Origin of the sequence: Ensifer meliloti (genome assembly GCF_030064585.1) — a bacterium.
Classification (GTDB): Bacteria; Pseudomonadota; Alphaproteobacteria; order Rhizobiales; family Rhizobiaceae; genus Sinorhizobium; species Sinorhizobium meliloti.
In genome coordinates this window covers 511,637-625,593 of the sequence record NZ_CP120366.1, presented here as the reverse complement: position 1 = coordinate 625,593, position 113,957 = coordinate 511,637, and the positions used below count along the sequence as shown (strand labels likewise).

Below are 113,957 nucleotides of genomic sequence, written 5' to 3'. Positions count from 1 at the left end.
AATCGCATCCTCCCAACTCTTGCGGATGCCGATGTCGAACCCATCCTCGACCAGCCGGCTGTCGGCGCCCATCAGTTTCGTCATCAGGATATTGCCGACACGGTCATAGACCGCATCGTAGTGCGGTACCCATTTCTCCTGGATGACGACACAATTCATGCCGATCTTCGCCGCAGTCGCAGCCACCATGCGGGTATGATTCGACTGGACCCCACCGATCGACACCAGCGTATCCGCGCCGGAGGCGATCGCGTCGGGCACGATATATTCGAGCTTCCTGAGCTTGTTGCCGCCCATGGCGAGGCCGGAATTGCAGTCGTCGCGCTTGGCATAGATCTCGACCTTGCCGCCCAGCGCCGCAGTCAGCCGCGGCAGGTGCTCGATCGGCGTCGGGCCGAAGGTGAGCGGGTAGCGTTCGAACTTTTCCAACAGTGACATCGATCAGGGCCTCCGTGCCGAATTTGTGGCCGAAGGCTAGTAGATATAGTTTGAAAGGTGCTCTCTAATTTTGCTTTAAAAGTTTTCTTTATCGGCATAATTGTTCGATTGGAGAACCCAAGTCTTCAATTATATGAGGTAAAATGAAAGAGTCTCCCACAGAGGATGTCGATAGGATAGACCTCAAGATTTTGCGCGCCTTGCAATCGGAGGGCCGGCTGAGCAATGCCGATCTCGCCAAGCGCGTGAATGTCAGTGCTGCAACTTGCCACAGGCGAACTCAGCGCCTCTTCGAGGAGGGCTACATTACCGGCGTGCGGGCGGAAGTCGCGCCGGGCGCCGTAGGCCTCGGCGCGATGGTTATGGTTGGCGTGGTACTGGATCGCTCCACGCCTGAGAGCTTTGGTGCCTTTGAGGGCGCGGTCATGGAGCTGAAGGAAGTACTGGACTGCAATTTGGTCGCCGGAGATTTCGATTATCTCCTGAAAATACGCGTCCGCGACATGGCCGATTTCAACAAGCTACACGGCCAGAAGCTGATCGCCCTCCCAGGCGTGCGCCAGACGCGCACCTTCTTCGTGATGAAGGAAGTCAAGGAGAACGCGAGGTTGCCCTTCTAGCGTCGTCGGCAGCTATTGTGGATGCAGCATCTATTGTCGGTTCCGCGCAGACAGCGGATGTCAGGCGACTTTTTCTGACATCACCGGCTCCACGCTCTGTGCATCAAACATACGGTCTCACCGTTCACACGATGGAGGCACTCCATGGCGAGGTTATTTGTAGTCTGTGCATAGTTCAGTCTCCGGACGATCCTTGATGCGCCACTGCACCAGCTTGACGCCGAGGGGTACCAGCCGGGCAATCCACTCGGCGCTGTCGACGATCAGGAAGAACTGATGTGTACGGGAAGACTTCGAAACCTTCGCTGACGAGAATGCGAGCCGCCTCGACGGGGCCGAAGACATCCGGCTGTAGCGTATCATGGTTGCCGATGACCTCGAGCTTGATCCAGTCGGTGGCGAACAGCTCGCGTGCTATCCTTGCGGTCAGCACCGCTTCCGCGACGCTGTGGCAACCTGCGGTGTTGGTTAGGATACGAACGCCGAGCGCGCGGATCATCTCGAAAAAGGTGCCCCCACTGCGGCCGCCAGTGACCTGCCACTGAACTTTCATCCAGCGGCGATTAGACCGTATGTTCGCGGGATGAAGGTGGCCCGCCCCCGCGGTAAGCTAAATCGGGGGTTGCTCTGGATAGGCCGGAGCCTTGCCCCATGCTTAGCGAGGGCGAACCATGAAAGAAGATAGCGTAATTTTCATCGGCCTGGATACTTCGAAGCTGAAGATTTCTGTGGCGATAGCCGATGGAAGCCGCAACGGCGAGGTACGGTTTTTCGGCGACATTTCCTCGGAGCCGGCATCAGTAGCATCGATGGTCAGCAAGCTTTCCAAGCGCGGAGCTAAGCTTCACTTTTGCTATGAAGCTGGTCCCACGGGTTACGGTCTTTACCGGCAGATTGTCGAACTGGGGCATGATTGCGTGGTCGTGGCGCCGTCACTGGTACCCAAGCGTGCGGGCGATCGGGTGAAGACAAACCGCCGGGATGCCATGAGTCTGGCGCGCCTGCACCGGGCGGGCGAACTGACCGCGGTCTGGGTCCCAGATGAAGGCCATGAGGCGATCCGCGATCTGGTGCGGGCGCGCGAGGTGGCCAGCGAGGCGCTGAAGCAGGTCCGTCAGCAACTTCAGTCCTTCTTGTTGCGTCATGGCAGGATCTATGCCGGCCGCGAACCATGGACGCGTGCCCATCGAAGATGGCTAACGTGCCAGGCCTTCGATCATCCCGCCCACCAAATCCTGCTGGCGGAATATTGCCAGGCTGTCGCGGATGCCAGCGTGCGCCTGGATCGGCTGATCAAGCTGGTCGTCGAGACCGCGGCATCCTGGTCAATGGCGCCGGTTGTGGCCGCCTACCAGGCGATGCGCGGCGTCGCGTTCATGACGGCGGTCACCTTTGTCGTCGAAATCGGCGATGTCAGGCGCTTTGATAATCCTCGCCCAGCTGATGGCGTATCTCGGTCTCGTTCCGTCGGAAAGCTCAACCGGCGAACGGGTCAAGCGTGGCGGGATCACGAAGGCGGGCAACACAAGAGCTCGAAGGGTACTCATTGAGGGCGCTTGGACATATCGCTTTCCGGCCCGCGTGAGCCCGAAGATCCAGGCGCGGCTGGACGACCTGCCAAGAACGGTTCGCGAGATTGCTTGGAAAGCCCAGGTAAGGCTTTGCGCACGCTATCGAAAACTACTCGCGGCAGGCAAGCCGAAGGTCGTCGCGGTCACCGCCCTTGCGCGAGAAATGGCAGCGTTCCTATGGGCGATTGGGCAGGAGGTCGCTCCCACAGCAAAAGCCTAAAGGCGAATGCCCCGCTCGAACAAAAACGCTTAACCCGAAAATTGAAATCATCTTCTGTTGGACAAAGATGGAGGCAGGGCTCCGGTGGGGAACCCTCGCAGGCTCTATGTGGCGGACAATTCCAAGCCCGAGATTAGACAGAGGCAGCCCCAGACGAATACACGGAAATGCGGTACCCAACCCGCGCATAAGAGTATGCCAGCCGTCGTCAAAATGCCCTGCCTCCTCCTTTGTTCAACAGCTTCACGCATGCGTGCTTTCGTCCTCAAGGCCGGAAAGGAAAGAGTCATGATTAAGGAGCTTGCAAATGAACATAAGAGAGCCTCGGCGGTTTTTGAACCGCCCCAGGTTTCTGGACCAGCGGAGGCTAGAGTTTTCCGGCTTCGTTCAGGGAGGCGGGCTGGTTGCGCCTCCGGAATTCATCAGCGAGATCGGCACCTTATTGCCGATCGCGCCATGAGGCCGTTCCTCGTTGTAGTATCGACGCCAATCCTCCATCTTTTCGCGCGCATCCGCAAGGGTCAGGAACCAGTGCTGGTTCAGGCATTCCGCCCGGAAGCGGCCGTTGAAGGCTTCGATGAAGGCGTTGTCCGTGGGCTTTCCAGGACGTGAGAAGTCCAGGGTGACGCCCTTGGCATAGGCCCATAGGTCGAGATCGCGAGACACAAACTCCGTCCCCTGATCGACGCGGATCGTCCGCGGATAGCCGACTTGCCGGCATACCCGCTCCAATGTCTGCACCACGTCTTCGCCGCGATAGCTGTGACGCGGATCAAGCACCGGCACATAACGTGAGAAGGTGTCGACCACCGTCAGAACCCGCAGCTTCTTTCCGGTCGCGAGTTGGTCGTGCACGAAATCCATCGCCCAGACATCGTTCGGGCCGATGGCTGTCTGCCGATCTTCCCGCAGCTTTGCCTTGACCCTGCGCTTTGGAGCCTTGTTGCGCAGCTGCAGGCCCAAGTCCCTGTAAATACGATAGGTTCGCTTGATGTTGGTGCCCCAACCTTCGCGTTCCAGCAACACATGCACGCGCCAATAGCCGTAGCGCACACGGGTCTCGCAGATCTCGCGAATACGACGTCCGAGGCCGGCCTGATCGGCACGGCGAGAGGTGTAGTGGTAGGTCGACCGATCGAAGTTCAACGCTCCATAGGCACGCCGGATCGAGATTGCCCAGTCCCGGCACATGCCCTTCACCACCTCACGCTTGCGAGCAGGCCTTAAAGCTTTCGGCGAATAACATCCTGCAGCATTTCGCGGTCCAACGTCAGGTCCGCGACGATCTTCTTCAGCCGCGCATTCTCGTCCTTGAGCTGCTTCAGCTTCTTCATCTCCGGCGGCAACATGCCGGCATACTTTTTCTTCCAGTTGAAATACGTCGCCTGGCTGATCCCCACCTTCCGGCAGATCTCAGCGACTGGCACACCTTCATCACCCTGCTTCAGGATGAACGCCTTCTGGGCGTCCGAAAACTGCGATGCCTTCATCGTCTTCCGTTCCTTTCCCAGCCAGGAAAATGCACCGGAAAACTCTAACCAAAACTGGTCCAGTTTGAAGGGTTCAGATCACCAGACATCTCACGACGAAGTGAGACGGTGACGATTTCCGTCGCCGATTGCCTGACGGCCTCGGAGAGGACGGCAGGAGAGGGATATCGCGCTGTGCCGAGCAGCAGACGGGAGTTTATTTCGGACCCATAAAGCGTCAGCATCCGTCAGCCTCCCTGCATCGGCGACAGGATTTCGATCTTGTCATTGTCGTTGAGCGAACGATCGAACCGGTCTTCGCGATGGACCAACTCATCGTTGATGGCTGTCGCCAGCCAGTCACCCTCGTATTCCATCAGGACTAAAAGCTCCGACAGCGTCTCAGCCGCGACATCCAGAGCCTCGCCGTTAACGATCAATTTCATGGGGCATTCCTTCCCGTGGTATGTTGGTTGGAAACAAGTTCAGCCGCCTCGGCCGCCATGGCCGGCGCGAGCAGAAAGCCGTGGCGGTAGAGGCCGTTGAGCGAGATCACCTTTCCCTGATGGCTTGCACGTGGAAGATTGTCCGGAAAGGCTGGGCGGATTCCGACACCCGTTTCGATTATGGTTGCATCGGCAAAGGCCGGAAATAGCGTGTACGCAGCGTTGAGCAGTTCCATCAGTGAGCGGGCGTCAATCGGCCCGTCGAATTCCGTCTCGATCATCGTCGCGCCGACCATGAACAGACCGTCTCCACGCGGAACGATGTAGACGGGGAAACGCGGATTGAGCAGGCGGACCGGCCGGGAGAGGTCCACGTCTCAGCTTCTAAGGTAAAGCATTTCGCCGCGGACGCCGCGTAAGTCCTCGGCCTCGCCGATGCGCGCTGCGCCCGTGCAATCGACTACACTGTCGAAGCTCTCGTGCGGGCTCTTGCCCACGAAGGTGACCCCCTGAGCCGTCAGCTTGGTGCGCAGCAGACACAACACTCGCCGGGGATCGAGATGGGCTTCGCGGCGAAAGAACAGCCCGTGCCGGAACCGCCGGGCAAGCGAGGGTTCCAGCGTCGCGATCGCCGCCTCTTCCAGCCATTCATAACCCGTCGTGCGACAGGCAAAGCGTCGCAGTTCACCAAGATCGCGAGCCGAGGCGACCACGAGCGTTCCGTTTCGTCGCACCTCTCCCGGCACCATTGCCATTATGGTCGTTCCGCTTTGCGAAGGCCGCCGACAGGTTTCCGCCAACTCGCAAGAAGTGTTTCAAGAATCGCGCCAACCAGCTTGATTGAGCTAAAAAAAGCATTCGCTGCGGTTTCAATTGTTATGCGCCAAAACCGCGTGGATCGAGGGATGCAGTTCTGTCGAGAACCCGACAAAGGTGACAATATTGGCTTGAGTTCGCTGTCTGGTGTCAGACTCGCGATTGGTGTGCCGATCTACGACCTGCGTTGACGCAATATCAGGTATACAGTTGCGTGAGGTGCAGCTGAATTGCGAGCAACGCGCGACGATAGTCAAACGTTGAGGTGACTGAGGGACTTATTGACTGCTGGAATGATCTTATCTCCCCAGAGCTCTATCTGACGCAGCATCGTAGTCTGATCGAGGTCTCCCAGTTGGGTCTGAATCGCAATCTGGTCCGGCTTCAGAATTTCGATTTCTTGCAGGAGGCGGTCAATGACTTGATTTATGCTACCGATCGGCAGGTTCTCCCGCATAGTCTCGAGAGACAAATCCAGCTGCGTCGGCGTTGCCTGCAGCATATAGCCATCGTGGCTCTGCTGGCGACGCTGATGAAGCGCTTCGGATAGCTGGCGCTGGAAACGTGCGTTGTCGAGATAGCGGTTGATCTCCGCTCCGTCAGCGCTCGCGTAACAGCAGCGCAGCAATGATATCTTCGCGTCGCCAGGGCTCTTGAACTCGGCAGCTGCTGCCTCCTGGATCATTCCTCGCAAAGCACCCAAAGTCTCCAATCCGTTGTGTAGCGCGGTTACGAGGAGATTATGTCTCTCACGATAAGCCCGCCGCATACTGCTCGGAGACCCCGTTGCGATCCAGATCGGCGGCGAGGGCTTTTGAATAGTTCGGACCGAGATCGCAGTCGGAGGGATCTGCATAAAGTGGCCGCTGTGCGAGAAGATTTTCTGACGGAGACCTTTGAGCACAATATCAAGATACTCCGAAAACATGGCTTGCGCGTTATCAATGTTGACGCCGAAGCGCTCGAATTCGAACTGCTGATACCCTGAGCCAACACCGAGCTCGAGGCGGCCGTTCGAAACTACATCGGCAAAACCGATTTCGGCGAGCAAGCGCTGCGGCTGATAAAGCGGCAGGACGCAGACAGCAGTCCCAAGACGAATTCTTTTTGTCACGCCGGCGCAATGAGCGACCATCATCAGCGGCGACGGGACCAGGCTGTAGTTATTAAAGTGATGTTCGGCGAACCAAGCGGTATCGAAGCCTGCCTGCTCAGAAAGGACGGTTTGTTCAATGGCGTCGTGGATGACGCTGTCCGACGTTTGGTGATAGCCGCGCTGGGTGGCAAGAATGAATGTCGCGAACTCCATGCAGTCTCCTTTGTTCGCTATCGGGAAGACCCGATGTAGGACGCAGGTCGTAAAGCCTTAGCCAATCCAGCTTTCGACGATCGAGTAAGCGGCCATCTCGCGAGAAGCTGCCTCTGCCATTTGCCTTGAACCGCAGAGCGTGTCTGCGGATTCAAGGAAACGTTCCATCGAAAAATGCCGCAGCATGCACTTTGCGCCCGAGTGTGCTGGCCTGGACTTAAGCCCCTGGAATCCTCAGCTTCGTGCGATCGTCATCACATAGCGATTGCCAGTCAGATCAGATTTGCTGACGCAACTCGGCCCGAAGTTTGAAGTCAACCCGTCATCCACATTGAGGATCGAGCCGGTGATGTAGGAAGCGTCAGCCGAAGCCAGAAAGCAAGCGGCGTCGATGTTGCAGATCAATCATGGTCGTTCGCCTCCGATGTTGGTCCACATCTCGGACTGGTGCCTTTGAGAAGCGCATAAATCGGATCATTCGGATACGGCGCTCCAATTGGCCGCCGTGAAGCGAACCTTTCGCTTTCAGGCAGTCCGGGTGGGATCTGCTGCTCAATCCAATCGTAAATCACTGTTCGGGCTATGATGCGCCACTCCCCTTCCCGCTTGTGGAACAGATCGCCGTAGCGGCCGCACAGGAGCACCTGCCGTATCTCACCGCCTGCGTCCGGTCCACGTTGAAGCGCCGTGAAATAGCTCTCGACCGTGGCCTCTGACGGGCTGGAGAATTCAATCAGTATATTCGCTATCTGATGAACATTGCGCGGCTCGGTCTTGAAGATGCCAAGCGCAAGTCGGATAAAGCCCTCGGATGGACCAGAATAGCCCCCATGGTTGTCATGCGCATCCGGCCAGTACGTGCTGCGCAGCGCTGCCTCATCCCCTCGGTCGATCCCGCGGCAATACCGGTAGAGGCAGTCTCTGATGGCCTCGCGGTCGAGTAGCTCACTGATATTGGCCTCGTCCATTGTTTCTCCCACCATCGCTGAGTTTGTTAGGACCAGTCAAAATTAAATTTTTGAGCCCGAATACATGACCCCCATAGGTCATCGGCGACATACCCTCTTTGATTCGAAAGGTGGGCCCGAGTCAGCCTTTCGTGGATGCCTACGGCAATTTCACGCCGGGCAAGATTTGCCCCGAGGCAAAGATGAGGACCATAGCCACATGCTATGTAGCTGTGGTCCTGCCGCGCCAAGTCGATCGTGTCGGGGCACATGAATTCCGCGGGGTCGCGGTTAGCAATCATCGTTGCGCAGGAAACGAAGTCTCCCTTACGCATGGACACTCCTTCAAAGCCCACGTCTTTGGTAGCCACGCGGATAATCTGAACGGTTGAATAGGCGCGCAACAATTCTCCAACTGCGGTTGCGATCCGGGTCGGCTCTCTCCGCAGCGATTCCTGATCCTCCAGATTGCGGGAGATTGGCCAGGTCAAAGCCTAACAGGCCGCTTCGGTACGTTTAACATCATTGCCGTGGAGCAAGTCGCTCACCCAACCAATGAGCTCGTCGGATCCGCTGTTTGAGAGCCCCATAGAGTAGTCGAAGAGAAAGCGGTCGTGTGGATACATTTATGAAACGGCGAGCGTCATTTGCGACGTCGCGGTCCCTTGCACGGGTGAGGAAGGGCGCAATCGCTATTCTCGGCCACCATTGTTCGAGGGCAAGAAAGGGCCCGGCCAAACCGGGCTCGTATTTTGCAATTCTAGGTCTAAATGGCTCAACCTATTGCGTTCAAAATCCAGGAGATGAGTGCCGTCTTCGGTGCGGCTCCGACCTTGGTGTCGGCTACTTCCCCTGCCTTGAACATTGCAAGCATGGGGATCGAGCGGACGCCATACTCGGCCGTCAGCTCGGGATTTTCATCGATATTGAGCTTAACGAGCTTGACCTTGCCGGCAAGCTCGGTGGAGATTTCTTCGAGGCTGGGTGCAATCATCTTGCACGGGCCGCACCATGGTGCCCAGAAGTCAACTACGACCGGTTCGGCCGAGTTCAGAACCTCTTTCTGGAAATTGGAAGTATCGACTTTCAAAGTAGGCATTGCATTCTCCGTCCGGACGGGCAGTGTCCAGTTGTTATAGGACGCGTGCTATTCGATACCTTGATCTATGTCAAATCAGTACGCAGTTTATATTTCGATATATTCCCTCATCAGGCGACAGCAACCTGCCTAGGAACCGCAGCCGCAGTCGATAAGGAGGTCGAAGCCGTAGCAGAGGATGACGTCAGATTCGACCGGCGAAGGGAGCCGCCCGAGCGCCCGCTTCAGCATCCCGAAATCGGAGCGGCCCTTGTCGTCGAGAACAGCCGCCTCGCCATCCATACACGACGTCGACCAACTGCAGCGCTCCTTCTAAGTTGTGCTAGGGAGCGCTGCCTTTCCAGCAGCGCAAATATGGAGCCTTACGCCGGCTCATCAATGGCGAAGGTCTTAGCTTCCCGCCGAGCGAAACCTTTTGAATAATCCGGAGTTGTCAGTCCGGGCGGCACTCGTCAGCCGCTCGGTGAATGATGCCCTCAGAGCTGCACAAGCAGTCCCTTCTACGCAGCTTTGAGGCGCCACCACCTGTAAGCTAGGAACGAATAATGCAGGACCGACAAAATCACGAGCTACCGGAACAAAGTGCATTGACCGACGAGAATACCGTATCAGCCCAAGAGACAACTCTTGCGATGCGTCGGAAGTCTGTGGGCACCGCGGAGCCGATCCCGGTCGCCTGGGGCTGCGGTATATCTCGGCAGAAGATGGTTGTCACTTCGCTAGAAGCCAACCGCATCAGCGGCAGGGAAGGCAGCGCCGCATGTGCGCGCCATCGCGTTGATCGGCGCTTATCGGGAGCGCTCTCGAGAGAGCTTCTGCGGTCACAGATGGCTATAAAACTGAAAAAGGCCCTCCCGCCGGTCTGGCAAGAGAGGCCTTTTGCCCGAGCGTTCGAGTTCACAGGCAGGAGTATATCTCGCGTTTTCGGAGCGCAAATGCAAGCACCGCGTACAGATGAGGCGCGCTCGACCTGCCCCGATCAGCGGTATTCCTGAGGTCATCTGGGCATCGAGTAAATCGGATTCGTCCGTGTGCCCCGCGTCAGTTCCACTATCTTCCATGGCAGGCCTCTTCGCAGCATCCAAGCCGGGCGATCCAGCTCATCTGTCTTTATCACAAGCACCAACCACGACTATTATGGCTCGGGAAACTCTTCCCGTCGGTTCGAACTCATGTCCGACCAACGATCTTTGTTGCGGAGCGTTTCGTTTTCAGGGGTTCACCGAAGGAGGAGAGCGATGCTTCGGTCGTGTCCCCACAGGTGGTGTAGCTCGGCGGTAGCGAAGCCGCTCGCGAGCGCGCCCTTAACAGCGCCGTAGTGAGCGGGCGGCGGAGCGGTGGTCATCGATGTTCTCCGGTAGGGTCGGGTTGCTGACACCAACCTGATTCGAAGGAACCACCGATGACCGACGACATGATGAACCTGCGTGCACTCGTGGAGAAGTCCCCCGACGCCGATCTTTTGCGCGAGATGATCGGTTTTGCCGCCGAGCGGCTGATGGAGCTGGAGGTGGGCGCCGCCACCGGTGCCGGCTATGGCGAGAAGAACCCACTGCGGACGGCCCAACGCAACGGCTACCGCGAGCGGGATTGGGAGACGCGCGCCGGAACCGTCGAGCTGCGCATTCCGAAACTCAGGAAGGGCTCTTACTTTCCGGGCTTCCTGGAGCCGCGGCGCATGGCCGAGAAGGCGCTGACGGCGGTCATCCAGGAAGCCTATGTGCAGGGAATCTCGACCCGCTCGGCCGACGATCTGGTCAAGGCCATGGGCATGAGTGGCATCTCCAAGAGCCAGGTCAGTCGGCTGTGCGAGGAGATCGACGGCAAGGTCAAGGCCTTCCTCGATCGGCCGATCGAGGGCGACTGGCCATATCTGTGGATCGATGCCACCTACCTGAAGGTCCGCCGCGGCGGCCGGATCGTCTCCGTCGCCGTGATCATCGCCGTCGGTGTCAACAGCGACGGTCGCCGGGAGGTGCTGGGCATGGAGGTCGGCACCTCCGAGGCCGAGCCGATCTGGACCGAGTTCCTACGCAAGCTGACCCGCCGTGGCCTCAGAGGCGTCAAGCTGGTCGTCTCCGACGCCCACGAAGGCCTGAAGGCCGCCGTCACCAAGGTGCTCAGCGCGACCTGGCAGCGCTGCCGGGTGGGGCTGTTGAAGAACCAATCGTCGGCGGAGCTATGCGGAAGCCACCGACAAGCCGATTCCAAAAACTTTCCTTTGCCTGAAGGGATGTCGGGCTGAACTGGTGGCTTCTTGGCTGTACACGAACAGCAAAATTGACAGAAAAGCACTCGCCAGTCGTTTCAAGTTGACTGCCGCGGCCGTCAGATAGGCTTGGGTTTTCATATTTATGAGGCCGCGCCGGATCGCTCTCGATAGCCCGTGCCAAGTCTTCGCTTCGCCGTGATATCCCTCTGAGCGCCAGCGGTGACGCTGGTACAAAGCTCGGTCCTCGTCCGACCATCGTTCTCTTCGGCGACGAGCTCGCAGGAGTGCCGGATAGTCATCGCCGAGCACTACCGCCTTGTTCACACGGCCATTGGAAAGGCAAAGTCGCGCCAGATCGCAGTGCCGACAGTCGGCCGCGCGAGATGTAAAGAAGCGCCCATGTTTAACGGCACGGCCCGCCTTCAGCATCTTGCCGCGCGGACATTTAAGGGTGTCGTGCTTGGCGTCATAACGAAAGCGGCGCATAGGCACAGGGCTACGAATTGGCTCTGCCTTTGCCGGAATAACGGCTTCGATCGCGCGTTGCTCCATACCTGCGAACACCTTAGCGTACGCATAGCCGGCGTCGGCCGTTGCCGTTTTGATTGTCGTGCCGGTCATCGCGGCGACCGCGTCGAGACGACCGAGTATGACTTGTCCCTCATTAATCTCGCCTGTGGTGACCTCCACATCTAAAATTACGCCGCAAGCATCATCCACCACGGCATGTTGCTTGTAGGCCGGCTCCAGTCTCCGATTACGCCCGTTGGTTGCCATGGACGCATCAGGGTCGGTGACGCAGACTTTCTTGTATTTGCCTGTTTTGCGGCTCTTTCGTTCGCTCTCAGCGGCTTCATTGGCGTCGGTGACCGCATCTATATGGCGGACCGCAAGACTTTCCCAGCTGACGTCGGCCCGGATGAGTGAGGCGTCGACATGAACGACCTCACCCTTCGCGACTTTGGCCGCTACGCAGACCTTTACTGTCCGCTCAAAGATAGTTCGGAAACGTTCTGCACCCCAGCGCTGACGGATACGCGTCAACGACGAATGGTCCGGGAGAACTTCGTGCAGACCGAAGCCGATAAACCAGCGAATAGCGATGTTTACCTGAGCCTCGCGCATCAGCCGACGGTCATGGACAATTCCGAGAAGAAAGCCTGCAAGCATCAGCCGGACTGCTACTTCCGGGTCGATGCCGGGTCGGCCGAAGCCCGCCGCATAAAGCTCAGCCACCTCCTCGTGTAGCCAGGAGAGGTCGAGAACTCGATCGACCTTTACCAATACGTGATCGTCAGGGACCAGATCCCGAAGCGAGCCGCACATGTACAATTCAAGCTGATCGCGTTCCTTACGGCCGAGCATCGTGGAGGCTCCAGAGAATCAACGACTGCTCAATTGAATCAGATACATAGCACTTCTTCAACAGCCGCCCCCGGGTCCACTTCATGCGCAACGTTCTCGCCCACGCCGGCAAGAGCGGCCGCCGTGTCGTCTCCGCCTTCATCGCCACCGCCTTCGCCCAGGAGACGCCGGAAGCCGCAAGCGCCCAATGGCGCGCCGTCGCCGACCAGATCCGGCCGAAGGTGCCCAAGCTCGCCGTCATCATGGATGATGCCGAAGAAGACGTTCTCGCCTACATGACCTTCCCGAAGGAGCGCCGCTCCAAGCTGCACTCGACCAACCCGATCGAGCGCCTCAACGGCGAAATCAAACGCAGGACCGAGGTCGTCGGCATCTTCCCCAATGATGACGCCATCGTCCGCCTCGTCGGCGCGATCCTGCTCGAGCAGAACGACGAATGGGCTGTGCAGCGCGCCAGATACATGACGCTGGAAACCATCAGCCAGATGAGCGATGATCCGCTCATCAGCCTGCCAGCCGTGGCGCGCTGATCATCCCGGCCCATGCCGGAGAACGCGGCGACCCAGCCGCCACCTACACCACTCCCTGGGAGTACGTCATGCCAAGCTGATAGTTGCTTGTGGGTGCAAGTCCCATCCGGCCAAAGCCACAGCGGGCAAGCCGGGACCGAGTCTTGCGGGCATCGCGGTAACGCGGGGTCTGAAGTGTAGACAGGAGCCATGCGGGGTGCGGGAATGAGCCTCGAAAGGTGGATGTTCACGGAGGCCGAGTGTGTTCCCTAAACACGAAGGCAACATGAGTATTGTCGCTACGCGAGATGATGCCGCTCCGTCGGGGTCGATGGCCGGATCACGCATGGAAGGTAGTTATCGGAACATGAGAGGCCCGACTGGGTCCGCCAGACTGGTCTCTGGCGGGGGTCAGCAACAAGGCACTGCCAGAGTTGCCGACCGAGCTGAGGTCGGGAGTCCGACTGGTTCATAGTACCCATGAAACCGTCGAAGGAAACGAGACGTGCGGAGGGAAGGGACCGGCCCGAGAGGATTCCGCAAGGGGAGGCCAGGATCCGGACGCAGAGCCGGGTTATCCTGATGCCCAACCTCGAGCGGGTGAACGCGGCGGCCAAACAGGCTGTCCAAACCCGGTTCACCTCGCTGCTGCATCACGTCGATCAGGCTGCCCTTCACCGGGCATTTAGACGACAGAAGCGGCAGGCAAGCGCAGGTGTCGATGGGATGACTGTGGCGAAGTACGAAGAAAGACTGGAGCAAAATCTCCATGATCTCTGCGATCGGGTCCACACGGGTCGCTACCGGCCACAGCCGGTGCGGCGCGTTTACATTCCCAAAGCCGATGGCGGAAAACGGCCACTTGGAGTGCCCGCTCTGGAGGATAAGATCGTCCAGGGCGCGGTCGCTGAAGTGCTCAGTGCCGTCTATGAGGCCGACTTCTGCGGGTTCTCCTATGGCTTCAGGCCAGGACGCAACCCGCACATGGCGCTGGATGCATTGCATACAGCGATCATGAGCCAACGCGTGAACTGGGTGCTCGATGCCGACATCCGCAGTTTCTTTGACTCGGTTGACCACGAGTGGTTGCTGCAGATGGTGGCGCATAGAATTGCCGATCCCCGTATCCTGCAACTTATTAAACTATGGCTGCGGGCCGGAATTCTTGAGAGCGGCGAGACGTATGAGACTGACAGGGGGACTCCGCAAGGGGCGGGCATCAGTCCGCTCCTCGCCAACATCTTTTTGCACTACATCCTTGATCTCTGGGTACATCAATGGCGTCGTCGCCATGCACGCGGCCGTATTGTGATCGTGCGCTATGCCGACGACTTCGTCATGGGCTTCGAGAAGAAGGATGATGCGCAGGAGATGCTCTTGGCCCTCAAGGAACGGCTAGGCGAATTTGGTCTGGCGCTCCATGAGGGGAAGACGCGGCTAATCGAATTTGGCCGGTTCGCGGCTTTATCTCGACAGCGGCGTGGTGAGCGAAAACCAGAGACCTTCGCCTTCCTGGGCTTCATTCACTATTGTGGATTGACCCGTGATGGCCGGTTCATCGTGAAGCACAAGACGGAAGGGAAGCGCCTGACGCGAAAGCTCAAGGCGTTGCGCGAGGGAGCATGGCGGCACATGCACAGGTCGTTGGCTACCCAGCACAAGTGGCTTGCCGCTGTGCTGCGTGGACACTACGGCTACTACGGCAGGCCACATAACTATCCCGCGCTCAACGGGTTCTATCAGCAAACACGCCGCATATGGTTCCGCTGCCTGAGGCGGCGAAGTCAGAAAAGCCGGCGGATGAGTTGGTTGGAATTTGAAATCCTGACCGCACGCTTCACGCTGCCAGTCCCACACATTACTCGAACTTGGGCGCAGGCTCGGATATGACGCGGGTTACTCTCGGGAAGAGCCGGGTGCGGGAAATCCGCCCGCCCGGATCTGTGAGGGCGAAGCCGAATGGCATAGCTACTCGACCACGATCGCCGAGTGATTCTGACGGCTTGCTGAACACGGTGATCGCAGAGATCACACCGGTGAACTGTAAGACGGCCGTGGAGAAACATCAGCCGGTCGTGCGGCTGCCCCGCACGGCCGCAGAAAAGCCCGCCCGCGTTCAGGTCTTGAAGTGTGCTGCTTCCTCGGATCCGCGGGTCGCGTCTCCGGCGCTGTAGGAGTGGGCGCCGGCGCCGGCGAGCTTGCCGCCGGAGACGATCAGATATTCCTCGCGGATCGGCCTGCCCTCGAACCAGCATTCGAGAATCTCTCGCGTGCCCGCGGCATAGCGCGCCTGGGCGGAGAGCGAGGAACCCGAAATATGCGGCGTCATGCCGTGATGGGGCATCGAGCGCCACGGATGGTCCTTGGGCGCCGGCTGCGGGAACCAAACGTCACCGGCATAGCCGCCGAGTTGGCCGCTTTCGAGCGCCCGTGCGATGGCATCGCGATTGCAGATCTTGCCGCGCGCGGTGTTCACCAGATAGGCACCGCGCTTCATCTTGCCGATCATCGCCTCGTTGAAGAGGTTTTCCGTCTCCGGGTGGAGGGGCGCGTTGATCGTCACGACGTCGCAAACGGGCACCATTTCCGCCGCCGTCTGATGGAAAGTAACGCCGAGCTCCTTCTCGATCTCGTCCGGAAGCCGGTGCCGGTCGGTGTAGTGCAGCTTGACATCGAACGGTTTGAGCCGGCGCAGCACCGCGGTGCCGATCCGCCCAGCGCCCACCGTGCCGATGTCCATGCCCTCGATGTCATAGGAACGCGCAACGCAGTCGGCGACGTTCCAGCCACCTTTTACGACCCACTGGTAGGAGGGGATATAGTTGCGCGCGAGGCTGAGGATCATCATCACCACATGCTCGGACACGCTGATCGAATTGCAATAGGTCACCTCGGCGACGGTAATGCCGCGGTCGATCGCGGCCTGCAGGTCGACGTGGTCCGAGCCGATGCCGGCGGTGATCGCAAGCTTCAGCCTGGCCGCCTTGACGATCCTCTCGGCGGTGAGGTAAGCTGGCCAGAAAGGTTGCGAGATGACGATCTCGGCGTCGACGAGCTCTCGCTCGAAGACGCTGTCGGGACCGTCCTTGTCCGATGTCACCACCAGGGTATGCCCTTGGCTTTCGAGAAATTTTCTCAAACCCAGTTCGCCGGAGACGCTGCCCAGGAGGGCGCCTGGCTCAAAGTCGATCGCCTTCGGGGTGGGGAGCGTCTGGCCGCCGGGGTAGCGCTCCAGCGTCGGCAGGCCATCCCGCGCGTAAGCCGTCGGGTAGCCATCGACCGGATCATCATAAAGCACGCAAACGACCTTTGCCATTTCCATCTCCCTTCATCGGAAACGAAGAGGAAGGGCGCGACCTGTTCAAGACTGCCGGTCAATGCGGACGAACAGCAGGGCGACATGCTCTGTTGACGATCTGTGGGCAGCAGGCTTGCTCCTGGCCCTCCCACGTTCGTGGAGCTAGTACTGCGCGAGAAGATGGAGGAGCCGGGCGAGGTTTCAAGTGGCCGCAGCGACTGACAGCCAGTTGGTCGCAGCCAAAAAGATGACAGGCGCTGCTGCATCCACGCCGTCAGGCCAGCAGATTGCCCGGATGGAAAGGGACCTGGCAGCACTTCAGACTCAAGTGAAAAGCGCGAGGAAACTTACGGCATCGACAATCTGCATCTTACCGTCGCACGCGGATACGTTGCCAAGCTGCTCGCCAACACTCGCATCACTCGGTGGCTTTCGTATCACCGCCCAGAATGTCTTGGGGAGTTTCAGAAAATCGCTGAGATCGAAGCGATCGGTCCTCAGCCGGAGGCCCCGGAGGCGTAAAATTCCTTATGGGGCAGAGACGTGGCCCACCTCTATCGTCTGGAAAGGATTTTGCACGGCACCAGTAGGCTGCTAATTTCTAGCGAGCCGATCTTGGACCTGGTGCGGTCCCGATGCCAAAAAACGGAGGCCAGCATGTCGGATCACCCTCATCATCACGGTCATGACCACCACGCAGAGGACCGGTGGAAACATAACGGCGTTCGCGTCATCAAGGGGGACCAGCTCGATGACAACACGGCCCAGACGCCCGGCATGTATCGGCAGGCGGCCATCAATCATGCACGCGTTGGCGCCCAGAAGATTTGGGCCGGGACCGTGGCGATCGAGCCCAATGCCAAGACCGGCGTGCATCACCATGGTCCGCTCGAAAGCGTAATCTTCGTCGTTCGCGGCAAGGCGCGCATGCGTTGGGGCGACAGGCTCGAATACGTCGCGGAAGCCGGCCCGGGCGACTTCATCTACGTACCACCCTTTGTGCCACACCAAGAAATCAATGCCGATCCCGAGAACGTGCTCGAATGCGTGCTGGTGCGATCCGACAACGAGGCGGTGGTGGTCAATATCACCGATGTCGATCCGGTGGAAAAGCCGGAGGAAGTCTATTGGGTCGATCCGATCCACAAACATCCAGGTTGACCGTTTGGGCGCCTCTGTTTCGTTCGGCTGGACGGGCTGTCCCGTTTGCGGGACGGACTTCCCCTCACGTTGCCCTGCAGTGCCGCACCAGCGCATGCTGATCTCCGAGCTCAATCACCGGGTCAAGAACATTATGACGAGATTCTGGGGGTGCTTCACGCCTTCATAGAATGCACCTCAAGGGCGGGACTCAACTGACTTCAACATTCACCTTAACAAGGGAAAAAACCAGATGGATAAAACCGTGCCTCCTGGCGCGGCGATGCCGCTCGAGGGCAAGCATCTTTGTTGCGGAACGTTTCGTTTTCAGGGGCGCACCGAAGGGGGCGGTCGAGAGGCTGCGAACTCTTCTCGCGTCAGCCTAAGAGCTCAGGATATAGCGGCGATTTGCAACGAGGGCTGGACGCGCATTCATCGAATAGAGCGCAGTGAACCTGTCGATATCGGCCGCGTCCACCTCTATCGGGTCCTGCGCTATCATCCAGTCGACGATCTCGCTGCAGGGTGGTGTGGTGAGAGACCCTTCATAGGCCCAATACTTGAGTGACGTAGGCAGCAAACCGCTCGGGTCGACATTAGGGAGTGAGGTCTGCTCGCCCGTCTTTTGCGGGAAAGTCGCCGCCAAGCTGGCGAAGGTCGCATTGGCGGCGCCTGGCACAAAGAAAACGCCCAGCACACCGAGTGCACCCGTTTCGGCGTGTTTATGGACAAAATGGACCTCCATCGGGAAGCGATGGCCCTCGACCAGATGTTCGCTCGGGGCATGGAAATGGTACTGCACCAGCTCATAAGGCTTGTCGCCGCGGCGGAGCGTGCCGCCGGGCGCCGCTTTCACCTGGATCGTGTGCCCATTGTTGAGGATCGCGCCGCCACTTTTCCAGTTTAACGCCAAGCCTGGGATATCGGCCTTGATCGCGCCCCTGATGTCCAGCGGCGACTGCTGCGAACCGGCCGAACAGGCACTGTTTTCCTTGCTCAAAGACCCCCAGTGCTCGGGACCCGCTTCGCCTTCATAGCTCCAATGTTCGGCTTCTGCTGCATAAGCGGTCTTGGCGCAAAGCGGACAAGCAGCAAGCAAGGCCAAACGTTTGATGAATTCACGTCTTTCCATATTCATTCCCTTTCGGACGAGACGAGCAATAGATCTCGGCCTCGAAGATACTCATAAAAGCGATTGTCAATTGTCCCATCGCTCGCAGTGGCGGTGATGATCGCCGCTTCCTGTTCAGGGCGCTTACTGGACGGATCGATTAGTAGTAGTACACGCTTATTGTCGTCGCTTGAAGTTGTTGTAGAGATGCACTTGGCCGAAGCGGACGCGCGGCGCGCCCGCGCGGAAATGTTCTGGAAAAGAGTATTGTGAATCGTAACCTTGAGCCGACCACTGTCCTCACCGTCGGCGCCGTCGCTTGAGCCGATCAAATTGTTCTTCTCATAGTCGCGGAATATCGAGTACGAGATGGTTACGAAGTTCGCTGCGTTTCGCACGTCGAGCGCGCCATCGTGGTGCTGCTTGGGCCTGCCGTTTTGCATTCCGTTTTGGTCGTCTGTCCGGCGGCCGTCGGTGAAGGTGACATGATCGACCCAAACGTTCCAGGCCCCATCGATCGTCACAGCATCAAATCGCGAATTCGAGTTCCCGTTTTCTCCATCATTCGGGTTACAGGCGGGTTGTGGATCCCAAGGGTTTTCGATCCTTAGATTTCGAATGATTACGTCGTTCGAGTTTACGATCACATATGCCTCTTTAAGTTCCGCCCTTCTTCCGACCCCAATCAAGGTTGTCCAGGCGGAATTTGGAATTCTTGCCCGTGATTCCATCTCTGCGGACGTCCGCCCCTCGCTGACGTCGATCAACCCGGTGACGCGGACGATCCGCCCACCCTGGCGGCGCGAGTCGTCAGGGCGTTTTTCAATTCTCGGGCGTTTTTCACCGTGAACACAGCGCTTGCAGCCGCATGTGCTCCGCCTCGGGTGCTGCCATTCTGGGTGGCCCATCCCGTTGTGGCGGTCTCCCTGCTGGGATCCGATTGAGCAGCGACGGGCAAAGGCATGCACCCTAGGGCCAGCAACAGCCCAGCACCCAGAACAGAGGTTCGATCGATGCTGTTCATATATTTCCGAATTGGTTTGATAGCATTTGGTACCATCGAAACTGGGAACGACAGTGCCGCCAGCAGCTAAAATTCTTCCAGAGTCGACCATTAACTTGTCATTGATGATTGTCGCAGGAAATTTCTTATCGAATCGGGGGGCATGGCTGCGCCCAACAAATTTCCCTGCAAGCGGTCGCACCTTAGCTTGCGGAGCCACGCCGCCTGAGCTGCGGTCTCGACACCTTCCGCTGTGACCCGCATTCCCAATCCGTGCGCAAGTGCGACGATCGCGCGGACGATCGCCTGGCTTTTCTCGTCGGTCTCGACGTCCTTGATGAAGTAACGGTCGATCTTGATCGTGTCGAACGGGAAGTTCTTTAGGTACGCCAAGGACGAATATTGCGTCCCGAAGTCATCGAGCGAGATGCGGATACCCATCACCTCCAACGTATGGAGGGTGTCGAGGTTGTTGGCGGTGCGCTCGAGCAATACCGACTCGGTGATTTCCAACTCCAGGCGTTCTGGGGACAGACCCGCAGAATCAAGGGTGTTGGCGACACGGTCGGTAAGCCCTTTGCGGAGGAATTCGGCCGGCGAGAGATTTACCGCAACTGTGAAGTGCTCGGGCCAATTCACCGCTTGTCGGCAGGCTTGCTCTAGCACCCATTCGCCGATCTCTCCCATCAGGCCGTCTGCTTCCGCCAAGGGAATGAACACGGCCGGCGGCACGATCCCAGCATAGGGGTGCTGCCACCGCAGCAGGGCTTCGAAGCCAACGATCGCATCGGTTTCTATGAGCGGTTGGTATTCGAGGAAGAATTGCCGTTCCTGCAGGGCGACACGCAGACTACGCCTTAGCATCTCGCGCTGTTCCAACATGATGAGCATCGAGCGATTGAAGCTTCTGGCTCGCCCGCGCCCATCGTTCTTGGCGGCATAAAGAGCGATGTCCGCAGCCTTCATCAGTTGCTCGCCATCGTTTCCGTCCTCGAGCGCGATCGCGATCCCGACGCTCGCTCCGACGAACACATCGATGCCTTCGACGGTGAACGGCTCTTTGAAAGCATTCACGATCGACTCGGCGAGACGTTCGGCCTCCATCGACGAGCTACTACGCTGGATGACGGCAAATTCATCACCGGCAAGCCGATAAGCGATGTCTCCTTCGCCAAGCACGGCCTGAAGTCGCTCGGCGGTACCCTGAAGTACGAGGTCACCGGCAGCATGCCCGAGCGTATCGTTGACGGGTTTGAAGTCGTCGAGATCGATTTGCATCAGCGCAATTCTTTCCACGCCCTCGACTGGAAAACGGGCGTCCAAGTCGTCGCTAAATTGCCGGCGATTAGGTAACCCGGTCAACACGTCATGCAGCGCCTGGTGGCGAAGGAGAACGCGTTCGTCGCCCTCGAGTGCTAGGGAGAACGGGGAAACTGCGACTTCCCCCGTCTCGAAGATCCCGAGGAGGCCAGATTTGATGCGGCAGATAAACAGCTTCCGAGCAGGGGGGATCACGATGCTTCGCGGAAAACCGGTGACAAGCACCGATTCCACGACCAGCTTATGGTGAGAACCCAAGAGCTCCGGATATACACTCCCGATGGTCGCCTGCGACGATGCGGCGATCTGATATTTTCGCCCGAGTGCTGCGGAACAGCCGATAAGATTGGTATTCTCATAGAAGGAACTGAGCTCGTCGGCCTCCATCAAAGGCAAACTAAAAACTGCATTGAACTCACTCATTGCCGAAACTCTCGTTGGTCCAGAGGTAAGCGCTTCGCGCAGCACCTTGCCGCCAATCCGCACCGCCCCGGATAGGCGTGCCGTTCTGCAGTCAGTCTGGGCTCGCCTCAATTCCGGGCCGCACGTTAATGTTGCTCGTTTCCCCGCCTCAGATGCTATAGCACGGCTGTATCGGTCAATAGCGCTGCCAGTGCAATGCTGATTTCTAAAGTACTTGTATCTTTTTGGAACGAGGTGCGTATCTAACGCAGAGCGGGCGGGGCAACTTTACGGTGGTATGGCTGGTTCTCGCGGGGCCGGCGCCACGCTGATCGGACTTAAAATGGATGCTCAGAGCACCCACACACAGCCAGTAAAGCGTGCAGTTGTCATGGTCGGGCAATCGACGCGGGCGCCGCGGAGCTCATGGCCAGCGCGGGTCGCACCAGACGCGACTTTCTCTTGAACCATCACCGCGGCGTCCACAAATGTGCTGCAGAGGCAGCGAAGGAGTTCAGCTGACCGAATCCGTACCGTAAAGCTGCGTGAATGATAGGGGACGACCCTCCGGGATCGGCTTTCAGGAGCAGGTCTCAAACAAGTCCGAGCTGCTGCGGTAAAGAGCCGTGGTGGTGAGCGTCGGATGAAAAGTTCGGTCGAGATCCGAGCAGGTGCATGTTCGAAAGACGAACGATAGTGAACCCTCCGAAGACGCGCCGTTAAGAATACAAGCGTCGTCGAAACCAGGACTGTTTCGTCATCCTGGGACAAGTCCGCGGGAAACCTGATGACTGGGCGGGCGGCGACCGGCGTAGAGGGGGGCGTGAGTCGGATATAGGCTTTCACGCGGAACTGCAGGAACCAGGCTGCTCCTGATTGCAAAGGGAGAAGCTCAAGCGCGAGCAACCCGCAAGGCGAGAGCGATGCAGGAGACTGGGGCGGACCGCCCCGTATCAGCGTTGAGGGCCCTGTGAATGGGGGCGGAGCAAAGGGGGCCGGGTCAGGTGGTCGTATTGTTTGGAACAACTGGAAACAGGAGATTTCGATAGGTGCGACAGACAAGCCGTTTCGAATTGAGAAGCGGCAGGTGTACGAATCCTACAAAGCGGTCAAAGCCAACCCTGGTGCAGCCGGGGTGGATACTGATGGACTGCTCTTTCTGTCCCCGGAGCGTTCAATACCGCGCCTATGCCGGATCCTGTTTTGCTAGTGCTTTCACTAGGCCGAGGATCCGGTCCCGCACCCTTTTGTCGGTGATCTGGGAGAAGGCGCGAATAAGCGCAAGACCCACATCGCTCGACGCAAACTCTATGATTTCTGGTTGCAGCTTCTTCTGGCCACTGCGGTTGTCGCCGCCGACCGGCGCTGCGCCGGGCATATCTTCGAAGAAATAGGAAACTGGCGCAACCAGCGCGTCTGCAATCTGTTGGAGACGGCTTGCTCCAACGCGGTTGGTTCCTTTCTCGTATTTTTGTACCTGCTGAAACGTCACTCCGATGGCGTCCGCAAGGGCCGTCAGTGTGACCTGCATCCATATCCGGCGCATCCGAATTCGACGGCCGACATGTACATCGACCGGTTCAGGCCTTCCCTTCATTTTATCGGGGTTAGGATTCAGCATTGCACTTCTCCATGTAGTTTCAGCGGTAGCTCTATATCGCGGCTCCGCTAGTGTCTGACTCAGTGCCCCCGCGCTTTGCGCTAAACCGCAATAGCAGATCGCGCGTCAAGTCAGACGCGGAGGAACGGAACCCGGTTAGAGAACCGGACGAGGCCGTTATCATCGCCATACTTGCAGAGGCCGGCCAGAAGCACGAGCCCTCGCTTGGTGCGGCGATCCGACCGCAGTTCTGGCCGAGGGCGAGGCACTCTTCGGATGGCGCTCGGCGGTGCGGGCCTATTCTACGGCCGAGCTGGTGAAGGTGCTCGCCGGCGAGCGAGCGCAGCCCAGCGTCGAAGCGTTCATGGCCGAGCTGCCGGCGTTCCAATGGCCCAACGCCTAAATTGAGGCTTATTCTTCTTGGGTGGCGACCCGGCCAGCAGCAGCGCGATTGCAGCACGCTCTTCTGATGAGGCGATTCCATCAAAATTGGCGGCTAGTTTCAGAGCGGCCCTACTGTGATCCAGGAACGCCAATGTTGCGTCGTCAATTCCGATACCCGCATAAAGACTGTTGAGATCACAACCAATCGTTCTGGCGGTTTCGACGAGCTTTTTCGATGAAATCCGATCCTTGCCGCTCTCGTACTTCCGTACCTGCTGAAACGTGACGCCGATCGCATCGCCCAGTTCCTTCAGCGAGATCCCACTGATCTCCCGAAATCGACAAATGTCGGTTCCCAGCGCCGCGTCGGCGTCCTTGTCCGCTTGGCTTCTCCGCATATGGCTTCAGTCCTTCGTTCACATGCCGGCTCCGATCCGAAGCCTTGATGTGCTCCTATCTCACCTCACTTCAACATTCACCTTAAAAAGGGAATAAACCAGATGGATAGATGGATAAAACCGTGCCTCCCAGCGCGGCGATGCCGCTATGGACAACCATCTTTGTCGCGGAATGCTTCATTTTCAGGAGGCACCGAGGAGGAGCGCGATGCGTCCTCCCGAGCGGGTCAAAACATTAGAATGGACTGCAGCTCTCGCAGCGGTCGTTTTCGTATGCGGCCCTTGTTGCGCGTTACTGTCTTGATGGTTCGATTTTCAAAGTGATGCTGGAGAAGCCTGCTTCGGCTGATCGTCGGCCGGTCAATGTCGGTACGGGCTCAATCGGCCTTGCGGCTAGAGCCTTGAGGTCCTCGGCGAGGCCGGCAAGCTGTGCCGCAAAGTCCAGAAGATTCGAAGCGGCGCACTGTGCCGCGATTTCTGAGAGGTCAGCAACCAGCTCGATTGGGCCCGCGATTTCCGCTTTGCTGTCGTCCAAGTCCAAGCCCTCATTTCCATTGATGTGGGATCAATGGCGAGACCCGTCAAGGGCCGCGAGCCGGTGACGAGCCTCCCGGCCACCTGCGAGGGGGGCAAAGTGACCAACGTCGGTTTAAATTTGAACAGTGCCCGGCCGCCATGCGCCAGTGCGGCTTAACCCGCTAACAAAGCAACCCCTCAAGGACTATCAGGAGAAACGAATGAGCGTCATCATCGCTCAGGACGTGTGAACGAGAGCAACCTCGCGTCCGTGCTAAGCGGCGCTCGATAAATACGGAGACCGGTTCGGAATGGACGTCTCGCACAATATTTCGCCCAGCTCATGCATGAGGGCGGCGACTTTTGCGACCACGCGGTCCTTGCGATGCCGGCGTATCCCGAACAGCGGCACCGGCAGCAGGGAGACGCCGTGGGCGCGTCCGAACGGACCCGCAACAATTCGGGCAAATCCTATCTGTTCCGGGGTCTTCATGGACCCCCATTTTGCCGTCGTAAACCGTTACCGCGTTTACCCAAAGCGACATGAGTAGCGCGGGCGAGGACTGCGTCCCTCTGCTTTTCTGCTTCAGTCAGCATAGCTACAAGGCCGTCGCCTTCAGGGGGCGGAACGGGAGCCGGGGACTTCTCAAGAATTTTCGAAACTTCTGGCTACCGGATTTTGCACCCGAAAGCATTGTAAGCACGGACCCGGCGCAATCAGTGGTTTTACAGGGGTGTGCGAGACACCGCTTTGCGCTATATAGTTTGCGAGGCTGAAAAGTAATGTACCTGTAACCGTCGGATGACGCTCATGGTTCTCATGGGTAGCCTTCTCATTGGTGAGAAGATGGGATCGGACAACTTCCTTCTATAAACATACGGAGATGAAGTGATCTTCAGACCTCAAGCTGAGGCCCCGTGCGTGTATCACTAACGTTATAGACAATGCCCGCTGTCTCGCTCTTGCAGTTTGGGAGGTTTGATTGTTTGTATCTCACAAAATTGCGTTCTTCGGTGTGGCGAGCGTTCATTCGGCCGCCGATGTGCTATCGGCTGTTGCTCAAGAGGCCCGGACTGTGAGTAACCCACCAACCTACATATTGGCTACCAGCGCTACATCGGCGAGTTCGTCTTGCATTGCCACATTCTCGATCATGAGGACCAGGTGATGATGCAGAACGTCAGGATCACCCTGCCGGACGGCCATGGCGGCACCGTTACCGGCCATCGCTAGATAGCTGATCGCCATTTGGGAGGACATATGAGCTTCGTCGGCACTTGGAGTTATCGGAGCCTGATCAACAATCCCGACCTGTCGGCCGATTTCAGTGCGCTGGAATTTGGTCAGGGAACGCTGGTGCTAACCGAGTTGGAGCCGGGCAGGGTTGGCGGAACCATCGGCGGGCCGTGCAGCCGGGCGACCCGGTCGAACTGCAATTTACCGGAAAAGGCGAGGTGGCCGGAGAGACCTGGATCTACAGTTATCGCGGCTACGTCGTGCCGAACGGGCCAAACGGCGTCGACCAGAGAGATGCCATTGTCGGCAGCGTCGTCCCCCATTCGCACGGGACTGCTGTGGCCGGCTACGTCGCCTCGTGGTATGCCGTGCGGCAGTGATGTTCCACCCCTTGCCGTAGCTGCAAGACATTCGGACTAACACCTGTTCAGGGGATAATCTCGATGACACGCACGCGATTTCTGACGGTTTCACGCCGCTCTTTCGTCAAAGGCGCAACCGCTGCCGCCGGTACAGCCCTTTTCGCACCAAGCATTCTGCGGGCGGCGACCAAGCATAGGCGCAAGAACATGACCAGCGCCGATGGGCAGAAGGACTTGCAAACTTATATGGATGCCGTGACCGCGATGCTGAAGCTTCCGCCTTCGGATCCGCGCAACTGGTACCGCAATGGCTTCATCCACCTGATGGACTGCCCCCATGGCGACTGGTGGTTCACCAGCTGGCACCGCGGCTATCTTGGCTATTTCGAAGAGACTTGCCGCGAACTGAGCGGCAATCCGGATTTCGCCCTCCCATATTGGGACTGGACGGCCAATCCCGAGGTTCTGCCGCCGCTGTTCGGCACGATTCTCGATCCCGTCAACAGCTCCGCCTACATTCCCGACCACAACCGCTTCCAGGACATCATGCAGGAGCCGATCAAGGCCTATTGGGACAGTCTCAGCTCCGCCCAATTGCAGCAGCAGAACCTGCGCGGCTATCCGGATTTTGATGCGCTATGGAGCGACGCAATGGCGAGCTTCGCCAACCAGCCGAACGCCCGCTTCCTGACGGCGCAGAATCCGAAACTCAATCCCGCCACCCAAACCGCAGTCGACATCGACACCATCAAGGCATCGCTGGCGCCAACAACCTTCGCCAACGACGCGGGCGCTCCGGGTCTCGCTTTCAACAGTCCGGTATCGTCCAGCCACCAGGTGGCACCGGTCGGCTTCTCCATTCTTGAAGGCCAGCCGCATAACCGCGTCCATATGAGCGTCGGCGGCCAGAGCGCTCCCTATGGGCTGATGTCACAGAACCTGTCACCGCTCGACCCGATCTTCTTTCTGCATCATTGCAACATCGATCGGCTGTGGGATGTCTGGACCCGCAAGCAGCAGGCGATGGGCCTGCCCGTCGGGCCAACGGCTGACCAACAGACGCAGTACGATCCGGAACCCTATCTCTTTTATGTCGACGCTGACGGTAGCCCGGTCAGCGATAAGACTAGGGCGGCCGACTATCTCGAAATCGGCGACTTTGACTATGATTATGAGCCCGGCAGCGGCGACGAGGTGATCCCGGTTGCAACCGCCGGCCGCTCGGCCCCCATTCCGGCATTGGAAGCAGCCGTGCCTGCGTCCGCGGCCGTGGCCATAAACAAACCGGCGACTGCCAAGCTCACCGTTTCGCAGGAGCTCGTGGATGTTGCCGCGAAGCCTTCGGAACAGTCGCGTCAATTCGCTAAGGTCAGCATCGCGCCGCCCATGGACGTTGGCGGCCTGAATTTCCTCGTTTTCATTTCCCCCGAGGGAACGACGCCTGATCTCAACCCGGACGGACCGGATTTCGCCGGCAGTTTCGAGTTCTTCGGTGTTCGTCATCATCATACCGACACGGTCAGCTTCACCATACCGATCGACAAGGCGCTCGATAGGCTGATCGACGATGGTAGGCTCAAAGCGGGCGAACCGATCGACTTCAACGTTGTGGTAGCGCAAGCGGGCAAACGTATCGAAGGCAGCATGCCGGCGGAGGCAAGGCTGACCGACATTCAGGTTGGGTCGTTCTGAGCGGCTCTAGGCCCAGGAACCCACGGTTTTGGTCATGCCGTTGGCCGCAAACACGCTCGTGGTGTTTTTGCAATGGCAACGAAGGATAACGGCAGCGCGCCTGCTGCGGGATTTAAGCGGAGATGGCCGATCAACAACGCAAAATTGTGATCAACCTGCCGCGGGCGCCGCGGCCGGACGAGACCGTGGGGCTCAATATCATCACCGGCCCGTTGCCGCTCGGCGCGGAAATCCGCTTTCGAACCGCCGCCGGCCACTTCATCGGTTCTGCCGTTCCATTCGGCAGGACCGATCCTGACAAGCAACTGGTATTCCAGCTATCGCTTTCCGGCCGCGACATCGATGGTTCCCTGCTGGAAATCTTCGCGGACATGCTCGACGCCGGGAGTTCCTTGCCGCGGGCGCCAACCGAACACGAACTTGTCTCGGTGACGGCGTGGATTGTGCAAAAGTGAGGTTCTTCTTGTTACCATTTTGCGTCGACCGCCGATCGGCTGCGCCAGGCGAGGCGCGTTTAATATCCGCATCAGCGCTTTGATCGAGACCTCAACACCCGGACGATGCGCCGATATGGCAAATCGCGGCGTGCTTTGTTCGATGAAGTCGAGCGCGACCAGCTCAAGCCGCTGCCGTCAACGCCGTTTGAGTATGCGGAATGGAAGGTCGCCAAGGTCCCATCCCGATTACCATGTCGAGGTCGACAAGACGTTTCCGTGCCGCACGCTCTCATCGGCAGACGGGTCGATATCAGGCTGACGTATCGGGCAGTCGAGATCTTCTTTGACCACAAGCGTGTCGCCAGCCACATCCGAAGCTCGCAGCGCTCGGGCCACATTACCGTCAACGAACATATGCCCAAGGCTCACCAGCGCTACGCAAACACGACACCCCACACATTGCGCAGGGAAGCAGCAAAGGTCGGAACCAACACGGCGATTTTTATCGAACGTCTGTTATGCGACCGCCGGCATCCTGAGCAAGGCTACCGATCTGCCCAAGGCGTTCTTTCCCTGGCGCGTCGTTACGAATCCGATCGGCTGGAACTGGCTTGCGAGCGAGCGCTGGTCATCAACGCACTGAGCTATTCGTCTGTCGCCAACATTCTCAGATCTGGTCTCGATCAGGCTCCGGCCATGAGCGAGGCTGTGAAGCCGGCGCCGCCGCACGGCAATATCCGCGGCAAAACCTACTACCAATGAAGAGGACATCAGATGCTGACACATCCAACACTGGATCAGATGAATGCGCTTGGTCTTGCCGGGATGGCGACCGCCTATCGCGAGCTTATCGAGCAGGCTCATGGAAACGACCTTAGCTTCGACGAACGGCTGGGGTTGATGCTCGATCGAGAGATCGCCGTAAGAACAGACCGACGGCTGACAAACAGGCTCGCTACAGCAAGGCTTCGTTTTGCCGATGTCTCGATCGAAGACATCGATTTTGGATTCACCGCGGTCTTGACCGCCGGAACGTCCTATCCCTGGCGCAAGGCGCATGGCTGAAGGCAAACGAGAACCTAATCCTGACCGGCCAAACAGGCACTGGAAAGACGTGGATTGCCTGCGCCTTCGCACGACAGGCCGCCCGCCTCGACTACTCGGTGCTCTACGTTCGTATGCCACGACTGTTCGAGGACCCCGCACTTGCCAAGCTCGATGGACGCTTTCCGCGCCTCGTCGATAAGCTGGCGCGCGTTCAGTTGCTGGTGCTCGACGACTGGGGAACCCACACCTTGAACGATCGACAGAGCCTCGATCTACTGGAAATCTTCGAGGAGCGGTATCTCCGGAAATCGACCCTGATAACGGCTCAGCTTCCCGTGGCCGCCTGGCACGAAATGATCGGAGAAGCCACGTTAGCTGACGCGATCTGGACCGTATTGTTCACAACGCTCACCGCATAACGCTCGAAGGCGATAGCATGCGGAAACGAAAAACGCCGACGCTCTTGACCGGCGCCGAAACAACCGAAATCAATCACCCGTAACAGCAATCAGGCAACCGGAAAATCGATCGCATCCGTTGTCCGCGACTTAGCGAAACGCTTGGAATGCACCCCTCAACTGAGACATATTAAGTAGCGGACAGTTTCTCGAATACAGGAACTGAAATGGTTGGAAGAAAGCCGAGATTTAGCAAAGAAGAGAAGCTCTCCATGCTCGTGCCGATGCACAACGGGGAGAACGTCAGCCGTCTGGCCGACGAACTGGGTATTCACCGTCAACGCTTGTATGCTTGGCGTGAGCAGCTACGAACGTGCGGCAATCTAACGCCGGCCCGGCAGGGACGGCCAAAGAAACAGCCCCCGCCCGAGGCACCGCCGGACCCCCAAACCCTGGCGGCGAGCTTTGCAGTATCGGCGGAACAGCGTCGTGCGGATGCATTGGCCAAAGCCCGTCGCCGCATTGTCGAACTTGAACGCAGGATTGGCCAGCAACAGGTTGAACTGGATTTTTTTCAAGAAGCCTTGCGGCATGTCAGGGGCGGTCAACAGCAGAAAGACGCGCCTGGAGGGGCGGCGTCTTCGAAGTCATCCAGAAAATGACAGCCCGCATGCCGCAAGGCTCGACAGGAATCGAACAGACGTGCCGTCTGGCTGGCGTTAGCCGGGCGGGGTACTACCGGTATTGGCAGCGATCAGCGCCGCGTCAGGAAGAAACCGGTCTACGAGATGTCATCCAAAGGCCGGCCTCGGCGAATCGGCATTATGGATATCGCCGGATTGGCGCTCTTCTAGCCGGGAGGGCTGGCAGGCGAACCACAAACGTGTGTTGCGTTTGATGGGAGAGGACAATCTCTTATGTTTGCGCAATCGGCCGTTCGTACCCCGGACCACCGATTCCAAGCATAGCTGGCGCGTCGTCCCAAACCTGGCTCGGGGGATGGAACTGACAGGGATTAACCAGCTTTGGGTCGCAGACATCACCTATCTGCACCTTGCCGAGCAGTTCGCTTATTTGGCGGTTGTGCTCGATGCCTTCAGCCGCAAGGTCATCGGGTGGGCACTGGAACTCCACTTGCGGGCCAGCCTTGCAGTCGACGCCCTGAAAATGGCGATCTCCGCACGCGCTCCAGTCGCGGGCAGTTTAATTCACCACTCGGACAGGGGAGTTCAATACGCTTGCAGCAGCTATTCTGACATCCTCCACGCGCATGGGATCCAGCCGAGTATGAGCCGGGTGGGCAATCCGTATGACAATGCGCGTGCGGAGAGCTTCATGAAAACCTTGAAGCAGGAAGAAGTTGCAGGATTGGCTTATCGCGATGCCTCGGACGCCCGGCGACGTGCTCATTGGACTCGCGGCGCATCAGCCTGTCCTCGCTGTGTACGAAGATGTGCATTGGGCAGATCCGACCTCGCTGGAACTGCTGGATCTTATTGTTGAACGCGTGCAGGGCTCGCCGGTGCTGGTGCTCATCACATTTCGCTCCGAGTTTCTGCCACCCTGGATGGGCCATCCGCATGTTATCGCCTTGACGCTTAGTCGTTTGAGCCGCCGCCAGGGCGCAGATATGGTCGAGAGCCTGACCGTTGGCAGGGCTCTGCCTGCCGAAGTGCTCCTGGCCATAGATGAAGCGATAGATCGTCTCGGTTCAGACGCGGACGGCGCTCACACCATCGGCAAGCAGACGGCCGGCGATCTGCTCCGGCGACCACGCAGACGCAAGCCGCCGGCCGGTTGGAGCTGGTCAGGGTGTTGATGCTCTGTGACTACTCAAACCCGGACCGATTGGATCTTGTAGATCGGCTCGGCCAGTCGGAGGACCGCAATTTCCCAGGTTCTGTCGTGGTCCCTTAAACGCGCGTTTGATGAAGCAGTCCACCTCAACCCCCTTCGTTACCGGCGGAGACTCAGAACTGTACGCGCGGTGGAACTTGGCAGAACTGCGGCCCGTCCCTTAGAGAATACGTTGTGAGCGCACGTCACAGATATCGCTCGTCAGTGAGTGACGCGGTTCCCCATGCCCGAAGAATGCCGAGGCGAATCGACAGCAATCCGATTGCGTTATAGGGTGAACGTTAGCGTCCATTACATGTTGGAGTCCTCTTCACTTCATGGGCACATTCGCGACTAGGTATTTCGGACGATTGCCAAGTTTTGCGATAACCGTGTTTCGCACTTTCGAGTAAATGCTCTCGTTCAGTTCCATGGTCACGATTGATGTCGTGATGTTGAAGTCGGCGTCCCACTTCAGAAAACCTGCCACGGCTTTCTCGAATGTGAACTTTAGAAGTGCGATCGATATGTTTGGACTGTCGCCAGAAATGTAGCTCGGCCCGACAATGACGACCCCCTCGTCGCCAGCCAAGGCTGCATTGCTCCATATGTTGATTGCACTGCTTGCGGCGGGTAGCTGTTGAGATGCCACGATGCTGGAGAGGACGAGGTGATCCACATTTTTCGGCATGTACGATGCAATTAGCTCCCCCCAGTTCACCGGTGATGCGGCAACTTCGGTTCTTTGGCTAAAGTTGCCAATTATCCATCCCACAACTGAGAGCGTGCTGAAAAAAGTCTTTTGCCAATCGCCCGTCGCTGCATGCCTGTTGAATTGTTTGTCAGCAGCCAGCTGGGCGAAGAGAAGTGAGTTGCTGATGTCATCGATCATCTGTTTTGCAAGACCATCGTCAAAAGCTAGCAGTGCCCCTTCATTAACCTGTGCTGAAGGCGCTCCTGCCGGCGAGAACTGCGTCGCTTCGGATGTTGAACCAGTCTCAAGCAAGCGCTCCCGCGCAGAAGGATCAGAGAGCGTAATCTCATTGAAATCTACGGACATCACAGGTCTCTTGCTCAGTTTGGGGCGACACACAAGCGCGCTCTCGGCGCAGACTTGGAAGACGCCAGGTGGGACAACAATAGATGTGAACGGGCGGTCGTGGCCATCCCCGCAGCTTCTAAATCGGCGACGGCCACGACGTTGTGTCTGCGTCTGGCGTTAAATGGGAATGTCTGCGACTAACTGCGCGGCGCGATCACCGAGTTTATCGATAACAGCCTGCCGAACCTGCGAATAGACGCTATCGTTGAGCACGAATTTGTTGGCAGCGCGCTGTATGCGGATGCTAGAGGATTCCCATGTCCACCACAAGAACCGGGAATGAGTGGTGGATGCATTGAACTGCATGCCATCAAGCACCATCACGACGTCCCCGTTGGGCAGAGCATCGACCGGAAATATTTGGAAATTCCCGTTGTTGCCGTCATTCGACTTTGCATCCCAAATGGTCATTTGTTTTGAATCGTCGCTGAGACCCTTGAGGCCATTCATCGTCGCCTCTACCATGGCGATCTCGTCTCCGGTTGCAATCGCGGCGAGGATACCCAAGACCGCCTCGTTGAGTTGAACCGTCGAACCTCCAGAGGTATAGGTATCGAAAGCAAAGCCCGGCTGGTTCCAGCCAATTTGACCTAGGACATTAATGTAGTTCTTGTACCAGTCCATGGGCGAGTTATAACGATCATAAGCGCGGTCTGACGCCAGTTGCGCAAAAAGGGTCGAGTTCTGCACGTCACTTTTGTTCTGGCCAGAAAGATTCTGGGTGAACGAAGTCAGACTTCCCGCGTTGACTTGGGCAGTTTGTTTTTTATCTGCCAAAGAGCGGATTGGCGCGGCAGCGTGAGGGAGACCCCGCAGCTTATCCAGCAGCTCCCCAAGATCGTCGTCGCTAGGAAGTTTTGTTACGGATACGAATTTCAAAGCAGCCGAAGTCATTTACCAGTCTCCTATCCTTAGAGTGGCAGGCGTGGAATGATTTATTTCGATGTGCAGCAGATCGCAGACGTGCGTTGAGCCCGTCAGTTCTACCCCTTGAGAGAGTGGACTTTATCGGATTTTGGAAGCCGTTAAAGAACAAGAGCGAGCCCTTAACGTCTACCCACGGGCGAGCCTTGCATTTAAATACACTACCTGGGCGCCGCTTGTTTGGCAACCATATATAGTACCATTAATACTATGTGGATCACAGATGGTACCCCTAGCTATCTACTGAGTTCAGAGCAGCAACGAAACAGAAGACCTCGATACGACGAGGCTTCGTAAGCGGCAAGGAGACCCCATCTGGCGTAGGGGTTGGCGGTCGGATATCGGTAGCACACGTTGTGAGCCGAAGTGAGCTTCTATGTCTGCGCCTAGTTCTGGAACTAGAACCTTCCATATGATCGAAGCGGTCGCCGAGCGACTTGAGGGGTGATCTGAACCCTTCAAACTGGACCGATTTTGGTTAGAGTTTTCCGGTGATTTTTCCTGGGAAAGGGACGGAAGGCGATGAAGGCATGGCAATTTCGAACGCGCAGAAAGCGTTCATTCTGAAGCAGGGTGATGAAGGGTGACGGTTGCGGAGATCTGCCGCAAGGCGGGGATCAGCCAGGCGACCTACTTCAATTGGAAAAAGAAATATGCCGGTCTGTTGCCGCCGGAGATGGAAGCTGAAGCAGCTCGAGGACGAGAATGCGAGATTGAAGAAGATCGTTGCGGACCTGACGCTGGGCCGCGAGATGCTGCAGGATGTCATTCGGCGAAAGCTTTAAGGCCTGCTCGGAAGCGGGAGGTAGCAAGGGTATGTGCCGCGATTGGACGATCTCGATCCGGCCTGCATGCGGTGCACTCGACTTTGATCGGTCGACCTACCATCACACCTCCCGTCGTGCCGTGATCCAAGCGACTAAGTAGGATCCCTTAGTGGTTCACGCGAATTTCTTTAAGTCCGCAAAAATGGCACTTTGCGCGCACATCAGATCCGCCGAGGATTTGATGCCAACTGATGGAGAAAGTCTAATGGGTTCCATTGATGATTTTCGCAGCAAGCTGGCTACCGACAGCGCCTTTGCAGCGGCAGTGAAGGCCTGCTCCACCCCGGATGCGATCGTGAATGCTGCCAAGGACGCCGGTATCGACCTCAGCCACAATGATCTGGCCAAGGCGATCGCGGCGGGAAGCCCGAATCTGACGGATGAAGATCTGGAGTCGGTATCCTCCGGCACCATCATGGCCGCAGCGCTGGTCAAGTAATCAGTGTGACGGTTCGGCCAGGTGCGTGCGCCAAGCCGCACCTGGCCTCTCCAGATGAACACGCTTGCTCTAATATCTTGGAGCCCGAGCCCTCCTGCTCCTGAACGAGCTTGTCGGCACTTCAAGCGCATGTCGAGAACATGATTTTGACGAAGCCGTTCAGCGGTCCCGACCTGCTCGGCGTGATCGAAGCGCCTAAGTGGTATCCCTTAGAGTCGGACTCGAAAAGGTTTCAACGATATCCATATCTTGCAAGGCGTCTGGTGAGCATGCGGATGTGGGCGATGGTGATCCACGCTTCTGCTGAAGCGACGGATTTTTCGAAGTCCTTGGCCAGTCGGCGGCATCGACCCAGCCAGGCGAAGGTCCGCTCGACGACCCAGCGGCGTGGCAGGATTTCAAAACCCTTGGCCTTGTCGGAACGTTTGATGATTTCGAGTGTCCATTTCCCGATTTTCTGCAGCCGCTTTTTGAGCTTGTCGCCCGCATAGCCGCCATCAGCGAAGACATGAAGCAACCACGGCGACCGGTTTTTGATGGATTTCAGGAGATCGGGAGCGCCGTCGCGATCCTGAATATCGGCGCTGTGCACCATGAGGCCGACCATCAGCCCGAGCGTGTCGACAATGATGTGGCGCTTGCGGCCCTTAATCTTCTTGCCTGCATCAAAGCCACGAATACCGCCGCTTTCCGTCGTTTTAACGCTTTGGCTGTCGATCGCGCCCGCTGTCGGCGAGGCTTCTTTCCCCTCCAGTTCCCGCGCCTCCATGACGAGGTGATGGTTGATCCGTGGCCAAAGACCCATTGCCCGCCATTCATAGAAATATCGCTGCACCGTCGAACAGGGCGGAAAGTCCTTCGGCAGCATCCGCCGCTGGCAGCCTGTCGAAGCGATATAGAGAAGGGCGTTTAAAACATCGCGCAAATCAGTCTTGCGCGGACGACCCAGACGCCGTGGCGCAGGCATGAACGGTGCAACAAAATCCCATTCGCGATCCGTGACATCGCTTGCATATCCGCTCGTCCGCCGGACATAATTGCGCCGGGTGGTTTCAGTCCAGGCCATCGTGATCTCCATCGAATCTTTGCAAATCCGACGGAATCACAACTGGCTGAAATCACTCAATTCTTTTTGAGGCAGCCTCTTAGTGGTTCACCCGAATTTCTTTAAGTCCGCAAAAGTGGCACTTTGCGCTCACATCAGATCCGCCGAGGATTTGATGCCAACTGATGGAGAAAGTCTAATGGGTTCCATTGATGATTTTCGCAGCAAGCTGGCTACCGACAGCGCCTTTGCAGCGGCGGTGAAAGCCTGCTCCACCCCGGATGCGATCGTGAATGCTGCCAAGGACGCCGGTATCGACCTCAGCCACAACGATCTGGCCAAGGCGATCGCGGCAGGAAGCCCGAATCTGACGGATGAAGATCTGGAGTCGGTATCCTCCGGCACCATCATGGCCGCAGCGCTGGTCAAGTAATCAGTGTGACGGTTCGGCCAGGTGCGTGCGCCAAGCCGCACCTGGCCTCTCCAGATGAACACGCTTGCTCTAATATCTTGGAGCCCGAGCCCTCCTGCTCGTGAACGAGCTTGTCGGCACTTCAAGCGCATGTCGAGAACATGATTTTGACGAAGCCGTTCAGTGGTCCCGACCTGCTCGGCGTGATCGAAGCGCCTAAGTGGTATCCCTTAGTGGTTCACCCGAATTTCTTTAAGTCCGCAAAAATGGCACTTTGCGCTCACATCAGATCCGCCGAGGATTTGATGCCAACTGATGGAGAAAGTCTAATGGGTTCCATTGATGATTTTCGCAGCAAGCTGGCTACCGACAGCGCCTTTGCAGCGGCGGTGAAAGCCTGCTCCACCCCGGATGCGATCGTGAATGCTGCCAAGGACGCCGGTATCGACCTTAGCCACAACGATCTGGCCAAGGCGATCGCGGCAGGAAGCCCGAATCTGACGGATGAAGATCTGGAGTCGGTATCCTCCGGCACCATCATGGCCGCAGCGCTGGTCAAGTAATCAGTGTGACGGTTCGGCCAGGTGCGTGCGCCAAGCCGCACCTGGCCTCTCCAGATGAAGGGGCACCGACGTGACCACTCCCGCCATCGGCACTAGAAATCGCAGGCAAGAATCAAGAATAATGACAGCATGTAACAGTTTGGGAACTTCGATTCGCAATGTATCCGCAAGTCATACGCTTGCCGCGATCCAGCCACTTCTCGGACGTTACGACATCAGCGGATTTGCCGATCATTCGCCAAAGGGTGCAGAAACTCTGAAGTTTATAGAGGTCGTGCGCGGCAATCCGCGTTCGGGACATCTTAATCTCGGGAAAGGCTTTAGCTTCGAGACGGCACTTGCCTCGGGATACATGGAAGCCATCGAGATGAGTACGGTTGAAGGTCCGCCCGAGATCGCGTTGCATGCGCTTCCTCGATCCGCGCTTCTTTATACCGGGGGCGGAAAGCCGCCGGAGCCGGATGCGGCGCCCATGATCCGTGGCGTTGACCTGTTGTCGGCAGAGCCGGTTTACAGCCCTGTCTATGAACATTTCCTGTCGCCTGCCCCCTCGGCGCGGTCTGTTTCCGTCAACGGCTTGGCCAGCGGAAACACGGTCGAGGAAGCCAGTTTACATTGTCTCTATGAACTGATCGAACGCGACTTGACTGCCCAATCCCTCCGCGACCCGGTGCTGGTGCAGCAGCTTCTCCTCAGCGACATTCCAGCGCCCATTTCCAACGCCCTGACGGAACTGGAAGCGTTCGGACTACACGCCGAATTCTATCTTCTGGGGCAGTTCCTCGGCGTCACTGTGCTTCAATGTGCGCTTGTAAAAACCGGATCCGGTGGCGAGGTCTATTATGGCTGGGGCGCTCATCACTTCCGAGCCATTGCCATTTCTCGTGCCATGACAGAAGCCGTGCAGGCCTGGTGTACGCGCGAGGCATGCAGAGCGCAGACGCTTCCTCTTTCGCGCATGCCTGGCGGGGTCATGGTCTCTGCCGAGGTTCTGAAGCTTTTGAGGGAACCTGTTACGAAGGGCGAACGTCAGTTGCGGCGGCGCTTCATCGCCTGCCCGAGCGTTGCCTATTCGCTCACCGATCAGGATGAGCAGGCACCGGCATCGCCAACGGCTGCCCTGAACCACCTTCTCTCGTCGGCGCGGGACGCCGGCATCCGTCATGTCTTTGCCTGGACGCTATCCCCGCCAGACCGTCCATTTGCCGTCGTCAAATGTGCCGTCCCCGGATTCGAAACTCCATTTGAGGTGGACGCGTGATGGTTGTCGAGACCAACAATGAGATTGCCGTTTTTCTGGGCCCGTCCTGCTCGATTGAAGAAGCTAAAAGCATCCTGCCGGAGGCAGATTACTTTCCGCCCGCGGCTCGTGGCTCCATCTACGGTATTATCAATGATGGATACCGGATGATCGTCCTTCTCGACGGTCTGTTCTACGGACAATATTCTGTTTGGCATAAGGAACTCCTGTTCGCCCTGGATTGCGGCATTGAAGTAATCGGCGCAACGAGCATGGGTGCCCTGCGGGCGGCCGAACTGGACTGCGAGGGCGTGACCGGTGTCGGGCAGATCTACCAGTGGTTTCGTGACGGCGAAATCGATGGCGATGACGAAGTGGCTCTGCTCCACCAGAGTTCCGAGGGAGCTTACGCGCCTCTTTCCATCCCTCTCGCCAATTTGCGTTGGAATCTGCGCCTTGCCCGAAGAGAATGTATGATCGACGAGCAGCAGGAAGCGCGGATTCTGGACCATGCAAAGGCCCTGTGTTTCCAGGACCGAATGATGGAGGTCGTGCTTTCGCCGCTGGCAAAGGAACTGGATGTTTCTGGCTTGCAAAAATGGCTTGAAACGCATGGAGAGGATCTAAAAAAAAGGGATTGCTTAGAAGCGTTGCACTTTGCCGCCAGCCGGATCGCGACCCTTGGCCCCGCGCAGCCTCCCCGTCTTCGCGCCTATGAGACGGTGCATACGCTGATCGGCATCGAGTATTTCAAGCACGAGCGGTTGAATGCCATCTGCGCAAAACGGCAAGGCAAGGCCATGCCGCTCTCGCAGTACACCGAGCGAGTTGCCGTGGGAGATCCCTCCTATCGTAGCTATCTGCGCGCTCGCGCTTGCCAGCGCCTTATCAATGGCTGGGCTCGGGAACTTCACCTCGAAATCACCCCGGCGCCCATTCTGCCCCAATGGTTACCCAATCGGTTTGACCTCGCTCACCGCAGGGCAACCGGCCTGACGCTAATCGACATTGCACGTGAGGGACGGGAAGCCGCCTTCACCGCAGGCGTCATCGGATCTCTCTCATCACCCGGCAGCCGCAGCCTCGTCTCCGATATTGACCGGCAACTGGCAGAGGCAGGTTTCTCGGCATGGGGCGCGGGAGCCGAAATCACACATTTGGATGGCCGCCTTGTTTATACGCTTCGTCGCCTGGGGCGCGAAAAGGGCATTTTGCCGGACGAGAATGAAGATGCAGATACCGCCGAAGCGGCGCTCCACTACCTTGAATGGGTCTATCGCACCGGCTTGCAGCACTTCGGCTACACATTTGACGCGGCAACCGAAATCCTCCTGGCACACCAATTTGCCGATCGACTTGACGACATTCTCGGATTGAGGGCTGCATCATGAATGCTGTTGAGGAATACTCACAAGGAACCCAGCGCACCTATAATCCGGAAGAGACATTGCGGAGAATTGCGCCAGCGATGCGCACCTGCGGCATCAGCCGCGTTCTCGACGTCACCCATCTCGATCGAATCGGCATCCCCACCTACAATGCCGTGCGCCCCAATGGAATGATCTTGTCCGTGTCCAATGGGAAAGGGTGGACGAAGGCCGCCGCATCCGTATCCGCAATCATGGAGTCGATCGAGGTCGAGCACGCCGAATATCCGGATACCTCGGCCTGGCATCTGGCTCAAAGCGCGAAGGTACTGCGAAACCGGGGATATTCGGTCGTCGATGCGCCAACGCTCATCAGCGAGTGCCTCTGGCCCTCCGATACCTATGGCGGTCTCTACTACTCAGATGATCTTCGCCTCGATTGGGTCGAGGGACGCGAGATCATCGAGTCTCGGCCAGTCCTGCTGCCGGCCAGCACCATCTATGTACGCGCGCCTTACGTGCATTATTTCACCAGCAATGGATTGGCGAGCGGCAACACCTGGGAAGAAGCAACGCTTCACGGCATCTGCGAGTTGATCGAACGCGATTCCACGGCGCGTCTCCTCGGTCGTCCCGAGGGCATGACCACATCACGGTTGCTTCGGATCGAGCCAAAATCGATGCCTGAACATCTCGGGCACTTCTCGGAGAAAGTGGCGCAGGCCGGAATAGAGCTTTTCATGTTCGCTCTTCCGAGTGCCATCGATATCCATACATTCTGGGCTGTGTTCCATTGCCCGGGCGAGCCCAGTTTCATGCTGGCCACCTCGGCGGGCTTCGGGTGCCATACATCGCCGCAGATCGCCGCGTCTCGCGCCCTGACCGAAGCTGCCCAGTCGCGCCTGACCTATATTCACGGGGCGCGGGAGGATCTGGGGATAGACCACGTCAATCGTCAACTGACCTGCGCGGAGACAGAAGCGCGATTGGCCTTGCAGGCGCGGACATTTGCCAAGTTTCGGCAGATCCCGACCGTCACCTGGGATGAACTTCTGGCCGTGGCGCCACATCGTGCCCGCGGGCGTACGATCCCGGAAAGCCTCTCCATGGTGCTGAGAATGTTGAAGGAGGCCGGACACGGTCAGGTCTATGTCCACGATCTGACGAAGCGCGGTCTAGACCTGGCCGTGACGAAGGCCTTCGTGCCGGGGCTCAAGGTCAGCGCGAAGATGATTTGACTCTAGTGAAATGACGATAATCGCGCGCCGCAACAGGCTGCGCAATGGAGACGACCCGCATGACCCTGGAGACAGCATCGCCCGTGCAACCGAATAGCCATCCCGGCACGCCCTTTGGTGAGATGTGGCGCGTAGCGGAACAGAACCCAGCTTATTCCCTTCTGGAAGTGCTCGATTCCATTGATCGAGACGTGTGGGACATGGAAATGCCGAGCGCCGATCAACGCGGCGTCTACGCCCGGGTGAACGGTCAGGCGGCTCTGCACCGGTTGCGGGAGGCGATGAACGGCATGGAGGCGGAGTATCCGCTCGATGCCCCGCCGCGACGCCGCCAATGGCTCGCCTCGGGTTGCTTCATGCGTGTCGAGGCGGTGCTTGATGCCTCACAGGTCCGTGAACTGGCGGGGCACTGCGACCATCTGCTGCATACGCCCGGAATGCGCCCTGTCCGCCTGTTTGAAAACCCGCATATTCTCTCGGAAGAAGCCATAGTCGCCATAGCCCGAACTGCGCTTGCGGCTCTCCCACAGGCTTTGCCGTGCTCGGCGAGACCTGCTCTTCTGAAGAGACGAACGCTCTTGCGCCGGACTTTCCCACGGGCACAGCTTCCCGATGCGCACGGCAACGCCAATAATCAGTTTTGGCATCAGGACAGCAATCAGAAGTTCAACGATGCACCCATGATCACGCTTTGGATTCCGCTGGAGGATGGCGTTGGAAGAACCTGCCCCGGTATGGAAGTTATCGATGCGCCGGTTTCCTACTTCTCCATTTTGCATGGGGATAGTTCCCAAACCATCTGCCCAATTCTGTGCGACATGTTTCCCGGCACCCAAATTACGTCGCTGGAAGCAGCTGCTGGAGATTGCGTCATGTTCAACGGCCTTACATTCCACCAGACCGCGACAAATCCTGAGATGCGGCAGCATCGGGATGCGCTTTTGATCCGCATCATCGAGGCGGCAGATGCGGCCCATTTTGGTCCTGATGGGGCAGCTGATGGGATCGTTCCACTTGTCTAGCCTCGCCGTCCGCATCATAGGCGCCGGTGCAGTGGGAATGGCGTGCGGCTACCTGCTGCAACGGCGCGGGCATAAGCCACTGCATGTCAGTATGCGTGGAGCGCCCTTGCGTGAACTGCCAGTTGCCATGCAAGGCACGGCACGCGGTCGATACCGCCCCGAAGCTGCGACACATGCTTCCCCGACGGATATAACGCTCTTTGCTGTCGGGCCGCACGAAGTGGCCGGTGCATTGGCAACATGGGGTCAACCTGATGGGCGAAACCTTGTGTTCTGCGCTCATCCAGAACCGCAAGAAGGCGCCGTCATGGTCTTTCCGCAGATTTCGGCAGAGATTTGCCCAATGCGCGGACTTGGCATTGTGACGAGCGGCGCTGTGGAGATCTGCAACAAGTCGCAGCCTCATGCCCCTGGCCTTCTGCTGAAATTGGGCTTCAGGCTGGTACGCATGGTGACGCGGGCTCATTTTGCAGGTCGCGCCCTGCAAACGGCGGCATCTTATGTTGTGCTTCTCGCCCTCTCCCGTGGTGAGATGACCCGCGATCAGGTCTCACAGGTCTTGCTGATCGACATCATGCGGTTGCTGATGGAGGCCATGAGAGGGGCCGAAATTGCGGTCCAACTGCCGGATGGCTGTTCCCGCGCCTTCGCTGAACTGGCTTTACACATCTGCGCGCCCACTTCCGCCGAAAATGATGTTCTCTCGCAAAACCTGGAAGCGCTGATGGCAACACCACAGCGCAAATTGCGCGGCCACCTTGCCCTCTACGAAGCGCCATGGCGGCGGCATGGTCCGGCCTCCGACGGGCTTGCGGCACGCCTGATCGATTTCGCGACATCTAAGCCCGTCCTCTAATGAACTGTCCTCGCCCATGCGCAAGAAAGGAAATTCCATGCAACAACTGACAGTGATCGTCCCACCCTCGATCCGGCCCTATGTCGGGGGTCAATCGCGCATCACAGTTGAGGCCCAAACCGTGCGCGAGGCGCTGGGCGCCATGTCCGCCAAATCCGCGCAATTGAAGGAGCATTTGTTCGACACGAAAGGCGAGATCAATCGCTTTGTTCGGATTTTTGTCAACGGACGGCCCGTGCCGCTCGGATCGCGCGGCGATGAAGCCGTCGAAAACGGCGCGGAGATAGCGGTCGTGTTGGCGCTGGCTGGAGGTTGAGGGCATGCTCAGGCAGGAACGTCTATCACGTCTACGGGAATCCTTGTCTCGGATCAGTGTCGAGGAGGCAAGACGGAAGCAAAAGGCTGGCGTCAAACTGATCGATATTCGTGACGCCGAAGAAACCGCCAAAGGCAGCCCTGTCGGCGCGGTACGCATCAGCCGATCCTTTCTGGAATTGCAGATTGAAAACGTGGCGCCGGATGCCGATACCGAGCTTATGGTACTCTGCGCCAGCGATGCGCGCGCGCTGTTTGCCGCAGACGATCTCAACCGCCTCGGCTATTCTTCCGTTCATTGGGTCGATGGCGGATTTCAAGCCTGGGAGGCAGCCGGTCTTCCCGTTGAAAAACACCGACAGCTGAGCGCAGCGGAGAAGGAGCGATACGCGCGCCATTTGAGCATACCCGAAGTGGGGGCTGAGGGTCAGGCGCTGCTTCTGTCCAAGAAGGTGGCTCTGGTCGGTGCTGGAGGCCTTGGCTCTCCGCTGGCCTTTTATCTTGCGGCAGCAGGCATTGGAACATTGGGGCTGATTGACAGCGACCGGCTCGAACGGTCGAATCTTCAGCGGCAAATCCTCCATACCGACGACCGGATCGGGGAGTTGAAGGTCAGTTCGGCCGCAAAATCTCTTCAGGCGTTCAATCCGGACGTAGCTCTCAATCTCCATGAGATACGGTTGAACGAGAACAATGCACTGGAAATACTGGCCGATTACGATCTGGTGATCGACGGCAGCGACAATCTGGCGACCCGCTACGTCGTGAGCGACGCCAGCACGCTGCTTAATATTCCCATGATTTATGGCGCGATCTTCCGTTTCGAGGGACACGTTTCCGCATTTTGGCCCAATGGCCCGTCCGGTGGCCCGTGCTATCGCTGTCTCTTTCCTGAAAAGCTGCCCGCATCGCTCACTCCATCCTGCTCCGAGGTCGGTGTGCTTGGCGTGTTACCGGGCGTCATCGGGACGATCATGGCAACGGAAGCGATCAAGATCCTGCTCGGAATCGGCGATCCGCTGATTGGGCGTTTGCTGACCTACAATGCCCTCGATTGCTCTTTCCACGACCTCGAGGTCCCCGCGAACCCCCATTGCGAGCAGTGCCAATCCAACCGGGATCTGCCACGCATGCGCGCCGGGTTGTGAGCGTGGGCGGCCCTCTTACGATGCTGCAAGCCTTCCGGTTTGGTGAAAGCGACCGGGACCATGTGTCCCGATTGCTGCATTGGGCGGACTTTCCCAACAGTGCACGTATTGTGGACCTCGGCGCTGGCAGCGGCGGGGTCGCGGCCCATATGGCGGCTTTGCGTCCGGATTTACGTTTCTGTCTGGTCGATCTGGATGAAACGAAACTGGCGGCCAGTTCATTCGAAAAACACATTGCAAATATAACGCAAGTCCCAGAACCCGATGGTGCATTCGACGCGGCGATTTGCTGTTACGCAATGGGTTATGCGCCTTCGGATGCGCTATGGTCGGAGATTTCACGCCTTCTGCGACCGGGTGGCACTGTTTTTATCGTGGATATGGTGCCCAAGGATGCCACGATCCCGAAGCTTAGCCTGTTCGGCTATGAGATACGGAGCCGTGGGATGGTCGAGGAAGCGGCGCAATCTGTTGGTTTGATACCGGATGTCTATATCGAGCCGTATGATTCCGGCGATTGGGGCCGGTCCGTCTTTTCGGATGCTTTCGATGTATTCTTCGGCGATCTGCGGCCCGCCATCTGGTGCTGGCGCGCGCCCGAAACCAAGACCGTCGCTCACCCCTCGACCACCCAAGCGTGATCGATCGACGGCATCCTAAGGTTACTGCGGCAGGGGCATAGCAGAGCGCGCATTCTGTCTGAGCGTTATACCAGGGCGATATTCGCCCACAGGTTCATCGCCTCGGCGAGAATTTCGCGATGATGGCTTGAGGAGCACGCCGGCACGCCGCAAGACAACATTTCCCGGTGCAGCCGTCGCTCAGTTCGAAAGCAATGACGGGGTGCCTGACCGACTGTGCCGACGTTCCCAACTCGCCGCCGCAGCGAGGATTTGGCGCTCGCGCCACGTCTGGAACGAGGGACGACCATCGCCATTTCGCCCTCGTCGCGCACCATGTTCCGATAGTCCATTAACTCTTGCTCACACTCAAGCCACATTGCCACCACCGGCCCGGCCACGCTGTACTCTCCGGCTCTTGGCAGTACTTGACGTAGTTCTCGTGCCAAAGCGGCAGTATATCCACCGGGTCGACATCGACACCGTAGCGCTCGGCAATGGTACGGGAGTTGTCGACGTTCTCCAAAAGCGTGGCCAGGAACGCCTTGCACCGAGCCGGCGCTCCGTGAAGCGCTTGACATGCGACAGCGTGCGAAGCTGTCCAGACTTGCGTCGATCAAAGATGTTTCGGTAGCATTCGGTAGCCGCGCTGGTACATAACCGGGCCTCTTACTTGCAGGTTTCAGATTATGGGGGTGGATGTGCGTTTAAGGGTCACAGTGCCGGCCACGACTAGAACGACTTCGATGGCGACAGTCGCAATTACGGTGGTGCCGTTCGATTGATTTTGGCCGGAGATCTCCCCTTCAACAAATGCGTCCGAGCGTGCTGTGCAATTGTTGGCGTCATCGATCGTGAAATGGTAGCCACGCTTCCTGACGCTCGCCACCAGCGTTGCGAGGCCCCATAGTATTTGATTTAACATGTTCGACGAGGACAAAAGCAAAAACGATCATATCAAAACAAATTTTCAAAACACAGCCTTTCGGCGTTTGACAAAAAAGCTTGTACTTCTGACCGTTCAATGGCCTATGGTCGGAAGAAGACCAGCAGAGATGATAAGGTCGCGAGCCGCGTTGGACCGCTCGTCCCGGATCTGTGCGAACCCTATACCAGCAACGCCAGTGAACAGACCGAGATGGCGTGGATCGCAGTACTTCTGGGTGTCTGAAGAGCATGGCAAATTGCCAGTTGCCTGTGCTGATGACGCGCAGGCCATCTCGACGCCGGCGGTGCCGCTGTGGATACCGGCTCCTTGGTTAGGCAGGGACGCCAATCCGATCACCCCGCGCCGGATTGCAGCATCCGCATTCGCTCGCCATTCTTGGTCATGACGCAGGCACAGGCATGTGATGATGTGACCTGCAATGCCGCAACTCCATTCAGAACCGGCGCGAGGGCCGAAGCGCCAGAAGGCTTCCGAGCTGTGTTGAAGCAGGGATTGAACCGAAGCGCGAATGTTTGCGTTCCCTGATACATGCGCAAACTGACTGAGCGCAGCCAATACACCAAAAGCACCTTGCGCAAAGCCAGACGGTGCCGTTTCCGCCTCTCTGCTGGTCCAGTCGGCCAGACGGCAGGCAACCATCTCGGCCTGAGTGTCCGCTGTGTCGGAATTCACGAGTAGGAGCGGACCCAGCAAGCCCGCATATCCGGACCAGACATCCCAAGGCTTATCTTCGAGCAAGGCCCGATCGAGAACTGCAACCAACTGCTGCATGGCGTGCGGGATTCGATCGGCCATTATGCTAAGCCTCTGCAGTGCCGACAATGCCAGAAGCTGTCCGCCGCTGCCACGCAACCCGATGGGCAGGTCTCGCCACCACCGCAGGCGCTCAGCCGGTGTTCCGCTCTCCGCCAGCCTCAGAAGCGGCTCAGCCAAATTTTCTGCAATATGGCAGGCCTCTGGTCTTCCGGTCGCTGCAAGATAGACGGCAAGACCAAGTGTGCCGCTCACGAGCGACATTCCAAGCGGCTGGTAGCAGAACCGGATACCATCCGGCGCGAGATCGAATCCGATCCAGCCATCTGATCGACGCCTGATTTCCGATAAAAGCTGGTCTGTCGGATTGGTGATCGGTTGGAGGCTGTTCTCGCAACTCCGCCCGTGCTGCGCGAGCCGCAATGCCTTGGCCGATGCCAAAGCGTCTATTGTTTCGATCTCACGCTCGATCCTTTCGCAGGACAATGCCTCTATTCGCTCCCGGCTTGCCGCCAAGCCACTCGTCTCGAAATAGTCATCGATTCGTTGATCGCCGGTCAGGTTCAGGGCCGTTTGCGAGACCGTGTGCGTGAATACGGGAATATCCAGTTGGCGCATTTGCAGCTTTTCAGAGGCGCATAGGCTTGAAACGTCCTGACGATCTGCAAGCGGCGCAAAAAGGCGCTCCAGCGGATAAAGAACGTCTGCTTGGGACTGCTCGCTTCGCAATGCTTCCGCCGTCAACTGACGGCGTGCAAGCGCCGCATAGATCCGTGTCGCGCGAATGACAGCGCGCCCCTTGCAGCCGTTGAAGGCCTGCAACAGGCCATCTTCCCCCAGCCAAACGGGTTTGTTGGCGATGATGGACCTGCACTGCGCATGGAATCCGGCCATGAAGAGCTTACGATGACGGAAAAATGGATTCTTCCTGTCTGACGTTACGGGCAATGATTGCGTGCGAACGAGCTCCCCGATCATGACGGTGCGGGCCATGTTATCCGTATTGATGGAGTGCCAGCCGGGAATTTGCCTTGGCCATTCCTGAGGCTCGATGCCGAAAGCGCTCGTATCGACGGCATCGCGTGCGAGGCCCAGTAAGGTCCAGGCTGGAAATAGCTCGGTTCGTGCAACGGTGGTGTCGAACCAAGACCATGCCGTCTGGGCCGCACCCAGGCTGTCCCCCGGCCGTGGACGGCGAATTGCTGGCTTCTCGAAGGGCGTCAAAAGCGTTTCGGCGTCTATAACATATAGATGGCTGTGATGCGCCACGAGGTTTTCGTGGTGACCATCCGTGTAACCTAAAACATGCAGGAGAGCGGCCAGTCTGCCGGCACTGCGATAGAATGCCTGCAGTACATCTTCGTTGTCGCAGGGCGCGCCCTCAACAAATTCCATATAGCCATAGTCTTCTGCGCACCAGATTTTCAGCCCGGGAAGAGGTGAAAGACCGATGCTAGCGCGCGGATCCGCCAGCAAATTCTGGAACGCCGCCTCGAGGGCGAGGTTACGGGGATTGTAGACGAGTTTTGTCTGCCGCCCCTGCCAAGTGAATTCCAGCAGCACGACGCTCCGTCCACCCTTATGGGTATCGCCGACAGCAAATTGCATGCCGGAAAGCGCCGCGTCTTCAGGAAGGCGGAAGTTTTGAGCGATTGCTGTCCGATCCGCCTCGAGGCGGGCTAAAAGCTCGCGAAGATTTCTGATCCAGACTGCAATTGTGAAAGGAATCAAGCGTCGAAGGACCGGAAAGCGATCCAGCAGTTCCGCCAGATGTGTCTGCCGCAGTTCGTCTGTCAAGCGATCATAGATCTCGCATTTCGCGGCGCTCGGGTCTTTCTCCGGGGCTAATGCGGCGATGACGGACGCGCCAGCGCCACGCCGCTCTTCAAGTATTTGCTGAAGTGCATCTGCCCCCAACGCGCAAAGGCGCTCTGTCAGCGCTACAATCAGTTGCCCGATGACGGTTGGCGCCAACGCGGCTTGCGGCAGAAGCCCCATTGCGACTTCGGCCAGAGGAAACCACAGGTGAACAAAAGGCAGCTCTTTCGCAAGGCAAGGCGTTCGCGAAATGTCTTGCCTCGCCGCGAAGCATAAACCCGAGAGAAACGCATTTCCGGAACCGGCTTTCTCACGAGGCGCGCCTGTATTGCCCACCGGATCGGCAAGCTCGTCCACCAATGGCCAAAGGGCTACTATCGCCGTATTGTCTCGTGCCTCTTTTCGGATGTTTGCGTCGATCATGGCGATGCCTCCCGCACAAATCTCCCTTTCGACCCGGCAACATTTCCGCATTGACAGCTATGGATATTGCAACATGGTGCAATATGAGGAATGTGGAGACATATATGCAGCCTACAATGCCGTCCTATAACTTTCTGCCGGAGGATTTCAAGGTCTATGTCGGCGCGGATGGAGGTGTGTCTTACATGCCCGGCCCGCAGCGGCAGGAGCGCACTTTGCCGACGATCAATCGTTACGGGGGGCCTGACGGTGGCTATGTCGCGGTCTGTTCGCGTGTGGCGGATCATGCTGTCTATTCCGTTGGCGACGGGATCTATGTGGTTGGCCAGATCAGGCTGCAAGGCGCCTATGAGGGGCGCTTTTTCGTGCCGAAGGGCTATGGAAGAAAGGGCATCAGCGCTGCTCCGGACATGAAGGCGATATGCGATCAAGCCTTTCCCGGTAGCGCACCCAACTGGGCGAGCGGCGATGCCGGCGGTTGGTTTGGTCTGCTGATCGATAAGCGGGACGTTCGCGATAAGATCCTCACGTTGGATTTGCCCCAGCAATTGCCGGAAAAGGTTGATTTGCGACGATGGTGCTCGCAGGTCCAAAATCAGGGCACCTTGAACGCCTGCACCGCCTACGCCGCCTCGGCCATCCTGGAATATTTCGAAAATCGCGCCGGCGGAAACGCAGTGTCGCTGTCGGAAATTTTCCTTTACAAGGTCACGCGCAACCTGATGCACAAGACGGGCGACACGGGAGCCAATACGCGATCCGTCATGAAGGCTTTGGCAGCCTTAGGCACGGTGCCGGAAGAATATTGGCCGGATGACGCATCCCAATTCGATGCTGAACCGTCTGCCTTTGCCTATGCGCTGGCAGGTCGTTATCGCTCTCTCAAGTACAGCAGGATTGATGCGAAGGACCGTTCAAAGGACGTGGTGTTGCGCCAGGCCAAGACATTGCTCAGTCGGAACCGTCCGGTCATGTTTGGCGTCATGGCGTATTTCGGCACCTGGCAGCAATTCGTGACGTCCGATCGCCTGCCTTACCCGAGTGAGGATGACACGCTTTTTGGCGCCCATAACATTGCCGTCATGGGCTATGACGATGGCATCACAACGGAAAATGCCAAGAACCCCGGCATCAAGACGAGGGGCGCCTTCCTCATTAAAAACTCCTATGGCGAGGAGTGGGGTGACAAGGGCTACGGCTGGATTCCTTACGATTACCTACTGAAACATCAGTCGATTGACTGGTGGACGATCACCAAGCAGGAATGGCTCGACATGAGCGTGTTCAGCTAAATGAAAGGTATAAAATGCAAACCCGTTTCCGCGTGACCGCGGAAACGGGTTCTTCTCCTGACTTTTCGTTAGCCGAGTCATCATGGTAGCCTCCTCGATGCTGGTTCCGCTGATCGGTCGAAATCCGCCGACTTAAAACCAGTAAGGAGAAAGATGTTCGGGCGTACGCGAGGGACCTTAAGCGAAGGCATGATGCGGCGGATGCGTTTTGTTGGCGTTCTCGACTTTCTGCCACGTTGAATACGAATCGTAGAGCATGGGGTAATCGCGGTGCGATCGTCCAAAGCCTTTTCGTAAGATGATGCTGACGGGGTGGTCGCCCCCGATGAGATGGAAAGACGGGCTCACGATTGGAACCGGCTAATATCAAGCGGCAGCAACCCGGGACCAATATATTGGGCTTGATGTTCATTGAAAGATACGGCGACCTCGGTTCGGGAGGGCGGGAAGCGGATCTGGCGGGGAAAGTGCCTTTCGGACCCAAAGCTCGGGGCTGACATTACCCGCAAGCACGCGCCGCACGCCAGGCGCGTCGTCTTCGAAAACGGGGCCGCTGTCGACGTGGTTCTATCATGCGCTAATGGCCGAAGGGGCTCCGGCGATCTGCATTGAAGCGCGGCACGCGCATAAGGTATTGAGCGAAACACTCAACAAGACCGACGCCAATGATGCCGATAGCCTGGCTCAGCTCGCTGAAGTCGGCTTTTTATAAAACGGTTCGCGTCACGTCGTTCGACGCTATGATGGCCCACGCGTTGGGGCGGCCGCAATCTGCTGCTGAGCCTCTCAAGCCAACTTGGCAATCAGATCCGCGGTGTCATGAAGACGTTCGGCCTTATCGTGCGCAACGGCACACGGCGGATTTTTGATCCCAATGTTCGAGAGCTTCTGGAGAATCAGACTACTTTGGTACAGATCATTTTGCCCTTACTTGATGCGTGGCGCGATCTTCGCAAGCGTGCGGCCATTCTTGAACGTCAGCTCATCGCAGAGGGCGCGGCAGAGCCCGGCTACAAAGATGCTTTATATCTCCCAAGTCCTGTATCTCGGGACGCGGGTCTCCAGATTTGGCCTCGAGGCGCGATAGAGGGTCGCCAGCGCGATATAGCCGCTTACCTGCCGGCGCAAAGCGACATCAGCGAGCACGAGCTGCTTCAGAAGCTCATCAGACGACTTCAGGCCGCCAGGCGAAGAATGCGCTTGGCAACGATTGGCGCGGCTGGTGGCCCGACGAAGATCCCGACGATGGTGGCGATGATACCGCCTGATCGAAGGTGCCGGGTTGGCCGCTGCTGTTCCGCACGGCCCCGGCTGGCAGTCGCCAGTTGCAATCCCCCACTCAGCCGCTTCTGGTTTACTCTACCAGCCCTCTTTTGACTGAAATCGAGCCTTCGACGAGCAGTTAGGGACCAACCCAGAGAGGCTGCATGTTGAAAAATTCGTCCTGTTGTTCACCGGTGTTGGCGCTGCTCTTGTCGGCCAGCCTCGCGACGACTGCCGAAACCATTACCGGCCGCTCAAGGGTGATCGACGGAGATACAATCGAAATCAGAGGCGAGCGCATCCGCTTGCACGGCGTCGATGCTCCGGAAAGCTGGCGAGGATGCGAAGACGGCGACGGCGGTACCTATCGCTGCGGTAAAGAGGCCGCTTACGCGCTAGACAGTTCTGTTGCCCCGTCGCGCCCTATTCGTTGCGAGCTCGTCGAGCGCACTCGATACAAGCGCCGGGTCAGCATTTGCTTTCGCGCCGACGGTCGCGAGGTCAATCGCTGGCTGGTTGAGAGTGGCAACGCGGCAGATTGGCCCTGTTGCGGCAAAGCGGGACACCTGGCGAGGAAGGTTCGTCCTGCCGTGCGAGGCGCGCGTGCGGTCCGCACAAAACGGAACGCATCATCATGCTGATGCTGGCAGAGCATGATGGTTGTGTATCTTCGCGCCTCCCCTAGTGCAGCATACCAAAGGATAAATTCATGCCAACCTATCCGCGATAATGAGAGCGCAATCAGCTACCTCAGCGAGGTTGCAGAGAGGCTCAACAAGCAACGGATTAAGGTCCAGGGCGAGAACATGGTGACGAAGTCCCTGATCAAACGGCTCATGATGCTCGTTGTCCTCCCTCGCGCCGAGTTCCGCCAGGGCTGGGATGAGGCACTTGACTCGACCGCGGCGATTGGATACCGAAATTGGAACAGGCAAATGAGCCAACGCGGGCGTTCGTTCAAGCTGCGATAGACCTTCTCGCCTACTACGAGACATCCTCGCCTGACCACGACCCACGGTGTTCTCAGGGTACTTGAGGGAGGCTTGCGGGATTGATGCCCCCCGGTTCTGCCGCTTCCACGGGCGAAGCCGTACAGCGCGTTTTCTCTGCGTGGTGAGATTCGCAAACACCTTGCCGAGCGTGCCCTGAGTCGAATTTGGGCTAAATAGAAGCACGTCCGACACAGCCGAGTTGCTGCGGCCCTCCCTTTTTTCGTCGTTTCCACCCCGGCGCAAAACTTTCGCGCTTCCTGACGTCGTCATTTGTCGTCAGCCGCGCCGCAGTGGGCGCCTAACAGCACCGGACTCCGTAGCGGCCTCGCGCGTGTTGAAATGGTTGCTTCTGCGGGTGGATTCCCAGCGCCCGCGCGCAGCGCCGAGCCTGCTGATGTTCACAATTGTTGACAGTTTCGGTGCAGGGGATCGCTTCGACTCGACTTCAAAGCAACTTCTTGCTTGAAATCTTCCGCCGAAAAAGCACCGATCCATCTACATTGGCCGCGTGAACTTGAATTATGCTCTTGGCCAAATCCAAACCGATTATGCTAACCTTTTCCATGGACGCTCTCCCTTGTAATGGTTCCAACACAACCATTCTGGTACGAAGATGCCGTAGAGTGGGAGCGTCCACCCCATCGCTCACGTTGAATCAGCAGTCGCTGTCTTTGGTAGAAAAAGGCCATGTATCGACTGGAATGCTCGCCGTTGCTGCGGCCGACGACGCGCCGGGTATGGTGCCTACGACTCTCAGGGTAGGGATGACGCTGCAGGGGCCGTACTGAACGCGCGCTGGGCGCACTTCAACAATCATGCAGCCAACCAGTTTGGGCGGTCCCCGACCGTTGCACTTCATCCTCGTCGACTGCGCACCAGTCGCAAATCCGACATATGTCGATGCCGACCTCCGCGCCACGATGAAGCACGATCAGTTTATGTGCTTTGCGATACATGTATGAGGCGACATACGCGCGACTCTGTCCTTCATCATCAACGATTTCGAAGATATACCTCAAACAAATCACCCGCAGTAATTGTACAATCTGAGGAGTATTCGCCAACGCTTGGGGAGGCTTGTACCCTTCCGCCCAAAGGAGCGCTTTCCATTCTGCCGGATACGGGCTCCTTAGCGACGAGTAACACGCGGCTTGCGCCTCGATGGCTTATTAGCGTCTTGACCGCGCGAGACCTCCCTTGGAATTTGGAAAAGATATCGCGTTCGGCATAACCCCCCCTCGCAACTCGAAGCTGAAGTCTAGGAGATTCCCGCTTCAGAGTTTCGGTTGTGACCCCTGCCTTCATATTGATGATCCTTCCCTTCCCTGGACCTCGCGCCATCGCCCCTGTCCTGGATACAAGCCTCAAAGTTCCGGCAACCGCACGGGGCAGACGAAGATCCGGCTGTGGTGCCGCTCCCCACGGCCCTGCGGCTTGGAAGGTGACAATCCGACAGCCGGCCGCCGGGCGGGATGACGGCCGGCCCCGAGACGATCCTCATGCAGAGATTCACATCCAAGAAGGTGGCCAGCAGACCGGATGATCAGCGTCGGATCGACCTGTCTCAACGAGATCGCTCGCGTCTCTTTGTTGCGTACAAAAAAGGGCGGCCCGAGAGCCGCCCTTCGGATCCGGATGGATCGTGCTAAGGCTGTCGCCTTATCACATCATGTCCATTCCACCCATTCCGCCCATGCCGCCAGGCATTGCCGGAGCGTCCTTCTTCGGCAGTTCGGCGATCATGGCTTCGGTGGTGATGAGCAGCGAAGCAACCGAGGCTGCGTCCTGAAGCGCGGTGCGAACGACCTTGACCGGGTCGATAATGCCCATGGCGATCATGTCGCCATATTCGCCGGTCTGTGCGTTGTAACCGAAGTCGTCGGTGTCCTTCTCGAGGATCTTGCCGACAACGATGGATGCTTCGTCGCCAGCGTTTTCGACGATCTGGCGGGCCGGAGACTGCAGAGCGCGGCGAACGATGTTGACGCCGGCGTCCTGATCGTCGTTCTCACCCTTGACGGTGATCTTGACGGAAGAACGCAGCAGGGCAACGCCGCCGCCGGGTACGATGCCTTCCTGAACGGCAGCGCGCGTCGCGTTGAGGGCGTCGTCGATGCGGTCCTTCTTTTCCTTCACTTCGACTTCCGTCGCACCGCCGACGCGGATGACAGCGACGCCGCCGGCGAGCTTGGCAAGGCGCTCCTGCAGCTTCTCACGGTCGTAGTCGGAAGTGGTTTCTTCGATCTGGGCCTTGATCTGAGCGACGCGGCCTTCGATGTCGGACTTCTGGCCGGCGCCGTCGACGATCGTCGTGTTTTCCTTGGTGATCGAAACCTTCTTAGCGCGGCCGAGCATGTCGAGCGTGACGCTTTCGAGTTTGATGCCGAGGTCTTCCGAGATCACCGTGCCGCCCGTCAGGATGGCGATGTCTTCGAGCATGGCCTTGCGGCGGTCGCCGAAGCCCGGGGCCTTGACGGCAGCGATCTTCAGGCCGCCACGCAGCTTGTTGACGACGAGCGTTGCGAGTGCTTCGCCTTCGACGTCTTCAGCGATGATGAGGAGCGGCTTGCCGGTCTGCACGACGGCTTCGAGAACCGGGAGCATCGCCTGGAGGTTGGAGAGCTTCTTCTCGTGCAGGAGAATGACAGCGTCTTCGAGGTCGGCGACCATCTTTTCCGGGTTGGTGACGAAGTAGGGCGACAGGTAGCCGCGGTCGAACTGCATGCCGTCGACGACTTCGAGCTCGGTCTCGGCGGTCTTGGCTTCTTCAACCGTGATGACGCCTTCGTTGCCGACCTTCTGCATCGCTTCCGCGATGTCGAGGCCGATCTGCTTTTCGCCGTTTGCCGAGATCGTGCCGACCTGGGCGACTTCGTCCGAGGTGTTGATCGTCTTGGCCTTGGCGAGCAGGTCCTTGACCACTTCGGCGACAGCCAGGTCGATACCGCGCTTCAGGTCCATCGGGTTCATGCCGGCGGCAACGGCCTTCGCGCCTTCGCGAACGATCGCCTGGGCGAGAACGGTTGCAGTCGTCGTGCCGTCACCGGCAATGTCGTTGGTCTTCGAAGCGACTTCGCGGACCATCTGGGCGCCCATGTTCTCGAACTTGTCTTCGAGTTCGATCTCCTTGGCGACGGTAACGCCGTCCTTGGTGATGCGCGGCGCGCCGAACGACTTGTCGATAACGACGTTGCGGCCCTTCGGGCCGAGCGTCACCTTGACTGCGTCGGCGAGGATGTCGACGCCGCGCAGCATCTTTTCGCGCGCGCTGCGGCCGAACTTGACTTCTTTAGCTGCCATTTTGAAAGCTCCTGGTTTCGAAATTCCGGAACTGGTCCGGTTTCAAATTGCGGAAGTTTGAAGGGTTGCCGGCGATCAGCCGATGACACCCATGATGTCGGCTTCCTTCATGATCAGAAGGTCTTCGCCGTTGATCTTGACTTCGGTGCCGGACCACTTGCCGAACAGGATGCGGTCGCCAGCCTTCACGTCGAGCGGAACGACCTTGCCGCTTTCGTCACGGGCACCCGAACCGACAGCCACGATTTCGCCTTCCTGCGGCTTTTCCTTAGCGGTGTCCGGAATGATGATGCCGCCCTTGGTCTTTTCTTCAGACTCGACGCGGCGGACGACAACGCGGTCGTGCAGCGGACGGAAATTGGTGCTTGCCATTGTTTAATCCCTCGATCATTGACACTGCGGATATTTGAACGACCCGGTGGTGGTTGTTAGCACTCTTTACGGTGGCTGCGATTTGTCCCCGATGCGGGCGTGTCAGGCAAATTCCCAACGAGACAGGCCGATCGCATGCTGGGGATTGCCGATTACGATCCTCTTATGTCCGGTTTGGGCATGCATCGCGGAAGCGTCCTTCATCTGGAGCTCGCGATTAGCGCCCCTCGCAACGAGAAGTCATTCAAAAGCGCCTCTTTCAGCCGGGTTCTCCTGCTCAGCCTTCGCCGTGGCACCGCTTGAAACATTCGTCCGCGGAACCACGAAAACATCGCCGTAACAAACCTCTTCGCGCTTGTAGTTGGCCAGGGTCTGCAGCAGATCTGGTTGAAAGACTTCTTTCGCACCGTGCCCGTCCAGCGACTTCAACGCCAGCTCGAGCAACTCGACCGCGCGGTCTTTGTTGCCGATCCCTCCGGAAAAGCAGAAACGCGGAGAGATTGCATGAACCTGACACGAAAGTTCAACGTCGGGACTTAGCCAACCATGCGTCAATCTTGCTGCGGTCCTCATCGGCGGGTGCAGCCCTTTGTGCCGCGACGGCTGCGACCTCAACTCCACTGCCCTTGTAAGTCTCCTGCGACTCTATCAGGTCGCGCAACGCCCCCTCACTAGGTTCACACGAGGTTCCACAAATTCGAGGATGTACAATTTGCCCGGCTGGAAGATTGCAAGGGGCTCGCCACTCACCCATTCCCGCACTTTGACCGCAGGCGCCAGGGAGTTCATTTGCAAGATCGGAGCACTCGTTGCAGGTGATTTGTGTGACATAGCTTGGTCTCCAACTAGGACGAGACACTCGGGTTGAGGGGAGGGCATCCCCTGCCGCAGTCCCTCATTGTTGGCTAGTCTAGAAGCACGTCAAAAACGGTTGATCAGGATGGTTTTAAGCAAAAAATGCGCCGACGCTCTACCTTGGAAAGCATGAACCCCCTCCGTCGCTCACACGAATGGCTCGCAGAAGCCAAAATCGTCGCAGATCTGTCGTCGCGGGACATCATTTGCCGGATAGCTCTGAGACCTATTCGGAAGCGCGAGACAGTGAAGGGATGGAAAAACTCCGCCTTCGTCCCAGCACGACTCATTTTACCTCTGCTGCGGTTAGCTCTTGGTTTTCGACGTAACCACGTAAATTGCATCTCCGACCGTGATAACGGCCTCGGCCACGTCATCTGAAAGTTCGATATTGAACTCGTCCTGAATCATCATCATGATTTGAGCGACTTCGAGAAAGTCGGCGCCGAGGTCATCGACCAGAGACGCGTCGTCCACAGCATGGGCAGGGTCGACGCCCAACTGCTCGACGATTATTGCTCTTATACGGTTAGAGACATCCGCGCTGGATTTTTCCACCGGTGTCCTCCCTTAAAGCATGATCACGCTTCTCCCGGCATGCTCGAGCACCGAGGCTTGAGCATAATCATCGCTTTTCTTTATACCATTAATTTCGACGTCGCAGACAGGGCATCTCGTAAGCCGCGTGGCTCACAACCACGAAAGACCGGGCGCGATTCCCAGGCCTGCAACCAACACACAAAGCGGCCACTCCGTCTCATCTTAGGGGCGTCTGAGGAACATCCGGGACATCGGGCGGCACCTCGTTCTCTGGAACGAATCCCAGGATGCTCACCACGAGAGCGATGAGAACGCAAATGAATACGAGGAAGTTAACATGGTTGGACAAAGCCTCAGCCAAGGTGGCCAGCGCGAGTGGCGCATTGTATAGGCGCCTGGAGGGTAGCTCTCAGCCAGCGCCCACCGCCACCCCCATCGGTGACCGGTTTTTCGTTTCAGGAGCGTCAATGAACATCCCTTCCCAGAAGAGCGGCCAGGGCACCGCTGAGTACCGCATCCGCTTCTAAAAGCATTACGGGCATTCACCAGCGTGGCAGCTGGTGCCGCGGGCACTGACTTACCTCCAAGAGAATGGGTTCGGCGGCCGGGAGCCCGATCCGCCGAATTTCAATGAGCCTTGCATGGTAGCCATCGGTGAAGACGGCGAGGCAAATCGGCTTGATCATCTACGACTGCGGCCCGGAGAACTGGAGCATCTTGCTCGGCTACGTGCTGCCCGAGCATCGATGGAAAGGTATCTGCACCGCTCTTTTTTATGCCCTTCGCGACAAAGCCCAAGAGCAAGGAAATATCTTTTCGATCCTTTCCGGTACGCACCTCAACAACCTGGCCGCCCAAGCAGCATTCGAAGCGCAACGTAGGACAAAAGAATACATAATGTATTCCTATCCGCTGAAGGACAGGGGCGACGGCAAGAGCCACTGAGAGCGCAGTAGCGCAATCGCAGGGCCGTAGCTTTGAGGAGATGGGGATTCCCGATACCTAGTCGAGTACTTCGATACCGGCCCAGACGGCCTCAAGGGCATGCAAGCCCTCATCAACGAGAAGGCGGCCGAGGGACATGCTCTCCACCAGGCAGTGCCGGAAAGCAGTAAGCGCCGTCTCCGCCCCATTGGACAGGCTGTATTTTGAGGCTGGCTGGGCGTGCGAAAAGGTTTCCAGGACTATCTGGAGATTTGCATGGCAGATGATGGATTTGTTGGGCGCTACGAAGTTGTCGAGCCGCGCCGCGGAAACCGGCGTTGGCCCGATGATGTGAAGGCGCGGATCGTCGCGGAAAGCCTTGAGCCTGGTGTTCGTGTTGTTGATGTCGCGCGCCGTCATGACGTTGTTCCGCACCAGCTTTCCTTCTGGCGCCGACAAGCGCGCGAGGGCATTCTGGCGCTGCCGTTTGAGGCTATGCCGGGCCTGTCGGAGAGCGGCGATGCCGAGCCTGCATTTGTGCCTTTGGCGATTGCGGCAGAGCCGAGCGAGGCTGTGAGTGTTTTGGCGCCGCCGCTGTCGGAGGCGGTTTCGTCGGTCTTAACGCTGGAGATCGGGCCGGACGTTGTGATGCGGGTTCCCGGCGATGTGCCGGTTGAACGTGTGGTGGCTCTGGTGCGAGCCATGCGAGGGACGGCATGATCGTCGCGGGCCAACGACTTCCGATCCTGATTGCAACGCGGCCGGTGGACTTCCGCTGTGGGCATCAGGCGCTGGCTCTGATGATGCAGACCGAGTTGAAGCTCGACCCGCATTCCGGGGTGACGGTGATCTTCCGGTCGAAGCGCGGTGATCGTCTGAAAATCCTGGTATGGGATGGCACCGGCATGGTGCTAACCTACAAAATTCTTGAACATGGAAGCTTTGCCTGGCCCAAGGTGCAGGATGGGACGATGCGTCTTTCCAGGGGGCAATACGAAGCTTTGTTCGAAGGTCTTGATTGGCGACGGGTCATGGCGCAACGGGTGACCGCGCCGTCGGCGGCAGGGTAAATATACGGCTGCCTTTGCATTGTTTTATTTGGCTTTTTTGTGCTGCCTTGCTATAAGACCGCATGTCGTCACCCCTTGATCTCAGCCTGTTTCCGGACCTTCCGCCAGAGGTGGTGAAGGCGTTTGCGGCGATGCAGTTCGAACTGTCGGTCGAGCGTGCTGCACGTCAGCATGAGCAGGCTGTGGTTGCCGAAAAGGACGCCTTCATCGCCGAGCTGAAGGAACTGGTCGAGAAGCTTGAAGGTCAGGTTCACGACTATCGGCGCACGAAGTTCGGGCCGAAATCGGAAAAGCTCGATCCGGCGCAGATGGAACTGGCGCTGGAAGACCTTGAAACGGCAATTGCCGAAACACAGGCGCGGATTGCCGCCGTCGAGAAAAAGATCGAAGCCAGCGCATCCGATCCGGACAAGGTCGCTCCTCGCAAGGAGCGTAAGGCCCGTGCACTGCCCGAACACCTGCCGCGGGTCGAGCGGGTGATCGAGCCCGAGAGCATCGTTTGTCCCTGTGGTTGCGGCAACATGGTCCGGATCGGCGAAGACCGGACGGAACGGCTCGACCGGATTCCGGCGCGCTACGAGGTGATCGTCACGATCCGCCCGAAATACGCCTGCCCCAAGGGTCGAACGGGCGTCGTCCAGGCCAGAGCGCCGGCGCATCTGCTGGAAGGGAGCTGGCCGACCGAAGCCCTTCTGGCTGAGATTGCCGTCTCCAAGCATTCCGAACATATGCCGCTCAACCGGCAGGCCGAGGTCATGGCGCGACACGGGGTGCCGATAGACCGCACCGTCCTGGCCGATTGGATGGGCAGGACGGGTGCTGCGATCGCGCCGGTGGTCGACCATCTGGCCAAACGGCTGCTGTGGGAAAGCACGCGGCTTTATGTCGACGAGACAACGGCTCCGGTGCTTGATCCGGGGCGAGGCAAGACGAAGACCGGTTATCTATGGGCCGTGTTGCGTGACGATCGCGGCTGGAATGGCTCTGCGCCGTCGGGCGTGGTGTTCCATTATCGACCTGGGCGTAAAGGCGAATATGCCGCTGAAATCCTCGACGGGTTCAACGGGACAATCCAGGTGGATGCCTACGGTGGTTACTCTCACCTCGCCACGTCGGACCGGGTGGGTGGCGATCCCTTGAGGCTGGCTTTCTGTTGGGCGCACGGGCGCAGAAAGCTGATCAAGGCCACGCCAAAGAGTGGATCGCCCATCGTCGACGAGGCGCTGGTGCGGATCGCCGCGCTCTACAAGATCGAAGACAGTATCCGTGGCTCAGATCCCGAACATCGCCGGGCAGTTCGACAGGACCTCTCCCTCCCGCTGGTGGACGCGTTCTTCGCCTGGCTGGCAGCGCAAGCCAAGCGCGTCTCACGCAAGTCTGACCTCGGAAAAGCCCTGGCCTATATGCTAACGCGGCAGGACGGGTTCCGGCTGTTCCTGGACGACGGCCACGTCGATATCGACTCCAACCTGGTGGAAAACGCGATCCGCCGACCGGCCATGAACCGCCGCAATGCGCTCTTTGCGGGGCACGATGAAGGGGGCCGCAATTGGGCCCGGTTTGCCAGCCTGATCGGCACTTGTAAAATGAACGGCGTTGAGCCCTACGCCTATCTGTGCGATCTCTTCACCCGCCTCGCAAACGGCCACCTCGCCAAAGACATCGATGCCCTGATGCCATGGGCCTATGCCGCCCGCATCACGGCCTCACAATGAGCTCGTCAGGTACTCTTCGGTGAGCTCATTTGACCGCCGAGGATCGGCCTCAGATCGCCGCAACTGAAAAATCAATGGGGCGTGGACGTCGCATACGGAAAGCACATACCAGTGGGTACTGATCTTTTCCTCGCTCAGCTGCGCGCAATGAACAACGACATGAGCGTGAAGGCAGAGGTGCTGCTGGATGGCTCCTGATGGAAACCGAGTTCACGATGACGAACTGATCACCCGCCTCCCAAGGCAATTTAAGTCTCCTTGGGAAACTGTCAGCGCCACCGCGACTCCCGCGGGCATAAACAATCTCACGGGTAGTTGGTGGGAACCAGCCCCTGCGTATTCGGGCGCGCTTCTATCGATGTTCGATCGACTGCCAGGATGCTCATCACGAGAAAGATGAGGACGAGTATTAATGCCATAAATGCGATGCCTGCCTTATCCATCTCCCATCACGACCCGATGAATGCGAGCAAAGCAAGGCGACACCGGTGAAGTTCCCTCACAGGGGCCTGTCAAGTTGATGGTGGCCAGCGCGAGTGGCGCACGGTAGACGTGATAAGAGGCTAGAGCGGTATGTATTTAAGCCCGTTCATATCCCGCCTCTTTGAAGTAGGCTGCGCATTCCTGTGGGGTGACGGCTTGGAGAATGTGGCGCAGTTCGTCATGGATTGCATCGCGTGATCTGGCCTGTGCCTCACGCAACCAGTGCTTGATTTTGGCGAAGAGCTTTTCGATCGGATTGAGATCGGGGGAATATTTCGGCAGAAAGAACAGGCGGGCGCCGGCCTTACGGATGGCGGCGCGGATCTCCTGACCCTTATGGGAGCCGAGATTGTCCAGGATGACGATGTCGCCGGCTTTGAGTTCCGGCACCAGAACTTGCTGGACATAGATGCGGAAGCGTTCGCCATTGATCGGGCCATCGAGGATAAAGGGAGCGCTGACGCGGTCGGCCCTGAGTGCGGCGACAAAGGTCATGGTGTTCCAATGGCCGAAGGGGGCGTAGCCCACCAGTCGTTCGCCGCGAGGCGCCCAGCCCCGCAGCGGCGCCATGTTCGTCTTCGTCCAGGTCTCATCGATGAAAACGAGGCGGGCGGGATCAATTCCGGGGCAGTGCTTCAGCCATCGTGCCCGGTGGCGGGCGACGTCGGGCCGCTCCCGTTCGCTGGCGACCAGCGTCTTTTTTTATAACTCAACCCCTCTTCGTGCACGAAGGTCCAGACGGCGCGATAATCCACCTTCAGGCCGCGCTCGCTCAACTCGGCGACAAGTCCGTGCAGCGTGAAGTCGCGCTCGCGGCAGCGGCAAAGCAGCCAAGCCCGGTGCGGACCGGAAAGCTTGCGGGGCTTGTGCCCACCCATCTGGCCGGGTGCGGCGCTGCCCGTCTCGCGAAACCGCCGCACCCAATCGATCGCGGTGCTGATGCCGATGCCGAAGCGCTTGGCCGCTGCCCGGCACGATAGGCCCTCGCCCGTCACCGCATCGACAACGCGTTCCCGAAGATCATTCGAAAAAGGTCTCGCCATAAAGGCCGGCCTCCTTCACCGGCCTGAATGGTGAATCTGATTTGCGCAGAAAAAGGAATCCCCTTTCCGATTCCGCCTAAATGCATCCCGCTCTAGCGCTGAGCCCGCCGCCCTCCCATATAACAAGTCCCGCTCCCCGCTCGAAGAAGCGTACCGAGCGGGCTACTCCCACACAAAGAGGTCACCATGTCCTACAGCGTCGTCGAATACGATTCAGGCCCTGCGGGTATGCCCGGCATGGGAGCGCTCATCAACGAGTGGGCGGCCAAGGGCTATCCGCTCCACCAGGTAGTGCGCGAAGGCACATACCGGTGGGCGCCAATTCTTTTCCTCTAGCGAGTTCACTTCTTGTTCCTAGTTATTTAGGGAATCGTTATGTGAATGATGCCCGGTTAGTGCAATGCCAGCATTGTAAAGAGGACGACGGCGGCAAGGACGGAGAGGAGAAGGATAGTACCCTCTTTCATGGCATTGTTACTCCTGCCCCAATCCAGAAAATATGGGGAATCGGACGTCTCTTCACCCATCCGGCCGGCAAACGCAAGAGATCACCATGACAGGAAAGACGAACTGCCTGATTGGGGCGCCGGGGCTTTGAGGCCACAACCTCCGATCTCGCTCTTCGAGAATGTCAGCTCCCTGGCCTTCATTTCCGCCGAAGATATGCCAGAATGGATAAAGGCGCCTTCCTCGATCCTTCGTCGCCGCTCCACAACGAGGAGCACGCTCACCTTGCACATGCCGAGATCGGCTTTCTCTGGACCGTAGTCAAGAACAGCCGCAAGGGCCGCCGCATCATCGGCCAGTGCGAGGAGGGAAGACCTCAGGGCGCCATGGCAAATGGGCCCGCGCCCGAGCAGAGATGCAGGTAAAGCAGTGGTTTGGCTTCGTCCCGGATTTCATCATCACGCTCGATGCCGAATACTGCCGGGCATGTGGCGCGCCCGTCTTCACTATTCGCGGACATAACGTGGAAGCGTTCGTCGGCGTTGTTCGCCGCTATGGCGCAGATGCAGCTGGTGTCCGCGCGATCGTAAATGCCGCTAACCGCCCGCCAGAGATAGCCCTGGCTAAGATTATTGCCCACGCTTGCGGCACATGCCAGCTCAGGGTCGCCTGATCAAATCTCGACGATGAGGCCCTGTTGGATCAAGTCAGTAACATTCACAGAACTGGCATTGAGAGCTTTATCAGCATCAACATATTTATCAGCGGTAAGGCACAAAAATACGGCCTGCACCCTGCCGCCTTCAGCTTTCACATCTGGCCGATCAATCGTCACACCCTGATACGTGCCTTGAGGTATGGCGTGACCGCGGATCTCGCAATCTCCGAGAGCTTCAAGGTTGATCAGGTGTTTAGCCATGCAGGCGATTCCTTCTTTGACGGGGCTTTGACGGACGAATGGCCAAAGCGAAACTTTCTGATGAGGTGAAAACCTACATTGTGCAAGCCCTGGCGTGTTTTGATAGTCCATCTGTCGTGGCGGCCGCAGTCAAGAAGGAGTTCGGGGTCGACGTGGGCCATGACCCGAACAAGAAGGCAGCGTCGGGCCTAGCGCCAAAGTGGAAAGCTCTTTTCGGAGAGACCCGCAAGACCTTCCTAGAGGATACGGCGACCATCGCCATCAGCCATCGCGCCGTTCGCCTGCGCGCTCTCCAGCGCATGGCAGAAAAGGCAGAGATCCAGAGCAACATGGTACTGGCGGCATCACTCCTAAAACAGGCCGCCGAGGAAGTGGGGAACGCCTACACCAACCGGCGCGAGCTAACGGGAAAGGACGGGAAGGACCTGCCGGTACCCGTATCGCCGGTCACGATCTTCCAGTTACCTGACAATGACAGGAGCTGAGCAAGGACAGGGCGCCCAGACGATCATCCGGCCGCAGCCGGGTCCGCAGACAGCATTCCTCGTCTCGCCGGCGGACATTGCGATCTACGGAGGCTCGGCAGGCGGCGGCAAGACATGGGCGCTCCTTATGGAGCCGCTGCGCCATATTGCCAATCCGCAGTTCGGCGCCGTCTTCCGCCGGTCCACGGTGCAGGTCAGAAATGAGGGCGGCTCTGGGATGAGAGCGAGAAGCTCTATCCGGCCATCGGTGCATCGCCCAAGGAGCATGTGCTGCAATGGAGCTTCCCTTCGGGGGGCTTCGGTATCGTTGCTCACCTCGAGCATGACAAGACCGTCCTGAACTGGCATGGGCTCGCAGATCCCGCTCATCTGCTTCGATGAGCTGACGCATTTCAGCGCCAGCAGTTCCAGGTACATGGTTTCGCGTAACCGCTCTATGAGCGGAGTGGGGCCTTACACCCGAGCGACCTGCAACCCTGATGCAGACAGTTGGGTAGCAGAGTTAATTAGCTGGTGGATTGACCAGGACACTGGACTGCCGATCCCGGAGCGGGCAGGCGTCCTTCGGACCACGGATGTAGCAGAGCCGATACGCGTCTTAATATTGCGCGGTCGGCCTTCACGAATGCTGGATTGGTGATGCCGGAGGCCGAAAGCGGGTCGGTCAGGTCCGCGTTGATCTTCGCCTTCTTACCCTCGTCACTTCGCCTTCGAATTTGCCCTTCCACTCGCCGCGCTCAGCTCCGTGGTCAGCAGCGCACCGCGCCCCGATGGCCGCCGGTGTCGGCGGCACCTCAAGCGTTCGTTGTTAGAGTAGGGGACACCTTGTAGATTGGAGCGACAAGCTTGGAGATGGGGACCCTGGAGGCTCCGTTCTTTTCTTTCGCGAACTCGGTCTCGAGCTCGAAGGGCGGGCCACAATCGAAGGAGAATGGGCCGGACGTGTCACCGGATTGGGCGATCAGAAGGTCGAGACTGCCATGATGCGCACGCCTGATGGACACAGCCGGCTTTGAGCTCTCCCGCTTTCTCTCGCCGCCGAACACGGGTAACGTGATGCATCACCATCGTCGTATGGACGGTTGATTTGTCGAAGGTCGTGCTGGCTGAGCAATAGCAGCGGAAGCGCTGCTCTTCAGGCTCAATACTCCGCCGCCATCCACGTCTCGATGCCAAGGCACGCGAGCGGCAATATGACGTCATCCAGACCGCCATCACCTATCGCGGCGATCCGAACCCGCAGTTCTCGGCCAAGGGCGAGGCACTCTTCGCCTGGCGATCGGCGTGGACCTATTCCACGGCCGAGCTGGTGAAGGTGCTCGCCGGCGAGCGGGAACGCCAATGTCACGTCGCCAATTTCGATACCGGCAAAAAGACTGTTGAGATCACAACCACGCGCTCTGGCGGTTTCGACGAGTTTGCTCGCTGAAATCCGATCCTTGCCGCTCTCGTACTTCTGTACCTGCTGAAACGTGACGCCGATCGCATCGCCCAGTTTCTTCTGCGAGATCCCACTGGTCTCCCGAAATCGACGGATGTTGGCCACGGTCGCGTCGACATCCTTGTCCGCTTGGCTTCTCCGCATATGGTTTCAGTCCTTCGCTCGCATGCCGGCTCCGATCCGAATCCCTTGATGTGCTCCTATCCCACCTGATTTCAACATTCACCTTAACAAGGGAAAAAACCAGATGGATAAAACCGTGCCTCCCGGCGCAGCAATCTTCGATTGCGTCAACCGCGTTCAGCACGTAAATGGAAGCGTCTGTGAATTCGAACGCTCAGACGCCGGGCCCCTTTTCTCGTCGAGAGAGAAGGGGCCTTTTCCCGTCTAAGAACAGATAGCACCGGTGGTTATGGCGAGATCCGGCCGGTGCCTAAAACCACCGATCGCTCGTCTTCCCTTCCAGCATCGCAACCGCAGCCGCCTCGATGCTGCGACAGAGATCTTCGAATTCCGCCAGCAGCTCCTCGCGGCATGGGACCTCCTTGCGGAGCTCGTCGACCTCATAGACTCGGCAAAGGCTCTGAAATGCCAGCCTGTGGGCGCTAGGGAGTTTGTCGCGATAACGGGGCAGGGCAAGCCTGAGGCGCGCTCGACCTGCCCTGATCAGCGGTCTTCCTGAGGTCACTGGGCATCGAGGTGCCCCGCGTCAGTTGCACTATCTTCCATTGGCAGGCCTCTCCGCAGCGTCCCAGCCGGGCGATCCAGCTCATCTGTCCTTATCACAAGCACCAACGACGACTATTATGGCTCGGGAAACTCTTCCCGTCGCCCTCGAACTCATGTCCGAGCAACGATCTTTGTTGCGGAGCGTTTTGTTTTCAGGGGCTCACCGAACGAGGAGTGCGATGCCTCCTGCCGAGCGCGTCAAGATAATAGAATGGGCTACAGCTCTCGCAGCAGTCGTTTCGGTAGCGGCATTTATTGCCGCGTTACTGTCTTGATGGCTCGATGTTCAAATGATGCCGGAGAAGCCTGATTCAGGCTGATCGTCGGGCTCGGCCAACGTCGGTGTGGGTTCGATCGGCCTTGACGATAGGGCTTTGAGGTCCTCGGCGAAGCCGGCAAGCTGTGCCGCAACGTCTAAAAGATTCGAAACGGCGCTATGTGCCGCAATCTCTGAGAGGTCAGAAGCTTGCTCGATTGGGCCGGCGCTTCTCGCTTCGCTATCGTCCATGTTCAATTCCCATTTCCATTGATGTGGATCAATGGCGAGGCTCGTCAAAGGCCGCGGGCCGATGACGAGCCTCCCGGCCGCCTGCGAGGGGCAAGACGACCAATGTCAGTCTAAGCCCGAACACTGCCGGCCGCCACAAACCAGCCGCCGAATTCCCCAACGACAACCAGGAGACTTCAATGAGCGCCGCCACCGAGAGCGGCGATTTTTGCTACGATCGAGAGATCTGGGGGCCGACACCGGCGCAACAGCGCTACGACACCCGCAGATCTCGGCAACACGCCGGAAAAGACGGTGACGGCTATCTCTACCGCGGTCGAACCGGCATGCAGCTCACCGGCAAGGACAACTACCGCCAGTACCGCAACTGGTGCCGCGCGGCTGGTCTCGACTACCCCGACTTCGTCAAGGATCCCGACGCGGTCAATGCCGATCCGTGGGAAGGCCTGTGCCTCTGTTCTACTGGGACACACGCGAGCTGAACCGCTGGGCCGGCTAAGGCGACGCCGAGACCATCACGAAGAAGATCAACGGCGGCAAGAACGGCCTGGCTGATTGGTTTGACCGATTGGGGCGGATCTCGCTCGTTCTTCTCGGCCACCGACAACGTCCTTCAGTTCCAAGCCGACCAGCGCCTGCAGGTCGACGGCGATGTCGGACCGAAAACCCGTGCTGCGATGCATATGGCGCTTGTGGCGCTCACTCCGGGCGAAGCGGCACGGCCGGAGGTCAAAGTGGCCCCGGTGACGGAGGAGAAGCTGGTACCGGTATCTGTCACGCCACCCAGCCTCGACGCGCCGTGGTGGAAGTCCAACGAGGTGATCACCCCGTCTGTCATCGGCGGCGGCGCCTCGCTGCTCACTGCGGTCGGCGGCATACCGTGGCAGAACCTCTTATTGATCCTTGTCGCGTTCGGCGGCATGGCCGGCTTCCTCTACTGGCGCAAGAACGCCGATCGGAAGGCCGTCGCAAAGCAGGTCGAGGGGATGGCGTAATGTTCTGCACTCCTCGCCTCATCGTGGCTGCGGCCGCTCTCGCTATCGTCGCCGCCGTCGTTGCCTGGATCTAGAGCAGTCCTGTTCAATCCGGGTCATACCCGGCAGCCCTGAAGTAGTTGGCACACTCGTCAGGAGTGAAGCGGGGTATCAAGGCGCCGACTGCGTCCCACAGGGCATCGATCTTTCGCTCCGCGCGGCCTCGCAGCATGGCTTTCAGTTTCGAGAATGCATTCTCGATGGGATTGAAGTCTGGGCTATAGGGCGGGAGGAACATAAGCTTGGCCCCGGCGCGCTCGATGGCATCCCGCACACCGGATGTCTTGTGTGCTGGCAAGTTGTCCATGACTACGACGTCCCCGGCCTGAAGGGTCGGCAGAAGTACCTGTTCGACATAGGCCAGGAAGACGTTGCCGTTCATCGCGCCGTCGTAGACAAACGGTGCGGTCATTCCGGTTAGGCGCAAGGCGCCGGTGAAGGTCGTTGTCTTCCAGTGCCCGTGCGGTACGCCGGCCCGGCAACGTTCGCCTCGCAGTGCACGCCCGCGCAGACGTGCCATCTTCGTGGAAAGGCCGGTTTCATCGATGAAGATCAGCTTCTCCGGATCGAGATCGAGCTGACCATCAAACCAGACGCGCCGGCGCTTCAGGACATCCGGCCGGTCTTGCTCCAGTGCGTGTGCGGTCTTTTTTTAAAGGTCCATCCTCGGCCTCGAAGCCAGGCGCCAAGTGCGCTACGGCTGATCTTCACCTGCCGTTCGACGGACAAGCGCTGGACCATTTCATCGAGCGTCACGTCCTTCCGCTCTTCGATCAGGGCGACAACAAATTCCTCGTGTGCGTCTACCGCCGATGGCCGCCTCCAGCCCTGCGGCCGAGGGGTCAGCTCGCCCTCTTTCGCTCTCGCGATCCAGCGGATCGCTGTCGAGATCCCAACTCCGAACCGGGCTGCAGCCTGTCGAGCTGACATGCCCGCTGCAGACGCTTTCAAAACCCGTATTCGAAGATCGTCGCTCAGTGCCTGGCCCATCATCCACCTCTTCGCTGTGGATGTTGAATCAGCTTCGGCCTGCGTCGTCACTTCACAATCGATTCATCGATCGCAGCACGTGCTCTAGCGGCAGGGCGGCGACGATGTCAGAACCTCCATCGAAAGGCAGAACAATGAAGCTGGCCGCACTGCGGACGATGTCCGCACTCGCTTCGATCTTGCCCTCGGGGGATGTGGGACTTCGGCGCCGGCAAGTGCCGACGGTTTCCGCCGCGTGGTGGGCACTGATTTAATCGGCGCGCGTAGCGGGACGCCGGCTGATCAGCGCAAGATCGACCGGACCGTCGTCGGCATCTGCGCCGCGGCGGTCTGGACGAAAGGGGAATGCGCCGGACGCGGGGAAGGGCGCTGAATGTCGCAGAAATATTCGCTTTGATCGAGTTGTTCATGCGTGGTTCGGCGGCGCGGCGACGACCATGATTGGTGCACTGGTCGGGCGGCTGATGTGACACACAAACGAAGTCCGGAAGATGCGCCGGAAGTTCTTCGGCAAGGAGCTGCTCTGGGAAATACCCATCGCCGTCGGCATGGCCTTCCTCGGCGCGGCTTTGGCGTCGTGGCTGGCGCTGGAGCAACCGATGGCAACGGGCTTGATTGCTGCGCTCGCCTATCTCGGGCCGCGCGGGTCCGAGGTGCTGTTCATGCGGTGGTTTGCGCCGAAACTCGACGGGCAAGCCTGAGCGGCCTGAACGCGCTATTGCCTGCGGCCTCAGCCATGGGGCCTTTTTGTGCGCGGCTTAGCCATTCCATATCCTGGGCCAAGCTGTGGAAAGCCGCGTCTTTGGCCGGCGGGGCCGATTAAGAAGAGGGAAGAACGCCACCCAGAGATACAAAAAGAGAAAGCTGAACAGCCCTGTCGCTGCATTCTTCTTCAGGTCGGTTCCGCTCCAATTGAGCGCCAGCATTCTACCGATGACGAGAGCGCCAGCGACATACGTCCCGTAGTAGAACATCGCTATCCTCTCCTTAGATTTGCGGATCCAGGCCTCATAGAGGCGAGTTTCCCCGCCCCGTCGCTCCTCGAGCCACTCAGCCTCGCTGCCGAAGAGGGCATTGTCGTTTTTCACACAATAGATGGCGACCTCTTCAGGCGTCGGGAGAACGATAAACATGGGCTTGTAGAGTTTACGGCGTACCCGCCCGGGGATGCTGATCGCATACATGACGCCCTTGCCCAAAAGCGCCAGTAGGTAAAGGATTGTTATGATGGCTGTTGCGGCCGCCGATAGATCGGCCAGTGTCTTCAAAACGTCACTCATTGCGCCCCGCGCTAACTATCTCTGGTGCAACCTAGTTGCGCAGGCCGAGCTGATCAACCAGTTCTCGATTTTGTCCTCGGATGGTTCGAAAACTCAGGCTGGCTGGAGCGCTCTCGAGGCGTTAGGCTGCCATCTCCGTCGCCATCATCTTCATCAGGTCACTACCCTTGCCAGTCGTCGCCAAGCACCTCCTTTGCCTAACTACCGTCGCGACGGGTGATGAGCATCTGGGGCAACTCATGCTCTGAAATGCCGGTCGCCGGCAGCAGGTACGCCAATCGGGCCGATGCTTAAAGCAGAACCGATTCGGCTCCGACCGACCGACAGGCGAAGCCGAAGCTCTGATGCAGCCCCGGTGCTCACAGTAGTGGACATAGGGGCCGGTCTCGAAATGGGGCCTGGCGCCGTGTTCATCACTCGGCCTAGCGAGACCGATCCGGTTGGGATGCGCTCGAGCAACGCCATGTCGGTAGTCGTTAGTTCCGCCATCGATTTGCTCGCGAAATTTCTTTTGCTAGCAAGTTGGCGCGACACCGGACCGGTATGCAATCACGGAAGCGGGGGATCCCGCGTTTTTTGTTTTGAGCTACGATGTTAGTAGCCCGTCTAGCGGCAAATGTACATTGCCGCAAGACGGGCCGAGCCGACACTGCCTTCAAAGAATGCTGACGTTCTCGGCTTTCGACTTGCCGGTCTTGCGGTCTTGTCCCAGCTCGTAGCTGACCTTCTGGCCATCCTGAAGAGAACCGCCAAAACCGAGCGCCGAGATGTGAACGAATACGTCTGGGCCGCCACTGTCAGGGGTAATGAAGCCAAAGCCCTTGTCTTGGGCGAAGAATTTTACGGTGCCAGTTGCCATCTTGTCCTCGTTGGTTGCTGAGCATCCCTCGCAATACCGGTCAATGCCCGGGACCGCAAGAGGTCTCAAGGCGAGCAAATCCTTCGATGACTTTTAGCTAGGTATTTTGCTCGAATGCCTGTTCCCCAATTCGGATGGCAGGAGGCGCCGACGTGCTTCAATGGCTCGAAATGGTATCGGCGTGAAGTTTTCCTTTTGTTAGGGATATTTGGCCAGAACATCAGAGGAGCGGCATGATGCCGTTCGGAGGCGCTGATGGGCTACGATTGGACCGGCAAGCAAACGCGCCGGCGGAAGATACTGCGCGGATGCGCGATCATCGTGTTTGCAAGCACGGCGTCCGCTTTCCTGGCGGCTGCGCTTCTACACTGATGGCGTGCACGCGAGGCCCCATGGGTGGCGGCCGCCAAATCGGCGGCCTCCAGGCTCGACTTGTGACCCTCTTTCTGATCCATTGCTCGGACGCAAGGACGGAGAACTCATGAAACATCTGCAGCGTGAACTTCGACGCGATGTTTTGTGTGGGTTCTATAATCGGTTCTCTGGCAAAGACATTTCTTTGATGACGCAGCACCCTAACTGGTGCGCCGCAATGAAAAAAGCGGATCGCTACCTCGCGAGACTTGCGCCCCATGCGAGCTCACTGTTGAAAGGTGGTGCCGCCCATCAGATCGGAGCAATCTGTTACCGGACCAACGAAACGGGCGCCGTTGAAGTCTTGTTGATCACAACCCGCGATTCCGGGCGGTGGACGATTCCGAAAGGTTGGCCCATTAAGAACCTGAAGCCACATCAGGCGGCAGAAAGAGAAGCGTGGGAGGAGGCTGGCGTAGCCGGAAAAGCGAAGAAGCGAGCTCTGGGCTATTTCACGTATCTAAAAACTCTCGGCGACGGACAAACAACGCCATCGGTCGTTGAGGTGTTCAGACTGAAGGTGGACGAACTGCACCTCGAGTTCCCGGAACGAGGAGAGAGGGAGGTGGCGTGGCTGTCTCCAGTCGAGGCCGCCAGGCGTGTGCAGGAGCCGGAATTGAAAGGGTTACTGATGCGCATGCTCAAACAATCGCTTCGATAGACCCGCCACTAGAAATCTGCTTCCGCAAAGCTCCTTGCTATCGTTTACCGGCAAGGCGTCAGGCGATCGAGCTCACGCGGCCCGGTGGTTCGGAATTTAGCGCCGCTCATCCGTTTCGTTCGAATACCATTTTACAAAGCGCCCGACTAAGTTACAGAGGGCCTCCCGGTCGGGAACGGGTGCGATGGTTGTGAAATGCTGCTGTCGGACGGGTCGGACGGCAATCTTAGGCCCGTCGCTGGTATGCGCCGCAAGCGCGCCAGCCGCCCGGTTTAGGCGACCGAGTCTTACGCTTTGACGGCAAGCTTTTTTACTCGGATGAATCAGATCTCTCTGAGCGCTGGCTATGCGGACCGCCTTGTTCAGATCTGCAATCGCAGTCGCCGAATGGCGGAAGAAACCAAGCTCGAGCGTTGACAAAGCCGTTAGAGGCTGGCGGTTGCCGCCGTCATAGCGTCGATCTGCTCGTCAGAGAGGCCGAGCGCGCCGCCTAAGCGCGCGATAGCGGATGCATGCGGTTCGCGAGAGCTTTGCACCTGCCGCGTGCTCAGCGCCGGGACATGTGCCGCCGGCTGGCACATCAGACGCGTGACCAGATCCCGTGGTCGATCTTGCCTTGCAGCTCCGGGTAATCCGCAGCGTGGAAAACCGGTGCGAGACCCTGCTTCCGCTGCTTGAAATAGTCCTTCGTCAATTTCGCGATGGTGCCTGAGAGGAGCAGGATCGCGATTAGATTGATCGTCGCCATCAGGCCCATCGAGGCATCGGCTGCGTCGAAAACGGTGGCAATGCTCTCGTAGGCGCCCCAGACCACCATTACTAGCGTGGCGCAGCGCATGATCGTCAGACCCAGGCGATTGCCGGCACCAAGAAAGGTCAACGCGTTTTCAGCGTAGGAGTAGTTGCCGATTATTGAAGTGAACGCGAAGAAGAATATCGCGATTGCGATGAAATAGGTTCCGGCGGCGCCAATGTGGACATTCATTGCGGCTTGCGTGAGCGTTCCGGTGATGTTGGAACCGGGGTCCAGCGTTCCCGAAAGCAGGATCATCACCGATGTCGCCGTGCAGATCAGAATCGTGTCGATGAAGACACCGAGAGACTGAACGAAGCCCTGCGAGGAAGGATGATGCGGCACAGGAGTGGCAACGGCCGCAATGTTTGGAGCCGAGCCCATGCCGGCCTCGTTGGAGAAAAGACCGCGCTTGACGCCGTTTAGCATCGCCGCTGCAATTCCACCTGTGACGCCACCGGCTGCTTCCTGCAGGCCGAAGGCGCTCGAAACTATCGTCCAGAGAACGTGAGGCACCAGCGCCGCGTTGGCGATCAGCACATAAACCGCCATGAGCAGATACGCGACCGCCATGAAGGGCACGATGATTTCAGCAACACGGGCAATCTGCCGGATGCCCCCAAAGATAACGACGCCGGACAGCACCGCGAGCCCGAAACCGACTGTTAGCTTCGGAACGCCGAAGGCGCCTTGGACCGCATCGGCGATGGAGTTTGCCTGAACGGCATTGAAAACAAGACCAAAGGAGATGATGAGGCAGACGGAGAAGATTGCCGCCGCCCAAGGGGCATTGAGCCCGTGAGCGATGTAGAAGGCCGGGCCGCCACGGTATTGGCCATCTTCATTGCGCACCTTGTAGAGCTGCGCCAGCGCACTTTCCGCATAGGCCGTCGCCATGCCGACGAGTGCTACCATCCACATCCAGAAGGTCGCGCCTGGTCCGCCCAGATAGAGCGCGACAGCGACGCCGGCCAGATTGCCTGTGCCGACCCGCGAGGCGAGGCTGACCATCAAGGCCTGAAAGGGGCTGATGCCGGAGGTGTCCTTGGATCCGCCGCTGCTTAGCACTCGGAACATTTCGCCGAAGTGGATGATCTGAGGAAGGCCGAGGCGAATTGTGAAAAAAAGGCCGACGGCTAGCAAACCATAGATGAGCACATAGCCCCAGAGGATTGTGTTCAGAAAGGCTATGATCGTATTCATGCGGTGCTCGCTCCTCGAAGGCCGTCGATTTTGGAAATTGCGCCCGGGTCAAATTCCCGTTTCGATTGATGCGACGCACTGTGCGGCATTACGGCGCGAACTTGGCGCAGGTCAAGGTCTGGCGTTCCAAGATCCAGCAGAACATGATCAGTGAGATATCCTGGGAACTTCGCATAGATGCATCCTCCGGTATTACTAAGCTGCCGCCGCAGGCCGGAGAGGTCGATTGCGCTTCGGCGCGCTTCTCCGAGATCGGATACCGCCATAGTGTCCACTTAATCGTGGTGGCACTGTCCCACACCAGCATAGTCCAAGCGGTCACCCCGCCACGCTTACGTGATACGAACGATTCAATTTCGCTTGTCGCGAAGTTGTGACGTTCCTTGTCCCCGCGGCTGTGAAATGCCCGATCGAACGAACCGGGCAGATAAAGCGAAGCACCTGGCGTCAGCGCATAGCTGACGCGACACTGGCGCCGATTGTCGGTGCCGGAGACATGTCATCCGAAAAACCCAGGTTGCGCAGCCAATGGTCGTCCATGCTCTTGATGCCGAAGCTCAAGCCACTCTAAATGGCGCCGCTGATGGTAAGATCGCCGAGAACGTGTTCGCCGCTCAGGCTGAGGAAGCCCACCGGAATCTTTTGCCGGTAGCTGACGCCTTTTCCCAGTCTGGAGCCTTTCGCTGGCCTTTTCGGAAGCCCTCCTCGTTCGAATAGATGCCGGACCCGCCATAGGCGGTCCATTTGACGTCGGTATGGCGCATACCGGCGCCGACCGCGATACTGCTGCTCTCATTGCCGTAGATAAGCCGGTTCAACTCGATCGCTGCGGTGATATAGTGATCGAGTTCGGTAACGGGATGGATTGAGGGTGGCTCCAGTCTTCGCGCCCGAGAATCATTCAGTCGTAGTCAACCAGGTGACCATTGCCGCCGGTGTTGACTTTGACGCTGCCCTTCAAGCTCCAGTTGTTGTCGATCTGTCCGTCGACACCAACCTTGAAAAGAGTGACTCCTTTGCTTTCCCAGTTCAGCTGGCTGATCTCGTGGTCGCCGGCATAGAAAAATTCCTGCGCCTTGATGTTCGCGACGCCGATATCGCCGAAAACGACTAAGCTGCCGTCGTCAGAAGAGCACAGAGCCTTGTCTGCGGCGGTGAATGATGGAGCAGCGAACAGAAAACAGGAGATCGCTACGGATCTGATGGAGACGCGCTTCATCGCTGACCGCGTCTTTCGTTCAGCGCCTCCGTCTTGAGCCTGAGCTTCTTCCCCGCGGATCCCCTTCGTGTGGCGTCAGACTTGCCGATTGCCGCGCGAATGGTTCGAGGCCAAGACCCAGTTCGCCGCTGTCTTCGGCGAGAGATTCGTCAGTCAATGACGAGAGCGGCCTCACGCACAGAATTCCTGACAGTCCCCGGCAGAACCTGTCGATAAGTCTTGCCTTTCTCGTACACTGCCTTCCTTCCGACCGAAATATCTGCAGGTTGCATCCTCGATCTCAATTTGTAACAGCTTGTGGAGAAGATCATTGACGGAATCGCGCTCAAACGAACTAAGGCTTGAGCTCACCAGCCGCATCGTGTCCGCTTACTTGAGCCGCAATGTCATAGCTCCCAGCGAACTTCCCCATCTTATTCAGCAAACCTACGGCTCGCTGGGTAACACTTCTGCACCCGCGAAAACTCCGGCCACCGTCGAGGAGCAACGCCCCGCCGTGCCGATCAAGAAGTCTGTGACCGACGACTTCATCGTCTGCCTTGAGGACGGCAAGAGCTTCAAATCTCTGAAGCGACACTTGATGGCAAAATACGCACTCACGCCGGAGCAGTATCGAGAAAAGTGGAAGCTCCCGCCCGACTACCCGATGGTAGCTCCGAACTATTCCAGAAATCGATCCGAGCTCGCACGCGCGACCGGCCTGGGAAAGAAATCGGCGGCAAAGCTCTCCCCGTCTCTGCAAGCGGTAACATCGGCCTGAAGTTCGGCTGATTTCGGCTGATACCGTGAGGCGAGAGGTACCGATCGCAAGCGGGTACGTCACCAAAGGAGGGAAATCCAATGACCGACTGGCGAAACCTGACCGAAGAAGATGCTATTCACACGGCGGTGGACGAGCACGGAAAAGACGCCACGGACATCAGTAGCCTACTGCGCTCTTGAAGCGTAGTGAAGTGGACACGCCAGAGTACCGCTTCTGGTTCGGACTCTTTCTGAAACTTGCGAAGCGCGGCGGTCCATGAGGGCAGGGTGACCGAGGAAGAGGCAATCGGCCTGGCGGCTGGCATGCTGGTGGCGGGGCACGAGACCACCGTCACGCAGATCGAATTCGGCCTACTGTCCATGTTCCGCCATCCGCAACAGCGCGAACGCCTGGTAGGCGATCCATCGCTTGTGGACAAGGCGGTGGAGGAAATCCTGCGCATGTACCCGCCGGGCGCCGGCTGGGACGGCATCATGCGCTATCCAAAGACCGACGTGACCATCGCGGGCATGCATATTCCCGCGGAGAGCAAGGTGCTTGTTGACTGCCGGCGACGTCGTTCGATCCGCGCCATTTCGACGACCCGGAAATCTTCGACATCGGACGCGAGGAAAAGCCGCACCTGGCGTTCTCCTACGGCCCGCACTATTGCATCGGCGTGGAGCCGGCCAGGCTGGAACTCAAGGTGGTGTTCGGTTCGATTTTCCAGCGCTTTCCCGCGCTGCGCCTGGCCGTGGCGCCAAAAGTGCTTACTTGCGCTTGACGGGCTTGCCAAGAGCAACCGCCTCGACGCGGTGGTGATCGCCCGCTACATCGCCGACTTGCCGACGCTGGAGATGCGCATCGATCCGCTGCGCGAAAAGCCCATACGACAGCATAGGAAGATCTGTTCTTCCGGCGGCACACCGACAGCCGTGGCATAGCTGTAGGAGGTCTCCTCCACTATTTGGAAGCCAGCCTCAGCGATGATCGCCCGCAGATCCTCCCGCAGATAGCCGGAGACTCGGATGTTGTTTCCGAGGAAGGGGATTGAGAAATCGTCGACATCGGCCTCCACCATGGATAGGGCGAACAGGCCACCAGGGACCAGCAGATTGCGAATCGTCAGCAGTGCGAGGGGAATCTCCGCACGGGGCAGCATTAGCAGCGAGAAGAAGGCCGCGACAGCGTTGAACTGGCCGAGTTCCCGCGGTCCACCTGGTCGCAAGTCCGCAATGTCCATCTGGTGGAATGTCGCGCCGGGGACACACTCCCGGGCGAGTTTCACCATTCCGCCTGACAGATCGATCCCCACGACCTCGAAACCGGAGGCCACGAGCTGGCGCGCAGTTGGCACGCCGGTACCGCAGCCCAGATCCAGAACCCGAGCCCCGGTCGGCAAGGACCTGATCAGCCAATCGCCCGCTGAGACTTGACCCTGTTTGTTTGGAAACGCTTCATCATAGTGAGCGCCAATGGCATCGAAGGCTTCTGCCTGGCCGTCGCGATTAATTCGGAGGCTGTCGTAGCCGCCCGCTCTGTGTTGATTGTCCACTTGAATACCTTCCTTAGAACGATCTGGATCGTATTGCCGGCACGGAGATCAAGTTCAGAGCAAAATCCCTGCGAGACAGGTGCAGGCGGATGCTCGGTCATGAAGTCCCCGGCTTCCAGGGTCGCTGGCGGCGCTGATCGCCTGACGGAACACGGGGTCGATAACATCGCCGGCTGCGAGGACCCTGCCGAGGTTGTCATCGTCGGCCAGGTATCGACCTTGATGCCCGGTCCGGCCCACCTCTACGTGACCGCGGAACCACGCGGTTGCTGGATCGTGACAAGACGAAGCCGCGTGTGGGCAGCTCCTTCGCTTAGCTTGTATGCACGTTTCGGATCCGAACGGCGGTCACTGATTTCCGGCGGCTCGCGCTCTCTGAGAACCTCGTCGATCACTCGGTTCCAGATGACTCTAACCTTAGCTTTGAGCCAAGAGGCTGTCCCGCAGGATCGACTCTGCTCGGAAGCGATGTCGATGGATGAACGACCGTGAGCTTGGAGGCAAGATTCGACAGATGGAGCGCCTCCTGCACTGCTGTGCTGGCGCCCCCGACAACGACCTTGCTTCGGGTAGAAGAAGCGATCACAGGTGGCGCAAGAAGGCACGCCAAATCCTTTGCATGTCATTTCCGAGGGAAGGTCAGCCAGCGAGCCTGGGCTCCCGTTGCGATGAGGGTTGCCTCGGGCGATGTACGTGCGCATCTGCTCCATCAGTAAAGGTCCTTCGATTGATTCAGCGAAACCTGGAAGTTCTCCACATCCGTCGTGATGATGATCTGGCCGCCGGCCCGCCTCACGAAGGAGCTGTTTGGGGTTGACGCCGGCAACCCAGATGGCGGCTGTATCATCCGGCCGATCGCGCCCCGATCATCATAACTACATGCCGTCCTTTCCCCTGGGATCTCGATGTTTCCTCGCTGTTGAACTATTTCTGTTTTGGGTGACGTGAATGGCCGTCGGCAGCTTGCGCATCTCGCTAGTAAGTCACTCAGGAGTCGTGCCAGGTCGTTGGAGTGAGCCAAACACGAGACAAACCGGCGCAGGAGCAGGCCGCCGCAAAGCGGACGGGTGATGCGCGAGCCGAGAAGCTGGCGCCGAACAACGGGCCCCGGCTTGTGATTTGCCGGATGACGGCATGAGCACAATTGTACCGGCTCCTTGGTAGTCAGGCGCCCTCGACAAAGGGCACAGGTTTGCTGGAGTCCATGCCGCGAACCGAGCCCCATCAGCAGCCTGTGACTTTACTGCGTCGCCGCATCGCACGGCTGCTGTCTTCCTAGTTGCTGCATCGCCGCCCGCGGCTCAGCCGAAGCTTCACCGTGACGGTCTTGCCCTGTTCGGCAGATCTTGAAGGCTTCCGTTGGACCAACCATGCCGATTTCGGGTCCGCGGTCCGCAATCAGGGCAAATGCCGAGCGCCTTAGGTGGCTTCGACTAGCCAGTCGGCGAACAGCCGCGCCTTTGCCGTTGCGCGCCGATGTATCCTCAGATGAAAGCCGACAGGTGAGGGAATGCTTTCTTGCACGAGCTTGACTAGCCGCCCTTCGTTGACGAGGCTCCCGACGAGCCCGTCCCACCCAAGTACGGCCCCGACATCGTCTTGAGCCGCCTGAAGTGCGATCATGTAATTGTTGACGTAAAAACTGCGGCCCTTCGGGGCCGGACATCCGAGTACGGCAAACCAATCGTCCCAGGCCGTCCAACCGGTCTCGTTGCTGCTGGAATGGATCAAGGGTGCTTTGAGCAGATCCTCGAGCCGGGCAATGCGGTGCTCGGCGGCAAATCGTGTCGTTCCCAGCGCGATAATGTGGTCCTGAAAGAGTTTCCTGTATTCTACGCCGTTCTCCTGCGGGTTGCCGTAATGGATAGTCAGATCGCAACGGCTGGTCATTCCAGGCACATCACTGACGACCTGTGACACGGTGATGGAGGGATGGATCTTCCAGAAGGCCGAAATCTTCGGTGTCAGCCAGAGTGAGCTGAACGCCGTGGTCGCGCCGATGGTCACGTCGACGGTTTCGGGGCGCTCGCGGATCTGGGTAAGAGTTTCCGAGATAGTCTCGAAGCCGCGTTGAATGACCACGAAGAGGAGCGCTCCCTTCTCGGTCAGTTCGACACCGCGGTGGTGGCGCAGGAACAGGCTGCATTTGAGGTCCATCTCCAGTGCCTTGATCTGGTGGCTGATGGCCGCTGGCGTCACATTCATCTCTTGAGCGGCTTTCTTGAAGCTCGCATTTCGCGCCGCCGCCTCGAAGCAGACGAGGGCGGTCATCGAAGAGAATTCATAAGGGCGTGGCATAAGGGTCCCATTATATGTTCTGCCGCAGGAGTGGGTAGGCTTTGAGATTATTTCAGCTAATCCAAGGTGAAATTTAACGCTATTGCCAGACGGTCCGGTTTGCAAGCATGATTGATCTGAATTGAACCATTGCCCGGGAATTTGCCAATGACAGCTAACCCGACCTCGATTCATCAGCGGCTCGATCGCCGTCTATCGGGCTTCAGCCTGGAGCAGCCCTTCTATACGTCGCCCGAGGTCTACGCGCTCGACCTGCAGCACATCTTCTACAAGCAATGGCTCTATGCCGTTCCGGCCTGCCAGCTCGCCAAGGCGGGTAGCTATGTCACGCTGCGCGTAGGCGCTTATGAGGTCGTCATCGTCCGTGGCCGTGACGGTGAAGTCCGTGCCTTTCACAATTCCTGCCGCCACCGCGGATCGTTGATCTGCAAGGCGCGCCATGGGCAGGTGGCGAAGCTTGTCTGTCCCTACCACCAATGGACCTATGAGCTTGACGGTAAATTGATCTGGGCGAACGACATGGGTCCCGATTTCGATGCTTCGAAATACGGCCTGAAACCCGTCAACCTGCGCAATCTCGACGGCCTCATCTATATCTGTCTTTCCGATACGCCGCCGGATTTCCAAACATTCGCACAGCTGGCGCGCCCCTATCTGGAGGTTCACGACCTCAAGGATGCCAAGGTCGCGTTCACCTCTACGATCATCGAGAAAGGCAACTGGAAGCTGGTCTGGGAGAACAACCGCGAGTGCTATCATTGCAGCAGCAACCATCCGGCACTCTGCCGCTCCTTCCCGCTCGACCCGGAAGTTGCCGGTGTTCAGGCCGATGGCGGAGTATCTAAGAAGCTGCAGGCGCATTTCGACCGTTGCGAAGCCGCCGGCACACCGGCGCAATTCGTCCTTGTTGGCGACGGTCAGTATCGCCTCGCACGTATGCCGCTGCAGGAAAAGGCGTTGAGCTATACGATGGACGGCAAGGCCGCTGTTTCCCGGCATCTGGGCCGGGTTGCCCCGCCGGATGCCGGCACGCTCCTGATGTTCCACTATCCGTCGACGTGGAACCACTTCCTGCCGGATCACTCACTCACCTTCAGGGTTATGCCGATCAGTCCGACCGAAACCGAGGTCACGACGACCTGGCTCGTACACAAGGATGCGGTCGAAGGAGTCGACTACGACCTCAAGCGCCTGACGGAGGTCTGGATCGCCACCAATGACGAAGATCGCGAGATCGTCGAAACGAACCAGCAAGGGATCCTCTCTCCGGCTTACGTGCCCGGTCCCTATTCACCGGGTCAGGAAAGCGGCGTCATGCAGTTCGTCGACTGGTATGCGGCCTGGCTGGAGCGCGCGATTGCGCCGCGTCAAGTGGCTGCGGAGTGAGCAGATGACCCAGTTCAAGCAGCTCAGTTTCTGGAGTGATGCCGAGCCGCTTGAATGCGTCACGCGCACGCCGGAAGCTCCCAATGTGGTGACCTTCAGCTTTCAAAGTCCTTCCGGGGCGCTGTTCAACCATGATCCGGGGCAGTTCGTCACTCTGGAACTGCCCGCGCCGGGCGGACCGCTCTATCGCACCTATACCATCTCTTCTGCACCCTCGCGGCCAACCGCACTGACGATCACGGTCAAAGCGCAGGACGGGTCCACCGGCACACGCTGGATGCTGGACAATCTGCATAAGGGCATGCGCATCAGGGCTATCGGGCCGGCGGGAAAATTCTCGATCGTGCATCACCCGACTGATAAATACCTGTTCATCTCGGCCGGCTCGGGCATCACCCCGATGGTGGCGATGACCACCTGGCTCTACGATTCCGGACGCGAGCCGGACATTGTCTTCATCAATTGCGCGCGCCGACCCTCCGAGATCATTCTGCGCGACAGGATGGAACTCATGGCGTCGCGCATCGTCGGCATCGACCTGAAATGGGTGGTCGAAGAGCCAGACCCGTTCCGGCCCTGGACCGGCTACCGGGGCATGTTCAATCAGATCATGCTCGGCCTGATGGCGCAGGATTATCTCGAGCGCGAAGTGTTCTGCTGCGGTCCGGAGCCCTTTATGCGGGCCGTCCGCGAGGCGCTTGCCGGACTTGGCTACGATATGAGCCGCTACCATCAGGAGAGCTTCACGGCGGAGCCCGGGCATGCCGAAGACGTCCCCGAGGATGTGATCCCCGATGATCAGAACCATGCCGAGATCGCCTTCGCCCTCTCCGGCGTCACGACCAGATGCAGCGAGACGGACACGATACTGGCGGCGGCAAAGGCTGCAGGGCTGGTGATCCCGTCGGGCTGCTCGATGGGGATCTGCGGCACCTGCAAGGTGCGCAAGACAGAAGGCCAGGTCCACATGGTGCACAATGGCGGCATCACGGATGAGGATGTCGAGGACGGCTATATCCTCGCCTGCTGCTCGAAGCCGTTGGGATGCGTAAGCGTCGAGGCATAGCTCCTGAGTCGAGACCATGAGTGGCGCACGTTCGGCACAACACCTTGCCGGGAAGCTGGTGAGTTGAGGCTCCCACAGCGAAGAGCCACTTGACAAATTGGTATTATGGAATACCATAAGACATCATCTTGAAGGGGCTGCCAGTGGCGGTTCAAATACGCAGGGAAGTGCGGGAGGTCTCAAGTCGACAGAACGGCCCTATCGTTGGCGATCCGCGGCGGGCCGGGCACATGGTGAATCTGCCTGAAGAAGCCGTCTATGCGACGATGGCAGAATGGCTGGCGCGCAAGGAGGGAATGACATGAAGGCGGACGTTTTCGACCCGAGAGCTTTGCGCGAGGCGTTTGGAGCGTTTCCAACCGCAGTGACGGTCATCACCGCCAGCGATCCGGCGGACAGACCGGTTGGTTTCACTGCCAACTCCTTTACGTCTGTATCCTTGGATCCGCCGCTGCTGCTCGTTTGCCTTGCCAAGACTGCGCGCGACTACCCAGCAATGACCGCAGCCGAGCACTTCGCGATCAACATACTGTCAGAGGCGCAGAAGGATGTGTCCATTAAATTTGCCCGCCCCGCCGAAGATCGCTTCGCTGCTGTCGACTGGGCGAGGGGTCCGAACGGCTGTCCGATATTCGCGCAGGTGGCGGCGTGGTTTGAATGTTCGATGCATGATGTCATCGAGGCGGGCGACCATGTCATGATGGTCGGTCGCGTGACGGCCTTCAAAAGCAGCGGCTTGAATGGCCTAGGCTATGCACGCGGCGGCTACTTCGCTCCGAGCGTCGCGGCAAAGGCCAATTCCTCAACGGGCGGAGAGATCGGCGTCGTCGCGGTGTTGGAGCGCCACGCTGCGCTTTTCCCATTGGGCGACCAAAATCGATCCCTTCCGAGTTACAGCGCCGGGGGCGGCGACCCAGCAAAGACGCTGGCGCCCCAGCTTGAACGATCGGGACTGAGCGTCCACGATTGGTTTTCTCTGCTCGATCTTTAAGGACAAGCGGACCGGCGACAGGTCTACCAGCGATACCATTTATCAACGGCACAGAGGTGGAAACATCGAAGCATCATGAGGCCAATGATCCGGCCGAAGTTGTCGTGCAAGTAGAGGAGAGCCAACCGGCACCGCAGCTTCGATTGACGCCAACCGGCACTCCTCAAAAGCGGGCCAAGCGCGCCTCCGACCAAACAATCGTGCGTAAGCCTGAGGTTGAGTACGAGGCTCGAAGGGCCCAGCCCGGGACTGCCGACAATCCAATCTCCGACGACGAGCTTGCCGCCTTGGACGCCGACAACAAGCGCCTCAAGAGATTACTGGCTGAACGGCTCCGTGCACAGAACCTTCGGCTCAAGAAGATGCTCGAACGATTTGACGGATAGCGGGGTGGCCCTACTCGCCTGGGAGCAAAGAAGCCGCGGACGAGAGTTCCACGGAAAGCCGCGGGGACTGCCACCTCGATGGCAGCTGCCGGTTTTTCGCGCCATCCGTCGAGGTGGCATGAGAGGAAAGCCCGCACTTTGTGGGGGTCTTTTGCGTCATAGTTGTTCAGTTCTGCCGCCCTTGGAAAACTGCGACGTAAGCATCCGGCCAGGGCCGCAATCTGAAAGGCTTTTAGGTTTCTCATTCAATTCTTACAACTTCGACGCCAATCTGGAGAGCGCCTGGCGACAAGGACATGGAGGTTAATTGGGTTGCGCGGCGATCTGGATGAGACGGTGGCGACAATCTGGATGAGCCTCTTATGTCGCGGTGGGCATGAAGGTATTATGCTGATTCCAGCGACCATCTCATCCAGATCGCCGTGCAATAGATGCCCATTCTGAGACCGGAAGCGCCGCCAGCGGGCCGTCCTCAGACGGCGATCCTCTGCGCGAACACCAAACAATCGGGCATCAGCGTATTTAGCCCTTCAACCAGCATGTCCGACGCTTCTGCTAGCGCGCCTTCCGGCATTGTCTCAAGGCTTTCCAACACAAACCACATGCGGCCATCGACTGCCTCCAGTCGGGTGCGCGTGCCCTGCCGCCAGTTCCAACGCCGGCATGTGACGCCCGCATCGTCTCGCCAGATGACCTCTCCAGGAAGGGGATCCTCGATCACTACTTCGCCGTTCATGACTGTTTCGAATCGTTCGCGTCCGTCGGCCACGGTAAGAAGCGGACGCCCGGCATAGGCATCGTAGTTCTCGCCGCCAACGGGAATGGCATATTTGAGACTGACGGCGTTATAGAGATCGACGATAGGATTGATCGAAGGAATCATTCCGTCCTTCAACACCCGCTTTCTCAGTGCTTGCGCCGAACAGGGTGTCCGATTGGGCTTGGCTCCAAACCGGGTATAGGCGTCGGCCCAACTGGTCAAATGGGCGTCCGCCCATGCTGGGCCGCCCCGCAAGACGTAATCGCAGGTATCCGTCAGAAGCCCCGTGTGAAGGCTTCCTTCTCCGGCATTTGTTGCGTCGACATGAATGCTCATCGCTCTGAAACCGGGTGCGATTTCTTTGATCCGTTCGTCGAACACGGGCGATTCAAACATCTATTGCTAACTCCAGAATTCCATTCAAGGGCCAATTGCTCGTCTCAGACCGGGATCATGTCAGAAACGATCTGATCAGTAGGACTGCGGCTATCGGCAAGTCCGTGTTTCACCCCTTTGCGATCGGCCCCAGGGCGATTTTGGCTCATCTTGCGCTTCCCCTGCAGCGAAACGACGGGCATGCGAATACCGACAATGCCGCGAAGCTGAGCCTTGATGTAGGCTTCGGGAGCGTCAGTGACTGCCCAAGGTAGCGAGCGTGACGCCTCGTGAATGCCCGTGAGGCGCGACACCACCTCGAATAGTCGTTCGGCTTCTTCGAAAAACTCAACCGGCCCGGTCGCATGAACGGCTGTGTAGTTCCATGTTGGGACTACCTTCCCATGCTCGGCTTTTGAGGCGTACCAGGACGGCGTCACATAAGCGTCCGGTCCCATAAAGACCGCAAGTCCATGTCCGACGACAGGAGCCTGCCACTGCGGGTTCGGTCGCGCCAGATGCGCATAGAGGACGCCCCTTTCTCCCTCCGCCTCATCGAGGAACATAGGTAAGGGGGTGGCCATCGGACCACCGGGTGTAGCCGTCACGAAATTGGCAAGACGACATTGCCGCATCATTTCGTAGAGCTCGGTCGTGTCTTCCACGGCGAAGACTGGCGGGGTGTACATAAGCATCTCCTTGACGTGAGCTCATTATTCACATCAAGGTGGCACAAGATACACCGCCACTTTTGGAATATCTCATTGGTCCAGTTAGTGAAGGGCTCACGAAAGAGCGGCGCGACCCGCCGCATTTACCTGTCTTTGCGCGACCAGATTACGTCTGGCGTCTACGATGCGGGTGAGAGATTGCCCTCGAGCCGCGCGCTTGCGGGCGAACTCGGCGTTTCCAGGACCACGGTGACGGCCGCCTACGACCAGCTGATCTCTGAGGGGTATATTACGGTGCGGCAGGGCGCCAAGCCCACGGTCACGTCCGAGGGACGACATCCGTACACCAGACCCGCATCGCAAGCACAGGAACCCACTCCCCAGGTGTCCGCCTATGCCTCACGTGCAATGGCATTGCCGAAGAACATCAGCGCGGAACAGGCGGCGCTTCAATACGACTTCCGGTACGGCGACATTGCTTCGTCGGACTTTCCCAAGCTGGCTTGGCGGCGCGCCCTGAACGCGGCAGTTCTGGCGTACCGAGAACGGCTTGGCTATGAGCATCCAGCCGGTAACCTGGCACTTCGTCGTGCGCTGCAAGGCTATCTCTGGCGAGCCCGTGGCATTGAATGCGATATCACCCAGATCATCGTGGTCAGCGGTTCCCAGCAGGCGTTGGACCTGTGTGCGCGGGTGTTTGTCGATCCGGGAGGCCAGGTTGTCCTCGAGGAGCCCTGCTACGCGATGGCCCGCAACGTGATGCTTGCAACAGGAGCAATGCCTGTCGCCATCCCCTGCGACAAGGATGGAATGGACACCTGTCGGCTTCCCGTTCCTAAGGACGTAGCCCTGGCATTTGTAACACCCAGCCATCAGTTTCCGCTGGGCGGCGTTCTACCGTCCGGACGTCGCAAAGCCCTGATCGAATGGGCGATCTCCGGCAACACCTACATCATCGAGGACGACTACGACGGGGAGTATCGATATGACGTACGTCCGATTCCGCCGCTGTGGATGATCGGTCAAGGTCGGGTCATCTATGTCGGCACCGTATCCAAGACGCTGTCGCCAACGCTCCGCCTTGGTTACATGGTGCTGCCTGGCACGCTTGCGGAGCCCTTTGTCCGATGCAAGCAGATCACTGATCGACACAGCTCGAGCTTCGAGCAAGAGGCTCTCGCTTCGATGATCGAAACGGGCGCATATGAAAGCCACGTTCGAAAGATGAGGCGACTGAACGCCGAAAGGCGTACGGCATTCCTGAATGCAATGGCCGAAGCGTTTGGCGACGAGGTCGACATCGTTGGCACGTCGGCGGGCCTCCATGTCGTCGTGTGGTTCAACCACCTAATTGCCAGCGATGAAGAGCGTTTCGCCGGCTGCGCGAGGCAAGAAGGTGTTGGCATCTACCCAATCTCGCGTCTGTATGCGGCCCCAACAGATCAACGTGCGGGGTTCATATTCGGATACGCCGGCTTGCCCGTTGAGCAGATTGGAAAGGGTGTGAATGACCTCGTACAGGTCTACCGATCCAAATTCCGATCGGCATGAGCGGTTTGGGCCGGCACCAGAAGTTCCGGCTCGTAACCACGAGCAGCAGCAAAAGGGTCGAAAGCCGACCTAAGAAGGGTCGCGTAAGGGTTGTGGAGAGGCTGAGGGGCTTGTTCTGTTAGGCGGCTTCTAAACGTTGGACCGAACCTGCAAGTGCCTAAGCGGCGCGTCTGCTGGCGCACCTGAGCTATCACCTTCTCGAGCGCCAGGGGGGTCTTCCGACACATCCGCTCGAACCGCTCGTCGAGCTCGTCGAGTTGACCGGCACTAAGGGTCGATCTTTCCGGATCCCATGTGTCCTGCGGTCAGAAGCGCGCTTCGCAAACTAATCGGCCGCCACGCCAGCTTCGACGGGATCAGGCACGGTCGCGCTGAAGATATCGATGATGTTGCGGCGCTTGGACGGAGACTTGTCGCCAAGCTTCTCAGCCTTTTTCTCGACCACTTCCTTGAGTTGTGCGGCCTTTGGTTTGAGGCCTTCCTCGATGGCCTTTATCCGGGCTTCCATCGCATCGAGGCTTGCAGATGCTTCCGTAGGCTTCGGCGCAGCGCCTTTTTATTGACTGTGCGTTTGGCAGGTGCTGCAGGTTTCTCTTCTGGGTTGTGTGCGTCAAGTTCTGCAAAATTGGGCGGTCATGCGTGCTGGTCATGCGGCTTGACGGAGTGCGAGTTTCTTGTGCTCTCGCAGGTCGTCCATGTTGATGTAGCGATTGGCCTCCATCCAGTTTTCGTGGGTTTCGACGGCGAGCGCGCGGACGAGGCGTAGGCAGCTCTCGGTATTGGGAAAGATGCGCACGACGTAGGTTCTGCGGCGGATTTCCTCGTTGAGGCGTTCCAGCATGTTGGTGCTCTTGAGGTGCTTGTGATGCTGGCGCGGCAGACGAAAGAAGGTCAGCGTCTGCTCGATGGTTTCCTCAACCCAGGAGGTCAGGCGCGGATAGCGGACCGACCATTTTCCCAGCCACGCGGCGAGATCGGCCTTCGCCTCATCAAGGTCGCGGCGATCATAGAGCCATCGAAGCTCCTGCAGGCAATCGTCGCCATGTTTGCGCGGCAGGTGATCGAGGGCGTTCCTGAGGAAATGCACGTAGGGGCTGTTGAAGAAGTGCTATGTATCTGATTCAATTGAGTAGTCGTTGATTCTCTGGAGCTTCCACGATGCTCGGCCGTAAGGAACGCGATCAGCTGGAACTATACATGTGCGGCTCGCTTCGGGATCTGGTCCCGGACGATCACATATTGGTCAAAGTCGATCGAGTTCTTGACCTCTCCTGGCTACACGAAGAGGTGGCTGAGCTTTATGCGGCGGGCTTCGGCCGACCCGGCATCGACCCGGAAGTAGCAGTCCGGCTGATGCTTGCAGGCTTTCTTCTCGGAATTGTCCATGACCGTCGGCTGATGCGCGAGGCTCAGGTAAACATCGCTATTCGCTGGTTTATCGGCTTCGGTCTGCACGAAGTTCTCCCGGACCATTCGTCGTTGACGCGTATCCGTCAGCGCTGGGGTGCAGAACGTTTCCGAACTATCTTTGAGCGGACGGTAAAGGTCTGCGTAGCGGCCAAAGTCGCGAAGGGTGAGGTCGTTCATGTCGACGCCTCACTCATCCGGGCCGACGTCAGCTGGGAAAGTCTTGCGGTCCGCCACATAGATGCGGTCACCGACGCCAATGAAGCCGCTGAGAGCGAACGAAAAAGCCGCAAAACAGGCAAATACAAGAAAGTCTGCGTCACCGACCCTGATGCGTCCATGGCAACCAACGGGCGTAATCGGAGACTGGAGCCGGCCTACAAGCAACATGCCGTGGTGGATGATGCTTGCGGCGTAATTTTAGATGTGGAGGTCACCACAGGCGAGATCAATGAGGGACAAGTCATACTCGGTCGTCTCGACGCGGTCGCCGCGATGACCGGCACGACAATCAAAACGGCAACGGCCGACGCCGGCTATGCGTACGCTAAGGTGTTCGCAGGTATGGAGCAACGCGCGATCGAAGCCGTTATTCCGGCAAAGGCAGAGCCAATTCGTAGCCCTGTGCCTATGCGCCGCTTTCGTTATGACGCCAAGCACGACACCCTTAAATGTCCGCGCGGCAAGATGCTGAAGGCGGGCCGTGCCGTTAAACATGGGCGCTTCTTTACATCTCGCGCGGCCGACTGTCGGCACTGCGATCTGGCGCGACTTTGCCTTTCCAATGGCCGTGTGAACAAGGCGGTAGTGCTCGGCGATGACTATCCGGCACTCCTGCGAGCTCGTCGCCGAAGAGAACGATGGTCGGACGAGGACCGAGCTTTGTACCAGCGTCACCGCTGGCGCTCTGAGGGATATCACGGCGAAGCGAAGACTTGGCACGGGCTATCGAGAGCGATCCGGCGCGGCCTCATAAATATGAAAATCCAAGCGTATCTGACGGCCGCGGCAGTCAACTTGAAACGACTGGCGAGTGCTTCTCTGTCAATTTTGCTGTTCGTGTACAGCCAAGAAGCTACCAGTTCAGCCCGACATCCCTTCAGGCAAAGGAAAGTTTTTGGAATCGGCTTGTCGGTGGCTTCCGCATAGCTCCGCCGACGATTGGTTCTTCAACAGCCCCACGTAACAGCGCTGCCAGGCAGCTTCCGGGATCACCTCGCCAATTGCCGCGACGAGACCGGCATGGTCGTCGGAGACCACCAGTTCGACGCCCTTCAAACCGCGCCCTTTCAGCCTGACGAGGAAGTCCTTCCAGGCGCAACGGCTTTCACGGCCGGCCATCTCGACCGACAGGATCTGCCGCCGTCCGTCCCAGTCGATGCCGACAGCGATCAACACCGCCTGGCTCATCACCACACCGGCCTCGCGCACCTTCTCATAACGGGCATCGAGGATCAGGTAGGCAAACGGCTCTTCAAGCGAGCGCTCGGCAAAGGCCTTCAGGCTCTCGTCCAGCCGCTTGTTGATCGCCGAGATCGATGACGCCGAGAAGGCATGGCCGCACAGCTCCTCGGTGATCGCCTTGACCTTCCGCGTCGACACCCCTTGCACATACATCTCCGCCAAGGTTGCCACCAGCGCCCGCTCGGAGCGCTGATAGCGTTCGAACAATTCGGTGGAGAAGTGCCCCGAGCGATCCTGCGGCACCCGCAGCTCGAGCTTGCCCACCCGCGTGATCAGCGTGCGGCCATAGTGGCCCGAACGGTAGCCGAGCCGCTCCGGCGTGCGCTCGCCTTTCGCAGCTCCCAGCGCCTCGTCCATCTCCGCTTCCAGCACCTCCTGCATCACCGTGCGGATCACCTCGCGCAGCCCATCGGGGTTCGAAAGCAAAATGTCTTTGACGGCGGCGCTGGCTGTCTTACCTTCAGTCTTGGTCATGGTGGCGTTCCTTCCAGGGAATCAGGTGACGTCAACATCACCAGCCTGCCATGACCGCCTCTCTCAGTGAATTTGCAGAACCTTCAGCACACTACCCTCTTCTGCTGCAGTGGCTGCCTTGAGCGGTGCTGCCTCCGCCGCGGCGGCCGCCAAAGGCTTCTCCTCTTTCGCTGGCGCCGGCGAGGGAATTTCGAACGGTTCTCCCCCCGTTGGCATATTGCGGGGTTGTCGCCGGCACGGCCTTCGGCGGGAAATAATCGACTTCCGGCACTTGCGGTATGTTGGCCTGGGAATACGCCTCGGCTGATTTGAAGGGCTGCGTTTGGAAGAACCGGAGCTTTTCACCGAAGATCGGCCGTTGTCCTTCGATGAGCAGGACCATCTTGTTCTCCGTGAGCGCTACGAACAGCCCACCTTTCCTTTGCTGATTGAGACCGCGAGATAAGCTCCGTCATCGACAGGAGTGGAACGGGATGGTTGGAGATCGCGCTGGTGCCATGCTTGGAGTCATGGATGAAGCCATGGATGAAGCTAGGCATGATGGAGCCTACCGGCGGATCGAGCTGATCACCGGGCGACGCCAGCGGCGGAATTGGACCGACGAGGAGAAGGCGCGGATCCTTGCGGAGAGCGCTGAACCCGGAGTGAACATCTCGGCTGTTGCCCGGCGCTGGGGCGTCAATCGCGGGCTGCTGACTGTCTGGCGCCGCGAAGCCGGGCTGACCTCTCGACGATCCGAGCAAGCCTGCGCACAGCAGGCGATGTTCGTGCCGGTGACAGTGGTTGGAGAACGAACGCTTCACCAGAGCGCGTCGTCGGATATCGCTTCCGGTGCCTCCGGTCGAATTGAGATTGAGATTGCCCGGCGCGCGCCTGACCGTGATCGGCTCGGTGGCGCCCGAGTTGGCGCAAGCGGTAGTAGCGGCGTTGCGAGGTCGCCGGTGATCGGTCTTTCGCCGAGTGGCGTAAAGATCATGGTGGCGACGCAGCCTGTCGACTTCCGGCGCGGCATGAATGGTCTGGTGGCATTGGTGGCGTCAGCGCTTGCGGCTGATCCTTATTTATGCGTCGAGCGAGATTATGTGGCGGAGCCCGTCTCGGCGCCAGCCGAGGCCTGCCAAAATCTGGAATTCTCCGCCACATATTATTTCCTACCTCTCGGAAGGGTGCGGGATCCCCCCGCGCCGCTATTCCGGAGGGGTAATATGCTCGAGTTCTATTTCTTGTATCGTGGGGTGCTCAAGCGCCTGCGTAGTGGTGTGCTGGGTGGCGAGATGGATCGCCTCGCCGAGCATTTTTTCACGCTCGGTTACAAACGAGCGTCGGCCAAGATTTATCTGAGCCGAATTGCGCGCTTCAGCCGGTTTGCCGGGACACGCTGCGGTCCGATGCCGATCCATCAAGATGTCGTCGATAGCTATTTGCGCACGTTTCCTACGGATACGCCGCGCATTGGAGCTATGTCGGCGCTAGGACACGCACGGCGAGTGGCTCCGGAGCGGTTCATTATTTCCGTTCCAAGTGAAGAGGATGATCCGGATGCTCCGCTTCTGGCCTCCTTTTCGGACTATCTGCGCAGGGTACGGGGCCTGGAGCCGAAGTCCCGCGAAGGCGTTCTTCTGGGCGGCCGCCGCTTTCTGGATTGGTGCCGCCATCACCATCCCGGCCAGGACATCGAGGCGTTGACGGCTAAGCAGGTCCTTGCTGCTGTCGAGTATCGGCTGTCGCTATCGACAACCTCCGGCAGCCGCACGGCAGCGACTTCTCACATTCGAACATTTCTTCGGTTTTTATATTGGGCTGGTCGCCATCACCAAGATCTCGCCCGCATCGTCCCAAGGACGCCCTCTTGGCGTTTGGCGCATTTGCCGCCGCGCCTTGCATGGGATGACGTTCGGCACGCGATCGATGCAATCGGCGCAACGACGCCGGTCGGCATCCGCGATCGAGCCGTCCTGCTGCTGCTCGCCACCACGGGCATTCGCAACGGCGAGTTACGCGCCATTCGGCTTCGCGATATCGACTGGCATACTGGCGAGGTTTTTGTCCGGCGGACCAAAGGCAAGCGTGATCGGGTGGTGCCACTCCTCGAGGAGACCGGCGCCGCACTCGCCGATTACATCCTGCGCGCTCGACCGAGGGTGGATAGTCCGTATCTGTTCCTGTCGTTCACGCCGCCGGTGGGACCGTTCAAGTGTGCGGCGCCTGTTTCAAGGATCGTGCGGAAGCGGTTGCGGCATGGCGGGGTCGAACTCGGGCGGGTCGCAGGTGCGCATCTCCTGCGCCACAGCCTTGCTACCCAGCTTGTCGGGCAGCGAAGGCCGATCAACGAGGTCGCCGATCTTCTTGGCCACCGGAGCATCAACACAACGGCGCTGTACGTGAAGGTTGCGGCCTCGCAGCTCGCCGAGGTCGCACTCCCCTTTCCGGGAGGCGTGGCATGACCGTCTTTGCCCGATTCCTCGGCGAGAAGGCTGAGCGTTACATCGAACTGCGCCAGTCGCTCGGCTACTCTTTCAGCAAGCAAGCCGGCACGTTGCGAGCTTTCGTCCGCTATGTTGAACGCGCTCAGCTCGATGCGCCCGCTACCCGGACGATGGCGCTGGACTTCGTCCTGTCGTTCGGCGGTGCCGCCAACAGCCGCGCCACTCGTCACGGCGTGCTCAGCCGATTCTACGAGTATCTCGCCGTCTATGACGCCCAAACCGAGACCTTGGAGCGCAGAGTATTCCCCAGGTCCAGGGCGATTCCGCCTCCGCGGATCCTCAGCGAGTCAGAGTTGGCGTCGCTCATCGACGCATGCGCCCGCATTTCGCCAGACATCCCCCTCAGGGGCGCACGATGGCGACGCTGATCGGATTGTTGGCAAGCTCGGGACTGCGATCGGGCGAAGTGGTCAGGCTTGATCGTACCGACGTCGATCTGACCAACGGGGTTCTCCTCGTTCGGAAGACGAAGTTCCGCAAGGACCGTCTCGTTCCAGTTCACACGACGACCCAGGCTGCCCTTCGCCACTACGTGCGTGAGCGCGATACAGCTTTTCCTCAGCCTAAGGACCAGGCCTTCTTTCTGAGCTCCCGTGGCAACCGCCTCTCTGCGACCGGCCTAAAAAACGGTTTTGCTGAGGTCCGCAAGTTCGCTTGATGACGGCAAGCCGTTGCGGCCGCACGATCTGAGGCACCGGTTTGCCGTGACCCGCCTGAGCCTTTGGCACCAGCAGCGCGCCAACGTCCAGGCGCTGCTCCCGTTGCTCGCCACCTATCTCGGCCACGCCAGTTACAGCGACACAGCCTACTACCTCACTGGCTCGGTGGGTCTTCTCGCCATGGCGGCGGAGCGCGCCTTCCTCGATGGAGGCGCAGCATGAGTGAACACCTGCTCCTGGCGCCGCTCTTGGAGTCCTACTTTCGCCGGCGCTTGACCAAACAACGAAACGCCACTCCCGCGACCGTGGCCAGCTATCGCGACGCCCTGCGGATGCTGATCCTCTTTGCCGCCACCAGATTGCGGAAGAAGCCGGCGGCGTTGGCGCTCGAGGAGCTCGATCGAGACCTCGTTCTCGCCTTTCTCGACGAACTCGAGGAGAAGCGGAACAACACCATCGCCACGCGCAACGCCCGCCTGGCGGCGATCCGATCCTTCTTCCACCATGCCGCAGCCGCCGATCCGGCGTCCTTCGGTGTCGCCCAACGCGTGCTGACGATTCCCGTAAAACGGGCGCACATCGAGGTGACGCATCATCTCACCGAGGCCGAAGTGGATGCCCTCATTGCGGCGCCCAATCCAAGGACGTCCCGTGGTCGGCGTAACCGCACGTTTCTATTGTTCCTGGCACGGACCGGCGCGCGGGTCTCCGAAGCCACCGGCGTCAACGCAAACGACCTCCAGTTGGAAAGGTCGCACCCGCAAGTGCTGCTGCGCGGCAAAGGCCGCAGAGACCGCGTCATCCCCATCCCCCAGGATCTGGCGAGAGCACTGACAGCCTTGTTGGCCGAGCACGGTATCGCGAACCATGAGCCGCGGCCGATATTCATTGGCGCCCGCAACGAGCGCCTGACGCGTTTCGGAGCAACCCATATCGTGCGGCGTGGGGTGGCCCAGGCCGTAACCATCAGGCCGACCTTGGCCCAAAAGCCCATATCGCCGCACATCTTCCGACACTCACTTGCCATGAAGCTTCTCCAGTCGGGCGTGGACCTTTTGACGATCCAAGCCTGGCTCGGGCACGCACAGGTCGCCACGACCCACCGCTATGCCGCCGCGGATGTCGAAATGATGCGCAAAGGACTCGAGAAGGCTGGAGTCTCCGGCGATCTCGGCGTGCGTTTCCGACCAAATGACGCCGTTCTGCAACTGCTGAACAGCATCTGAATATTATGTGGCGGAGAATTCCAGATTTGGCGGGCCTCGGCTGGCGCCGAGACGGGCTCCGCCACATAATCTCGCTCGACGCATAAGAACGGGTCGAGACCGCCATCTCTGACCAGAGCCATTAAGGATGCCGCACCTTTTCGGAAGTCGACCGGCTGGCACGACACGTAAACGACAACGCCGGACGCGATCATGCCTTGCGGACCGCTCGGAGTATCTTCACCAGGTGATCCGACTCGATATCGCCGCCGACGCGCACCACGACATCACCGAGGACGATTTCGACCGCAGAGCTTGCCACCGGCTCAACGCGCGCGAACTTGACCTCCTTCTTCGCGGTTTCCGTCAGGGGCGCAACCAACCCCGATGACAGTGCCTTGCGACGCCACCCGTAAAGCTGCGAGGGATCCAATCCCTCAGCGCGCGCGATCGCAGAGACATTGGCTCCGGGCAACAACGTCTCGGCAATCAGGCGCTCCTTCTCCTCGTTCGGCCAGTCTCGCGGCTTGCGCTGCGCCCGCACCGGCGCCGCCGTCAAAACCTCGAATGTTCGTGGCTGATTCACACTGTCGCTCATAGGATTCTCCGCATGACTCATGCAGAAAATCCTCGATCAGCGCGTCAATTGATACGTGGGGGTCCCTACGCGCTTACCTTCTTGGTCGCTGATCGTACGATCGTACAGCCGCCACAAGGGCAAAAGCTATTGCATTGGCTCGAGGCTCGAGGCGGCGATCTTGTTGGATGAATATTGGAATATTGCGATCATTCTGCAGCATCTTGCGGAAAAGGACGAAGCGCTTAGCTGCCCATGAATCGCGGTTTGCGGAGTATGGCTGGTCAAAAATCCTTAAAGCTAGACGTGGCTAAATCTCTCGTCTGCAATCATCAGGGGTGCTGGCTCCGGAAGCCTGCCCGTCTGGCTATCAAAGATGCGCTTCAGTGCGCGATCCGAATAATATCGTACCTTTCGTAGTTGCAATGGTGGCTGACCCTTAATGAGAACGATCTGGTACTTGTCGGGCAGTAGACGCACCTGTTCTGGCCTTAATAAAGGTGCTCCTTGATCTGAGTTCTGAATATTGCGATCGAATGTAAGGCTTTGGGTATAGGAAGTGGACCGTGCTTGAAAGGTATATTCACCGATGGCTTTCGAAATATAAACCGGTGTCTCATCGTCAGCTGTTGCCATAAAGACCTGAACACCAGTATTGCTGAGGAAATTTTGCTTTCCAGATTCTTCGTATGTTCCGGTCAGTGCCGAGAGACTTTGGATAATGAACATAAAACGGCCCTTGTAGCCCGCAATCGTGGTGATTGCAGTCTCAATCGCCTCGAGCTTACCAAGATGCTTAAATTCATCGAGCAGGAATAGCACCTCGTGCTTCTCGTCCTTGCCGGGCAGCGAGCGTTGCAGAATTGAAACGACCTGCTGGAAGAGCAGGCGCATCAGAGGCGCGACCACCTCAAGATCGTTTGGGCTGACGCAAAGATAAATGCATGTCCTGCGACGTCGCAGGTCGTAGATTGAGAAGTCCGATCGGCTTGTCGCCGCTTTAATCAGCGGGTCGGCCCATAAGTTCAGCCCGCCATCACCGAGCACAGAAGTGTAGGAGGTCAGAATCTTTGTATCATTACTCGCCATTTCATCGAAGATCCGCTGAGCCTCCTTATTCTGGGTCTCCTGCGCAAGACGCGCAAAAAGGCTATATTTCTCCCCTGGCTGAGCAAAGAGGTCGTAGACGGCCCCGATGGTTGGCGTACCGCGCTCGATGCAGGCAAGAATACCGGCGACAAAAAGATCTCGTGCGCCGTTGATGAAACCTTCCGCGCTCTGTCCCTTGGTCGCAATGAGGTTTGCCGCCAAACGACGCGCTTCGGTGAACTGCCGCTCTGACGGCAATGCTACGATATCCAATAGAGGATTATAGCAATTCGTCCGCCGCTCGGGGTCTAGCGGTGCCAATTTGAACACGCTATCGCCCCGCGCTTTGCGAGCCCTAGAAGTGAGGTCAAAGAGCTCGCCCTTAACGTCGAGGGCTATCACTGAGCCCTCGTACGTTAGTAGCGTTGGAATGACAATGCCGACGCCTTTCCCCGCGCGGGTCGGCGCAACGATGAGGCTGTGAGGCTGCTCGCTATTAGTCAGGTAGTAGTCAGACCAAAAAGGCCCGCTCGTCTTTCCGAACACCGGTCCACTGATGCGACTGTACCGCTGAAGATAACCCGCGCGCCGCATTTCATCCACGCGAGCCCAGCGTGCAGTACCGTGATGTTGCCGATCGCGCACGGATACCATCTGCTGAACGAACAGAATGGCTCCCGACGTTAATACGACGACAGCCAAACCCCTATAGAAGAAGAGAGTTGTGTATCCCAGATAGAAAGGCGTCTCATACCAAAAAGCGAGGATGTCAAATGTCATTAAAGCCCTTCCATCAAAACCAAAACGGAACGTTGAGTAGGCGCTTGCCCCACAAAAACCTACTGCCAGGGAACACATGATGCTCCCAGCTATGCTTAAGGGCCTAGTTTTGCTTGAAATCATCGGTCCATCGCATCGTTCGACTCTCAGTAAAATACTGCGCTCCTCACGGGTTGAACACGCGAGATTGCCGCCGACAGCGTCGGCGCCGCAGAAAGCGGTGATCCCAGACCTGCGCAAGATGGGGAACATCCAGCGATGGACTTAATGGTTAAGCCGCGGAGAAATCCTGATCAAGACAACACAGTAACTCGGGGTTGGCGGGTCAATTGCCCCACTGAATCAGGTCATACGGAAGTGGAATTTTCCACTTGTGATCCTCGCGGGAAGAAGAGTAGAATTCCCTGAAAGCTTCAAAGTTTTCGGAAGGTCAAATGGGCGGGCGGAGTTAGACTCACCTTTTACAACTGGCCGGCCATAAAAGCCGACGGACAACAGCTAGATTAAAAGGTTTAAGGGCAAGCTGTCGATACTCGTTAGACACAAGCTGATCCCCAAGCACATGCTTTAGCCTTCCTGCCTATGCTGAATGTCCGGTCGAGAGCGGGGGCAGTTCACCCCCTGAAACGTGGATTTACAGCTGCGAACCGAAGAAAACATAAGTACGTTTGTCAACCTTGTAATTGGATGCCGGCTAGGCCGAGGACGGCAACGGGTAGAAAGCGCTAATGTGCCATTATCAAAGTCCTCAACGGCCCCTGCCATCAGCGCGATCTCTGCTTCTGGAGGAAGCGATCAGGTCCTCTCGGGCGTGATTGTAAGCGTGGCTTATGGACTGCCCGACTTCACCCGCCCGCCGCAGCTGTTCATTCGACGTTTGCGGGCCTACCGTGTCATGGACTGAAGCCTCGATTTTTCTTATGTGCTCGTCTAAATTTGCAGTCCGTTCCTCTGCTACATGCCGCGGCGACGGCATGTGCTGCAATGTGTTACGGATGTCGGGAAGCGAGTGGGCTTGTTCCTTTTGATTTGCGTCTAAGTGGTGATACGTGGCGAAGATAGCAGTTTGTGCGACCGACCTGACCGTGCGGTCCTGATAGGGATCAGCGGCCAATTCAATGACCTGCTCAAAGATGCGAGATTTATTGTGGTCATTGAATTTACTGAAGTTTTCCGCCACAAGCAGAACTCCAACAGCTTGCTCCATTGGCCCCATGTTGCTAATGCGATTAACAAGAGCAGTTTGCTTCTCTGATCCTAGATAGTGGGCTAGATTAGCGGCCGCTCCGACTTTGAGCAATGCTACATCATCCGAGCCGAACCCCAATCCGTCCGTCAACTTGTCGACCAGCTCGATCGCTGATCGTCCGAGCTGATTGTTGCGCCTTTCAAACGTCGTGAGCTCAGTTTCTTCCCCCGGTGCAGCGTCCCGAGCCGCACGTAGCGCTTGCTTCTCGAGGGATTTGAAGGTCCCAAGATTGCGTGCTGTATCGCGCGGGTTAGAAGTTACCAACCGTTCTGCAGCATTGGCAAGTGGTCCCGTTGGAAGATTAAGGAGGTTGCGGCGTTCCTCGGCCCTCCCTACGTCGCCGGATGAACTTGCATTTGCGCGTGTCCGTTTGTTATCGCGATCCATTGCCCGGCCTCCAAAGTCGTTTCTCTAGCCTATGAGGTTAGCACCGAAGCTTGATCTCGCAAAACGATGTCGTGTTACGGTTGTAATCGCGCAGAGGGGCGTTGTTGCGTGGATCACCCGGCGACTGATATTGAGCCGCGTGGTGCACGGATCGTTTAGCGGTCGTGGTGTAGGCGATCGGCAACCTCAATGACCGATCTGTGACCTTGATGCCTTTCAAACATAACGCCGCCCGCCGCCATCGCATCGGAAGGATGAAATTCAAGGTGACGAACTGGCCGGAATATGCGGCGGGGTTACGGCGACGTGGCAGCTTGACCTGTGGCTGACACCGGAGGCGCTTGCCATGTGGCTTGCTCCACGCCGAACGACGGGTGGTGGCCAGCCTCGTTGTTCCGATCTAGCCATCGAGACCGCCTTGACGCTGGGGGTAGTGTGCTGAAGGTTCTGCAAATTCACTGAGAGAGGCGGTCATCTATCCGTTCTCGATTCCGTTCCCACTGCTCCACATCGATACCACCTGGAAATTTTCCCAGATGATCCGCTTCCGTAACCGGATGGCAGAGGAGTACCGGTTCGAACTTCGCGTTCACACCAATGCCGATGGCGTGGCCCAGGGGATCAACCCCTTCGACCACGGGTCGGCCTATACCGACATCATGAAACCCAAGCCCTGCGCCAGGCGCTTTCGTCCGATGGGTATGATGCCGCCATTGGTGGGGCGCGGCGCGACGAGGAAAGGAGCCGCGCCAAGGAGCGCATCTTTTCCCACCGCAACGCCCATCACGCCTGGGGCCCCAAGAACCAGCGCCCCGAACTCTGGCGCTTGTTCAACACACGTCTGGCGCCCGGCGAGAGCATGCGGGTGTACCCGCTCTCCAACTGGACCGAGCTCGACATCTGGACCTATATCTATGCCGAGGACATCCCCATCGTGCCACTCTATTTCGCCCGCCCGCGCCCGGTGGTCGAGCGCTCGGGCACGCTGATCATGGTCGATGACGACCGCTTCCGCCTCGATGAAGGAGAGACGCCCACCGAGCAGATCGTGCGCTTCAGGACGCTTGGCTGCTACCCGCTGACCGGCGCCATCCGCTCCAATGCCGCCACGCTCCCCGAGATCATTATGGAGATACAGGGCAGCCGGACCTCCGAGCGCGAAGGGCGTCTGATCGACGGCGATCAGGCCGGCTCCATGGAAAAGAAGAAGCAGGAGGGGTATTTCTGATGAGCAGCGCGGCCGCCCCGCTCCTTCCGCCGATACCGATATCGACCTCTGGCTCGCCCGGCAGACCGGCAAATCGCTGCTGCGCTTCCTGACCTGCGGCTCGGTGGACGATGGTAAGTCGACGCTCATCGGCCGACTGCTCTATGACAGCCAGATGATCCTCGACGACCAGTTGGCGTCGCTGAAAAAGGACAGCCGCAACAGGCATGTGGGCGAGGAGGGCATCGATTTCTCGCTGCTGGTCGACGGTCTCGTCGCCGAGCGCGAGCAGGGCATCACCATCGACGTGGCCTATCGCTTCTTTTCCACCGACCGGCGAAATTTCATCGTCGCCGATACGCCCGGCCACGAGCAATACACCCGCAACATGGCGACCGGCGCCTCCAACGCCGACGTGGCGCTGCTGCTGGTCGACGCCCGCAAGGGGCTTTTGACCCCTGGACTGCCTTTGCGGCAAGTCCCGTTGCTATTACGACTGTGATCCCGACGATGTCGATCGTCACAATGGGTGGCAATCTTCCGCCGCTGCTGCATTAACGACTCAGTTGTGTGTGAGAACGGTTTTGCGCGTGCCGTCTATTCCTGCTTACCTTCGCGACAACAGCGGTCGTTGCGGCGGCTTGACATTAGTCTGAAGCCGCTCAAGGGGCTCACCCACTACGGAATACATCTGCGAGTTCTGGACAAACGAGCCCAAACGCTTCAGGTTCGACCCCATCAAATGCCTAACCAGTCCGGTTCACGCCTGCCTCATCCGGCAGCCTCGACCTCCTTCAACGCATGGATGAAGTGGTCGTTTTCCACAGGCGAGCCGATGCTGACGCGAATATACGTCTCGAATCGGGGTTGTTTCCAGGGTTTGACGATGACGCCTCGCCGGAGCAGTGCTTCGGCCACCGGGGTCGCTTCTGTGCGTGCGTCGAAAAACAGGAAATTGCATTTCGATGGTGCAATCCGGTAGCCCATCGTCGCGAGCTCTTTCTTCATCCGTTCGCGTTCGACAAGAGCAAGCTCGACGGAACGGTTTAGGTGATCGGTATCATCAAAGGCGGCGAGGGCGGATACTTGCGCGATCGCATTGGTGTTGAACGGAGTGCGCGCACGATTGAAAAAATCGCAAAGGCTGCCGTCGCTGACAATACCATAGCCAATACGCAGGCCGGCCAGTCCGTAGGCTTTGGAGAAAGTGCGTAGCACGACCCAGTTCAAGCCCGTCACCTTCAGCACTTCGGCCGCACTTGGATAGTCGTCGCCGGCTGCATATTCCGCATAAGCCTCGTCGACCACGATGAGCGTTTCCGGATCGAGCGCGGCGACAACCTTTGCCAGTTGGAGCGGTGTCAGCCATGAGCCGACGGGGTTCATCGGGTTCGAGAACATCAGCATACGCGGCTTGCGGGCAATCGCGGCGAGAAGTGCGTCCATGTCGACGGAGAGGTCGGGGGTGACGGTGACGCGATCGACCTTTCCGCCCATCAGAGTCGTATAATCTTCATGCAAGGGGAAGGATGGATAGAGCGTCACCACAGTGTCGCCCGCGCGCACGACGGAGCGGCAAATGACGGCGATCAGATCTTCCGAGCCGTTGCCGAGGATAACCTGATTGTTCTCGACATCGAAGCTGGCAGCCAGCCGGGCGCAGAGCGCGCGGCCCTGCGGATCGGGATAAAGCCGGGCTAGTTCGCCGATGTCGGGAAAGAGCCGGCGCAGGGCGGGCGAGGGACCGAGAGGGTTCTCGTTGGAGCCGAGCTTGGCAACTTCGCCGACATGGTACTTCGCTCGCACCTCCTCGAGCGTCAGTCCGGCATTATAGGGGGCGATCGAGCGGATTTCTTCCCGTATGGGCCTTGCAGGGATTGCCATTTTACCGTCTCCATGGGGTGCCATTGCCATGTGCTATTCATAAGCCGGGATTCATGATCTGTATATATGTATAGACATGTTGTTGAGTTAATGATGTCATCCCGGTGGGGAACCAGAACAGGAGCCGTCATGACCAGCCCGATCTTCGACCTTTCCGGCCGCCGCGCTCTTGTTACGGGAGCAAGCCGCGGCATAGGGCAGTCTATCGCCCTCGCTTTGGCCGAGGCCGGTGCGCACGTGGCCGTGACCGCGCGAACGGTAGAGGGTTTGGCCGAGACCCGGGCACTGATCGAAAAGACCGGCAGGCGCGCGGTGGCGCTTGCCCAGGATGTCCGCGACGTCGAAGCCTGCGCAAGCGTCACGAGAGCAGCGGCTGAGGGTTTGGGCGGTCTCGACATCCTGGTCAACAATGCCGGGTTCGAGAATGTCCGGCCTTCCTTCGATGTAGACGAGGCGCTCTGGGAAACGATTGTCTCGACCAATCTGAAGGGCGCCTTCTTCTGTGCCCAGGCGGCGGGCCGGATCATGGCGGACGCAAACGGCGGAGCGATCGTCAATCTCTGTTCCCTGACATCCTACGTCGGCATTCCGACGGCGGTACCCTACGGCGCCTCGAAATCCGGCCTACTCGGCGTGACGCGTGCCCTGGCAACCGAGTGGGCAGCGCACAACATCCGGGTGAACGCCATTGCTCCCGGCTATTTCCGCACTGCCATGACTGAGGGCTTCTACGAGGACGAGGACTGGCAATCCCGCATGCTGGAAAAAATCCCTCAGCGGCGCTTTGGCAAGGAAAGCGACATCGGCGGTGTCGCGGTTTTCCTCTGCAGCGATGCGGCTGCCTATATCACGGGGCATTGTATTCCTGCCGACGGCGGCTACCTCGCCTCGATCTGATCCGTGCGCGAACTTGCATGAGTGCTCCGTGTGGGGTGCAAACCGTACGACGGACCCGTCTTGACTGCTTGTCATTCTGTCCGCCGCTGCCAAACTGTCAGCGGCTTTGCGCCTTCCTTTCGCACGTGCACAAATAATTGGCATATAGAATTGCAGCGCAAAAAATGCGCAATTCCGGTTGACGTTACTTGTACTAATATGTATAGACAACTAGGCGTAAAGGCTGGTGGAGTGCCTTCCCGCCGGGTCGAATAGAATAAAGCTTCGCCGCGGTCTCATCGGTTGGAGCAAGACAGGGGAATCTTATGGGCGTTGTTGCTGCTGGTCTCCGTCCGACCGGATCCGTCAATCCGATCGCTGTTTCCGTCAAGGACGTCGGCATGGCTTTCGGCGATGTTCACGCTGTTAGGAATGCCTCATTCGACCTCCCGAAGGGGCGGTTCCTGACCATTCTCGGCCCGTCCGGATCCGGTAAGACGACACTGCTGCGCATGATCGCCGGTTTCGACCGGCCGACCCACGGTGAGATCTTCATCAATGGGCGGCCGGTCAGTGCCGTGCCGCCGCACAAGCGCGCCATCGGTATGGTATTTCAGAAGCTCGCGCTTTTTCCGCATATGACGGCGGCCGAAAACGTCGCCTTTCCGCTCAAGATGCGCCGCCATGACGCGCGCACGATCCCGCAAAAGGTCGAGCGCTATCTCGATCTCGTGCGCCTTGGCGGCTACGGAGACCGACGGATCAATGAGTTGTCGGGCGGCCAGCAGCAGCGTGTCGCCATCGCCAGGGCGCTGGTGTTCGAGCCCGATCTGCTGCTGCTCGACGAACCGCTTGCCGCGCTGGATCGCAAGCTGCGCGAGGAGATGCAGCTCGAGTTCCGCCGCATCCAGAAAGAGCTCGGCGTCACCACGATCAACGTCACCCACGATCAGCGAGAGGCGCTGGTGGTTTCCGACGAGATCATCATCATGAATGGCGGAGCCATCCAGCAAAAGGCCCGGCCGGTCGATGCCTATCGCGCGCCGTCGAATGCCTTCGTTGCCAACTTCATCGGCGTGACCAATTTTCTCGAAGGAAGGATCGTCGAACTTACTTCGACGCAGGCCGTGTTTGAAACGAACGGTGTACGTCTCGTCGGCATCGCTGCCGATGCCGCTCTCGCGCCAGGTCTATCCTGCAGCGGAGCGCTTCGTGCGGAACAAATACGCATTGCGCCCATGGGCGGGCGGCTCGATGAGTTGGAAACGCTGGTCGACGGCCAAGTGGTCGATTGCATTTTCGAAGGCGATCGAGTCGTTTACGAGATCCGGGTTCCGGATCTGGCAGGCGTGCTGATGCGCGTCTTCGATCACGATCCGGAATCCCACTTGCAGTTCGGTCCGGGCGACGAGGTTCGTCTCGGCTGGAATGCAAGGGATATGCATGTCTTTCAAAAGTGACCCCCAGAAGGTCCAGCCAGAGGAGAACCTGTAATGTCGCATGAAAAGTTCCTGTCCGCGCAGATCGGCCGCCGGACGCTGCTTGCGTCCATGGCCGCGGCCGGCGCTTCGGCGGGTCTTTCGACCCTCGGCGTCAGCCGCGCCTTTGCCCAGGAGCCGGAAAAGCCGGCCGAGATCATCGTTCGCGCCTGGGGCGGCAGCTGGGTCGATGCGCTCAAGGCTGGCGTGTCCGACAGCTTTACCAAGATGACCGGGATTGCCGTCCGTCACGACCTGACCGAGGACAACGAGATCCAGCCGAAGGTCTGGGCCGCCGTTGCCCAGAAGCGCGTCCCGCCGATCCACATCAACTGGGATACGACGACGAACGCCACCAAGTCCGCTTTGCGCGGCGTGACCGAAGACCTGTCCGACCTGCCGAACCTCAAGAACGCCACGGATCTTGCAAAGCCGGTCGGCCTCGACGGCTATCCGATCGTCAACACCTACGGTTATGTCTACGTCCTCGCTTATCGCCCGTCGGCCTTCCCGAACGGCGCGCCAAAATCCTGGAAGGATCTGCTCGACCCCAAGCTCAAGGGCCGGATCGCATTGTATAACGACGGGATCGGCTTCCACTTCCCCGCACAAGTCGCCGGCGGCGGTAAACTCGAGGACATTCCCGCCAACATGCAGCCGGCCTGGGATTTCATCTCCAAGATCAAGGAGCAACAGCCGCTGCTCGGCGAGGACCCGGATTTTACCACCTGGTTCCAGAAGGGCGAGATCGACGCCGCCTGCACCATCTCGACCAATGCGCGCGAAGCCAAGAAGAACGGCATCGAGATCGCCTGGGTCGTGCCGGAGGAAGGCGCCAAGTTCGACACCGACGGCCTTTGGATACCGAAGGGTCTGCCCGAGAACGAGCTTTACTGGGCCAAGCAATATATCAACCACGCCCTGACCAAGGAAGCGCAGCAGATCTGGCTGGACGGTCTCGGCTTGCCCGGCGTCATCCCCGGCATCACGCCGCCCGCCGATCTCGTGGGCGATCCCTCCTATCCAACAACGGAGGAGGACTTCAAGCAGCTGATCCGTATCTCGGCCAAGGTACAGGTCGAGAACGAGAGCCAGTGGTTCGCCAAGTTCAAGGAAATCATGCAGGGCTGATGCCTTATCTGCCCGCCGCACCCTTGCGGCGGGCAGCCTTCTCTCGTGAAACAGGATCGTTGCCATGCGCGCTCCCCGTGCTGCATATCCCCTGACGTGGCGCGTCATGGATGTCCTCGAACGCCTTGCGGCCATCGTCTGGCCATCGAGCTTCCAGCGGGGCCTGCCCTATCTCATGCTGATGCCTGCGCTCGTGCTTGTGGGCCTTTTGGTGCTCGGTCTCGTCCAGATCGGCGACACGAGCCTGAGAACGCTCGACACCAATACCTTCCTGATGTCGGAGAGCTACACGCTCGCCAATTATCAGCGTGTTCTGACCGAAAGCTTCTTCGCGACCGTTGCCGGCCGCAGCCTTGTCGGTTCGGTGATCGTGACGGTGATCACCCTGCTGCTCGCTTTTCCATATGCCTACCTCATGGTGCGTACGCCGTCGTCCGCCCTTCGCAAATTTCTGCTGGTTGCGCTTTTCCTGCCCTTCTTCATCGGGCAGGTGGTGCGCGCCTATGGCTGGCTCATCATTCTCGGCAACCAGGGCATGGTCAACGAGGCGCTCGGTCTCGTCGGCGTGCCGCCGATACGTCTGCTCTACAACTACCCGGCGGTACTGTTCGGCCTCGTCCAGTACATGCTGCCTTTCGCGGTGCTGATGCTCGCACCGGCTCTGACCGCTATCCCGAGCGAACTCGAGGCCGCTGCCGCCTCGCTCGGCGCGGGCTGGACCCGGACATTCCGCCACATCGTTCTGCCGCTCTCCCGGCCGGGGCTGGTGGGTGCCGGTTTGGTGGTATTGACGCTGTCGCTCACCGACTTCGCCATTCCCGCCATCCTCGGCGGCGGCACGCAGGATTTTATCGCCAACGCGATATACGACCAGTTCTTCCGCACCTCCGACCAGGGCATGGGTGCCACGCTGTCGCTGATGCTCGTTGCGGTCGGGTCCATGCTCGTCGGCGTCGTCTTCATGCTGTTCGGTGCAGGTACGCTCGCCATGACGGGAGACCGCAAATGACGGGCAGCAAAAGCAAATCCTTCGTCCTGTGGGCCTTCGTCACGACTGCACTTTTGATGCTGTCCGCGCCCACGGTCGTGGTGCTCGGAGCCTCCTTCACCGCCGGCAACATCATCACCTTCCCGCCGGACGGCCTGTCGCTGAAATGGTACGGGGCGATCGCCCAGGCAAGTGACCTCAGGCAAGCTTTTGTTCGTTCGCTGATCGTTGCCACGATATGCACCCTGGTCTCGATCCCGGTCGGCACGCTCGCCGGCATCGCATTGGCCAAGTATCGGGTGCGGTTTGCCCGTTCGATCCAGATCTATCTCTTGTTGCCGTTCACCATTCCGCTGATCGGTTCCGGCATCGGCATGATGCTGGTACTCGGCAATATGGGCGTTCTGGGAAAATTGTGGCCGGTCGGGATCGCCTGCGCTGTCATCAACCTGCCCTTCATGATTTGGGCTGTGACGGCGAGTGCCAGCAATCTGTCGCCCGATCTGGAGCTGGCGGCGGCCAATTGCGGAGCCCCGCCGCTGCAACGCTTCCTCTACATCACGCTGCCGGCGGTCCTGCCGGGCGTGATCACGGGATCGCTGCTGATGTTCATTCTGGCGCTCAACGAGTTTCTGGTCAGCCTGCTGCTGGTCGACGCCCGAAGCGTGACGCTGCCGGTCCAGATCTACAATTCCATCCGCTCGATCATCACGCCGGACCTGGCCGCGATCTCGGTCGTGTTCATCGCCTGCGCCGGTCTCGCGATCGCGCTGCTCGACCGCCTGGTCGGTCTGGATATCTTCCTGAAATCGAAATGACCCTTCGGCCCCAACTGGCCAGATACAAGGACAAGACGATGACATCAGTGTCTTTCTACGAATATTCGAAGCTGAACGCCGAAGAGAAGGCCGCCTTGCTGCGCCGTTCGGAAACCGACATATCGGGCTTCATCGAAAAGGTCGCGCCGATCCTCGAAGCGGTCCGCACCGAGGGCGACAAGGCACTGGCACGCTTCGGCCGCGAACTCGACAAGGCCGATGTAACGGAAGCCAATCTCAAGGTTACGGCGGCAGAGTTCGATGCGGCCTTCAAGCTGGTTGATGCAAGTGTCCTCGAGTCCGTTCAATTCGGCATCGACAACATCCGCAAATTCCATGAGGAGCAGAAGCCAGAAGCCATGTGGCTGAAGGAGATCCGCCCCGGCGCTTTTGCCGGAGACCGCTTCACGCCCATTCAGTCGGTCGCGCTCTACGTCCCACGGGGCAAGGGCTCCTTCCCGTCGGTGACTATGATGACATCGGTCCCGGCCGTGGTTGCAGGCGTCCCGAACCTGGCCATTGTCACGCCGCCGGCGCCGGACGGTTCGGTCGATGCCGCGACGCTGGTTGCTGCACGTCTCGCCGGCGTTGAAACCGTCTACAAGGCGGGCGGCGCGCAGGCCGTTGCTGCTGTCGCCTATGGCACCGAAACGGTCAAGCCGGCGCTGAAGATCGTCGGTCCCGGCAGCCCTTGGGTGGTCGCCGCCAAGCGCTCGCTCTCCGGCGTCATCGATACCGGGCTTCCCGCTGGTCCGTCCGAGGTGATGATCCTCGCCGACGACACGGTCCATGGTGGCCTTGCCGCGCTCGACCTGCTGATCGAGGCCGAACATGGCCCGGATTCTTCCGCTTACCTCGTTACCCACAGCGGCCGCGTCGCCGAGGAGGCGCTCGCAGCCCTGCCAGAACACTGGGCGAGGATGACCGAACAGCGCACCGCCTTCTCAAAGACCGTGCTGAGCGGAAAGACGGGGGGCATCGTCCTCACTTCGTCGATTGAGGAAAGCTACGAGTTTGTCAACGCCTATGCGCCGGAGCATCTGGAGCTCCTGTCGGAACAGCCCTTCATTCATCTGGGCCACATCACCGAAGCTTCCGAAATCCTGATGGGCACCCATACTCCGGTCAGCATCGCCAATTTCTCGCTCGGGCCCAACGCCGTATTGCCAACCAGCCGCTGGGCCCGCACCTTCGGCCCGCTGTCGGTCACCGATTTCGTCAAACGCAGTTCGATCGGCTATGTCACGGCACCGGCCTATCCGGAATTCGCCAGGCATTCCCACAATCTGGCGATCTACGAGGGCTTTTCCTCGCATGCGCTTGCCGTATCGCCGGTGCGCGACGCCTATCTGAAGAAGGGCGCCTGAACCATGAAGGCGGTGCGGCTCTACGACATCAGGGACTTGCGCGTGGAGGAGGTGGCCGAATTGGCCGCGCCGCCGCCGGGTTTCGTCAACCTTGAAGTGAGGGCCGCCGGCATCTGCGGTTCTGACCTTCACAACTACCGTACCGGCCAATGGATCTCGCGACGGCCCTCGACGGCAGGCCATGAATTCTGCGGTCGCGTGACTGCAATCGGAGAGGGCGTCAGCCACCTCGTGCGGGGAGACGTCGTCTCTGCGGATTCACGGATGTGGTGTGGCACCTGCCCGGCCTGCGCGAGCGGCCGCAGCAATGTCTGCGAGACTTTGGGCTTCTTGGGCGAGGTCTGCGACGGCGGCTTTGCCGAGGCGGTGCAACTGCCGTCGCGACTGGTCTTCCGCCACGATCCCAAGCTTTCCCCGCATGTGGCCGCCATGGCCGAACCGCTGGCTGTGGCGTTGCACGCCGTGCGTCGGCTCGCCGTGCCTGACGGCGCGCCGGTTCTCGTCATGGGCTGCGGCACGATCGGCGGGTTAAGCGCCCTTCTGCTCTCCCGGTTACATCAGGGTCCGTTGCTGCTGACCGATTTGAACGCCGACAAGGCCGCCCTTGTCGCCGAGGTGACCGGCGGTGTGGTAGTTGCACTCGACGGGGCGGCGATCGAGGAAGCGTTGCCCGGCACAAGACTGCGCCATGCGCTGGATGCGACCGGCAGTATCCAGGCGATCGCGAGGGCGCTCGACATTCTGTCTGGCGGCGGAGCGCTGGCGCTCGTCGGCATCGGACACGGTAAGCTCGATCTGGACCCGAACATTCTGGTCGAGCGGGAGATTTCGCTCGTCGGCTGCCATGCGTTTGCGGGCGAGTTGCCCGAGGCCATCGAATTGCTCGCCGATCTGGCGCCGGCGCTGCAACGTTTCATTGAGGTGCTGCCGACGCTCGACGATGTGCCGGAAGCTTATGAAAGGCTGCTGCGAGGCGAGAGCAATGCGCTCAAGACGATCATCGAGGTGGCGGGCTGAACCGGATCCGTCATGTCATTCCGAATGCCGGCCCGATTTGGCGGCGGTGGAGGCAGTGAACCATGAATACGCTTTCAGATTCCGCATCGCCCCTCTACGAGAAGGTAAAGGACTTCGTCCTCGGTAACATCGGCAGCGGCAAATGGGCGCGCAACAGCCGGCTTCCCTCGGAGAACGAACTCGTTTCGGCACTCGGTGCCTCGCGCATGACCGTTCACCGGGCGCTGCGGGAACTCACCTCCGAGGGGCATCTGCGCCGCATTCAGGGGGTGGGCACCTTCGTTGCGCCGCCCAGGCCCCGGTCGACGCTGATCGAGATCAGCAACATCATTACCGAGATCAAGACGCGCGGTAGCCGGCACCGGGCCGAGGTGGTCGTGCTCGAGCGGATCGCGCGACCGGAACCGGAGCTTCTGCTCGCCTTCGAGTTCGAGACGGTGAAGCCCGTCGATCATTCCGTCGTCATTCATTTCGAGAACGACCTGCCGGTTCAGCTCGAGGAGCGCTACGTCAATCCCAATCTCGTTTCCGGCTATATCGACCAGGACTTTGCCGCAGTCGCCACCTATGACTACCTTCAGAATGCCACGCCGTTGACCGAGGTGGAGCACCTCATCAGCGCTCTGCCGGCCAATGCTGAACAGGCTCGCCTGCTGAACGTTCGCCCTGGTGACTGCTGCCTGATCCTGCACCGCAAGACCTGGACAGGGCCGGTCGTCGCAACCGTCAATACCTTCACCTATGTCGGCAGCCGCTACTCGCTCGGCAGCCGCTATCTGCACGGCGGCAAGTGACCGCCGTTCCTATGCCCTGAAAGACCCATCCGGAAAGAACGCCATGAGCCAGCCCACGAGCCGCACCGCGGAAATAAGAAAGGTCGCCAAAACCGGAGACGGCAAGGCGGAACAGTTGCTGGCCGAGCTGCTGCGTGATCTCTTCAGGATCGAGGCAAGGAACGTCGCGATCAATCACGACCAGTACAGCCTCAATTCGCTCAATGGCTTCTTCGAGACGGAGGACGGCGCCTTCTTCTTCAAGTTCCACCAGGAAGAGGGAGAAGAGGCCATGAGCGGCGAATATTATCGCGCCGACATCCTGGCGCGCGCCGGCCTGCCGGTGGACCAGCCATTGCTGATGTCGGTGCTTCCTGGCGAACAGATACTCGTCTATCGCCGACGCACCGATCCGCGTTTTTCAGATGTGCTGAGGGCATTGGACTTGAAGGACGATGCCGCGGCGAGGGGAAGGGCGGTTGAGGCCGAACGCCGGCTGAGCGAAGCCGTGCTGAAGGTCTATCTTGCCACACTGCATACGGTGGGTGCGAGGGAGGTTGCGGCCGAGCCGATCCACCGTCTGTTTTACGAAAGGCTCGTAGACCGTTCGGCAGCAAGCTATCCGGGCGGGCGCATGGCAAGCTTCTATGTCGGCAAGGACTTTGCCTTTCCCAACCTGACACTCGATTGGGAGACGCTCTCGCGCTGCCGGTTTGTGGTGAACGGCATCGAATACAGCGACAGTATCGGCGCCCTGTTCGATGCCGCGCATGAGCGGCTGAACCCCGCGCGGCTGGCGGATGCCGGGGGAGTGGTCGCGCATGGCGACGCCCACAATGCGAATGTCTGGTACGAGGAGCGCGATGGCGGGGCACACTTGTCCTTCTTCGATCCCGCCTTTGCCGGCGAGAACATTCCTGCATTGCTCGCCGAGGTGAAGACGACCTTCCACAACATCCTTGCCCATCCGCTGTGGCTCTACGATCCCGCCATGGCGGCCGGGCGCTACAAGGCAAGCGCAGTGCTTGATGGCGCTCTGCTCCGCGTTACCACCGATTTCGCGCCGAGTCCTGTCAGGCGGGCGCTTCTCGACGTAAAGGCAGAGGCACTTTGGCGTCCGCTGCTTAGCGAACTGAAGGCGCGGGGCATGCTTCCGGCCGACTGGCGCCGGGTCATCCGGCTTGGCCTTTTCCTCTGCCCAACGCTGGTGATGAACCTGCGGGCTGGCGCAACGACCCATAACGCGATTTCCTCCCTGATAGGCTTCTCCGTCGCGGTGATGGCCGGAAGCGAGCCGGTTGCGGGAGACGATTTAATTTCCCGCTTCATCGACACAATCGATCCAGACAACGGCTGACATGGCGCTGGTCAACATCGACGACTTTCGCGATCTCGCCCGGCGGCGGCTGCCGAAGATCTTTTTCGACTATATCGACGGCGGTTCCTTCGAGGAGGAGACGATGCGGGCGAATCGCTCGGACTTCTCCCGCCTAACCCTGCGCCAGAACGTGCTGGTCGAGCCGCAGCCGCAGGACCTTGCCACGGCCTATCTCGGGAAACGTCATCCCCTGCCGTTCATGCTCGGGCCGGTTGGCTTCCTCGGCCTCTATTCCGGCAAGGGCGAGGTCAAGGCCGTGCGGGCGGCGCATGCCGCGGGCATCCCCTTCTGCTTATCAACCTTTTCCATCGCCTCACTCGCCGACCTTCGGATCGTCACGGACGGGCCGCTGCATTTCCAGCTCTATGTGCTGGAGGATCGCTCGCTCTGCGAGGAATTCCTACGAGCGGCAGAATACGCCGGCGTCGACACCCTGTTCGTAACGGTCGACACCGCCATTACGGGCATTCGCGAACGGGACGTGCGAAACGGATTCCGATCGCTGACGCGGGTGACGCCGGACCTCTTCGCGCGCCTCGCGCTGAAGCCGCGCTGGCTTGCAGAGGTGGTCCTTGCCGGCATGCCGTCGGTCAGGGCCGTCGAGCACCGGCCGGAATTCGGTCGCGGCGCGCTGGAGCAGGCGGCCAATCTCTCGCGCCGAATCGACAAGACGCTGTCGTGGAAGGACATCGCCTGGCTGCGCGAACGCTGGGCGGGCAAGCTCGTGATCAAAGGCGTTCTCACGCCCGCTGATGCTGTGCGCGCTCGCGATCTCGGCTGCGATGGGGTGGTGGTTTCCAACCACGGCGGACGCCAGCTCGACGGTGCCCCGAGCACGATCCGAGCCCTGCCCAGCATTCGCGCCACCGTGGGAACCGACTTCTGCCTTATGCTTGACGGCGGTATCCGCCGCGGCGCGGACGTCATCAAGGCGATCGCACTCGGCGCAGACGGCGTGATGCTTGGCCGGGCTTATGCCTACGGCCTCTCGGCCGCCGGGCAGGCGGGGGTGGCCGAGGTGATTGCCATCCTCGAGCGCGAGATTTCGATCAGTCTTGCGTTGATGGGGATTGCCTCGGTCGAGCAACTCAAGGCTCTCGGCGCGGAAGCCGTCTCGACACTCTGACGGAGCGCCGCGCGCCGTTTTTTAGGGCCGGGCTGCTGCTGCCGCCGCCATCAACATCCGCCCCCCATCCCTTCTAATCATCACCAAGCGGCTCCTCTGCCTGCTGACCTGTCGCTTGGCAGATAAATGGGGTCTTCCTCACTTTGTGTGGTGGCGATTTTGGTCAAGCGGCAGCACGCGTGCCCTGAGCAGCTCCGGGCCAGCTCTGCCATAGATTGCACGCTTGATTGTCTTCAGGCGGTTGATTTCGCCTTCCCCCTGGCTGTTGCTCCTGGTGGCGCTGACGTTTGTGGCGGCCGTCGATGCGCCGGAGCGCTTCCGCTCATCCCGTGCGGTGGGGCCGCACTTCGGATTGACGCCGAAGAAGTGTCAGTCGAGCGAGAGCGATCATAGCGGTCGCATCTCGAAGATCGGCGATGGCAGCGTGCGAACCGCGCTCTACGAGGCGGCCAATGTCATCCTGACGCGACCGGTCAAAGGCTCCGATCTGAAGGGTTGGGCGTTGGCGGTCGCAAGACGTGCCGGCCCCAGAAAGGCGCGCGTGGCGCTGGCCCGCAAGCTGGCGGTGGTGTTGCATTGCATGCTCAGGGACAGAACCAACTTCATTGCTCATAAGGGAGCGCCAGCTCTGGCGGCTTGATCGGAGGAGACGAAGAGACAGGCTTTCGGACGGGCACAGCCATCAGCCCTCCGCAGCAAGGTCCCTTCGCCGGGACGATGGATGGGTTAGGCCGCTATGCGATCAGCAGCACGCGGTGACTGCGCTTCTAAGATTGGCCAACCGGTCCTCAGCAGACCCCATAGAGCAGCGGCTAAGCTCCGACTGGGGACAGAAGCAAGCACTCGGCGAGGGATTAAGCTCACAAGGGATTGACGCAAAGCCCGTTACAGAAGATCGCATAAAGTATCATCGGGAAACGCGGGCTGCCTTTTCTTCGTAGGGAGAAGGTGGCGGTCCGGACATGATGATACAACATACCAGATAAGATCCCATGGAGCTTCGAGTTGGCGGTGCCAAGCCGTCGGACAACAGTCCGGCGGCTAGCAAGGGCTTCAGCGATCCGCTGGACAGTCACGGCGTTCCTGGCCGGTCGAAGCAGTATCTGATACATTCTGCCTTTACGGGAACAATCGGGGGTGTTGCCATGGCCTATGTTGATTGGGCGATCAAGGGCCCCAAGATAGCATCGTGCAGTTGCGATTACGGCTGCCCGTGCGAATTCAACGGCAAGCCGACCGAGGGCCTGTGCGAAGGTCTTGAA

96 protein-coding genes and 33 pseudogenes (2 of these 129 running past the window's edge) are annotated in these 113,957 nt (G+C 58.9%); 77 read left to right on the top strand and 52 right to left on the bottom strand.

The window, feature by feature from the left end; all coding sequences use genetic code 11:
* On the bottom strand, nt 1–438 hold the beginning of the coding sequence (locus PZL22_RS27475; RefSeq protein ID WP_013845262.1) for a 1-aminocyclopropane-1-carboxylate deaminase. Its footprint begins 582 nt before the window's first position; 438 of the gene's 1,020 nt are visible here — the first part of the coding sequence; the start codon lies at nt 436–438; its stop codon lies beyond the left edge, outside the window.
* 143 nt (nt 439–581) lie between these two features.
* On the opposite strand from PZL22_RS27475, the gene PZL22_RS27470 reads away from it, so the two are divergent.
* The gene (locus PZL22_RS27470) at nt 582–1,058 is read left to right on the top strand and encodes an Lrp/AsnC family transcriptional regulator (protein ID WP_003532569.1); all 477 of its coding nucleotides are present in this window, start codon (nt 582–584) and stop codon (nt 1,056–1,058) included.
* A gap of 175 nt (nt 1,059–1,233) precedes the next feature.
* Here PZL22_RS27470 and PZL22_RS27465 read toward each other — a convergent pair whose 3' ends face one another.
* Nucleotides 1,234–1,611 (bottom strand): beta/alpha barrel domain-containing protein, encoded by a 378-nt coding sequence (locus PZL22_RS27465; RefSeq protein ID WP_017267885.1) that lies wholly within the window; start codon nt 1,609–1,611, stop codon nt 1,234–1,236.
* Between the two features lie 118 nt (nt 1,612–1,729).
* Here PZL22_RS27465 and PZL22_RS27460 point away from each other — a divergent pair.
* A pseudogene (locus tag PZL22_RS27460) lies at nt 1,730–2,849 on the top strand (IS110 family RNA-guided transposase).
* 387 nt (nt 2,850–3,236) lie between these two features.
* Here PZL22_RS27460 and PZL22_RS27455 read toward each other — a convergent pair.
* From PZL22_RS27455 to PZL22_RS27415, 9 genes and pseudogenes are all read right to left on the bottom strand, one after another.
* Nucleotides 3,237–4,339, bottom strand: a protein-coding gene (locus PZL22_RS27455) for an IS3 family transposase (protein ID WP_127701509.1) whose coding sequence is annotated in 2 segments (ribosomal slippage) — nt 3,237–4,078 and nt 4,078–4,339 — 1,104 coding nt in all. Because the reading frame shifts where the segments join, the coding sequence is not laid out codon by codon here.
* A gap of 71 nt (nt 4,340–4,410) precedes the next feature.
* Nucleotides 4,411–4,563 (bottom strand): annotated as a pseudogene (locus PZL22_RS27450) (thiazole biosynthesis family protein); the annotation flags it as partial.
* Between the two features lie 3 nt (nt 4,564–4,566).
* Entirely contained in the window at nt 4,567–4,764 is a 198-nt protein-coding gene (thiS, locus tag PZL22_RS27445) for a sulfur carrier protein ThiS (RefSeq protein ID WP_013845267.1), read from the bottom strand.
* Nucleotides 4,761–5,516, bottom strand: a pseudogene (locus tag PZL22_RS27440) (FAD-dependent oxidoreductase); the annotation flags it as partial. The pseudogene PZL22_RS27440 and the gene thiS, both read right to left, overlap by 4 nt.
* Nucleotides 5,517–5,833: 317 nt before the next feature.
* Nucleotides 5,834–6,889, bottom strand: a complete 1,056-nt coding sequence (locus tag PZL22_RS27435; protein WP_046067162.1) for an LLM class flavin-dependent oxidoreductase — start codon at nt 6,887–6,889, stop codon at nt 5,834–5,836.
* A 401-nt stretch (nt 6,890–7,290) separates the two neighbouring features.
* Nucleotides 7,291–7,857, bottom strand: a complete 567-nt coding sequence (locus PZL22_RS27430; RefSeq protein ID WP_003532552.1) for a nuclear transport factor 2 family protein — start codon at nt 7,855–7,857, stop codon at nt 7,291–7,293.
* Nucleotides 7,835–8,334 (bottom strand): annotated as a pseudogene (locus tag PZL22_RS27425) (cytochrome P450); the annotation flags it as partial. The gene PZL22_RS27430 and the pseudogene PZL22_RS27425, both read right to left, overlap by 23 nt.
* A gap of 277 nt (nt 8,335–8,611) precedes the next feature.
* Nucleotides 8,612–8,935, bottom strand: coding sequence for a thioredoxin (gene trxA / locus PZL22_RS27420; protein WP_003532548.1), 324 nt, complete (start codon nt 8,933–8,935; stop codon nt 8,612–8,614).
* 129 nt (nt 8,936–9,064) lie between these two features.
* Nucleotides 9,065–9,217: a DNA ligase-like domain-containing protein gene (locus tag PZL22_RS27415; RefSeq protein ID WP_003532546.1), complete on the bottom strand. Its 153-nt coding sequence runs from the start codon at nt 9,215–9,217 to the stop codon at nt 9,065–9,067.
* A 1,120-nt stretch (nt 9,218–10,337) separates the two neighbouring features.
* Here PZL22_RS27415 and PZL22_RS27410 point away from each other — a divergent pair.
* Nucleotides 10,338–11,099 (top strand): annotated as a pseudogene (locus PZL22_RS27410) (IS256 family transposase); the annotation flags it as partial.
* Between the two features lie 15 nt (nt 11,100–11,114).
* On the opposite strand, the gene PZL22_RS27405 reads toward PZL22_RS27410, so the two are convergent.
* Complete coding sequence (locus tag PZL22_RS27405; protein WP_017271460.1) at nt 11,115–12,512, bottom strand: IS1182 family transposase; 1,398 nt, start codon at nt 12,510–12,512, stop codon at nt 11,115–11,117.
* 65 nt (nt 12,513–12,577) lie between these two features.
* On the opposite strand from PZL22_RS27405, the pseudogene PZL22_RS27400 reads away from it, so the two are divergent.
* Nucleotides 12,578–13,042 (top strand): annotated as a pseudogene (locus tag PZL22_RS27400) (transposase); the annotation flags it as partial.
* Between the two features lie 459 nt (nt 13,043–13,501).
* Nucleotides 13,502–14,911 carry a group II intron reverse transcriptase/maturase gene (ltrA, locus tag PZL22_RS27395; RefSeq protein WP_127519236.1) on the top strand — a complete coding sequence of 470 codons (1,410 nt, stop codon included), beginning with the start codon at nt 13,502–13,504 and terminating at the stop codon, nt 14,909–14,911.
* Nucleotides 14,912–15,137: 226 nt separating this feature from the next.
* Here ltrA and PZL22_RS27390 read toward each other — a convergent pair whose 3' ends face one another.
* Nucleotides 15,138–16,337 carry an NAD-dependent formate dehydrogenase gene (locus PZL22_RS27390; protein WP_046067121.1) on the bottom strand — a complete coding sequence of 400 codons (1,200 nt, stop codon included), beginning with the start codon at nt 16,335–16,337 and terminating at the stop codon, nt 15,138–15,140.
* 246 nt (nt 16,338–16,583) lie between these two features.
* Between PZL22_RS27390 and PZL22_RS27385 the strand changes: the two genes are divergently transcribed.
* Nucleotides 16,584–16,841: a hypothetical protein gene (locus PZL22_RS27385; RefSeq protein WP_074935271.1), complete on the top strand. Its 258-nt coding sequence runs from the start codon at nt 16,584–16,586 to the stop codon at nt 16,839–16,841.
* Between the two features lie 135 nt (nt 16,842–16,976).
* Nucleotides 16,977–17,480 (top strand): cupin domain-containing protein, encoded by a 504-nt coding sequence (locus tag PZL22_RS27380; protein WP_003537266.1) that lies wholly within the window; start codon nt 16,977–16,979, stop codon nt 17,478–17,480.
* Between the two features lie 361 nt (nt 17,481–17,841).
* Here the strand turns inward: PZL22_RS27380 and PZL22_RS27375 are convergent, their stop codons facing one another.
* The 4 genes and pseudogenes from PZL22_RS27375 to PZL22_RS27360 all read right to left on the bottom strand — a co-directional run bounded on the left by PZL22_RS27375 (nt 17,842) and on the right by PZL22_RS27360 (nt 22,916).
* On the bottom strand, nt 17,842–18,591 hold the full coding sequence (locus PZL22_RS27375) for a carbonic anhydrase (RefSeq protein WP_284718799.1): 750 nt from the start codon (nt 18,589–18,591) through the stop codon (nt 17,842–17,844).
* 171 nt (nt 18,592–18,762) lie between these two features.
* Nucleotides 18,763–19,594 (bottom strand): annotated as a pseudogene (locus PZL22_RS27370) (pectate lyase family protein); the annotation flags it as partial.
* Nucleotides 19,595–19,684: 90 nt separating this feature from the next.
* Nucleotides 19,685–21,316, bottom strand: coding sequence for a putative bifunctional diguanylate cyclase/phosphodiesterase (locus PZL22_RS27365; RefSeq protein WP_127632361.1), 1,632 nt, complete (start codon nt 21,314–21,316; stop codon nt 19,685–19,687).
* A 1,165-nt stretch (nt 21,317–22,481) separates the two neighbouring features.
* A complete protein-coding gene (locus tag PZL22_RS27360; protein ID WP_014530949.1) occupies nt 22,482–22,916 on the bottom strand; it encodes a helix-turn-helix domain-containing protein in 435 nt (144 codons plus the stop codon).
* Between the two features lie 196 nt (nt 22,917–23,112).
* Here PZL22_RS27360 and PZL22_RS31685 point away from each other — a divergent pair.
* Nucleotides 23,113–23,298 (top strand): annotated as a pseudogene (locus tag PZL22_RS31685) (hypothetical protein); the annotation flags it as partial.
* Here the strand turns inward: PZL22_RS31685 and PZL22_RS27355 are convergent.
* Together PZL22_RS27355 and PZL22_RS27350 are read right to left on the bottom strand one after the other, a co-directional pair.
* Nucleotides 23,258–23,677 (bottom strand): helix-turn-helix domain-containing protein, encoded by a 420-nt coding sequence (locus PZL22_RS27355; protein WP_014530951.1) that lies wholly within the window; start codon nt 23,675–23,677, stop codon nt 23,258–23,260. The pseudogene PZL22_RS31685 and the gene PZL22_RS27355 sit on opposite strands and share 41 nt — an antisense overlap.
* Before the next feature lie 292 nt (nt 23,678–23,969).
* A complete protein-coding gene (locus PZL22_RS27350) occupies nt 23,970–24,218 on the bottom strand; it encodes a hypothetical protein (protein ID WP_017275891.1) in 249 nt (82 codons plus the stop codon).
* A gap of 342 nt (nt 24,219–24,560) precedes the next feature.
* On the opposite strand from PZL22_RS27350, the pseudogene PZL22_RS31680 reads away from it, so the two are divergent.
* The 10 genes and pseudogenes from PZL22_RS31680 to PZL22_RS31665 all read left to right on the top strand — a co-directional run.
* Nucleotides 24,561–24,744: pseudogene (locus PZL22_RS31680) on the top strand (cytochrome P450); the annotation flags it as partial.
* A gap of 554 nt (nt 24,745–25,298) precedes the next feature.
* Nucleotides 25,299–25,427, top strand: a pseudogene (locus PZL22_RS27340) (multicopper oxidase domain-containing protein); the annotation flags it as partial.
* A gap of 27 nt (nt 25,428–25,454) precedes the next feature.
* Nucleotides 25,455–25,810: pseudogene (locus PZL22_RS27335) on the top strand (hypothetical protein).
* Between the two features lie 63 nt (nt 25,811–25,873).
* Nucleotides 25,874–27,484 carry a tyrosinase family protein gene (locus tag PZL22_RS27330; RefSeq protein WP_284718798.1) on the top strand — a complete coding sequence of 537 codons (1,611 nt, stop codon included), beginning with the start codon at nt 25,874–25,876 and terminating at the stop codon, nt 27,482–27,484.
* Nucleotides 27,485–27,606: 122 nt separating this feature from the next.
* Nucleotides 27,607–27,939: a hypothetical protein gene (locus PZL22_RS27325; protein WP_014530957.1), complete on the top strand. Its 333-nt coding sequence runs from the start codon at nt 27,607–27,609 to the stop codon at nt 27,937–27,939.
* Between the two features lie 135 nt (nt 27,940–28,074).
* Complete coding sequence (locus tag PZL22_RS27320) at nt 28,075–28,683, top strand: Mu transposase domain-containing protein (protein ID WP_373865781.1); 609 nt, start codon at nt 28,075–28,077, stop codon at nt 28,681–28,683.
* A gap of 12 nt (nt 28,684–28,695) precedes the next feature.
* Nucleotides 28,696–29,470 (top strand): annotated as a pseudogene (gene istB, locus PZL22_RS31675) (IS21-like element helper ATPase IstB).
* Nucleotides 29,471–29,593: 123 nt separating this feature from the next.
* Complete coding sequence (locus tag PZL22_RS27305) at nt 29,594–30,028, top strand: transposase (protein WP_017266263.1); 435 nt, start codon at nt 29,594–29,596, stop codon at nt 30,026–30,028.
* Between the two features lie 235 nt (nt 30,029–30,263).
* Nucleotides 30,264–30,869 (top strand): IS3 family transposase, encoded by a 606-nt coding sequence (locus tag PZL22_RS31670; RefSeq protein WP_014530962.1) that lies wholly within the window; start codon nt 30,264–30,266, stop codon nt 30,867–30,869.
* A pseudogene (locus PZL22_RS31665) lies at nt 30,766–31,044 on the top strand (ATP-binding protein); the annotation flags it as partial. The gene PZL22_RS31670 and the pseudogene PZL22_RS31665, both read left to right, overlap by 104 nt.
* A 489-nt stretch (nt 31,045–31,533) precedes the next feature.
* Here the strand turns inward: PZL22_RS31665 and PZL22_RS27295 are convergent.
* Complete coding sequence (locus tag PZL22_RS27295) at nt 31,534–32,262, bottom strand: hypothetical protein (protein ID WP_164823390.1); 729 nt, start codon at nt 32,260–32,262, stop codon at nt 31,534–31,536.
* 159 nt (nt 32,263–32,421) lie between these two features.
* On the bottom strand, nt 32,422–33,198 hold the full coding sequence (locus PZL22_RS27290; protein WP_014530965.1) for a hypothetical protein: 777 nt from the start codon (nt 33,196–33,198) through the stop codon (nt 32,422–32,424).
* 560 nt (nt 33,199–33,758) lie between these two features.
* Here PZL22_RS27290 and PZL22_RS27285 point away from each other — a divergent pair.
* Both PZL22_RS27285 and PZL22_RS27280 read left to right on the top strand, forming a co-directional pair.
* Nucleotides 33,759–34,134 (top strand): annotated as a pseudogene (locus PZL22_RS27285) (transposase); the annotation flags it as partial.
* A 126-nt stretch (nt 34,135–34,260) separates the two neighbouring features.
* The gene (locus PZL22_RS27280) at nt 34,261–34,494 is read left to right on the top strand and encodes a Nif11-like leader peptide family natural product precursor (protein ID WP_014530968.1); all 234 of its coding nucleotides are present in this window, start codon (nt 34,261–34,263) and stop codon (nt 34,492–34,494) included.
* A 232-nt stretch (nt 34,495–34,726) separates the two neighbouring features.
* Here the strand turns inward: PZL22_RS27280 and PZL22_RS27275 are convergent, their stop codons facing one another.
* Nucleotides 34,727–35,560 (bottom strand): IS5-like element ISRm4-1 family transposase, encoded by an 834-nt coding sequence (locus PZL22_RS27275; protein ID WP_284718797.1) that lies wholly within the window; start codon nt 35,558–35,560, stop codon nt 34,727–34,729.
* A gap of 178 nt (nt 35,561–35,738) precedes the next feature.
* Here PZL22_RS27275 and PZL22_RS27270 point away from each other — a divergent pair, with 178 nt between their 5' ends.
* From PZL22_RS27270 to PZL22_RS27225, 10 genes are all read left to right on the top strand, one after another.
* The gene (locus tag PZL22_RS27270) at nt 35,739–35,972 is read left to right on the top strand and encodes a Nif11-like leader peptide family natural product precursor (protein WP_014530968.1); all 234 of its coding nucleotides are present in this window, start codon (nt 35,739–35,741) and stop codon (nt 35,970–35,972) included.
* Between the two features lie 308 nt (nt 35,973–36,280).
* Nucleotides 36,281–36,514, top strand: a complete 234-nt coding sequence (locus PZL22_RS31490; RefSeq protein ID WP_014530968.1) for a Nif11-like leader peptide family natural product precursor — start codon at nt 36,281–36,283, stop codon at nt 36,512–36,514.
* A gap of 121 nt (nt 36,515–36,635) precedes the next feature.
* Nucleotides 36,636–37,775, top strand: a complete 1,140-nt coding sequence (locus PZL22_RS27260) for a YcaO-like family protein (RefSeq protein ID WP_153530200.1) — start codon at nt 36,636–36,638, stop codon at nt 37,773–37,775.
* Nucleotides 37,775–39,145, top strand: coding sequence for a TfuA-like protein (locus PZL22_RS27255; RefSeq protein ID WP_014530970.1), 1,371 nt, complete (start codon nt 37,775–37,777; stop codon nt 39,143–39,145). The genes PZL22_RS27260 and PZL22_RS27255 overlap by 1 nt, the downstream gene beginning before the upstream one ends.
* Nucleotides 39,142–40,359, top strand: a complete 1,218-nt coding sequence (locus tag PZL22_RS27250; protein WP_080590370.1) for a YcaO-like family protein — start codon at nt 39,142–39,144, stop codon at nt 40,357–40,359. Before PZL22_RS27255 ends, PZL22_RS27250 begins: the two co-directional genes overlap by 4 nt.
* 59 nt (nt 40,360–40,418) lie before the next feature.
* Entirely contained in the window at nt 40,419–41,381 is a 963-nt protein-coding gene (locus tag PZL22_RS27245; protein ID WP_014530972.1) for a phytanoyl-CoA dioxygenase family protein, read from the top strand.
* The gene (locus PZL22_RS27240) at nt 41,326–42,237 is read left to right on the top strand and encodes an NAD(P)-binding protein (RefSeq protein WP_014530973.1); all 912 of its coding nucleotides are present in this window, start codon (nt 41,326–41,328) and stop codon (nt 42,235–42,237) included. The genes PZL22_RS27245 and PZL22_RS27240 overlap by 56 nt, the downstream gene beginning before the upstream one ends.
* 37 nt (nt 42,238–42,274) lie before the next feature.
* Nucleotides 42,275–42,553 (top strand): MoaD/ThiS family protein, encoded by a 279-nt coding sequence (locus tag PZL22_RS27235; protein WP_017266280.1) that lies wholly within the window; start codon nt 42,275–42,277, stop codon nt 42,551–42,553.
* 4 nt (nt 42,554–42,557) lie between these two features.
* Nucleotides 42,558–43,700, top strand: coding sequence for a molybdopterin-synthase adenylyltransferase MoeB (moeB, locus tag PZL22_RS27230; RefSeq protein WP_014530975.1), 1,143 nt, complete (start codon nt 42,558–42,560; stop codon nt 43,698–43,700).
* A 20-nt stretch (nt 43,701–43,720) separates the two neighbouring features.
* A complete protein-coding gene (locus PZL22_RS27225) occupies nt 43,721–44,341 on the top strand; it encodes a class I SAM-dependent methyltransferase (protein ID WP_017274615.1) in 621 nt (206 codons plus the stop codon).
* A gap of 65 nt (nt 44,342–44,406) precedes the next feature.
* On the opposite strand, the gene PZL22_RS27220 is transcribed toward PZL22_RS27225, so the two are convergent.
* A complete protein-coding gene (locus PZL22_RS27220; RefSeq protein ID WP_014530977.1) occupies nt 44,407–44,721 on the bottom strand; it encodes a hypothetical protein in 315 nt (104 codons plus the stop codon).
* A 620-nt stretch (nt 44,722–45,341) separates the two neighbouring features.
* On the bottom strand, nt 45,342–48,263 hold the full coding sequence (locus PZL22_RS27215) for a type 2 lanthipeptide synthetase LanM family protein (protein WP_284718796.1): 2,922 nt from the start codon (nt 48,261–48,263) through the stop codon (nt 45,342–45,344).
* 104 nt (nt 48,264–48,367) lie between these two features.
* On the opposite strand from PZL22_RS27215, the gene PZL22_RS27210 reads away from it, so the two are divergent.
* From PZL22_RS27210 to PZL22_RS27195, 4 genes and pseudogenes are all read left to right on the top strand, one after another.
* Complete coding sequence (locus tag PZL22_RS27210; RefSeq protein WP_014530980.1) at nt 48,368–49,555, top strand: C1 family peptidase; 1,188 nt, start codon at nt 48,368–48,370, stop codon at nt 49,553–49,555.
* Between the two features lie 394 nt (nt 49,556–49,949).
* Nucleotides 49,950–50,287: pseudogene (locus PZL22_RS31660) on the top strand (IS110 family transposase); the annotation flags it as partial.
* A gap of 351 nt (nt 50,288–50,638) precedes the next feature.
* Nucleotides 50,639–50,823 (top strand): annotated as a pseudogene (locus PZL22_RS27200) (hypothetical protein).
* Nucleotides 50,824–50,982: 159 nt separating this feature from the next.
* Entirely contained in the window at nt 50,983–51,459 is a 477-nt protein-coding gene (locus PZL22_RS27195; RefSeq protein ID WP_080567551.1) for a thermonuclease family protein, read from the top strand.
* 2,013 nt (nt 51,460–53,472) lie between these two features.
* Here the strand turns inward: PZL22_RS27195 and groL are convergent.
* From groL to PZL22_RS31655, 5 genes are all read right to left on the bottom strand, one after another.
* The gene (groL, locus tag PZL22_RS27190) at nt 53,473–55,110 is read right to left on the bottom strand and encodes a chaperonin GroEL (protein ID WP_284718795.1); all 1,638 of its coding nucleotides are present in this window, start codon (nt 55,108–55,110) and stop codon (nt 53,473–53,475) included.
* A gap of 75 nt (nt 55,111–55,185) precedes the next feature.
* The gene (gene groES, locus PZL22_RS27185; protein WP_010968824.1) at nt 55,186–55,482 is read right to left on the bottom strand and encodes a co-chaperone GroES; all 297 of its coding nucleotides are present in this window, start codon (nt 55,480–55,482) and stop codon (nt 55,186–55,188) included.
* A 240-nt stretch (nt 55,483–55,722) separates the two neighbouring features.
* A complete protein-coding gene (locus PZL22_RS27180; RefSeq protein WP_234837323.1) occupies nt 55,723–56,037 on the bottom strand; it encodes a hypothetical protein in 315 nt (104 codons plus the stop codon).
* 606 nt (nt 56,038–56,643) lie between these two features.
* Nucleotides 56,644–56,895 (bottom strand): acyl carrier protein, encoded by a 252-nt coding sequence (locus PZL22_RS27175; RefSeq protein ID WP_003535637.1) that lies wholly within the window; start codon nt 56,893–56,895, stop codon nt 56,644–56,646.
* A 199-nt stretch (nt 56,896–57,094) separates the two neighbouring features.
* Nucleotides 57,095–57,226, bottom strand: coding sequence for an exopeptide (locus PZL22_RS31655; protein ID WP_074935191.1), 132 nt, complete (start codon nt 57,224–57,226; stop codon nt 57,095–57,097).
* A gap of 329 nt (nt 57,227–57,555) precedes the next feature.
* On the opposite strand from PZL22_RS31655, the gene PZL22_RS27170 reads away from it, so the two are divergent.
* From PZL22_RS27170 to PZL22_RS27155, 4 genes are all read left to right on the top strand, one after another.
* On the top strand, nt 57,556–57,822 hold the full coding sequence (locus PZL22_RS27170; RefSeq protein WP_015241591.1) for a GNAT family N-acetyltransferase: 267 nt from the start codon (nt 57,556–57,558) through the stop codon (nt 57,820–57,822).
* Between the two features lie 255 nt (nt 57,823–58,077).
* Nucleotides 58,078–58,521 carry an IS66-like element accessory protein TnpA gene (tnpA, locus tag PZL22_RS27165; RefSeq protein ID WP_127702012.1) on the top strand — a complete coding sequence of 148 codons (444 nt, stop codon included), beginning with the start codon at nt 58,078–58,080 and terminating at the stop codon, nt 58,519–58,521.
* Nucleotides 58,518–58,871 (top strand): IS66 family insertion sequence element accessory protein TnpB, encoded by a 354-nt coding sequence (tnpB, locus tag PZL22_RS27160; RefSeq protein WP_010975539.1) that lies wholly within the window; start codon nt 58,518–58,520, stop codon nt 58,869–58,871. The genes tnpA (PZL22_RS27165) and tnpB overlap by 4 nt, the downstream gene beginning before the upstream one ends.
* A gap of 62 nt (nt 58,872–58,933) precedes the next feature.
* Nucleotides 58,934–60,586 (top strand): IS66-like element ISRm14 family transposase, encoded by a 1,653-nt coding sequence (locus tag PZL22_RS27155; RefSeq protein ID WP_127702011.1) that lies wholly within the window; start codon nt 58,934–58,936, stop codon nt 60,584–60,586.
* A gap of 579 nt (nt 60,587–61,165) precedes the next feature.
* On the opposite strand, the gene PZL22_RS27150 is transcribed toward PZL22_RS27155, so the two are convergent.
* Nucleotides 61,166–62,112, bottom strand: a protein-coding gene (locus PZL22_RS27150; protein ID WP_011970797.1) for an IS630-like element ISRm2011-2 family transposase whose coding sequence is annotated in 2 segments (ribosomal slippage) — nt 61,166–61,773 and nt 61,773–62,112 — 948 coding nt in all. Because the reading frame shifts where the segments join, the coding sequence is not laid out codon by codon here.
* Between the two features lie 186 nt (nt 62,113–62,298).
* Between PZL22_RS27150 and PZL22_RS27145 the strand changes: the two genes are divergently transcribed.
* From PZL22_RS27145 to PZL22_RS27135, 3 genes are all read left to right on the top strand, one after another.
* Nucleotides 62,299–62,448 carry a hypothetical protein gene (locus PZL22_RS27145; protein WP_003535620.1) on the top strand — a complete coding sequence of 50 codons (150 nt, stop codon included), beginning with the start codon at nt 62,299–62,301 and terminating at the stop codon, nt 62,446–62,448.
* Between the two features lie 335 nt (nt 62,449–62,783).
* Nucleotides 62,784–62,984, top strand: a complete 201-nt coding sequence (locus PZL22_RS27140; protein ID WP_026030548.1) for a putative metallopeptidase — start codon at nt 62,784–62,786, stop codon at nt 62,982–62,984.
* Nucleotides 62,975–63,232, top strand: coding sequence for a putative metallopeptidase (locus PZL22_RS27135; protein WP_017270932.1), 258 nt, complete (start codon nt 62,975–62,977; stop codon nt 63,230–63,232). Before PZL22_RS27140 ends, PZL22_RS27135 begins: the two co-directional genes overlap by 10 nt.
* Here PZL22_RS27135 and PZL22_RS27130 read toward each other — a convergent pair whose 3' ends face one another.
* Nucleotides 63,233–63,478, bottom strand: coding sequence for a hypothetical protein (locus tag PZL22_RS27130; RefSeq protein WP_017264989.1), 246 nt, complete (start codon nt 63,476–63,478; stop codon nt 63,233–63,235).
* Between the two features lie 38 nt (nt 63,479–63,516).
* On the opposite strand from PZL22_RS27130, the gene PZL22_RS27125 reads away from it, so the two are divergent.
* The 3 genes and pseudogenes from PZL22_RS27125 to PZL22_RS31485 form a co-directional block, all read left to right on the top strand.
* Complete coding sequence (locus PZL22_RS27125) at nt 63,517–63,963, top strand: DUF2280 domain-containing protein (protein WP_127636439.1); 447 nt, start codon at nt 63,517–63,519, stop codon at nt 63,961–63,963.
* Nucleotides 63,950–64,531, top strand: a pseudogene (locus tag PZL22_RS27120) (terminase large subunit domain-containing protein); the annotation flags it as partial. The gene PZL22_RS27125 and the pseudogene PZL22_RS27120, both read left to right, overlap by 14 nt.
* A 304-nt stretch (nt 64,532–64,835) precedes the next feature.
* A pseudogene (locus tag PZL22_RS31485) lies at nt 64,836–65,001 on the top strand (VOC family protein); the annotation flags it as partial.
* A gap of 103 nt (nt 65,002–65,104) precedes the next feature.
* On the opposite strand, the gene PZL22_RS27115 reads toward PZL22_RS31485, so the two are convergent.
* Both PZL22_RS27115 and PZL22_RS27110 read right to left on the bottom strand, forming a co-directional pair.
* Nucleotides 65,105–65,548: a helix-turn-helix domain-containing protein gene (locus PZL22_RS27115; protein ID WP_284718794.1), complete on the bottom strand. Its 444-nt coding sequence runs from the start codon at nt 65,546–65,548 to the stop codon at nt 65,105–65,107.
* 871 nt (nt 65,549–66,419) lie between these two features.
* The gene (locus tag PZL22_RS27110) at nt 66,420–66,641 is read right to left on the bottom strand and encodes a hypothetical protein (protein WP_003535611.1); all 222 of its coding nucleotides are present in this window, start codon (nt 66,639–66,641) and stop codon (nt 66,420–66,422) included.
* A gap of 194 nt (nt 66,642–66,835) precedes the next feature.
* On the opposite strand from PZL22_RS27110, the pseudogene PZL22_RS31650 reads away from it, so the two are divergent.
* Nucleotides 66,836–67,636, top strand: a pseudogene (locus PZL22_RS31650) (peptidoglycan-binding protein); the annotation flags it as partial.
* A gap of 85 nt (nt 67,637–67,721) precedes the next feature.
* Here the strand turns inward: PZL22_RS31650 and PZL22_RS27095 are convergent.
* A protein-coding gene (locus PZL22_RS27095) for an IS630-like element ISRm10-1 family transposase (protein WP_186808768.1) occupies nt 67,722–68,665 on the bottom strand; the annotation gives its coding sequence in 2 pieces (ribosomal slippage) (nt 67,722–68,329 and nt 68,329–68,665; 945 coding nt in all).
* Between the two features lie 134 nt (nt 68,666–68,799).
* Between PZL22_RS27095 and PZL22_RS27090 the strand changes: the two are divergent.
* Together PZL22_RS27090 and PZL22_RS31480 are read left to right on the top strand one after the other, a co-directional pair.
* Nucleotides 68,800–69,038 (top strand): annotated as a pseudogene (locus PZL22_RS27090) (hypothetical protein).
* Nucleotides 69,039–69,366: pseudogene (locus tag PZL22_RS31480) on the top strand (phage holin family protein). It abuts the pseudogene before it with no gap.
* Between the two features lie 57 nt (nt 69,367–69,423).
* Here PZL22_RS31480 and PZL22_RS27080 read toward each other — a convergent pair.
* The gene (locus PZL22_RS27080) at nt 69,424–69,945 is read right to left on the bottom strand and encodes a hypothetical protein (protein WP_003535607.1); all 522 of its coding nucleotides are present in this window, start codon (nt 69,943–69,945) and stop codon (nt 69,424–69,426) included.
* A gap of 655 nt (nt 69,946–70,600) precedes the next feature.
* Nucleotides 70,601–70,804, bottom strand: a complete 204-nt coding sequence (locus tag PZL22_RS27075; protein WP_014528033.1) for a cold-shock protein — start codon at nt 70,802–70,804, stop codon at nt 70,601–70,603.
* 481 nt (nt 70,805–71,285) lie between these two features.
* Here PZL22_RS27075 and PZL22_RS27070 point away from each other — a divergent pair, with 481 nt between their 5' ends.
* A complete protein-coding gene (locus PZL22_RS27070; protein ID WP_284718749.1) occupies nt 71,286–71,879 on the top strand; it encodes an NUDIX hydrolase in 594 nt (197 codons plus the stop codon).
* A gap of 580 nt (nt 71,880–72,459) precedes the next feature.
* On the opposite strand, the gene PZL22_RS27065 is transcribed toward PZL22_RS27070, so the two are convergent.
* From PZL22_RS27065 to PZL22_RS27055, 3 genes are all read right to left on the bottom strand, one after another.
* A complete protein-coding gene (locus PZL22_RS27065) occupies nt 72,460–73,875 on the bottom strand; it encodes an alanine/glycine:cation symporter family protein (protein ID WP_284718791.1) in 1,416 nt (471 codons plus the stop codon).
* The gene (locus PZL22_RS27060; protein WP_284718790.1) at nt 73,872–74,141 is read right to left on the bottom strand and encodes a hypothetical protein; all 270 of its coding nucleotides are present in this window, start codon (nt 74,139–74,141) and stop codon (nt 73,872–73,874) included. The genes PZL22_RS27065 and PZL22_RS27060 overlap by 4 nt, the downstream gene beginning before the upstream one ends.
* A 635-nt stretch (nt 74,142–74,776) precedes the next feature.
* Nucleotides 74,777–75,094 carry an omptin family outer membrane protease gene (locus PZL22_RS27055; protein ID WP_127701750.1) on the bottom strand — a complete coding sequence of 106 codons (318 nt, stop codon included), beginning with the start codon at nt 75,092–75,094 and terminating at the stop codon, nt 74,777–74,779.
* A 310-nt stretch (nt 75,095–75,404) separates the two neighbouring features.
* On the opposite strand from PZL22_RS27055, the gene PZL22_RS27050 reads away from it, so the two are divergent.
* Complete coding sequence (locus PZL22_RS27050; RefSeq protein WP_028011825.1) at nt 75,405–75,854, top strand: Ros/MucR family transcriptional regulator; 450 nt, start codon at nt 75,405–75,407, stop codon at nt 75,852–75,854.
* A gap of 248 nt (nt 75,855–76,102) precedes the next feature.
* A pseudogene (locus tag PZL22_RS27045) lies at nt 76,103–76,620 on the top strand (cytochrome P450); the annotation flags it as partial.
* Nucleotides 76,621–76,665: 45 nt separating this feature from the next.
* Here PZL22_RS27045 and PZL22_RS27040 read toward each other — a convergent pair.
* The 3 genes and pseudogenes from PZL22_RS27040 to PZL22_RS27030 form a co-directional block, all read right to left on the bottom strand.
* A complete protein-coding gene (locus tag PZL22_RS27040; protein WP_127701749.1) occupies nt 76,666–77,391 on the bottom strand; it encodes a class I SAM-dependent DNA methyltransferase in 726 nt (241 codons plus the stop codon).
* 1,290 nt (nt 77,392–78,681) lie between these two features.
* Nucleotides 78,682–78,806: pseudogene (locus PZL22_RS27035) on the bottom strand (transposase family protein); the annotation flags it as partial.
* Between the two features lie 4 nt (nt 78,807–78,810).
* Nucleotides 78,811–79,689 (bottom strand): LysR substrate-binding domain-containing protein, encoded by an 879-nt coding sequence (locus tag PZL22_RS27030; protein WP_010967389.1) that lies wholly within the window; start codon nt 79,687–79,689, stop codon nt 78,811–78,813.
* Between the two features lie 147 nt (nt 79,690–79,836).
* Between PZL22_RS27030 and PZL22_RS27025 the strand changes: the two genes are divergently transcribed.
* The 4 genes and pseudogenes from PZL22_RS27025 to PZL22_RS27010 form a co-directional block, all read left to right on the top strand.
* Complete coding sequence (locus tag PZL22_RS27025; RefSeq protein ID WP_127701748.1) at nt 79,837–81,075, top strand: aromatic ring-hydroxylating oxygenase subunit alpha; 1,239 nt, start codon at nt 79,837–79,839, stop codon at nt 81,073–81,075.
* Nucleotides 81,076–81,079: 4 nt separating this feature from the next.
* Nucleotides 81,080–82,141 (top strand): stachydrine N-demethylase reductase subunit Stc4, encoded by a 1,062-nt coding sequence (gene stc4, locus PZL22_RS27020; protein WP_127701747.1) that lies wholly within the window; start codon nt 81,080–81,082, stop codon nt 82,139–82,141.
* A gap of 301 nt (nt 82,142–82,442) precedes the next feature.
* Nucleotides 82,443–83,132 carry a flavin reductase family protein gene (locus PZL22_RS27015; protein WP_284718789.1) on the top strand — a complete coding sequence of 230 codons (690 nt, stop codon included), beginning with the start codon at nt 82,443–82,445 and terminating at the stop codon, nt 83,130–83,132.
* Nucleotides 83,133–83,161: 29 nt separating this feature from the next.
* A pseudogene (locus tag PZL22_RS27010) lies at nt 83,162–83,518 on the top strand (hypothetical protein); the annotation flags it as partial.
* Between the two features lie 472 nt (nt 83,519–83,990).
* Here the strand turns inward: PZL22_RS27010 and PZL22_RS27005 are convergent.
* Entirely contained in the window at nt 83,991–84,674 is a 684-nt protein-coding gene (locus PZL22_RS27005) for a B3/B4 domain-containing protein (protein WP_127701744.1), read from the bottom strand.
* A 44-nt stretch (nt 84,675–84,718) separates the two neighbouring features.
* Nucleotides 84,719–85,342, bottom strand: coding sequence for an FMN-binding negative transcriptional regulator (locus PZL22_RS27000; RefSeq protein WP_284718788.1), 624 nt, complete (start codon nt 85,340–85,342; stop codon nt 84,719–84,721).
* A 75-nt stretch (nt 85,343–85,417) separates the two neighbouring features.
* Here PZL22_RS27000 and pdxR point away from each other — a divergent pair, with 75 nt between their 5' ends.
* Entirely contained in the window at nt 85,418–86,875 is a 1,458-nt protein-coding gene (gene pdxR, locus PZL22_RS26995) for a MocR-like pyridoxine biosynthesis transcription factor PdxR (RefSeq protein WP_284718787.1), read from the top strand.
* Nucleotides 86,876–87,200: 325 nt separating this feature from the next.
* On the opposite strand, the pseudogene PZL22_RS26990 reads toward pdxR, so the two are convergent.
* Nucleotides 87,201–87,463, bottom strand: a pseudogene (locus tag PZL22_RS26990) (hypothetical protein); the annotation flags it as partial.
* 58 nt (nt 87,464–87,521) lie between these two features.
* Nucleotides 87,522–87,965, bottom strand: a pseudogene (locus tag PZL22_RS26985) (transposase); the annotation flags it as partial.
* Nucleotides 87,966–88,033: 68 nt separating this feature from the next.
* On the opposite strand from PZL22_RS26985, the gene PZL22_RS26980 reads away from it, so the two are divergent.
* The gene (locus tag PZL22_RS26980) at nt 88,034–89,431 is read left to right on the top strand and encodes an IS1182 family transposase (protein ID WP_017263436.1); all 1,398 of its coding nucleotides are present in this window, start codon (nt 88,034–88,036) and stop codon (nt 89,429–89,431) included.
* 15 nt (nt 89,432–89,446) lie between these two features.
* Here PZL22_RS26980 and PZL22_RS26975 read toward each other — a convergent pair.
* Both PZL22_RS26975 and PZL22_RS31475 read right to left on the bottom strand, forming a co-directional pair.
* Nucleotides 89,447–90,220: pseudogene (locus tag PZL22_RS26975) on the bottom strand (IS256-like element ISRm5 family transposase); the annotation flags it as partial.
* A 96-nt stretch (nt 90,221–90,316) separates the two neighbouring features.
* Nucleotides 90,317–90,617 (bottom strand): annotated as a pseudogene (locus PZL22_RS31475) (type IV secretory system conjugative DNA transfer family protein); the annotation flags it as partial.
* A 76-nt stretch (nt 90,618–90,693) separates the two neighbouring features.
* Here PZL22_RS31475 and tnpA (PZL22_RS26970) point away from each other — a divergent pair.
* From tnpA (PZL22_RS26970) to PZL22_RS26945, 6 genes and pseudogenes are all read left to right on the top strand, one after another.
* A pseudogene (gene tnpA, locus PZL22_RS26970) lies at nt 90,694–91,165 on the top strand (IS66-like element accessory protein TnpA).
* A gap of 29 nt (nt 91,166–91,194) precedes the next feature.
* Nucleotides 91,195–92,664 (top strand): site-specific integrase, encoded by a 1,470-nt coding sequence (locus PZL22_RS26965; protein ID WP_346842788.1) that lies wholly within the window; start codon nt 91,195–91,197, stop codon nt 92,662–92,664.
* On the top strand, nt 92,661–93,074 hold the full coding sequence (locus tag PZL22_RS26960; RefSeq protein ID WP_284718786.1) for a site-specific integrase: 414 nt from the start codon (nt 92,661–92,663) through the stop codon (nt 93,072–93,074). Before PZL22_RS26965 ends, PZL22_RS26960 begins: the two co-directional genes overlap by 4 nt.
* Nucleotides 93,062–93,364, top strand: a complete 303-nt coding sequence (locus PZL22_RS26955; protein ID WP_284718785.1) for a tyrosine-type recombinase/integrase — start codon at nt 93,062–93,064, stop codon at nt 93,362–93,364. The genes PZL22_RS26960 and PZL22_RS26955 overlap by 13 nt, the downstream gene beginning before the upstream one ends.
* Nucleotides 93,365–93,410: 46 nt before the next feature.
* Nucleotides 93,411–93,587: a site-specific integrase gene (locus PZL22_RS26950; protein ID WP_284718784.1), complete on the top strand. Its 177-nt coding sequence runs from the start codon at nt 93,411–93,413 to the stop codon at nt 93,585–93,587.
* A complete protein-coding gene (locus PZL22_RS26945; RefSeq protein WP_127701842.1) occupies nt 93,584–94,591 on the top strand; it encodes a tyrosine-type recombinase/integrase in 1,008 nt (335 codons plus the stop codon). The genes PZL22_RS26950 and PZL22_RS26945 overlap by 4 nt, the downstream gene beginning before the upstream one ends.
* Nucleotides 94,592–94,781: 190 nt before the next feature.
* Here the strand turns inward: PZL22_RS26945 and PZL22_RS26940 are convergent, their stop codons facing one another.
* The 3 genes from PZL22_RS26940 to PZL22_RS26930 form a co-directional block, all read right to left on the bottom strand.
* Nucleotides 94,782–95,168 (bottom strand): transposase, encoded by a 387-nt coding sequence (locus PZL22_RS26940; protein WP_164843211.1) that lies wholly within the window; start codon nt 95,166–95,168, stop codon nt 94,782–94,784.
* A 279-nt stretch (nt 95,169–95,447) separates the two neighbouring features.
* Nucleotides 95,448–97,139, bottom strand: coding sequence for a type IV secretion system ATPase VirD4 (gene virD4, locus PZL22_RS26935; RefSeq protein WP_127701843.1), 1,692 nt, complete (start codon nt 97,137–97,139; stop codon nt 95,448–95,450).
* Nucleotides 97,140–97,764: 625 nt separating this feature from the next.
* Nucleotides 97,765–98,652: a hypothetical protein gene (locus tag PZL22_RS26930; RefSeq protein WP_127701844.1), complete on the bottom strand. Its 888-nt coding sequence runs from the start codon at nt 98,650–98,652 to the stop codon at nt 97,765–97,767.
* A gap of 209 nt (nt 98,653–98,861) precedes the next feature.
* Between PZL22_RS26930 and PZL22_RS26925 the strand changes: the two are divergent.
* From PZL22_RS26925 to PZL22_RS26915, 3 pseudogenes are all read left to right on the top strand, one after another.
* Nucleotides 98,862–99,088: pseudogene (locus PZL22_RS26925) on the top strand (IS5/IS1182 family transposase); the annotation flags it as partial.
* A 40-nt stretch (nt 99,089–99,128) separates the two neighbouring features.
* Nucleotides 99,129–99,880 (top strand): annotated as a pseudogene (gene cysD / locus PZL22_RS26920) (sulfate adenylyltransferase subunit CysD); the annotation flags it as partial.
* A pseudogene (locus PZL22_RS26915) lies at nt 99,873–100,316 on the top strand (GTP-binding protein); the annotation flags it as partial. The pseudogenes cysD and PZL22_RS26915, both read left to right, overlap by 8 nt.
* A gap of 314 nt (nt 100,317–100,630) precedes the next feature.
* Here the strand turns inward: PZL22_RS26915 and PZL22_RS26910 are convergent.
* Nucleotides 100,631–101,743, bottom strand: a complete 1,113-nt coding sequence (locus PZL22_RS26910) for a histidinol-phosphate transaminase (protein ID WP_003526868.1) — start codon at nt 101,741–101,743, stop codon at nt 100,631–100,633.
* Nucleotides 101,744–101,872: 129 nt separating this feature from the next.
* On the opposite strand from PZL22_RS26910, the gene PZL22_RS26905 reads away from it, so the two are divergent.
* The 12 genes and pseudogenes from PZL22_RS26905 to PZL22_RS26850 all read left to right on the top strand — a co-directional run.
* Complete coding sequence (locus tag PZL22_RS26905) at nt 101,873–102,640, top strand: SDR family NAD(P)-dependent oxidoreductase (protein WP_003526867.1); 768 nt, start codon at nt 101,873–101,875, stop codon at nt 102,638–102,640.
* A gap of 305 nt (nt 102,641–102,945) precedes the next feature.
* Nucleotides 102,946–104,079, top strand: coding sequence for an ABC transporter ATP-binding protein (locus tag PZL22_RS26900; RefSeq protein ID WP_127701948.1), 1,134 nt, complete (start codon nt 102,946–102,948; stop codon nt 104,077–104,079).
* A 33-nt stretch (nt 104,080–104,112) separates the two neighbouring features.
* Nucleotides 104,113–105,228, top strand: a complete 1,116-nt coding sequence (locus PZL22_RS26895) for an ABC transporter substrate-binding protein (RefSeq protein WP_010967208.1) — start codon at nt 104,113–104,115, stop codon at nt 105,226–105,228.
* Between the two features lie 64 nt (nt 105,229–105,292).
* Entirely contained in the window at nt 105,293–106,237 is a 945-nt protein-coding gene (locus PZL22_RS26890; RefSeq protein ID WP_003526864.1) for an ABC transporter permease, read from the top strand.
* Nucleotides 106,234–107,034, top strand: coding sequence for an ABC transporter permease (locus PZL22_RS26885; RefSeq protein ID WP_010967209.1), 801 nt, complete (start codon nt 106,234–106,236; stop codon nt 107,032–107,034). Before PZL22_RS26890 ends, PZL22_RS26885 begins: the two co-directional genes overlap by 4 nt.
* On the top strand, nt 107,031–108,401 hold the full coding sequence (hisD, locus tag PZL22_RS26880) for a histidinol dehydrogenase (RefSeq protein WP_010967210.1): 1,371 nt from the start codon (nt 107,031–107,033) through the stop codon (nt 108,399–108,401). Before PZL22_RS26885 ends, hisD begins: the two co-directional genes overlap by 4 nt.
* Before the next feature lie 3 nt (nt 108,402–108,404).
* Complete coding sequence (locus tag PZL22_RS26875; protein WP_010967211.1) at nt 108,405–109,418, top strand: zinc-dependent alcohol dehydrogenase; 1,014 nt, start codon at nt 108,405–108,407, stop codon at nt 109,416–109,418.
* 62 nt (nt 109,419–109,480) lie between these two features.
* Nucleotides 109,481–110,212, top strand: coding sequence for a histidine utilization transcriptional repressor HutC (hutC, locus tag PZL22_RS26870; RefSeq protein WP_127701398.1), 732 nt, complete (start codon nt 109,481–109,483; stop codon nt 110,210–110,212).
* 43 nt (nt 110,213–110,255) lie between these two features.
* A complete protein-coding gene (locus PZL22_RS26865) occupies nt 110,256–111,548 on the top strand; it encodes a hypothetical protein (RefSeq protein ID WP_088239350.1) in 1,293 nt (430 codons plus the stop codon).
* Nucleotide 111,549: 1 nt separating this feature from the next.
* Complete coding sequence (locus PZL22_RS26860) at nt 111,550–112,695, top strand: alpha-hydroxy acid oxidase (RefSeq protein ID WP_127701400.1); 1,146 nt, start codon at nt 111,550–111,552, stop codon at nt 112,693–112,695.
* A 271-nt stretch (nt 112,696–112,966) separates the two neighbouring features.
* Nucleotides 112,967–113,335: pseudogene (locus tag PZL22_RS26855) on the top strand (transposase); the annotation flags it as partial.
* A gap of 352 nt (nt 113,336–113,687) precedes the next feature.
* Nucleotides 113,688–113,957, top strand: the 5' portion of a protein-coding gene (locus tag PZL22_RS26850) for a DUF1326 domain-containing protein (protein WP_010967216.1). Its footprint extends 519 nt past the window's final position; only the first 270 of its 789 coding nucleotides appear in the window; it begins with the start codon at nt 113,688–113,690; the stop codon falls past the right edge of the window.

Coding starts and splice junctions, on each gene's coding strand:
- PZL22_RS27245 (WP_014530972.1), top strand. CDS start 40,419: ATGACCCTGGAGACAGCATCGCCCGTGCAACCGAATAGCCATCCCGGC.
- PZL22_RS27330 (WP_284718798.1), top strand. CDS start 25,874: ATGACACGCACGCGATTTCTGACGGTTTCACGCCGCTCTTTCGTCAAA.
- PZL22_RS31490 (WP_014530968.1), top strand. CDS start 36,281: ATGGGTTCCATTGATGATTTTCGCAGCAAGCTGGCTACCGACAGCGCC.
- PZL22_RS27250 (WP_080590370.1), top strand. CDS start 39,142: ATGAATGCTGTTGAGGAATACTCACAAGGAACCCAGCGCACCTATAAT.
- PZL22_RS27355 (WP_014530951.1), bottom strand. CDS start 23,677: ATGCGGAGAAGCCAAGCGGACAAGGACGCCGACGCGGCGCTGGGAACC.
- PZL22_RS26945 (WP_127701842.1), top strand. CDS start 93,584: ATGAGTGAACACCTGCTCCTGGCGCCGCTCTTGGAGTCCTACTTTCGC.
- PZL22_RS27125 (WP_127636439.1), top strand. CDS start 63,517: ATGGCCAAAGCGAAACTTTCTGATGAGGTGAAAACCTACATTGTGCAA.
- PZL22_RS27070 (WP_284718749.1), top strand. CDS start 71,286: ATGAAACATCTGCAGCGTGAACTTCGACGCGATGTTTTGTGTGGGTTC.
- PZL22_RS27290 (WP_014530965.1), bottom strand. CDS start 33,198: ATGACTTCGGCTGCTTTGAAATTCGTATCCGTAACAAAACTTCCTAGC.
- PZL22_RS26960 (WP_284718786.1), top strand. CDS start 92,661: ATGACCGTCTTTGCCCGATTCCTCGGCGAGAAGGCTGAGCGTTACATC.
- PZL22_RS26890 (WP_003526864.1), top strand. CDS start 105,293: ATGCGCGCTCCCCGTGCTGCATATCCCCTGACGTGGCGCGTCATGGAT.
- PZL22_RS27465 (WP_017267885.1), bottom strand. CDS start 1,611: ATGAAAGTTCAGTGGCAGGTCACTGGCGGCCGCAGTGGGGGCACCTTT.
- PZL22_RS27275 (WP_284718797.1), bottom strand. CDS start 35,560: ATGGCCTGGACTGAAACCACCCGGCGCAATTATGTCCGGCGGACGAGC.
- PZL22_RS27075 (WP_014528033.1), bottom strand. CDS start 70,804: ATGGCAACTGGCACCGTAAAATTCTTCGCCCAAGACAAGGGCTTTGGC.
- PZL22_RS27195 (WP_080567551.1), top strand. CDS start 50,983: ATGTTGAAAAATTCGTCCTGTTGTTCACCGGTGTTGGCGCTGCTCTTG.
- PZL22_RS26865 (WP_088239350.1), top strand. CDS start 110,256: ATGAGCCAGCCCACGAGCCGCACCGCGGAAATAAGAAAGGTCGCCAAA.
- hutC (WP_127701398.1), top strand. CDS start 109,481: ATGAATACGCTTTCAGATTCCGCATCGCCCCTCTACGAGAAGGTAAAG.
- PZL22_RS26940 (WP_164843211.1), bottom strand. CDS start 95,168: ATGAGCGACAGTGTGAATCAGCCACGAACATTCGAGGTTTTGACGGCG.
- hisD (WP_010967210.1), top strand. CDS start 107,031: ATGACCCTTCGGCCCCAACTGGCCAGATACAAGGACAAGACGATGACA.
- PZL22_RS27295 (WP_164823390.1), bottom strand. CDS start 32,262: ATGTCCGTAGATTTCAATGAGATTACGCTCTCTGATCCTTCTGCGCGG.
- PZL22_RS26895 (WP_010967208.1), top strand. CDS start 104,113: ATGTCGCATGAAAAGTTCCTGTCCGCGCAGATCGGCCGCCGGACGCTG.
- virD4 (WP_127701843.1), bottom strand. CDS start 97,139: ATGATTTCAAGCAAAACTAGGCCCTTAAGCATAGCTGGGAGCATCATG.
- PZL22_RS27255 (WP_014530970.1), top strand. CDS start 37,775: ATGGTTGTCGAGACCAACAATGAGATTGCCGTTTTTCTGGGCCCGTCC.
- PZL22_RS27030 (WP_010967389.1), bottom strand. CDS start 79,689: ATGCCACGCCCTTATGAATTCTCTTCGATGACCGCCCTCGTCTGCTTC.
- PZL22_RS27210 (WP_014530980.1), top strand. CDS start 48,368: ATGCAGCCTACAATGCCGTCCTATAACTTTCTGCCGGAGGATTTCAAG.
- PZL22_RS27305 (WP_017266263.1), top strand. CDS start 29,594: ATGGTTGGAAGAAAGCCGAGATTTAGCAAAGAAGAGAAGCTCTCCATG.
- PZL22_RS27215 (WP_284718796.1), bottom strand. CDS start 48,263: ATGATCGACGCAAACATCCGAAAAGAGGCACGAGACAATACGGCGATA.
- tnpA (WP_127702012.1), top strand. CDS start 58,078: ATGGCAGATGATGGATTTGTTGGGCGCTACGAAGTTGTCGAGCCGCGC.
- PZL22_RS27145 (WP_003535620.1), top strand. CDS start 62,299: ATGTCCTACAGCGTCGTCGAATACGATTCAGGCCCTGCGGGTATGCCC.
- PZL22_RS27235 (WP_017266280.1), top strand. CDS start 42,275: ATGCAACAACTGACAGTGATCGTCCCACCCTCGATCCGGCCCTATGTC.
- groES (WP_010968824.1), bottom strand. CDS start 55,482: ATGGCAAGCACCAATTTCCGTCCGCTGCACGACCGCGTTGTCGTCCGC.
- PZL22_RS27115 (WP_284718794.1), bottom strand. CDS start 65,548: ATGCGGAGAAGCCAAGCGGACAAGGATGTCGACGCGACCGTGGCCAAC.
- PZL22_RS26860 (WP_127701400.1), top strand. CDS start 111,550: ATGGCGCTGGTCAACATCGACGACTTTCGCGATCTCGCCCGGCGGCGG.
- PZL22_RS27005 (WP_127701744.1), bottom strand. CDS start 84,674: ATGTTTGAATCGCCCGTGTTCGACGAACGGATCAAAGAAATCGCACCC.
- PZL22_RS26900 (WP_127701948.1), top strand. CDS start 102,946: ATGGGCGTTGTTGCTGCTGGTCTCCGTCCGACCGGATCCGTCAATCCG.
- PZL22_RS27280 (WP_014530968.1), top strand. CDS start 34,261: ATGGGTTCCATTGATGATTTTCGCAGCAAGCTGGCTACCGACAGCGCC.
- PZL22_RS27240 (WP_014530973.1), top strand. CDS start 41,326: ATGCGGCCCATTTTGGTCCTGATGGGGCAGCTGATGGGATCGTTCCAC.
- PZL22_RS26980 (WP_017263436.1), top strand. CDS start 88,034: ATGCTCGGCCGTAAGGAACGCGATCAGCTGGAACTATACATGTGCGGC.
- PZL22_RS26955 (WP_284718785.1), top strand. CDS start 93,062: ATGGCGACGCTGATCGGATTGTTGGCAAGCTCGGGACTGCGATCGGGC.
- PZL22_RS27435 (WP_046067162.1), bottom strand. CDS start 6,889: ATGGAGTTCGCGACATTCATTCTTGCCACCCAGCGCGGCTATCACCAA.
- PZL22_RS27405 (WP_017271460.1), bottom strand. CDS start 12,512: ATGCTCGGCCGTAAGGAACGCGATCAGCTTGAATTGTACATGTGCGGC.
- PZL22_RS26930 (WP_127701844.1), bottom strand. CDS start 98,652: ATGGATCGCGATAACAAACGGACACGCGCAAATGCAAGTTCATCCGGC.
- PZL22_RS26905 (WP_003526867.1), top strand. CDS start 101,873: ATGACCAGCCCGATCTTCGACCTTTCCGGCCGCCGCGCTCTTGTTACG.
- PZL22_RS27390 (WP_046067121.1), bottom strand. CDS start 16,337: ATGGCAAAGGTCGTTTGCGTGCTTTATGATGATCCGGTCGATGGCTAC.
- PZL22_RS27000 (WP_284718788.1), bottom strand. CDS start 85,342: ATGTACACCCCGCCAGTCTTCGCCGTGGAAGACACGACCGAGCTCTAC.
- PZL22_RS27260 (WP_153530200.1), top strand. CDS start 36,636: ATGACAGCATGTAACAGTTTGGGAACTTCGATTCGCAATGTATCCGCA.
- PZL22_RS27015 (WP_284718789.1), top strand. CDS start 82,443: ATGAAGGCGGACGTTTTCGACCCGAGAGCTTTGCGCGAGGCGTTTGGA.
- PZL22_RS27060 (WP_284718790.1), bottom strand. CDS start 74,141: ATGGCGGTATCCGATCTCGGAGAAGCGCGCCGAAGCGCAATCGACCTC.
- PZL22_RS27225 (WP_017274615.1), top strand. CDS start 43,721: ATGCTGCAAGCCTTCCGGTTTGGTGAAAGCGACCGGGACCATGTGTCC.
- ltrA (WP_127519236.1), top strand. CDS start 13,502: ATGAAACCGTCGAAGGAAACGAGACGTGCGGAGGGAAGGGACCGGCCC.
- PZL22_RS27470 (WP_003532569.1), top strand. CDS start 582: ATGAAAGAGTCTCCCACAGAGGATGTCGATAGGATAGACCTCAAGATT.
- trxA (WP_003532548.1), bottom strand. CDS start 8,935: ATGCCTACTTTGAAAGTCGATACTTCCAATTTCCAGAAAGAGGTTCTG.
- PZL22_RS26885 (WP_010967209.1), top strand. CDS start 106,234: ATGACGGGCAGCAAAAGCAAATCCTTCGTCCTGTGGGCCTTCGTCACG.
- PZL22_RS27065 (WP_284718791.1), bottom strand. CDS start 73,875: ATGAATACGATCATAGCCTTTCTGAACACAATCCTCTGGGGCTATGTG.
- PZL22_RS27055 (WP_127701750.1), bottom strand. CDS start 75,094: ATGAAGCGCGTCTCCATCAGATCCGTAGCGATCTCCTGTTTTCTGTTC.
- PZL22_RS27130 (WP_017264989.1), bottom strand. CDS start 63,478: ATGGCTAAACACCTGATCAACCTTGAAGCTCTCGGAGATTGCGAGATC.
- PZL22_RS27080 (WP_003535607.1), bottom strand. CDS start 69,945: ATGAGTGACGTTTTGAAGACACTGGCCGATCTATCGGCGGCCGCAACA.
- PZL22_RS26965 (WP_346842788.1), top strand. CDS start 91,195: ATGGTGGCGACGCAGCCTGTCGACTTCCGGCGCGGCATGAATGGTCTG.
- PZL22_RS27360 (WP_014530949.1), bottom strand. CDS start 22,916: ATGCTGAATCCTAACCCCGATAAAATGAAGGGAAGGCCTGAACCGGTC.
- PZL22_RS26875 (WP_010967211.1), top strand. CDS start 108,405: ATGAAGGCGGTGCGGCTCTACGACATCAGGGACTTGCGCGTGGAGGAG.
- PZL22_RS27135 (WP_017270932.1), top strand. CDS start 62,975: ATGCAGGTAAAGCAGTGGTTTGGCTTCGTCCCGGATTTCATCATCACG.
- PZL22_RS27155 (WP_127702011.1), top strand. CDS start 58,934: ATGTCGTCACCCCTTGATCTCAGCCTGTTTCCGGACCTTCCGCCAGAG.
- PZL22_RS27110 (WP_003535611.1), bottom strand. CDS start 66,641: ATGGACGATAGCGAAGCGAGAAGCGCCGGCCCAATCGAGCAAGCTTCT.
- PZL22_RS26910 (WP_003526868.1), bottom strand. CDS start 101,743: ATGGCAATCCCTGCAAGGCCCATACGGGAAGAAATCCGCTCGATCGCC.
- PZL22_RS27430 (WP_003532552.1), bottom strand. CDS start 7,857: ATGGACGAGGCCAATATCAGTGAGCTACTCGACCGCGAGGCCATCAGA.
- PZL22_RS27365 (WP_127632361.1), bottom strand. CDS start 21,316: ATGAGTGAGTTCAATGCAGTTTTTAGTTTGCCTTTGATGGAGGCCGAC.
- moeB (WP_014530975.1), top strand. CDS start 42,558: ATGCTCAGGCAGGAACGTCTATCACGTCTACGGGAATCCTTGTCTCGG.
- thiS (WP_013845267.1), bottom strand. CDS start 4,764: ATGAAATTGATCGTTAACGGCGAGGCTCTGGATGTCGCGGCTGAGACG.
- PZL22_RS27325 (WP_014530957.1), top strand. CDS start 27,607: ATGGCCGATCAACAACGCAAAATTGTGATCAACCTGCCGCGGGCGCCG.
- groL (WP_284718795.1), bottom strand. CDS start 55,110: ATGGCAGCTAAAGAAGTCAAGTTCGGCCGCAGCGCGCGCGAAAAGATG.
- stc4 (WP_127701747.1), top strand. CDS start 81,080: ATGACCCAGTTCAAGCAGCTCAGTTTCTGGAGTGATGCCGAGCCGCTT.
- PZL22_RS27140 (WP_026030548.1), top strand. CDS start 62,784: ATGGATAAAGGCGCCTTCCTCGATCCTTCGTCGCCGCTCCACAACGAG.
- tnpB (WP_010975539.1), top strand. CDS start 58,518: ATGATCGTCGCGGGCCAACGACTTCCGATCCTGATTGCAACGCGGCCG.
- PZL22_RS27270 (WP_014530968.1), top strand. CDS start 35,739: ATGGGTTCCATTGATGATTTTCGCAGCAAGCTGGCTACCGACAGCGCC.
- PZL22_RS31670 (WP_014530962.1), top strand. CDS start 30,264: ATGGGAGAGGACAATCTCTTATGTTTGCGCAATCGGCCGTTCGTACCC.
- PZL22_RS27025 (WP_127701748.1), top strand. CDS start 79,837: ATGACAGCTAACCCGACCTCGATTCATCAGCGGCTCGATCGCCGTCTA.
- PZL22_RS27380 (WP_003537266.1), top strand. CDS start 16,977: ATGTCGGATCACCCTCATCATCACGGTCATGACCACCACGCAGAGGAC.
- PZL22_RS27375 (WP_284718799.1), bottom strand. CDS start 18,591: ATGGAAAGACGTGAATTCATCAAACGTTTGGCCTTGCTTGCTGCTTGT.
- PZL22_RS27415 (WP_003532546.1), bottom strand. CDS start 9,217: ATGGATGGCGAGGCGGCTGTTCTCGACGACAAGGGCCGCTCCGATTTC.